Below are 115,343 nucleotides of genomic sequence, written 5' to 3'. Positions count from 1 at the left end.
AAAGATGCTTATGATTGGGCAATAAAATATCTAACAATTGCCATGGACAAAATCCCTGATCATATAGATAAAAAACATATTAAATCTTTCATTTTACCACTAATAAAACAATCAACCGCTTCCTGGCCAATCGATAAATTAAATGAACTTTTTATTGACTTTGATCCGGATCGAATAAAAGGAGAAATAAGTAAAATTGATTCCGAACTGGAAATATTATCTTTTACTCGTGCAAAAGAATGGTGGGAAAAAAGGGTTAAAAAAGAAAAAATAATTTTAGATAGCGTTGAAAGCCTTTACGATCATTACAGAAAAAACCATAACATGGCAAAGGGTTTTTCGCCTGAAAAGTACCAAAAGGCACTCAATGCAATACCAGTTTGGACTACAACGGCTCTTTCCCCACAGTCAATTCCAATGCAACCAGAAATATTTGATTTGCTTATAATTGATGAAGCATCTCAATGTACACTTACCAATATCCTCCCTCTAATTTATCGTGCTAAAAGAATAGCGATAATAGGAGATACAAATCAATTACCTGCAATATCCAATATAAGTGCCGGGAAAGAACTGACCCTTGCATCTAAGCATGGAATTTCAAAGTGGTTAGACTTACTTGGTCATAACAATAATAATGTGTTTAAAATAGGAATGCATTGTCTTCCACGTGGTAGAGCAGAAATAATTTCACTTATAGAACATTATCGAAGTCATCCTCTGATAATTGGTTTTTCAAATCACTATATTTATCAGAAACGTTTGAGACTTAAAAAAGAGCTGCTACAGGATAATGCGCAATCAGCTAAATCTGGAATTTTTGGGATAAATGTTTCAGGAGTATGCGATAGAGGTAGTGGTGGGAAAAGCTGGATAAATCCTAACGAAATTAAAGTCATCTGCGAATTGGTACAAGAGTTTCAAAATAAGGATCATTTCAGTCACCTAAATATTGGCATTGTATCTCCTTTTTCTGCACAGATTAAAGAAATACAAAAAAAGCTTAATGAATTGGATTTAACAAATAACATATCAGTTGGCACAGCACACGCATTTCAAGGTGACGAACGAGATATTATAATTTTCAGTCCAGTTATTGCTGGGGGAATGAGAAAAGGAGCCATAAAATTTGCAAATTCTCCAAATCTCATTAATGTAGCTATGACAAGGGCACGCGAAGCTCTTTTTGTTGTTGGAGATTTTAAGTATTGTAAAAATAGTGGTGGGATTGTAGGCAACCTCATTAACTATGTTGATACAGTCATGCTCTTGCGGGATACAAGCAGGGAAGAACTGGAGCTCTTTAGCTGGATGATAATAGAAGGTTTTACACCACAGGTACACGTAATAATTGGTGGAATTGAAGTTGATTTTATGCTTATCAACAAATCTCGAGGCGTAAAATTGGTAATTGAAGTTGATGGAAAGCAACACCACTTCGCGGAGATCAATGGAAAAAAATATCCTGTTAAATTTGAAGGAAGCCGCAGATATATCAAAGTTGATGACGAAATATTATACTTCCGAACTCTTGGAAATCAAGATTTCGTTGAGATCCAAGGAAGTTCATATCCAGTTACTCAAACAATGGTGTCTATAAAAGAAGATAATATTCGTGATGAATATCTAAAAGGTCAAGGATTTAGAGTTCTAAGAGTACCAGCAAAAGCAGTTAGAGAAACTCCAACTAACGTAATTGCAAAGATAAAACAAGAATTAAGTCTTAATTAAATGAATGTTTTTTAAGTCTCTGTATTGCCGGAGGTTCGATCGCTCAAATTCGGACAAGCGGATTCGGGAGATTAGATTGAAGTGACCACCGACAGAAAAAATATATTTAAATTGATTTGGGGTCGTAAAAGCCCTCGATAAGTAAGGAAAAACACCCCACGTCAAAAAAGATATTGATTTTCTAAAAGCAGCCCCGAAGGAGTCGGGCGAGGAGAGGGGGAATGAACGAGCTGGAAACTGCTGCTTCTTAGCTGTACGTTGCCGGGTTTTCGTTCGCTCAAATTCGAGCAAGCGGATTCGGGGGAGATTGAAGTGACCTCCGACAACAAAAATATATTTTAATTGATATGGGGTCGGAAAAGCCCTTCACTAATTCTAAAAAACACCCCACAGTGAAGATCATAATGATTATCTAAGAATACCGTTCGTTAACATGCTTATTTTAGATAACCGAGGTACTCACCGGTCGGCGAAGACGACCGGCTTTTTCTTAATGACTGCTTGAAAACAGAAAAATAAAAGATACACCCAACTTTGCACGCTAAAACCGGAGTTTATACTTTGTGACTAAAAACGATATCTTGCGGCTTCATTCCTGTAGGGTCTAACTATAATTAAATAATTGTTATCAGATCTGTAATATGAATTGATAAAAAAAACAATCAATATACATTATTTTTTCGAAATAGAAACTAATATTTTAGAAAAATTTATTAATAAGTAGGGTATAATACACATATGCACTTCAAGATTAAAACTATATCGGGCCACAAATACCTTTACGTCATAAAGAATGAACGAATTGATGGAAAAGTTGTCCAAACAATTCAAAAGTATGTTGGGACTGCTGACCAAGTTTATGACCTCATAATGGAAACAAAAGAAACAAGAATAGCATCCTACTCTTTTGGCAAACCAGCTGCCTTACTCAAGGCAGCTGAAGAAGTAGGCCTCATTGAAGCTATGAACAAACACATTGACAGAAAAAGCATAAAAGGCCTTACGCCTGCAGAATATCTCCTTTTAATCATCATCGGAAGATCCGAACATATCCTTAGCAGGAATGTTCTTGATGAATACTTCAAAGAAAGTTTACTCAAATTTTTCTGGAATCCCTCATATAAACTCTCAAGTCAGAACTTCCTTAACTACATGGAAAGATTGGATGAAGAAACAATCCGTAAAATCGAAATTGATGTCTCCAGAACACTAATCCAAAAAGGAATAAGGCCAACTAAACTAACATTTGACACGACTAACTTTTACACTCATATCGAGCATGGAGAGGAACTCCCAAAAAAGGGGTTCTCTAAGGATAAACGGTATGATAAGAACCTGATAGGTGTTGGCTTAACAACTTCAAACAAGAACATTCCTTTTCAGACAATTACCTACCCGGCAAACATACCTGATGTAACTTTGTTTTCAGGTTTAATTGACAACATTTGCAAACGTGTAGAAGAAATCGAGATTCCTCTTGATGAGATTACTATCGTTTTTGATAGGGGAATGAACTCAATAGATAACATAGAACATGTTCTGGATAAAATGCATGTTGTTGGGGCTCTACCTTCTTCGATGTGTAAAGATTTGTTTCAAATTCCTTTGTCCGACTTTGAAGAGGAATGGGAAAATGGAAAAAACAATATCATTAAAGCTCATCGTATTATGGGGAAATGGTATGAACAGAATTTCACCGGAGCAATAAAGTACAGTGAAATTACCAGGAGAAAACAGATGCATGAGTGGGAAACAAAAAGAGTCATGATTCTGGAGAAAATCGAAGAACTAAGATCAAGGCTTAACCACAAAGGAAGGGGAAGAAAAATGACATCAAAAGGCCTTATGAACCGGGTCGTTGATACGGTACCAAAGCAATATAGAGGACTCTTTGATTACAATGTCATTGAAAATGAAGGGAAGTTACAACTTAATTTCAGTTTAAATGAAAGTCGGGAGAAAGAGTTTCTTTCAGGGATGGGAAAGACTGTTGTATTTACTGATAAGGAAAACCTTGCAACAAAAGAAATTGTGGAAATGTATGATTCCCGAAATATGATTGAAGAGGACATAAAGTGGCTAAAGGACAGGTTACTGATACCGATAAAACCTGTATATGTAAGGAAGGATGTGAAGATAAGAGCACACGTGTTTCTTTGTGTAATGGGATTACTGCTCCACAATTATTTACTCCATTTGATTGATGATCCTGAACTGACAATTCAAAAATTGGCCACTAATCTCGAAAAGATAAGAATGAGTCTTGTCTATAGTGCAAAAGAAGAGAAAAATGCAGAGTTTGTTATAGAAGAAATGAACAAAGAAACTGCAAAAATATTTACAAAACTTCAACTTGGGAAGTATATCCCAAGTTGAAATCGTTAACTTAATTAATTTTTTATTAGACTTCAAATTATCGTAGCCAAGAGCCTTTATTTTTCAAGATCTTAGAAACTCCGGTAAAAGAAGGATTTATAATTTTTGTGGTGTTAGGATATAATGGTGTAGGGAATTGCTGGATCAGGAAGAGATTCACAGGAAATGCCGTAGCAAAAAGAAATCATGTAAAGATTTCAATATACTGTTGTCTTGCAAAACCTTAGATTTATCCCTCAAAGAAATCCAGGAGAGAGCAAAGACCGCGTGCCGGGAATCTCAAGGTACTGATACGGAAGAAATTGCATGTGCTGTCAGTCGAGAGGTTCAGAAATGGGAAATTGGGAGTCAGGAATATCTTGAAATCCAAGTTGAGAGCCTTGTTAATCTTCTCAAATCATACATTCCTAAAATTGAAGAAAACAGTTCAATCCTCAATCGAATTGATAGGATTCTAAGAGAACCTGACATAGTGAAACAGTATACTCTTCTCAATAACCTTATTCCACAAATTATAGACATACAGGTTTCTGAAAAAACAGCTCCAGTTTTGAATGAGATTAAAGAACTAAGGGTTTCAGTTGACAGATTAACAGAGTCTGTAGATGAACTGCAAAATCCGCAGGAATATCTCGATACGATCCAAAGGAACCTGGAAGAGATCAAAGACAACATACCTGAAATGAAAGAAAAGATCGATGAAGTGCTCTATGAATTGTATTCTCCTTTAAGTACAACTCAGAAACTGAAGGTTGCCATTCCACTAATTCCAATGCTTGCTACTTATGAGATGGAAACAAATGTTCCGAAGCTTGTAGCCGACAAGATTTCTGAGTTGAAGAATCTTGTTTTGAAATATAAGGAAAAGTGAACAAGATTTCGAGGGGTAGTCTAGACTAACGGTTGCTAGGGGTCAAATTGGAGCAGCCCGCCAACAGAAAAAATATATTATTACTGAAATGTGATCGAAAGGAAAAACTTTCATTTACTATCCAACTAACCATTTCCTGCCATTTCTCATCATTCCGATTCTATACAATAACCAATTTACCTGTTGAACTTAGAAGTAATCTTACCCCATAAAGATATTTTTTTGTCCTTAAAATCTGAATTTGAGTTATCCGGCACCAAATCAGTTTCCAGGTTTTCCCGGGTTACTTCTTGATCCAGTTCAAGAACATTTTCAGCAAGTACAACAGGTTCCGAGAATTCGTAATCATCTTCAAAACATTCGGATTCTGCAAAAACAGATTTAACCCTTTCTTTGAAGATACGATTCTGTTCATCTATAAATCTTCTATTTTTCTCTAACTTTTCGGCTTTTTCGCTTTCTGATAACTCCTGAGCTTCCTCCTCAAACTCTAAATCATCTTCGGAAATATAAGGTTTGTACAGGTCATAGGAAAAAGCAGGAATACCTTCATTTGAAGAGATCTCATCTTCCTCGAGCTGCTGTTTAAATATGGGACAGTCATGTTTTTCTGGAGCAACACAATCCTCACAAAAGTACATTCCGCACCAGACACACCGCATATGGAGTTTCCCGACCACCACTCCACAATTAGGACACTGTTGAACCATGTAAAGTAATTGTAGAAGAACAAAATAAATGTTTTCATTTTCGAGATGATTTTCTACCTCACTTGTACTCCAGAAACACAAGAACCTTACCAGTAGATCTCAAAGTCTTTCACGATACCTAACGGGTCAAAGTAAACCCCTGGCACTCCCTGAGACCTTTTTCTTTTGTGTATCTCATAGAATTCATAATCCGGGGAGTCTGTTTTATAAGCCGATACAATACCATACTCTTTTCCGATTTGTACATAAGCAATTTTATCTTTGCTGTCCAGAGCACCCAATTTTTCAGTATCGCCGGTACAGTCCACAAAGACAAGACCTTTATCCGTGGTGCTAAAAACATTGAGGGCGTGGGATTCCATATCCAGAAAATCTACACTGACATATCCTGCTTTAAGTCCTGCTTTTTCAGCGTTATTGTGAAGCATTTCGGCAAAGTCCGCACAAACAAAACTGCCATTATAGGTAGATCCATCCGTCGGATCATTCCTGAGAAAAGAAATTAACCCATCCCATGTGGGGTCGGTCGCATTTTTGTAATTAACCAGCTGGACAGACTCTCCAGAGGCTTTAACTATTGGAATTTCTTTTTTGCTAATCCCATCGTCCAGGAAATTACCCAGATTATCTTTCAGTGGACCTGTATCATCTGGTTCATAGCTATTCATAAAAAATAACGTGCCCAGAATTGCGATACACAGCAAACTTAAGTACAGGGTCGCGTTTTTTGGACTCTGTGCTTTAGAGTTTGGTCTTGAGCCAGTACCCTGCCCATTTGGTTTTCTGATGCTGCTTTTTGATTTATTAGATTTGTATTTTTCATGCTTACTTTTATTTTTGGGCGTAGAAGTTGGATTATTTGGCTTAGTATGCTTAGTCCTTGAACTTTTTAATTTGTTTTCCTTGTTCTCTGACTGATTTTTAAAACTAGCTGTAACAATGGGTTTCGTGGTTTTATCTGAAATAGCGAATCCTTTTTCATTGTTTGCCACTTTGTTGCCAGAAGTAGAATGTGGAGACGATATTTTCTTTTTGTGTCTTCCTGATTTAGTACTGGATACTTTCCTTTCAGGAATGGAAGTAGAAGAATTTATTTTGCCCCTATTGCTTTCTGGATCAGGTTTTTGCACTATAACGGTATAGCCTCTATCATCTGCTTTTGCGTAATTATTTACAACAAAAGAAGCTTGTTCCTGAAATTTTATTTCATGTTCAATATTATAGATATCTAATCCAACGCAGTTATGAAACTCCGGTAATCTACAATCCTCGCAGTAATAAAGTCCACAGAATTTACACTTAAATGGAAGAGATCCTATTTTTTTACCACAAAAACTACATTTAACCATCTAGCACCAATAAAAAGATAACTGTATTACATATTAATTTTTCTCATTTGAATTTTGAAAGTAGGATAATATAAAATATCGAAAGGAGAGCAAAAAAGAACGTTTATTTGAAGGTTCTTAAAGGATCACGGTTTTCGATCGATCAAATTCGGACAAGCGGATGCGGGGGATTAATTGAAGTGACCGCCAACCTGTAAAATATATTTTAACTTAATTGGGGTCGAGAGGACAAACGTACCACTACAATTCGAAAAACACCCCACACAAAAAGTCGTATTGCTAATTTAAAAGCAGCCCCGAAGGAAAACGATCGAGGATAGGAGGGAGAAAATGAGCGAGATAGAAACTTGCTGCTTTTAGATAAACATTACCGGGGGTTTCGATCGCTCGAATTCGGACAGGCGGAGGCGGGGGGAGGGGCAGATTGAAGCGTCCCGCCTACCGGAAAAATATATTTTAACTGCTATGGGATTGGAAAAACTCTATATAATCCAAAAATGGCCAAACCACAAACTTTACTTCAAAAGAGCTTCGAATTCTTCTACCGTAAGTCCTGAGGCTTTTATCAACTTTCTCAAAAGTCCAGGCTTCAGTTCCTTATGCTTCGGAACAGTCAACGTAACTCTTGAACTTTCTTTTCGAAGGACAACATGGCTGCCCACCTGCCGGTGCGGGAACCAGCCAGCTTTAGAAAAGGCTTTAATCGCCTGCATCCCGGAAATTACAGGAAGTCCGGACATTCAAGCAACCACATCAACCACTCTGCAGGAGGATTTCCCTATGCATTCCTGCAGTTCATCTTCTGCGAGGGATTCCAGACAGGCCTGAATCGCTTCTTTAATATTTCCGATAGCTTCTTCAGCCGTATCCCCCTGCGAAAAACAGCCTGGTAAGCCGGGGCAGCTGGCAACAAATCCTCCGGCTTCTTCGTCTTCCTCAAGGATAATTTTGAACCTCATAATATCGATTATAAGGCTTTTTGCTTAAATTCCTATGGGTGGGATCGGTCTACGGGATTGAAAGAACAGGAAAAATGAGCGAGATGGAAACTTGCTGCTTTTAAATGAAAATTGCCGGAGGGGTTTCGATCGCTCGAATTCGGACAGGCGGAGGCGGGGGGAGGGTCAGATTGAAGCGGCCCGCCTACAGAAAAAATATATTTTTACAGAATTGAAAAGAATCAAAGATCATTCAATATTTAGCGGTTTAGTTTCGGAAAGTCGTAATAATGTGAAGCCAGGAGAATAGTGAAAAAAATTTAAATAAATGCTCCCTAAAAAGAACATTCCCTCAATTTATAAATTATCATCTCATGTGATTATTTTTTACTGCAAGTCAGAGTGGTCGTCCTGAACTGACAGCTTTTTACTTATTTTTGTCCTTATTGCAAGAATTTATATTCACAATAACATCCACAGAAGTCTCTTTAGTATTTCCAGCAGTATCGATTGCTCTTACATAAATAGTATTTTTCCCCCTTTTTGAAAGTTCTACTAAAGCAGTCCATGGAGATGTTCCACTTACAAGTTGCCATTCACAGTCATTTACCTTGATTTCAACTCTGCCAAGCCCAATATTATCAGAGGCTATTCCACTTACGGGTACGGTACATGTATCAAGGTGTTGTTTAGGTGTTGGCGAGCAGATTGAGATACATGGCAAAGTTGCATCATCTGTATCTTTTGATAAGTTCAACGCATATAAATGTGCACCGCCCATCTCTTCACCCACGATGAAGAAGTTTTGCCCATTTCCTTTGATATCACCAACTGGCGACACTGACCATCCAAAATACCCTTCTTCAGTCAAATGTAAGGAAGGAGAATTTGTGATACCTGAAGGTGATCCACAATAAATGTAGGCGTCCCCATCATAACTATAGGGGCATCCGATCACTATATCATCAAACCCATCAAAATTGAAATCATTTATGCCGCAAAGTGCTGATCCAAACCTTACATTATACTCTGGATTGGGATTATCAATAACCACATCTGGAGAAGAAGAAAGGCTTGAACAGGAACCAAAGAATAAATAGACTTTTCCCTCCCTTTCAAAAGCGCCATCCGCATATTCATGACCGATTAAAAGGTCTTCAAAGCCGTCTCCATTTACATCACCAGCTGATGAAACTGTACCCCTATTAAAGACATTTATGACAGGAGTGGGTATACTAATTTTTTGAGGAGAGGCGAGGTTTTTATTAGATGAACCTCTGTAGACATAAACATCAAAATAACCTGCAGGAGGAACTTTAGCTACTGATACTGCTATGTCGTCAAAGCCATCAGCATTTAAATCTCCATCTGATGAAATACTAATCCCCCCAGTACCAGGATACGAGATAAATGAAGAAAACTGATTATCTATTCCTGATTCAGACCCATAATAAACGTATAGGTATGAAGAACTATCTGACAAATTTGATAACAACCTGTCATCATCGCGTGCGCCGATCAACAGGTCCGAAAATCCATCTCCGTTTATATCGCCTTCCAGAGAAGTTTCGTGACCAAATCCATATTCTGGATACCCGGCAGGCGGTGTGAGTATTTTATCAGGAGTGTCTTTTAATCCTGCTGCAGTTCCCTCGTAAACATAAACTTTGTTAACGCCCCAATCCATTGCGACGGCAAGATCATCAAATCCATCTTTGTTCGTATCACCCGAAGAAACATAAAATCCAAAGCCATCCTCGGCATTTGGAGAGCTTAATATCTTATTGGCTGTTGTTGGAAAACTGTTCTTTCCATAATAAACGTAAACTTCACCGTCACGAAATGGATTACCCACTACGACATCCGCCAATCCATCTCCGTTATAATCTCCGGAACTTACCGACCAGCCGAACCATCTATCAGATGGTGGCGTCAGGGATATTTTATCAATGGATTCAGCATCCACAATTACCCCGCATCCCAATGCTGATCCCGACAATAATACCAGAAATGTTATTCCGATAATTATTCCGAGAGCACAATTCTTACAAATACCAACATTTCTAATTTTCTTCCCCCCAGTGTTTCAATTTAAAGACTTATTTTTTTAAAGCAAATCTTCCCCATTATTATGGATATAACATAATATATAAATTAGATCATAAATAATATATAAAATAAATAATGCACAATATATTTGGAAGTTGACAAAAATTTATGATTGGGCTATCCGTTACTGAAGGGAACTGTATTCTTAGTAAAGAGTGAAGTGAGAAATAACAGATTATGAGATTACAACTCCTGAAAAAACATTATAGGCATAGAAAAATGAGCGAGATAGAAACTTGCTGCTTTTAAATAAACATTGCCGGTTTTTCAAGCGCTCGGATTCAGGCAGGCGGAGGCGGGGGAGGGGCAGATTGAAGCGGCCCGACGACTGAAAAAATATATTTTTACAGAATTTGGAAGTTTCACTCACAAAAAAATCCGAGGAGCCGGGAATTAATATCAACCTATTATGAATTGCCAAACATTTGATTTGCGTTATTTCAGCTCACAAACAGTTACTTTATTTTCAATCTCGTTTATGAATTTACTAACCGAATCTTTTCGGGTATAAATAATCAAGTCACTCATAGCCCTCGTCACACCAACGTAAAAAAGTCTTCTTTCCTCCTCGTATCTACCTTTTTTACTTGAAAGAGTTGCGGGTCCAAAAATGTCAGGGTTTTCTAATTCACAGGGGAAGCCGTACAGGTCTTCCACCACATTCAGCAGAAAAACAACCTTTGCTTGCAAACCTTTGCTTCTGTGAACCGTCATGAAGGGTACTTTATTCGGGTTTTTGCTTCCATCAAAAGAAATAGGAACATTCAACTTTTCGGCATGTTCCCTTAACTTATTCTGCATCATTATATTTTTTCCAATTCTGGATAGAAGTAAAATGTCTTTTGGCTCATAACCTTCATCAAGATAACACTTTATTAAATCGACACAATGCGTGGTAATTTGGGAATAGTACCTGTATGAGGACCTGCGACCATAACCTGAGGTGTAGACCCTGATGGGAGTTTCATCATTATTTTTAGCAAAGGTTTCTTTTTCGATCTGTGAACCCTTATTGTGTACTATAATTTCAGCCCCAGTGTTCACGATAGACTTACAGCTCCTATAATTTATAGAAAGGTCAGTCCTTGCAGGATGATCGAAGTATTCATGGAAGTTGACGAAAAAATCAAGGTTGGACCCTGAAAAACCCATTATGCTCTGCCAATCGTCTCCCACGCAAAATAGCTTACACCCTTCATTTTTATTCATAAGTTCACGTATAAGTTCATATCTTTGAGCACTTATGTCCTGATATTCATCAATTAAAATCTGGTCAAAAGAGTTTTTGTATAATTCCCTGTCTTCTTTTAGTTCTTTCACAGCAAGATTGATCATATCAGAAAAATCAATTTTGTTTTCATTTCTTAATTCATTATCATAAGTTTCATAAATATCTAAAGCGATGCTTGCAAACCTTTTTTGTTTTGCAGACCATCTCCCATTTAAGAGCCTTTGCTCAATCTTTTTCGGGGACACGTTATACGTTTTAGCAATTGTTATAAATCGACCAATATTGAAAGAAAGACCTTTGACAGATTCCCTGCATTCAGCACTCAATCTATTAACAATTTGCTCATACGGAGCAGGGGTGAACTCAAAATCTTTATCCGGGTACTTTGCCTTTAAAGCAATTGTCATCTTTTCGGTCAAAGATTTCTCAAAATCAGTTTCTTTGAATTCGTAATGCCTGGTTTCAACAAGAGAATACTTTTCCTGCTGTGAAAATTTCTCAATTTTTTTCGCCATGCCTTTTCTGTATTCTTCAGATGCATTTTCACCCTCAAACCAATCCGGCACATTGCCATCTCTGTCTATTGCCCAATGTTCAAGGTATATGTCATAATCCGGAAAGAAAAAATCAGGTCTTGGGACTTTTTTATCGCCGTTGGAATCGGTATAAGCCATCCATTCCGCAGGATTTTCGTAAAATACCCTTATCCTTTCTCCGTTTAAGTTGTGACTCAGGAAAAAGTTCAGTATAGCCCTTTCAGCCTCACTTTTGACCTTAGTGCCGTCAAGAGCCGTATACGTTAGACCCTTCATGTATTTGTAAAATTCTTCTTTTTCTTCGAAATCATCTTTACTCTTGACTATCTCATTATCATGGTAACGTTTCATGTAATTCATAATTTTCTTCTGGAAATTCCCGTCCGTTTTTTTAAGACTGAATAGGGAATTTACATGGCTGGAAAATTCTCTTTCAAAATTGTAGCCAGAAAATTTTAATTCGGGGGTCTCTTTACCTGAGTTTTTACAGGCGTCTTCAAGAATTTTCTTTCCCAATGAATGAAAAGTCCTGACTTCTATAGCATCAATCCCGAACCTTTCACCAAGTCTCTTTCTAACTTCTCCAGCCGCTTTATTCTGAAACGCAAGAATAAGTATTTTTTTAGAGTCAACCCCATCAGGGGCCCTTTCCGTGAGGTAAGCAGCTCTGGTAATCAGGACTTCGGTTTTTCCAGAACCAGCACCTGCTACAACTAAATTATGTGTATCGTCAATTACTATGGATCTTTTTTGTGAGTCGTCCAGAGGAAAAGGAGACTTCTGAAACAAAGTGTCGTATTTTTGGATTCTTTCCTGTATGAAATCCTCATTGTCATGTGCCTTAAGTTCATTCAATAAACAGGTTAGTTGCTCCACTGATCTACCGATAAAGTCTTTAGAAGGCTCATCTAAAAGTCTACTTTTATGCGTATAAATAGAACAGTTACCTAAACAACTCTTGCAGGCGTTGATTAATTTTTCCTTCTCATGATAAGTTAAGTAAGTCTCCTTTCTTATTTTGTATGATTCGTAACTTTTGCACAAGTCTAAAATAGTTTTTTCAATATTTTCTTTTGCTTCTTCACTTATGCTTTCCTTCTCGGATCTCAAAATTTTATATACATAGCTCGAATAATCTGCGAGATGATCTTTTTTAAGAAAAACCAGCGAAAGTAAAAATAAAATTAAGAGTGGAACGACAAACTCAGGAAAAAAGATTGCAGCTAGGAAAAATAAAAGCAACATATGCTTTAGTTTAAGCCTTGAATCACCATTATTCGCCTCATCTAAAGTTATCCCAACACCTTCTGAAAACTTCAAAGTAAGTATATTAAGAGCTTGATACAGTTACTATACAAACAATGTATAAAAAAGATAGGTGAACTGGAAAATATAATATTTCAATCGGTACTCAAATATGTAAGGCAGGGTATAAGGAAACAATGAATTATGCATTTAAACAAGGTTGAAAAAATTTTGAAAAGGCATTTTTTCAGGCCTTATGTATCGAATTGATCAAGATTTCTTTTTTTCGATCGCTCGAATTCGGACAGGCGGAGGCGGGGAGGGGCGGATTGAAGCAACCCGCCAACCGAAAAAATATATTAATACAGAATTGGGATTCACACAGCTTCTGAACTGGTGGAAGGTTTTTCAGCAACAGCCACATACTCAGCAAAGGATTCCGATTCCGGAATTGGCAAATTGTCTTCCAGCAGTCCCTGGACATGCATTTCAATAGCCTCATGGATATTTTGTTCTACCTCAGCCCGGGTGGAGCCGGTTGCTACACAGCCCGGAAGGTCAGGGGAATACGCTGAATAATTGTTGTTTGCTTTTTCGATCACAACAAGGAAACGGTACATTGTCAATCCTCCATTTTCAACTGAGCTTGCTTTAATATGCTGTTTAATGTGCCTGGTGCAAGATCTTCTCGGCTATGACCCGCGATTGTTACCCTTCCTGGTTTGGTCGGGTGCTTATATTGTCGGTGACTACCTCTCGTAGCGACCAGATACCAGCCGTCGGCTTCGAGGAGTTTTATAACCTCACGCACTTTTATTTTCCACCACTATGTTTCCCGGTTCTTTGATAATATGTTCTCCGATCCGGGGTAGAGGCAGTCCATTCCTCAACCTGAAAATAATCCATTCATCGATGACTTCTTCCAGGTTTCTGCGGCATTCTTCAAGGGTCTCGCCGGTAGCCCATACACCTTCAAGTTCGGGAACCTCCCCGTAATAGGGTTCCTCATCATCAATTATTTCGTATCCAGCTTTTTCAAGGGCTGCCTGGATATACTGGATAAGCATGATTACACCTGTCCGAAAATGGTATATCTAGTTTTATGCTGTTTAAATCTTATATAGATTCTGTGGAGAAGTGAAATAAAGTTTTTAGTTGTCGATTTTTCAGGTTTCTTAAAAAGGATTCAGGGATGATTGAAGCAGCCCTCCGACCGAAAAAATATATTTTAACTTAATAGGGGTCGAAAGGAAAAACTTAACACTGCAATCAAAAACCACCCCACATCAAAAAAGATATTGATTATCTAAAAGCAGCCTCGAGGGAGTCGAGAGAGAGTATCAGGTTACCAGGTTAAGAAAAAGTATCAGTCCGCTTGAGCGAAGCGAAACGGACCTCGTGCTGTTGCACTTGCAGTGCAACTCCCCGAAAATCTCTGATTTTCTGTGATCCCGAAGCGAAACTCGGGTGGAACTGCTGCTTTTAAATAAACATTGCCGGGGGTTTCGATCGCTCAAATTCGGACAGGTGGATTCGGGGAATCGGATTGAAGTGACCGCCGACAGCAAAAATATATTTTAATTGATTTGGGGTCGGGAAAACTCTCCAAAATTCAGGAAAACACCCCATGCCAAAAATCTGATTGATGCTCTAAAATAGCCAGGATGAAGATATCTCGACGCAGCTTAAATATGATCTGCCATGCAAAGTGCTACTTCCGAACGCTGCAAAAGCTCACGGGTTAAGAAAAAATTATGTTCCGGATCCGGGATTTATTTAAAAAAAGTGGAAAAGAAATAAGTATTGGTGTAAACTCAGTTACACAAATGATACTTAATACCTGTTTTCTCTGGGTGTCCTGTGGTTGGGAAGACACTCTCTGCAGTAAACCGGTCTTTCCGGGTCAGGCTTGAAAGGTACCTCTGTTTCAGCTTTGCAGTCTGAACAGGTTGCCTTGTGCATTTCTCTGGGAGCGCCGAAATTATTATTTCCTCTGGATCTGTCATTAAACATTTTTGTTTCACCTTGGTTTTAGTTGTTAGTAAATAGTTTAAAAATAAGATTGTATAGAACTCTTTGATTAAAAACAAAAATTGGTTTTTAACAACAGATTATTATACGTCTCTTGATTTTCAACACACATACATCGCACTTAAAATATATAAATATATCTATAATTGCATAAGTAAACTCTCTCAAATGAGAGAACTCTTTCCAGGCATGACTTGAATAAGAAATAACAACCCATTTTCTGACATGTCCTGAAACCAGAATTGCTTGAAAAACCTACCACTATAATTTGAAAGCAGCCACCCCTCGCCAAAAATATATTGCTTATCCAAAAACAGCCCACAGGGAGTCGGAAAAGGAGAGGGAGGATAAAAATGGGCGGGATGGCAACTGCTGCTCTTAGCTGTACGTTGCTGGAGGGTTCGATCGCTCGAATTCGGACAGGCGGATGCGGGGTATAAGATTGAAGTGACCGCCAACAGCAAAAATATATTTTAATTGATTTGGGGTCGGAAAAGCCCTCAATGATTGAGGAAAACCACCCCACGTCAAAAAAGATATTGATTATATAAAAGCAGCCTCGAGGGAGTCAGTATAAGAGATCAGGTTGTCAAGTTGAGATAAATTATCAGTCCGCTTGAGCGAAGCGAAACGGACCTCGTGCTGTTGCACTTGCAGTGTAACTCCCAGTAAATCTTCGATTTACTGTGATCCCGAAGCGAAACTTGGGTGGAACTGCTGCTGCTTAAATGTACGTTGCGGGGTTTTCGATCGCTCGAATTCAGACAGGTGGATATGCGGGGGAGGGGCAGATTGAAGCATCCCGCTGACAGAAAAAATATATTTCAATTTGCTTTAAAATTGCATAAGACTTTCTCACAAAGCGATGAAAAGAAGAATGTAAGCGGTAAGATCCTTTCTGGAAGCCGATCATTAGCGAGTACTATGAAAAATAATTGGTAGTCAGAGATTTGAACTCAGCAGTTTTTTCACTTCCCATAGAACGTCTTCTATAAAAACTTCGGGAGATTCTTTGGGTTCTGCTTCGTTTCCTAGATGGACATGGTATGGAAATGTTTTCAGATCATTCCAGTGAGGGGAATTGTCCCATCGTCTTACCATTTCATCCCCTTTTTGAAGGTGATAGGAATATCGTCTGAAGTCTGGGCTTATACTCTCATTAATCTGCAATACGTAACCACCTTTGAGAGTCGCTCTTGCTTTCAGGGCCTGGACCGGAGGTTCAACTATTGCTTTGATTACGTTTAATTCTAGTACAATCTCGCTGGAAGAAAGAGCAGAAAAAGCTTTGCTTATTGTCATAGGAACTGTTCCCAGTACCTTGCTGCTTTGACGTAGCTTTCCCAGATTATGAAATCATCCCATTCTTCAAAGTCTTCTTCACCTGTTCTCGAATGGATTCTTTTTTCAAAAGCAGAAAAGTCCATGCCGTATTTCTTTTCCATTTCTGCTATCATTTTGCCATAGTAATCCATCTTTTGTTCGGCCTGGTCATGCACAAGCCGTTTCAAAGCCTCCTGTTCATCTTTATACAGGCCTACTTTTACCATATCGCTAATGGGTTCAAAGATTTTTCTGGGGATTTTTACATATTCAATAGCATCGCCCAAAAGTACCACCTAATTACCAATTTGGTTTTCCAACCTTAAATGTATTTGTATACTCCCTGTGCCTCCCATTTCCACTCAATTCTATTGGAGAGGTATTTGTGAAGGAGATTAAGGACTAAATTTCCAGAGCCACCGGTAAGCAAAGAAATATATTTTAACTGAATTAGGATCGAGAGGAAAAACATACCACTGCTATTCGAAAAACATCCCACGTAAAAGGTCGTATTGATTTTCTAAAAGCAGCCCCGAAGGAAAACGATCGAGGACAGGAGGGAGAAAATAGGCGGGAGGGGAATTGCTGCTTCTTAACTGTACGTTGCCGGGGTTTCGTTCGCCCAAATTCGGACAAGCGGATGCGAGGGAGATTGAAGTGACCGCCAACAGAAAAAATATATTTTAATTGATTTGGGGTCGAAAAAGCCCTCAATGATTGAGAAAAACCACCCCACGCCAAAAAAGATATTGATTATCTAAAAGCAGCCCCGAAGGAGTCAGTATAAGAGATCAGGTTGCCAAGTTGAGATAAATAATCAGTCCGCTTGAGCAAAGCGAAACGGACCTCGTTCTCCCGAAGCGAAACTCGGGAAGCGAAACTCGGGTGAGAAAAATGTGCGGGGGGAGACTGCTGCTTCTTAAATGTACGTTGCCGGGGGACTTCGATCGCTCGAATTCGGACAGGCAGAGGGTGGGGAGGGGCAGATTGAAGCAGCCCGCCAACCGTAAAAATATATATTTAAAAAAATGGGATTTACACAACTTCTGAACTGGTGGAGGATTTCTCAGCAATAGCCACATACTCGGCAAAGGATTCCGATTCCGGAATTGGCAAATTGTCTTCCAGCAGGCCCTGGACATGCATTTCAATGGCCTTATGGATATTTCTCTACCTTGATCCGGGTGGAGCCAGTAGCTACACAGCCTGTTCAGTGATGGGGTAGTTGACCTCCGATCAGGAAGTCTTTTTTTCCTTCAGGATTCCGGTTGTAATCTGCCTATTCTTTTTTGCTTCTCGGAAATTGGGGTTTATTTCGAAAGCCCTGTTAAAGCATTCGAGAGCTTCCTCATACATTTCCAGATCATACAAAACCGTTCCCTTGTTGTTCAGGGCAGAAAAATCATCAGGACGTATGGCCAGAAGCTTATCAAAACATTCGAATGATTTTTCGTATTCCTTGAGATATGAGTAAACAACACCCTTTGAGTTCCAGATTTTCAGATTTTCAGGGTCCAAAGTAAGTGCCCGATCATAGTTCTCAATTGCTTCCCCATATTTTCTAAGTTCCTGAAAGGAATATCCACGCTGAGCCCGGGCACTGGAAGTTTCGGAACCAAGGGCAAAAGCCATGTCGAAGGATTCTATTGCCTCTTCAAAGCTTCCGGAATAATTGGCCGCACACCCTTTCGAAATCCAGATTTCCGGGTCTTTCGGGCTGATGGCCAGAATTTTGTTGAAGGCCTGAAGAGCTCGCCTGTGCCTGCCAAGGAAATAGTTGGCGTCTCCTTTTATCTTGAGAGCCTCAAGGGACTTCGGAGAGCACTTCAGGGCAGCGTCGGCATAGTTCAGTGCGTCCTGAAACTTTGAATATCTCATTAGTATTCGGGCGCTGGCTAGCAGGGAATAAAAATTATCAGGCTCTATTTCAAGGGCTTTGTAATAAGCTTTAAGGGATTCAGGATCTCTTTCAAGCATCTGCAGCATATCTGCTTTTGAAATCCAGAGATTTGCAAGTTTGGGATTCAATTTAAGGGCCTTTTCATAGGCTTCGAGGGCTTCCTCGTACCTTTTAAGTTTCTGTAAAGCTGCTCCTTTCCCATGCCAGGCCTCAAAGATTTTTTTGTTGAGGGCCAGGCCTCTATCATAGGCTTCTATGGCCTCCTCATTCCTGTCCAGAGTGTTCAATACTCCGGCTCTGGAAAACCAGGTTTCTGCAGCTTTAGGGTCAATTTCGAGAGCTCTGGTATAACATTCAAGAGCTTTTTCATAGTTTTCCAGCCTCGAAAAAGAATTTCCTCTATTAACCCACATCCAATCATTTTCCGGGTAAAGGATAACGGCCCGGGCGTAGAGTTCAAGAGCTTCTTCATCCCTTCCATCTTCGAATAGAAAGGCTCCTTTATTCAAAAAAGCATTCTCAGAGTCCGGGTTAATGGCAAAGATCATGTCAAATAATTCGAAAGCTTCATCTTTCTTCCCTGCCTGGAATAAAACTTCGGCCATTTGAAACAGGAGGTCTTCAAATTTTGGATTAAGTTTGTAGGCCCGTTTGAAACATGCAAGTTTTTTCTCCGGGTCGCTGACGTCCATACCCCTTTTGAACCAGACACTGGCGTCATTTTCATCGGATTTCTTATTTAATTTAAAGAATTTCTCTTTAGCCAGTTCTTCCCTGTTTACTTTCTTTTTTATTGATTTTCTTTTAGCCATTTTTGGCACACTCCAGAAGCCAGGTCAAATGTTTTAAAAATCCTGAAAATTCTAAAAATTGAATCCACTGTATGACGTACTTTGCCTTAGGGTATTTCGGCCGGATATCGAGAGCCTGGCCTATGTAATATTAGCACGGGTATATAAAAATAGCTGGTGCTTTTCCAGTAAAACGAGTTTTTTCAAATATCCAGGCCCTCGAGATCGGAACACCTCTCAATGCATTTCTCAGCCTCCTCGAACCTTCCAAGTTCACCCAGCACTTTTGCTTTCCGGCTCCAGGCCTCCCTGCACCTGCAGTTGAATTCAAGGACCGTATCGTAAGCCCCTATGGCCTCTTCATATTCCTTAAGGTCCTCAAATGAGTTTCCTTTTTCAGTCTAGGAGTTTTCATTTTCAAATCCCAGTTGCATTTCTTTATCAAAAGACTCCAGGGCTTCTCCAAAAAAACTCAGAGCTTGGAAAGATTGCGGAGGTGTTGAATATAAGTTTATTGTTCTGCGCGATAAAGATGGTGAAGACTGCATCAGTTTGAAAAATAACCTGGTACGAATTCTGGATCAGATTGAAGCAGCCCACCAACCGAAAAAATATATTTTTACAGGATTGGCCACGAGGGGGATTTTCGTTTCGAATAAGCAGTCCGCTTTTAAAGGCTCCACTGAAAAATATCCGGGTGACGCTCTCCAAAAGATTCAATTTCATGAGATGTGTAGCGATGTTTCTTATACAAGCAAGGAAAGTAAAAAGTATGGACTTCACGGGGACATGGCACATTTATGAGATGGAAATGTGGGATGAAGAGTATTTCAATATGGAAGTTCAGGCTTATATTATGATAGAGCCAGACAACCTGGGACATTTTCAATTTGGTCTGGTTTATGGTTATATCGACGGCAGGATTGTTGATTATGCTGAGGGCAAAAGGTTTGAATTCACCTGGGAAGGAAATGATGAGTGCGACCACGCTTTAGGTAGTGGTTGGGTCAGGATAAAAGAAAAAGATGTACTGGAAGGCGAATTTAGAATTCATCTCGGAGACAGTTCTACTTTTTTAGCAAGGAGAGCAAAGTAATAAAATCGAGTAATCTGAAAAAGGTCCTGCAAAGTGCTCCTTCTAAAGCTGCAAGAATCACGAGTTATATCGGATTACTCAATATTTAACCGATAACGATACTCATGCGATTCAGGTAAAACTTCCGTACCTTACAGTTAAATTTCATAATCACTGCCAGTGCCAATGCCAAAAAAGTATACTTTCATTAAATCGGGAAAAAACTTCAATATCGGATTGATTCAAAAAATGCCGATACCGATATATAGCGTGGGACCAATATCGGATATGACAAATTATGTCCGATACCGATATATCCCTGATTCGAGAAGAACTTCTTGCACGTATTGATGAAAAAATGAAGCGGCTCAACTCCATGCGCCCCCTTCCAGCGGATGCTCTGGGAAGGTTGCATGAAGAGATGAGGCTGGTGCATACATATCACTCCAATGCGATAGAAGGAAATACACTCACACTCTCGGAAACAAAACTCGTCCTGGAAGAGGGGCTGACAATTGGTGGGAAATCGGTGCTTGAGCACCTTGAAGCGGTCAATAACGCAAAAGCTTTCGACCGGATAGAAGAGCTTGCAAAGAATAAGAAAGCAATAAACAACGTTACAATTCAGGAAATCCATGAAATTGTGACCGGAGGCATACTCGATAATGCCGGCAGATACCGCACAACAAACGTAAGGATAAGTGGCGCGATAAAGAGCCCGCCTGATAGGTCGAAGATAGTAAAACTGATGGACGAGCTGACTGAGATCATAAAAAAAAGCAAAAGACATCCCATTGAAACAGCTTCCTTCCTGCACCACAGCTTTGTTGAAATCCATCCTTTTACCGACGGGAACGGCAGGGTTGCCCGGCTCCTTACAAACCTGTATTTGATAGCAAGGAACTATCCGCCCATAGTGCTCAAAAAGGAGGAAAGAGGAAAATACTACAAAGCCCTCAGAGCCGCAGATTCTGGAAACCTCAGTCCTTTTGCCAATTTCATTGCAAAAGCCGTTGATGAAAGCCTGACCCTCTACCTTTCCATCTCCGGCGGATCCGACGAACTGCTTCCCCTCAAAGAACTTGCCCCGGAAACTCCATATTCCCAGGAATATCTCAGCCTGCGTGCAAGGCAGGGGCTCCTGGACGCGGTGAAAATAGGAAAAACCTGGCATAGTTCAAAACGTGCTGTCGAAAAATATCAATCCGACCATGGAAAGAAGGGTGTTTGATTTAGGGCTTTTCCTTCCTGAGTAATTTGAAGCTAACTTCAACAGCTGAACAGCCTGAAGAGAAAAGAGCGGGATGGGAACTGCTAATCTCCCCTTGATTTTACAGTTCTTCATTTGAGAGTTGTGTTATGATTATCTATACTGACAGGATAAACAGCCACCTCAGACATTGCCCAATAAAATCACTGCAAAAAAAGTAATTATCAGACAGGCAAAAGTGAAGACAAGTGGAAGGATTTCTTTTCTCTCTTCTTCTTTCGATAGTTGTGCTGGCGTCCCATTTACATAGAGCAGATATAGCAAAGGCAGCAAGCCTGGCAATACCCAGAAGAAATATTTGATATTGGCATATGAAACCACTTCAATTGCTGTCATCGCAATTAATGCAATTGATAACCAGCCTATAGAAAGATAAATCCTGATTATTGTCTTCTTTTTTAAGGACGGAAATAATTGAAGAATATGAAATTTTTCACTCATAAATTTCACCCACTTTAACATCAATTAATACATTACAAAAAAACAAATCATGCAGCTTCCCCTGATTGAGAGCCTGCAGTAGCCGCAAACAAGAGCATTGAAACCGTCGTCAACATTAAGACTGCAATTCTTTCATTTATTGTACTTCTCAATATATTTCACATTCTACATATTATTTCTGACCGACCCTGAATGAAGTTAGATAAGGTTAATGTCTGAAAACCAAACTTCGATCGCCTAATCACCACCTAATCTGAACAAGCGGTCCCAGGTTGATCAGATTGAAGCAGCCCGCCGACCGAAAAAATATATTTTTACTGAATTGGGATCGAGAGGAAAACGTACCACTGCAATTCGAAAAACCCCACGCAAAAAGTCTTATCGATTATCCAAAAAACCTTCTGTTTACGTGCTAATTTTAGATAGCCCGGGAACTCACCGGTCGGCGAAGACGACCGGCCTTTTTTAATACTGCTTGGAAATATAGTCCGAACGTAAACATTTACACTTAAGTTATAAACCACGGAAGACACGGAAAGCACGGAAGGATTGTCCCCTATTTCCTCCATTCAGTGTTTTTGAAATAACAGCAACCAAACAACACAAAACGACTTTTTTTACCCGCCTAATGTAATATCCTGATCCTGATAAAATTCTATTGCATTATACAGGTGTTCCGGCTTAAAATCCGGCCACATTTCATCAACTACATATATGTCTGAGTATACCGTCTGGATTGGGAGCATTCCACTGAGCCTGCGTCTTCCTCCCCAGCGAATAAGTAAATCTATTCTTGGGATGTCTGCCGATGCAATGTTTTCTAGCAATTTTTTATTATCTGAAGAGTTATCAAATGCATACGCTAAATCCCATTGCCAACCATAATTTATCAAAAAATTTATCTTTATTTTACCTGTTCCAACTTTAGTTTTCTTTGTGTATGCAAGTAACTCTTTCGGAAATATATCAGAATTAGTATTCCCTACTACAAGCAGTTCGGCATCACGTATAGCAATCTCTTTAACTGATTTTATACAGGCATCTACAAACGCTTTTCTTTGAACCTGAGGTCTTTTTGTGTTATCCTGAGTAAATCCAAAAAAAGTAACTTCATCTATTCCAGCTTTCACGCATATGTCATATACTTCCAGGCCGGAAATTATTCCATATTTATATCCTTCATGTTTTTCCAGGCCTCTAGCCAGAGCCCATCTTCTATTACCATCCGGTATTATGGCAATATGTTTTGGCAATCTTTTAAATTTTGGTATTTCCAGAAAATTACCCCCCTATCTCTTTGCTTAAAAATGCTATAAATAACCTTCATCTGGATTCGGTTAACGAATTTTATGCACAACTTTGAATACCTTATATAGTGATTTATCCAGCATAATTCTTAGATATATAGCATAAAAAACACTTTTTGACGTTTTGTACCTTGACCGAATCCAAATGGAGCTGCTCTATCTGTAAGAAGAGATTTTTTGATCCTGAAAAGCTAAGCCCACAAAAATTTAAACTTCAAAAGGGTTTCTGCAACTCATCCTCTGCAAGAGATTCCAGGCAGGCCTGAATCCTTTCCTTAAGATTTTCAATTGCTTCTTCTGCCGTATCCCCTTGCGAAAAACATTCAGGAAAGCCAGGAAAGCCAGGAAAGCCAGGAAAGCTGGCAATAAATCCCCCCGTTTTTTCGTCTTCCTCAAGGATAATTTTGAGCCTCATAATACTGATAATAAGCCTTTTTACTTAAATTCCTGAGGGTAGAAGAGTTTCAAATTCTTCTTGCTTGCAGAGCAGCCTGCAGGTTTTTTCCAGTACACCTGGACTTAACTATTGCATTTTCATTCCATCTCTAATCCGGTTCCTCAAAAATCCACTTTCATCTAAGTAATCTTCATTACGATGACGATGTTTCAAGCAATAATCGTCATTATAATGATGATATTTGCAGTTAAAATCGTCATTATAATGATGATATTTGCAGTTAAAATCGTCATTATAATGATGATATTTGCAGTTAAAATCGTCATTATAATGAAAGATATAAATACTCACGACTTTCGCTTTTGATTATCCTAAAATGAATATATTCGAATGTCAGGACAGAAAACGCGAATGAGTCAATATCAAATTTGAACTTTTTTGTCTAAAATGCCTTTATCCATTAACTTTTTTGGAAAACCCGGTCTCGCAGGCTCGGCCGGTGAGAGCCAGGGGATTTGCAAGCAGATTGTTCAAATGTTACTTCGGAAAGTGAGGCAAAATGAACAAACTAAAGTGAAGCAAAATGACAAACCTTTCAGACCATAAAATATGTCAAATATATCGGATTACTCAAAATTTTGCCGATACCGACACTCATACTATCCAGGCAAAACTTCAGGACCGTACAGTTAAATGAATGATATGCTACTGGTTTTATATCTTAAAATGTATTATGTAGCGGGAATTTCATCCGGCTGGTTTTCTGGGTTTAGCCGTCTGAAGAGGGATTGAAATCCACAAGTAAGACTATGCCCGGGACATTTATAATTCGTGTACATTGCTAAACCAGATCGAGAATTTTGTTCCATGATCCCTTTTGAGTTCTATACAGCCATCTATCTGTTCAACAAGAATATTTACTAGCTGGAGTCCGAGGGAATCCGCATTCAGGAACTCTATATCCTCAGGGATGCCTTTTCCGTTATCCCCTACTGTGAGCAGGTAATGGAAGCCGTTTTTATCAGTGCAGGACGGATCCGGGCCAGGACTGGCATGGTTTGCGGCAAAACTTTCATTTTTGCAGAGGTTTACATATATTTCACCTCCGCTTCCGGAAGGGAAAGCATGCTTCAGAGCGTTTGAAATCAGTTCGTTTACAATAATGCCAAGAGGTATTGCAGTATCCATGCCAAGATAGACCTGCTCAAGGTCCAGGTTCAGTTTAATTTTGTCACTTCCCAATTTGTATGAACGGAAAAGGTCTGCGGTCAGCTTCCGAAGATAAGCTGCAAAATCAAGGGTATCCGTGGATTCTCCTTTGTAGAGCACCTCATGGATGAGAGCCATTGAAAATACCCGGTTCTGGCTCTCCTTGAAGGCTTCAAGCACGTCCCTTTCCCTGAAGGTTTCTGCCTGGAGGCTGAGCAGGGAAGAAATTACCTGCAGGTTATTCTTGATCCTGTGGTGGATTTCTTTTATCCGGAATTTCTCCATTTTTTCCATGGATTCTTCAGTCATTTTGCGCTCGGTAATGTCCTGAACTATTCCCTTTGCTTGAACAGGGACAGTTCCCTCATAAAAAATAATCTCTGCTTCTGTGTGGACTACACGCTCTTCTCCATCAGCCAGGATTATCCGGTAATTAACATCATAGGGTCTCCCGTTCAGGCCTTCATTAATAGAATTAAGCAGGCGTTCCAGATCTTCGGGGTGTACATAAGTTAAAAACAAATCATAAGTTACTTTGAATTCCTGCGGATTTAGTCCGAAGATACGATAAACTTCATCAGACCAGAACAATTCATCAGTTTTGATATTCCAGCTCCAGTTTCCGATATGAGCCATTCTTTGAGCTTCAGCCAGGCCTTTTTCACTTTCTTTCAGCGACTTATAAGCCTGTTCCAGCTGTCTGGTCCGCTCTTCAACCAGTTCCTCCAGATTATCGAGGGTTTCTTTCAACCTGGCTTCAGCTTCTTTTTTATCCGTAATATCCCGGGAAATAGCAAGAACGGAGGAAACTTCCCCCTCAACAAGCTCCGGCACTATTCGTGTATTAAAGTAGTATTCCTTCCCCTGAGGTGATATATACTGGAATTCTACTGTTTCCGGTTTCCCTGTGGCAAAAACATTCCGATGATGTTCTTCCCAGAACTTCGCCATCTCCGAGCCTGCTCCCAGTTCGCTATAGTTCTTCCCGATGATTTCTTCCTGAGGATAGCCAGAAATTTCCTCAGCGGCAGGATTGACATACATATGGCGGCTTTGTCTATCATATCGGGCAATTAAGTCAGGAGAATTTTCAGCCAGCGTCCGGAACCGCTCTTCACTCTTCCTGAGCGCGTCCACAAGCTCCTCGCGCTCCTCAAGCGACCGGGTCAACCTGATATTGCTGTAGCCCAGCTGTGAGAGCATGTTGGCAAGCTTCATGAAGAAAGACATGATTGTGTTAACAGTCTCCCTGCTGAACCGTGGAACTTTTTTAAGCGCGGCTATGTATTCCTCCTCATTGAAACCGTATTTCCTGGCCTGAGCCCGGAAAAGCTCATAGTCCGTAAGCTCACCCTCAAAAAAGAACTGCCCTAAAAAGATATTGCCGACGTGCCGCCCGCCCACAATGATTGGAGTCGCTATGTCCCACATGTTGTTCTTGCACCTGTACATCTTAAACTCTCCGGGGGGAACACCCGTGGATAGTTTTGTATCGCTTTCCACGCAGTACATGCAGGCCTCGGGGTGAACCCTGTGGAATCTGGTGCAAATATCCTGCCATCCAACGCCTACCAGAACATTACCATTGAAATCGATTATGCCTATGGGAACGTGGGCAAGCTTATAGAAATCATCCATGAGGGACTGGATCGCCCTGGAATCAACAATATCAGCAAGCTCAAAGTTTACCTTCTCTTGAGCAGAGGAGGGAATGCTTTCCAGCTTCAGCCCGGGACCCTTTCCACTCTGGTGAAACGCACTGTCCATGTCAAATTCGGGGTATTCCTTTTCATGCACCTGCTGGATATTATTGTGTTCCCAACTTTTTGTGGTTTGAGGAGCTATTTGAGTAACTGGTTGAGGAGTTATTTGAGGAACTGCCTCTTTCCCCATTTTGTGCCTGGAACTTTCCATCCGCTCCCAGGTTCCATCCCTGTTGACCAGAGCAAAACTATGGTTCCCAACTACATGGATTATCCCTGTTGCGTCAAGACTGTTGAGGGAATAGGTGCATAGGGATAGCATCCGGTAGTTTCCGGCTGCAAGGTCCAGTTCTCCCTCATTCGCTATAAAATCGTTCCAATCTTTTTTGTCCGGCCAAAAAGAGTCAAAACTTAACCGCAATCCTTCGTAGCCACCTTCCAGGGCTTCATTGAGTTTTCCAACCAATCTGCTTAAGTCTCCCTTCAAATCGAAAACATTCTCTTTTACATCACCCTCTTTTACACACCGGTGAGCGCAGGGAATAATTTCGACCTGTCCTTTATCCAGATAAGCATCAATATCAAGAACAGCCCTCTTCAGAGCTTCTTTTGCCTCTTCTACTTCAAGGACCGGGGGCGTAACCCACATGCAAAATTCATTATTTTCCAGCCCCGCTTTAAAATATGGAATAAGCACGTCCAGTAAATCTTTTTTTGTCCGGTAAAACTGGCAGAAGTGCGTTTCCCAGGGAATATCCCCAACAACATCAATACCGGATTTTGTAAGTTTTTTTCCCATCCCACACCCGACTCCAAAGCAGCAAGGGCAATGTTGTAAGTTCATGCTTAATCATCAGGTAGCACCACCAATTCCATGGCTCCTGAGACTCGAGAAATATTATAGATTCCTGGTTCATTAAGCATTGCATTTTACAGAATCTCTTTTTCGTGAAAGCAGAGAGTTTATCTTATCCCGGAACTTATAATGATTTATATTCATACTTTTATAAAATATAAGATATATATGATTTGTGCAGTTTCCTGCTTTCCAGGCAACTTTTTAACTTTCATCTTTTCAACCAGGCAAGTCCTATTCGAAAAAGCCGCCTCCAGCCAAAAATCGTATTTATTCTCCATATTAACCCTGGAAATATCTCTTGATTCAACTTAAAACTGATCTGCCATGCGAAGTGCTACTTCTCAAGGCTGCAAAAGATAAAGGGTAAAAAAAGTATATTCCGAGCTCAGGATGTATTTAAAAAAAGTAGAAAAGAAAAAGTGTTGATGTAAACTCAATTACACAAATAACACTTAGTATCTGCTGTTATCTCTGGGTGTCCTGTGGTTAGGAAGACAGTCCCTGCAGTAAACAGGTCTTTCGGGGTCAGGTTTGAAAGGTACTTCGGTTTCAACACCGCAATCTGAACAGGTTGCTTTGTGCATTTCTCTGGGTGCGCCGAAATTATTATTTCCTCTGAAGTTTCTGTCATTAAAAGCCATATTTGTTTCACCTTGGTTTTGATTTGTTAGTTAATGGTTTAAAAATAAGATTGTATAGAACTCTTTGATTAAAAACTAAAATTGGTTTTTAATAACAGATTATTATACGTCTCTTAATTTTCAACACGCATACATTGCAGTTAAAATATATAAATGTATCTATAATTAAAGAAGTACATTATTCAAATAGCCGCAAAAGATAACGGATTAAGAAAAAAGAATATTCAAGACTTACCATATTTAAAAAAAGATATGAGTCCGCTTGAATGAAGCGAAACTCTGTAAGTGAAAATAGAGCTTAATATCTGCGGTTTTCTCTGGGTGTCCTGTGGTTAGGAAGACACTCTCTGCAGTAAACCGGTCTTTCGGGGTCAGGTTTGAAAGGCACTTCGGTTTCAACACCGCAATCTGAACAGGTTGCTTTGTGCATTTCTTTGGGTGCGCCGAAATTATTATTTCCTCTGGAATTTCTGTCATTAAAAGCCATTTTTGTTTCACCTTGGTTTTGATTTGTTAGTTAATAGTTTAAAAATAAGATTGTATAGAATTCTGATTAAAAACAAAAAATGGTTTTTAACAACAGATTATTATACGTCTCATTATTTTCAATGGAACTACATCGGAATTATGATATATAAACGTATCCGCATAAATAAAAGAACACTTTATAGCCAGGGCTTGCGGAATAAATTAAAGTGCCTGAGATTTCTAATTCTTTAAGAAATTATTGCTTATATATTGCTTATAGAGGATATATCGGATTACTTAAAATTTTGCAGATACCGATAGATTAGAGAATAAAGACAGGTAAGAGAGTAAAGGTAGATGTGTCAAAATATGCCAAATGCCGATGCTTCCTTGATTCAAGAAAAGAAACCCAAACCGTAGAAAATGGACGACCGGCTCTTTCTGAGATAAAATAATATAGAACCACTCCTTTTTATGCTAAAAAAGCATCACTGGGTTTCAAAAACCTTATTTTTACCATAATCACCGCCATCTGCACGCATAAAAAAACCTTTTCTTAAGAAAACCCTGATTTAACATGTCCGAGAAAACATCCGCAAACCGCTGCCCCCCGGAAATCCTGGCCCCTGCCGGGGATTACGACGCTTTCCTTTCCGCCATTAAAGGCGGAGCCGATGCCGTTTACCTTGGGATAGGAGAATTCAACGCCCGGAGGGGTGCAAAGAACCTTAGTTCCAGGGAACTCGAAAAGGCTATCGACATGGCTCATTCCCATGGAGTCAAAGTCTATCTCGCTTTTAACATCCCGATCAAGGAACACGAGCTCCAGCCTGCCCTTGATTTAATAGACCAGGCCTATGCCGCCGGCGTGGACGCGATCATCCTCAGAGACCCTGGACTGTTCAGGCTCCTGAAAGCAACTTTCCCGGAACTGCCCCTGCACGCCAGCACCCAGATGACAATCCACAATAAGGCAGGGGTCCGTTTTGTGGAAGAGCTCGGGGCTTCAAGGGTAATTGTCTCAAGGGAACTCAGCACTGCCGAGGTCAGGGACATCGTGGACTCTTCGAAGATTGGGGTCGAGGTCTTCGTCCATGGAGCCCTTTGTTACTCCTATTCGGGCAGGTGCCTCTTCAGCAGTTTCGTAAGTGACAGGAGCGGAAACCTGGGAGCCTGTGCCCAGCCCTGCAGGTGGAAGTACGGGTTTCTCGTGGACGGAGAGCCGCAGAACGAACTGATCAGGGGAGATTATCCACTAAGCTGTGCCGAGCTTTGCACGCTTCCGGGCCTGGACAAAATCGTGGCAAGCGGAGTCGAAAGCCTGAAAATCGAGGGCAGGATGAAGAAGCCCGAATACGTGACCGGCAGTTCGGCAATTTACAAAGAGGCAGTCGAGAGGATCTACAAAAGCGGGGAAAACCTGGACCTGGAAGAACTCGAGCAGAAAGAAAAGGAACTTGCAAAACTTTTCAGCAGAGGGTTTACCAGGGGTTTCATCCTCGGGGACCGGACAGTCACCCATCTCGAATACGACTCGAACTATGGGGTTTATCTCGGCAAAGTCTCAAAAGTCGTCCGTTCCAAACCCTATGGCCTGATAACCCTCACCCTCCATGAAGAAATCGAGGTAAACGACGGGATCGGGATCCACACCCAGGTAAATACCAAAACCGGAATGCTCGGGTCCATAGTAAACGGCATCATCTCGAAAAACGGAAAGCACCTGGAAAGAGCCAGGAAAGGGGAAAAAGTAACCCTTGAGATCAGTTTCAAAACGGGAGAAGTCGTCAACCCCCAGGACGAGGTATTCCTCTCAACCGACAGGAGCTTCCTGGAAGGGCTGCAGGAGAGGAAGGTAAAACCCCTGCCAGTAAACATTAAGGTCAAAGCCAGGAAAGGCGAGCAGCTTAAGGTCACAGTCGAAAGCCCCTGCAAAAGCCCCGGTGAAAGCCTCGTGGAGTTTGAGGACGAATACGTTGTCCAGCCCTCCCGGAAGTCCCCTACCCCCGAAGAGGCGATCAGGAAAGCAATGGAACAGCTCGGAGAGACCCCTTACGATATAGGGTCCATCGAGATAGAAGCCGATGAAGAAATCTTCATCCCCGTCGGAGCCCTCAAAAGCGCAAGGCGGCAGGCTCTGGAACTGCTGCTGGAAAAGTCCACGGGTATACGAAAAAAAGAGCTAAAACACCCGCAGCTTTCGGGCCTTGCCTACCTGTGCAAAAACGAAGCCGAAGTTTCCGGAGCAGAAGATACCCAGGCAGAAGTTTCCGGGACCGTCTCCGCAAAGCCAACAGAGTCCGAAAGTTCCACTTCCGCAAAAAGCCCACAGAGCCTGCGCCTGAGTGTCGAGGTAAACAACCCGGAAGGCCTCTTCCAGGCAGTGAACGGGAAGGCGGATATCGTTTATATCCCAATCGAAAGCTTCCATGAGCTGAGGTCTCCTGAATACCGGAAGAGACTGAAGTTCCTGCTTAAGAAAGGGCTTGAAATCGTCTTTACCCTCCCGCTGATTGCCCATGAAAGGGAAATGGAAGCTCTCACCCCCCTCCTGAGAGCTGTGAAAGAAGCCGGCTTCACTGTAGCCTGTTCCGACTTTGGGACCATACAGCTCGCAAAGGAACTGGGAATCCCCTTTGTCGCCCGGAAAGACCTGACTCCTTTTAATTCATTTACGGTCGACACCCTCAAAAAAGCCGGAGCCTACAGGGTAGGCCTTTCAAGCGAACTGAACATGAAAGAAATCAGGGCCGTTTGCGAGGCCCTCGAAGCCTGCGGAAAAACCGAAGAAATCGAGCTTACGGTCCACGGCCGGGAACTCTTGCTCGTAACGGAAAACGACCTTCTCAAACCTCTCATTGACCGGAATGTCCTCAAACCCGAAAGCGAAGTGCAGCTCCTCGACCGGCAGGACAGGAGCTTCCCGGTTAAGCGCTGGGGTACCCGGACCCTTATCTACAACTCGGAAGTCCTTTCCATGCTAAAGTACATTAAGGGCCTGAAAGGGAGCGGCGCGGATGTTCTGAGGCTGGACCTCACCCTGAATGGCGAAAAGGAAATAAAGGATATCGTCAGGGCATACAGCCTGACCCTTGAAGGCAAGAAAGGGAAACTGAAATACGCGGATGTGGAGTACAGCACAGGTCATTATTTCCATGGAATTTAAGGGGTTTTCAGGGCGCAGGCCTTCGAATATTGATTTAACCCGGCATGGGGACCATTCAAACTATTCAGGCGAATCCCGGATTGTTTTGATAGTTTATGATTTCTGATTTATGATTTATGATTCCAGGGAAGCGGAGCAGTTGACCGCCTGGATCTGTTCCAAAATTACCGGAATAGCTGTCTCAAACCGTTCTTGTCACCGTGCGCAGCACGGGTTTTTTCAGGACTGAAAAGAAAAAGCAAATGTTTGCTATTAAGAATACATAGCTGAAGGAATGAAATAAGAATTGAGCATATTTGGGTGCCAGGATAGGAAGCGTGAAGTTGGCAATATAAAATTAAAACGGCTTTGTCTATGAACTTTTTTGAAAAGGCCGGTCGTGCAGGCACGACCGTTGAGAGCTCGGAGACCTGAAAGCCGATCGTTCCGAAGTTTCTCCGGGGGCTGGAGCAAAAAACTAGCCCTGCAGTAAATAAAATATATCGGATTACTCAGAATTTTGCCGATACCGATACACCCGGAAAAACGGATTTTATTCACTCACGATGAATCTATTCTTAACTCTTGAAACCAGAATAACCACTCATTTATAAATGAGTGGTTAGATGCTTAACCGGCAGTTTATAAATAGGTGGTTAGACACTTAACTACCTATTTATAAACAAGTGGTTAGACATTTAACCACTAGTTTATAAATAGGTGGTTAGATGCTTGACCAATCTATATAAACCACAAATTACATAGCTTATCTTACATGAATTTTATGAACCTCTCCGTTCAGAACCCCTGGTGGAAGAATCCTGCTGCGATCAGGGACGATGACAAACTGAAAAAATGGGAAGATTCTGTCCTTAAATGGAGCCCCTGGATTAAAGGAGAGTTGAAATTCGACAGGGACAGGATATACACTCTCAGAGGGCCGAGGCAGGTGGGGAAGACCACGCTTGTAAAGCTCATAATCCGGGACCTGCTAGATGAAATCGAGCATCCACAGAGTGTTTTTTATTTTACCTGTGACCTTGTGGCTGACGAGAAAGAGCTCTTCGAGGTCCTGAACCTCTACCTAAACTGGGCGGCAGCTTTCAGGCTTGAAAGAAAATACATCTTTCTGGACGAGATCTCCTCGGTAAGAGACTGGGAAAAGGGACTCAAATACCTTGTCGATACCGGAGCCCTTAAAAATACATCCGTGGTCCTGACAGGGTCACACTCAATCGACATAAAGAGCAGTATAGAGAGGCTTCCTGGAAGGAGAGGAGAAGGGGAAGGAACCCTGGACAAGATCTTCTTCCCTATGAAATTTTCAGAATATGTGGAAACCCTGAATCCCGACATAAAGCAGTTCATGGAGGTAAACGGTCTTATCGAGGGTTCAAAAAGGCAGGAAATCCTTTCAGATCTGTTTGAAGGCAAAGCCGACCTCCTCCAGAGCACTCTCCTCCTCTACCAACCCGAAATCGACCAGCTCTTTGACCAATATTTGATTACGGGAGGAATCCCAAGATCCATCAACGAATTTTTCACGAAGAACAAAATCGACAGCAGCATATATGAAATATATATCCAGTCCCTGATAGGGGATCTGGCCCGCTGGAACATCCCCGAAATGCCTGTAAAACAGGTTCTCAGAAGCATATCCGGCAAACTCACTACCCCGGTAAGCTGGCGGGGCATCACCGACGAAACAGATATCGGAGCCCACGTAACAGTACAGAAATATGTCACTGCCCTCGAAGACTCTTTTGTCCTGAATGTGCTCTATCCCCTTGACCTACCGAAAAAAACCGCCAGTTTCAAGAAAGACAAAAAAATCTACTTCCAGGACCCCTTTATTTTCCATGCCCTTCACAGTTGGGCCTCAGGCTTCACAGACTACTTCGAATCCGCGAATCTCTACCTCAGCAACCCTGAAACCAAAAGCAAACTCGTTGAATCCGTTTTCCATTCCCATCTAGTTCATTTTATGTACGAAAAACATCCAAGTGACGTATTCTCTCCTCATGAACGCGTCTTTTACCTGAAAACCAAGGGTGGCAAAAAAGAAGTTGATTTCGTACTGAAAACAAATGGAAATCAACTACTTGGAATCGAACTGAAATACCAGAGACAGATAAATAGCAGCGATTACCGAGGGCTGACTGCTTTTGAAAAAGGGATTCTTGTTTCAAAAGGAAAATATGAGATCAGTGGAAAATATGCTACAGTGCCTGTATCCCTATTTTTGCTGCTTCTGTAACTCTTCGCAAAGAGCCCCTGAATGTGGAAACAACCGGAAAAACGTAGTTATAAAAGTGCAGTTTTTTCCGCACCCTCCCCGAAAAGAGGTACTGCGTAAACTTTTTAACCAGAATGAATATTATATTTAGGGGGCCGGCTTCAGAACTTCTCATCGTATCCACAACAAGAATACTGGAGCTGGTTCCCAAAAAAAATTGAGTTAAATAGCGTTCAATATAACAATCGATTTTGCCCTGAAACCTTTCATTATATTGAAACGTATAAAATACAGAAGAAATGCCCCACTTTCAAAAATGCCTTTTCAAAGTGGGTTTTTGATCAACTACCTGAAAGAACGCACGTCTGCATGCAACAGGTTTAAATCATTTCTTTTGCTCTTTTCTTTTCCCTGTTTTCCTTTCTGTTCCCCCTCTCTTTTTATCAGTCTTTTTCCCCATATATTTCTTAGTTTCCTCTCCTTCTTGCGCCTTCCTTGTCCATGTATTCCTCTTTATTTCCGGACCCTGATCTTCTTTTTTGCCGAACTTATTATATTTTCCTTCCTTAGCGGCGTTCTTAATTTCCACCCCGATATCCGATTTCCGTGTCCATGTACTCCTCTTTATTTCCGGTTTTTCCTCTTTCCATTCCTCTTTCCATTCTTCTTCCATATCCTCTTCATCCATTTCAATTCCGAGTTTGGAGCTTACGGAAATTTTGGCTTTCCAGGCTTCAGCATAGTCCGGCTTGATCTTGAGAGCTCTTTCATAAGCCCTCAGAGCCTCTTCATCTTTATCTACCAGGGCCAGGGCCTCACCTTTATAGAGCCAGGCCTCTGCAAAATCAGGCTTTATTGAGATGGCTTTATTGAAGGTGTCCAGGGCCCTTTTTTGCCTGCTGAGCCTGAGATGGACAAGCCCTTTGCCGACCCAGGTCTTTGCATTGTTCGGGTTTAGTTTGAGAGCGGTATCGTATGCATTTAAGGCTTCCATAAACCGGTCCAGCTTGTAGAGGACAAAAGCCTTACCTTCCCAGGTTCTTGCAAGGTTCTGGTTGAGTTTGAGAGCTTCATCATAGGCTTTGAGGGCTTCTTCGTAGCTGTCAAGGTCAGAAAGCACAGTGCCTTTTGCGTGCCAGGCGCCCGCGATCTTGGGATTGGAAGCAAGAGCTTTTTCACAGGCTGCAAGAGCTTTTTCTTGCTGTCCGAGCCTGCAGAGGACCGAGGTCTTGAGGTTCCAGGTTTTGTCACTCTCCGGTTTTATTTCGAGCACCCAATCAAAAGCCTGCAAGGCCTCTTCCTCCCTTTCGAGCTTTAAGAGCACGAAACCTTTTTCAAAGAGGTATCCGGGGTTTAAAGGTTCGATTTCAAGGGCTTTATCAAAGGCCTTCAGGGAATCTTTGTACACGTGGAACCTGAGCAGCACCGCTGCCTTGCCTGCCCAGGCGGCTGCATCATCAGGGTTTTTTGTAAGGACTTTTTCATAAGGCGCAAGGGCTTTCTTCAGGCGGCCGGATGCAGTATTACCTGTCTGATCCGTCTTACCTGCCTTACCAGTCCTGCCTGCATTTCTTCCGGGGTCTGTATTTCCTGTCTTTCTTTTAGGGTCATTTGTCATAGTATCGGTCCGGCATTATTTTGTAAAAAGCAATCTACCTATATTCAGAAGCAAACCTTCTATATCAAGAAGAAAGTCTTGTATTTTAAGGGGTGGCGCTTCTTTTTTGTAAACGAGAGTTCGGCAAACCCCATCTCCCCTGATGAGCAGCAAATTCTCAGAGAAATCTTCTTTCAAACTCATTAATCGTATTTAAAATAATCCTGTAAACCTATTTGAAGTAGCGGCTTTGAGATTTAGATATACACCTGCTGGATATCAATATATGTATGGAAATTTCCATAAGAAGAACTTTGAGGCCAGATGGTAAAATACCGGACATTGAATCTGCCTGTACAAAAAAGCCATGCAAAAAAGCCATGCAAAAAAGCCATGTAAAAAAATAATTAAATGGCATGTTCTCGTGGTGAAGTCCGGGGAAACTCAGGAAAATAGCCCCCAGAAACTTTTGAAATACAAGCCAAATTCAGGTAGCCTGATCAAACTCCCCGTACTTCAATTGCCTGGCAAAACTTTCGGACTCAAAATCACGGGCATGGATATACAGTCTCTGGGATGCCCGGGTCATCCCTACGTAAAGGAGTTTCTTATCCTGAGCCTTATTAACATTTAATTTATTGACATTCAACAGGACACACACCTTACATTCCAGGCCCTTGGAAGAATGATATGTTGTTATGATTATTTTCCCGGGTACGATGTCTTTTGTTATTATGCTCTTTGACTTGAGGAAAGGATCAAGTTTAAAGTAAAGCCGCTCTGCGGCTGCATGGGTGGGAGCAAGGACAAGCACATCTTCCGGATCATATCTCATATCCAGCAAGACTTTATTCAGGATATCATTGATTACTTCAAAGCCACCTTCAAGAAAGTCGATAAAATTCTCACCGGTCTGCTCGTTTTCGATTCCTTCCCTACCTTCGTAAAATCTCTCGACTTCCTTTTTCATGCTGCCGTCAGACATCAGGAAATCAAGGGCAAGGTCAATGTGGGATTTTCCGGACCTATACGAATGTTTCAGGAGTTTGGACCTCCCTGTTACGTTTACCCCCAGACTTTTCCAGGTGTGTTCGTGAGGATTGTAAATGCTCTGTAAACGGTCCCCGGCCATGAAAAGGTTTTCACTCACCGTCCCGTTGTATTCCTGCTTTTTGCAAAGAACGAGGCAGAGCTTCAACCACTCGTCTCGAAAGTCCTGGTATTCGTCTATGAGAATGGCATCGTATTTCGGCCTGGCTTTTTCGAGGGCTTTTAGGGGGAGTTCCCGGTTCCAGAAATTCGAATTCGCACCCTGGGGAGGAACGATGCCTGCCGTATCCATCGCTAATTTATGGAAAGTGGAAATTGAAATGTTTTCATAATGGAGCCCATCAGGTGAAGGTCGTTATAAAGGGCCTTGAACCTGTTTTGCATCTTCTTTGCGAGGGAACGGTTGAAAGTTATGATTTTAATTTTCCAGTCCGGGTGCTCCTTGAGGAAAAAAATAGCCCTGGCCAGCAATATTACGGTCTTTCCACTCCCGGGGACCCCGCTTACCATATAATGGCCGTAAGGGATCTTCTTAGCAAACTTTTCCTGCTCGCAATCAAGCGCCTTAATAGTATTCTTTATCTCGTCCAGCTCATTATCAAATTCCAGCAACTCGTGTTGTTTGTGCTGAATTTTGATTTCAGGGAAAAGAAGAGCCCGGATAACCGAAATAATTACTTGACCCGGATAACTGGTTTCCGCGCTGAATAAATCATCTATGGTCACCTTTTTAAGCCGGTCGGAACCAAGGCACCTTGTAGGAGGCTGAAAAAGAACATCTTTAAGGCCGGAATCATCGATATCCTTTGAGTCCATCCCGGTAAAAACAACTTTAGAGTAAACCTTAAATCTTAATTTCCCCTCCTCATCAAGCAGAAATCTATCTTTTTCAAAAATATCTTTGGCACAATTAAAATACTCATTTGTCTTTGCGACGGGATTCTCCCCGCTTTTTCCATTCTTAAAAGTAACTTCGACCCGGTTCATTGACTCTATACGGCTCAAGACCCAGTCTTTCACCTCAATAATGCAGACGCCTTTATAACTGTCAATAAGGATAAAATCAGGATTATACTCCCTCAGCCTGGGCTGGACATATAAGAAACATTCCCTGTCATCCTTATGGTACAGAGCCCTGACCTTATTGACGACTTTTGTTTCCCCGTTTGTTAGCTTAAAATAATTGTTTGGAATGACATTCAGAACCATAAAACTTTACCTTTATTTTTCAATTAATATGACGGAACAGATTCGGATATGTATAAGAGTATGCACTAAATGTATAAAAGAAACCTGTTTTATATTTTATTACTTTTGTTTAAAAAAAGAAATGAATACAAAAAATATGTGAAATGGGTTAAAAAAATTTAATACTGAGATCAAATGAAACTCTCCCTCCTTACAGTAAACCCTTCCAACGTAGCGAATAAATATCCGGGCATCTTTGGGCTTATCAAATTTCGATGGTTGAAAACTCACAACCCATTAAACAGTAAAAAATATTCAGGGGCACTGCTCTTCCTTACGGGTGTGCTGGCCTTCCTGGGAATCATTACGGCTGAGACTCTGTATCCCGGGTACAGTACGGCGCAGAACATAAAAATAAACGCATATATTATAGTGGCACAATTATATTATGCGTATTGTACAGGTACTCATTCCGAAAGGGAAGCGAGAGCCGGTGCTGGCCGTGCTTGACGACGAAAAGATCGACTATGCGGTGTGGGATGAAACGGGGAGAGGGGACTTCGAGGCCCTGGTCCAGTTTCCAATACCCCCGATCGGCGTCGAACCGGTGATGGCCAGGCTGCGTGAAGCGGGAATCAGCGAGAATACATACACGATCGTCCTGTCACCCGAGACGGTTGTTTCCTCACGTTTAGAAGCATTGAAGAAACGTTATTCCGGACTTCGCATTTCCCGGGAAGAACTTATCGCACGTGCGGAGGATCTCGCACCCGCGACTTCTACTTTTGTTGCTTTTCTTGTTCTAAGCACTGTTATCGCTACGGCAGGGCTGCTGCTTGATTCTGCTGCAACAATCATAGGGGCGATGGTCGTTGCCCCGCTTATGGGCCCGGCAATCTCCACCAGCGTCGGGACTGTCGTCGATGAACGGGAACTCGCCTCCCGGGGGGTAAGACTGCAGGTGATCGGGCTCCTGCTGGCAATAGCGGTCGCTGCCGTGATAGGTTCAATCATGAAGGGGACGCTGCTTTTGCCTCCGGGACTCGATATCCGCGAAGTAGGCCAGATTGCCGAGCGTACCACCCCGAACTTCCTGTCCCTCTTCCTAGCGCTGGGTTCGGGACTTGCCGGCGGCATAAGCATTATGCGGGGCTCCGGGTCTACCCTTGTGGGCGTGGCAATCGCCGTAGCCCTCGTCCCCCCGGCTGCAACATCGGGGCTCGGGCTTGCCTGGGGACTCTACGAAGTGGCGGCAGAAGCGGCTGTGCTGGTGCTCGTAAACCTGCTTGCTATCAACGTATCGGCTCTCATCCTGTTCTGGCTTTCAGGTTTTCGCCCTGCTGAGAAAAAGGCTGTTAGTCGCGCCCGCGCTGCGGTGATCTCACGCGCAGCAGTCCTCGCCATTTCAATTGCCTTCCTCTCCATAGTTCTCGCTCTTGTCACTTACACCTCCTTCCAGGCAGCTCTGGTTGAACAGGAGGTTAACCAGGAACTGGAGGAAATGTTCAAGGAACCCGAGTATGCAGAAGCAGAGTTTATACTGGGGGAGAGCATAGAAGTCAATTATGGGCCCTCAGACTTCCTGTTAGGTGAACCTGTAGAGGTGACTTTTTTAGTGGGGTATCAAGCCGGGCAAGAAATTCCCCCGGATATTGGCAGGGTAGCTGACGACCGCCTGAAAGAGGCTACTGGCAAAGAAGTTAAGATCACTCTCGGCTTCATTGTGGCTCAGCAGATCACCGATTAAGCTACGGGAACAGCAGATCAGGAATAACCTGACTCCAGCCTGCCTTACGGCAGTTTCCCGCTTCGTAGAGCTATCCGGGCTGTAAAAGTGTACTGTGTAAAAGTGTACTGTGTAAAAGTGTACTGTGTAAAAGTGTACTGTGTAAAAGTGTACTGTGTAAAAGTGTACTGTGTAAAAGTGTACTGTGTAAAAGTGTACTGTGTAAAAGTGTACTGTGTAAAAAATAGTCCCTGAAACCTTTCCATAACCCTTTATTAATTTTTACGGGAAATTCCTATCCTTAGTGCTGAGCGCCGTATCCCAAAATGCTCCTCTTTTGCATTCTGATTCGGTTTTTTTTCCGTAGCTTTTGCCATATTTTGACATAGCTTTTGTAGCAGCAAAGGATTTCTTCTCCAATTTTTCATATATTTGGATAAGTTTGTCTTTATACATTATTTACTGTCTACTATATTTCAAACTAGACGATGAATAAAATAAATATATATATTATAGTAACGCAAATTATATTATGCGTATTGTACAGGTACTCATTCCGGTAGGGAAGCGAGAGCCAGTACTGGCCGTGCTTGACGACGAAAAGATCGACTATGCGGTATGGGATGAAACGGGGAGAGGGGACTTCGAAGCCCTGGTTCAGTTTCCCATACCCCCGATCGGTGTCGAGCCGGTTATGGTCAGGCTGCGTGAAGCGGGAATCGGCGAGAATACATACACGATCGTCCTGTCACCCGAGACTGTTGTTTCCCAACGTATCGGAGCATTGAAGGAACGTTATTCCGGACTTCGCATTTCCCGGGAAGAACTCATCGCACGTGCGGAGGATCTCGCACCCGCAACTTCCACTTTTACTGCTTTTCTTGTTCTAAGCACTATTATCGCTACGGGGGGGCTGCTGCTTGACTCTGCTGCAACAATCATAGGAGCAATGGTCGTAGCCCCGCTCATGGGCCCGGCAATCTCCGCAAGCGTAGGGACGGTCATCAATGATCGGGAACTTACCTCCCGTGGGGTAAAGCTACAGGTGGGAGGGCTGCTGCTTGCAATTGCGGTTGCTGCCTTTATAGGTGCAATCATGAAGGGAACGCTGCTTTTGCCGCCAGGACTCGATATCCGCGAAATAAGCCAGGTTGCCGAGCGTATAAGCCCTAACTTCCTGTCCCTTTTCCTGGCGCTGGGCTCAGGGCTCGCCGGCAGCATCAGCATTATGCGGGGTTCGGGGTCTACCCTTGTAGGGGTAGCAATTGCAGTGGCTCTTATCCCCCCGGCAGCAACATCGGGGCTCGGACTCGCCTGGGGACTCTACGGTATGGCGACGACAGCGGCTGTGTTGGTGCTCGTAAACCTGCTTGTCATCAACATATCTGCCCTCATTATGTTCTGGCTTTCAGGCTTTCGCCCTGCTGAGGAAGGGGACGTTGGTCGTGCCCGCGCCGCGGTGATCTCGCGTGCGGCACTGCTCGGCATTGCGATTGCCTTCCTCTCCATAGTTCTCGCTCTTGTCACTTATGCCACCTTCCAGACCGCTCTGGTTGAACAGCAGGTTGAACAGGAGCTAAATGATATGTTTGAGGAACCCGAATATGTAGAAGCGGGGATTATACGGGGTGAAAATATAGAGATCAACTATGAACCTGCAGACCTCCTGTTAGATAATCCGGTAAGTGTGGGTTTGTTCGTGGGGTATCAAGCCGGGCACGAAATTCCTCCGGATATTGCCAGAATAGCTGACGACCGATTGAAAAAGGCAACCGGCAAAGACGTTGAAGTCACTGTCGGTTTCGTCGTGGCTCAGCAGACCGCCAGATAAGCTTGTAGCTTTAGCTGTAGGGTCAGCCGGTTCCTGGAATACCCGGGATCCGGCTTGCCTTACGGCAGTTTCCCGCTTCGCAAAAGTATCCAAAGGGAAAAATTCCTTCGATGAATAGAGTTTTTCCCGGAAAGAGTAACGTAAACCCGGAAAAAAGTCGAAAACCATGAAATAGCATAGATATAACTAAAATTGAAATAAATGACACCAAGTAATACAAAAATAAACAAAAGTATTAAATACTAATTGGTCGTACAGATATATGCTCTACCTGGTACAGACACAAATCCCCCTATACGCCTCCTGGATTTGTCGAAAGCACCGGAGTTCTGTTTTTGCCCCTGCCTGTGGAAAAGAGCAGGCGGGGGCAGAAGGTGCAAAAAAGGAGCATATGCCTGTAACTGACCTGCCACTGCCTGTAACTGACTACCAGCGCCGGCAATTGACCTGTAACTGACATGCTACTGCCTGTAAACAGCTACCAGAACCATCTTTTTTTCCAGATTTTAATTTTCAGGCAACCTAAAGTAACCAATCATCGTCCCGATTGATCGCAGCACCCAGCCACAAAAAATCATAAAATAGAGTTTCCGAAAAACGAAAAATACGTGAAAAAATATATAATAGCCGCTCCTACACTATATAAATAGAGATAGTGTTATCCGTAAAAAGTAAGGTGATGTGATGAAAAAAATAGCACTGGGACTTTCTCTTGTCCTTATGATTCTCGTTAGCGGCTGCATTACCCTGTCAGTAGATTCGAAGGTAAATAAGGAAGGGGAAATCACTCAATATCACATGATAATAGACACGAACTCTTACGTATATTCGATACTGAACTCGGAGGCTTCCGAGGGAGGGGAAACCCTGAGAGAGAACGTAATTTCTGAGGGTGGAGAATATGAAGAAATATGGGACGGGGACGACGTCAAAATAATCATAAAAGGCCTGCCCCCTGAAAATGCATACACTGAAAAAAGCGGGGAATTCCTGATATACAGGGACCCTATAGGGAATTCTGCCTCAGATTATCAGAATGACGCCGAAGACCCCTTCGGGATGAGGGATGCCATGGATTCCGCTATAAAAATCCATTATTACCTGGAAATGCCGGGGGAAATCGTTGATTCAAATGCCGACTTCGTTGACGGGAACAAAGCCGAGTGGCACATGGTCACTTTAAGCTCGATAAGGGATGTCCATGCCAAATCCGAAATACCTTCCCTGCCGGGCATTGAACTTTTCGGCGCTGTTATCATGCTCCTGTTAACTACCTTATTTGTGAGAAGCGAATAACCTGAACAGCGAAAAAAGAATTTCAAATATTTTCCTGCGCCCACATTTCAGGGAGCAGGGGTCTCATTTTCCGAAATAAGGCGACCCGATTTGCCGGCATAAAAAAATAGCCAGGCAAGGTTTCTTTTGAATACGTAAAAAAATTCCGGCACCCTGGCAGTTACATATCGACCTTTATTTTGCAAAGGTATTGAAAAAAAAACCTGGGTCAGGTTATATAATATTCTAGATATATTAGTAAAGAGGACTCGACGAAGTCCAACAAAAATCATTGCACAACTTGAGGGTATAAAAAACATAAGTATGGAGGGGATAAAATGGGGCTTTCACTTACCAATCTGACTGTACTCTCCGAGACAAAGCGGAACCTGCTCTTATTATTGAGGGGCAAACCTGGAGACATTGAAGAAATCAAAGACCTGCTTTCCCTGAGCAAAGCCTCTGCCCTGGCCCATGTCAGAAAACTGGAGAAAGCCGGTCTCCTTATTGAGGAGGAGGGGATTTTCAGGCTTTCGGATATGGGAGAAATACTGGCCGAAAACCTGAAGGAGCTGTTTGATGTCCTGGATTTCTTCGAGCAAAACATGGACTACTGGAAAAACCATGACCTGAATCCCATACCCTCCTGCCTCCTAAATACAATCAATAAGCTGGGAAGCTGTGAGCTTATCGAACCCGATGCAGCATACATGTTTGATATTCCGCAGGCATTTCGGGAACATATCCGAAACTCTAAAGAAGTACTGGCATTTCTTTCCTATTTCCATCCGGATACGCCCTCTTTCTACGCTCGTCTTGCCGAAAAGGACGTTGACCTTTCCCTCTGTATGACCCGGGATATCTTTGAAAGGTACCTCAGTGACTTTCCCGGGGAGATAAAAAGAATACTTGCCGCCCAAAACTCAAGACTCCTAATCTGCCACGAAAATTCAGCCATGCCCGAAGTTGTGGCAACCGACTGTTTCATGGCAATCAGGCTCAATGAACACGACGGAAGGCTAAGAAACCGGCTCATGATTAGCCATGAAGCAGAAGCTTTGGAGTGGGGAAGAGAACTGTATGACCATTACGAAAATATGTCAGAGGAAGTAGCCCCGTTTCTCCTGAAAAAGTGAACGAACGCCCTTTCATCTATCCTCTCAACCAACTATCCTCTCAACCAACTATCCTCTCAACCAACTATCCTCTCAACCAACTATCCTCTCAACCAACTATCCTCTCAACCAACTATCCTCTCAACCAACTATCCTCTCAACCAACTATCCTCTCAACTGATTATTCATTCAGCCGCTTCACAATTCCTTTGCTACCCTGAAGCCGAGGCTGTTGAAGCGCCGGTCCTGTGCTGCGAAAAGCCTCTCAGCCGACCTGCAGCAGCCGGCGTTTCCGTTCCATCCCCCGCCCCGCCTGACCCTGACAGGCTTTGATACGGCTGCAGAAAGAGGAGTTTCCCAGGCCTTTCCGTCCTGGGGAGCGCCTTTGTAGCTGATGTGGTACTCGTCCCGCACCCATTCCCCGACATTTCCGTACATGTCGTAAAAACCCCAGGGGTTGGGCTTTTTCAGGCCTACGGGGTGAGTCCTGAGCCCGGAATTTTTAAGGAACCAGGCGTATTCATAAAGTTCCGGGGCCTCTTCCCCAAAGGAGTAGCCTGTCGTGGTTCCGGCCCTTGCTGCGCATTCCCATTCGGCTTCGGTAGGAAGGCGGTAGCTGCATGTGTTTTCCATTCCGTTCAGTTTCTTCAGAAATTCCTGCACCTCTTCCCAGGAGATACTTTCAACAGGGAGTCTCTCTCCCTTAAAAAATGAAGGGTTATTTCCCATGATTCTCTGCCACTGGGCCTGGGTGACCGGGTATTTGCCCAGGTAAAAGGGCCTTTCGAGCTTCACCCTGTGCACGGGGCTCTCCCAGAGCTTCCTGCGCTTTTCCCGGATTGGGGAACCCATGTCAAATTCTCCCGGAGGGACCAGGATGAATTCCATTTCGGAAGAGTTGATAATAGTTTCAGGCCAGTTTTTGTCCGTGTTCAGAGTACTCACCATAGCAGCTTTCAATGCAGCAATTTTCACCGCAGCATTTCCTGGTAGCGGCTGAAATATGGAAGAAGACAGAGGAAGATGAAGTAAACATGAAGTAAACGTGAAGTAAACGTGAAGTAAACGTGAAGTAAACGTGAAGTAAACGTGAAGTAAATGTAGGGGAACTATGTTAAAGTTCCTTATTTCGTTTACTTATTATAGTTTCTTGTCCCTTTTTTTGTATTATTGCAAATAGAACTTTGTTTCCTGCATCGCGAGTCTTGACGATTGTGTCTTTATTTTCCACACCCCCCTTAAACACCCAAACATATAAAAAATAATAAATATGAATAGACGGATAGTTAATGGGGGGAACGAGAAAGTTTTTTAAATAGAAACAAACAAGAAGGCAGGTGCCCGAAAAGTGAGAACAAATGACACAGCCTCTGATTGACCTTGCCCTCCTTTCCGAGAAGAGGAAAGACCTTCTCCTTCTCCTGAAAGAAGGCCCGAAAAATATCGATGAAATCAAGGAGTCACTTAGCGTCAACGCCGCTTCGATACAGCCCCATATTAAAAGAATGAAAAATGCCAATCTGATAATCGAAAAAAACAGGTCATACAGGTTATCGGAAATCGGGGAAATAATAGTTGAAAACATGCAGCATCTCCTGAGTACACTGGGAGTTCTGGAAGAGCATATTGATTACTGGGTAAGCCACGACCTGAGCCCGATCCCTGACTTCCTGCTGGACAGGATTGAAGAACTGGGCAGGTATGAGATCCTGGAACCCAATGCAGAGCACATGTTTGAGACCCCGGACCTGTTCCTGGAAAATATAAAGAGTTCAAAAAAAATCTGCACCTTCGTTTCTTACTTCCATCCCGAATCCCCCGAACTCTATGCAAGCCTTGTGGAGAAATATGCGGAACTGACCCTTTGCATGACGGAAATCGTTGCAGAACGCCTGTTTAAGGATTTTCCGCAAGAAGCCGGAAAGCTGGCAGGGATGGAAAATTCAAAGCTCCTTATCTGCCGCAAGCCGGTAAAATTGCCCTCCATAGTCGTGACAGACCGGTTCATGACCCTCAAGCTTATGGAAAATGACGGAAAATTAAGGGACCAGATACTCCTGTGCTTCGAGGAAGAGGCTTTAAGGTGGGGAAAGGAACTTTTCACCCACTACATGGAAATTTCGGAACCGCTGGACGAAAAAGAATTAATGTCAAAAACTTCGGGCTGAAGCAACCGAATTTCCTGCCAATCCTTTCTGAATTTTCAGCCTTCGGAGTCCGTATCCCTCTCAAAATGGCTGCAGTAAACCAGCTGGATCTTTAGCCCCTCAGCATCCGTGTCCGGTTCAGGAGGCACATACTCAAACCCATACCTGTGCCCTATTTTTGCCGTGAAGGCCGCTACAAGAGCATCCAGAATATCATCTTTTGCAAGGTCTTTTCGCCTGTACCTTGAAAGGGCAGTTTCGATAATCTCATCAACAGGTACCTCATAAAAAGGTACCTCACCCGAAAAAGTTTTATCAGCTAAAGGCCCGATATTTTTCAGGGTCTTCTCGATCTTTTTCAGGACCTCCTTTCTCTCAAGAAAACCCTCTTCTTTCTTCTTCGAATACTTCATAGGCCGGCCGGCAAAAGCCTGGAAACAGATTTCCGGCCCTGTCTCCCATATTAAGTCCCTGATGTCCACACCCTCACCCCCACTCTCATCCGCACCCGCACTCTTACCTCTACTTTCCAGGCTGCTGATAAGGAAACCGTCAACGTCCCGGATTCTGGGAAGAATGTTCCAGGCCTGTTTCGAGATGCGCTTGCCCGTAAGCTTCTCATTAATCTCACAGGCCTGCCCGTACGTTTCCGCATAAACCGCCTCCCGGCAGGGTACGGGGAAAATGCTGGACTTCCTGGCCTTCAGGATTTTCCGGGCTCCGAGGTCCGAGAGTCGCTCCCCGGTACCCCCGGCTTTCAGCCCGATGGGGATGTCGATCAGGATTAGGGGCTCATAAGCTTCATAATTGCTTTTCAGGAAGGCACAGAGAGCGGAAAACTCGGGGAAAACGCCCGGTTCCCAGCTCCATTTCTCCGAATTGCAGTTGTCCCGATCATATTCATCAGCATCCGGCTCTGCCAGAAATACGGCAAACCAGCCCGCACTGCAGCCGTCCACACCCACAAAGACCTTTTTGTTCATGCTTACAGGTTTCATAGGGGATTCCTGTTTAAAGATTTATTCAGGATTTGTGGGGCATTTTGTGGGAGACCTTGTGGGATGTGGGAGACCTTGTGGGATGTGGGAGACCTTGTGGGAGAGAAATAATTAATTACCAGTACAAACGTATTCGGGAATCATATCAGATCAGGAAAAAACCCGGAAAGGGGAGGTAAAATGTGAATCTCTGGTTACTCAAAGCCGCAGGCACGTTAGAAGACGAAGAAGCGATGTTGGAAAACAACGTGATAACCATAGGGTGGTCCGAATTTCCGGATTTATCACGTACCGAAAATAAAGCACAGGTAAAACAGGTAATGCTTGAAAAATACCCCGGAATGCAGGAAGAACGCTGCGAAACATGGGCAGGGGAAATAAACACCTTCATAAAAGAGCTCAGGCTGGGGGATTTTGTAGCCGTCCCGCTCAAGACCCGGAACGAAGTGATTGTCGGGAAGGTTAGCGGAGACTACGAGTACAGGGAAGTCAGCCCCTTTATGAGCCATGTCCGGAATGTAAGGTGGCTGAAAACGCTTCTGAAAGGGGACTTCGAAGAAGAATACGACGTTGACCTGAACTCCCCCGAAACCCTCCTCCGGGTCAGGGCCAGCAAGGAAAAGATTGCCGGCTTCATGGAAATAAAAAGCCTCGGGACCCTTCACTACGAACTCGCCCTTGTCCTCGAAGACCTTGAATTATTGAGGGAGCAGCTGCAGGAGCTTTTGGTCCGGCTGCTGGAAACGGATGACCTTTCCAAAGCAAAACTGATCGCGACAGAGATGGAAAAACTGCTGAGGGAGAAAACAATAGGTTGAAGTAAAAAAGAAAAAAGTTGAGTTGATTTCTCAATTTTTTAATCAAAAAATAAAGAAATCAAAAAAATTAAAAAATTTAAGAAATAAGGTCCTCAAGCTCGAGCTCGAAACCGACAACGGCATAACCGAGTTCGAAGTTGGTTATGACCTCGGGGTGGAATTCCCCGAAAACTCCTATCTTTTTGCCTTTGACATAGACATCAGCTCTTCTGCCTTCCAGGAAAGCCGGGTCTTCGGACTCTTTTACTTCGTACTCAAGCATCAGTTCCCGCATGAGGGCGTCCACGACCTCGTAGATTTCCGTGAAGTTCGCCTGTGGGTGGATAGAGACGGCTGCCACGTGCTGCCCGGTTTTTTCGTTGACCACGACTTCTCCGACCTCAAAGATCTTTTGAGGAAGTTCCCGGTGCTGGTTCAGAGAGAGGATTTCTATTAGGTTCGGGAGCAGGGTTGTCCTGACCAGGGTCTGATCTTCGCTGATGGGATGGAGGACATAGGTCACATCATCGGTCTTTGGCCTGCGCATGTTTTCGAAGTGGATTTTTTCACTGGTTAGGGTGAAAGGCATAACCTCGTAGTAACCAAGCCCCACAATGATCTCGTTCAATGCGGAACGCATGAGGGATATGGGATGGGATTTTCCAACGGTGTAAGTCTCAGGGACCTTGATCTCTATGTTGCCGTAGCCGAAACCAACTGCTATATCCTCGATAAGGTCGAAGTTGTGCAAGATATCAGCCCTGTAAGCGGGGACCTTTACCTCGATCGTTTCGTCGTCCAGGGCTTTTGCCCCGCAGCGCATCTTCTCAAGCTGCTTTACGATCTCTTCCACGGAAAAGTCCATGCCAATAAGGGAGTTTACCTCACTTCGGGTAAGGGTCCTGACTTCGGGGGAGAGGTCCGGGAGGACCATTTCTTCGCCATCAGGCCGGATGACCCTGACAAACTCGACCTGTCCGCCGCGCTCGGCAAGGGCTGTGACCACGATGTTAAGGGCCGTGTAGACGGCTTCCCCAAGCCCTGTTACGTCGATGAAAAGCTCGGTTGTGGCTTCGGTCACGCTGGTGAGGGTCCCATTAATGATGGGTGGGAAGGAAAGGACATTGTCCTCGGAGTCAAAGATGATGGGGTATTTTTCAAAGTCCCTTACGAGATGAGCAAAGCGCGTGCCTTTGGGGTGCTTTTCCAGAATCTCGGTCATGCTCATTTTTTCGGTGTAATCCAGGGGCACGAACTCGAAACCCGGCTCAACAGCGGTGTACCTGAATGGAGGGGTCACGTTCGAAAGGTCGTGCACCCCGATAGAAACCTTTTTCCGGTTCCTGCCAAGCCCCCAGTGCAGGTCTTCCTGCAGGTCCATCAGAGACTTTATGGATTCCGAATTGAACTTAACGCCCCGGACAATAGCACAGCCAAGGAAAGGCCTGATCTTTAAAATCTCCTCGCTGACGGTAATGGAGACCTCATAAGGCTTTGCCCCGTACTCGGGAAGCCCGGTCTCGAGGCCCAGGAAACCCCGCATGGCCCGGGCAACCCCTTCCACGCTGTAGAGGTCCGGCCTGTCCGGGAAGAACTCGATATCAATGGACTCGTCTTCGATCCTTTCAATATCGGCCCCAATCATGGGCACCCTTTCGATGATGGTTTCCTTATCGGTTCCTGTGAGTTTTTCAAGGTCTTCGTAATGCAAGGTTATTATCGGCATGTGGAATTCATCTCGTCTCTAGCTAACTTAACCCCAAAAATAATCAACTTCAGATTTAATGTTTTTGTTCCCCCAACCCCAATAAAGTACAAAACTGCTCATGAGAGATTTCATGAGAAATTTAGCGGAGCCTGTGAACCGGAAGCGTTCTGCGGAGAAACAACCCCGTCCACAGGCAATTCGAAGGTAAAAACAGAACCTTTTCCGGGTTCGCTCTCCACCCGGACTTTTCCCCCGTGCATTTCAACAAACCTTTTGACCAGGGCCAGGCCGAGTCCTGTCCCTTCATAGCGGCGGTTCAGGAAGTAGTCGAGCTGCTTGAAAGGCTGGAAAAGGTATTCCTGGTCTTCTTTAGAGATCCCTATCCCGGTATCCGCTACTGAGACCCGCAGCATATTGCCTGCCTTTTCCGCCGAGACGGTCACGTTCCCTCCCTCGGGCGTGAACTTGATGGCATTGCTCATGAGATTATAAAGGACCTGTTTGAACCTCATTTTGTCCGCGGTGATGGTTGTGAGCCTTTTGTCAACCCTGAACTTCAGGGTCAATTTCTTTGCGGATGCCCGCGATCCGGAAACTCTATTAATTTCGTCCAGTACATTTGCAACCCTGAAGGTCTCGGGTTCAAGTTCTGTTTTTCCGGCTTCAACCTTGGAGAGGTCAAGGATATCATTTATAACTTTCAGGAGCCTCTTTCCGCTGTTGTGTACGTTCTGAATATATTTGGTCTGGCGTTCATTTAGGGGCCCGAAAGAGCCTTCAAGTAGCAGATCCGAAAAACCTATGATGGAATTCAGGGGTGTCCTCAATTCATGGCTCATTGTGGAAAGGAACTCGTTCCTAGTCTTGCTGGAATCTTCGGCAAGCCTGGCTTTTAACACCGCCTCTTCTGCCAGTTTCTTACCGGTAATATCCCGGCTAACCCCCACAATCCCGATAAAGCTTCCCGCCTCATCATAAAGAGGGGCCCTGACAGTCTGCAGGAAGACGTGGCTGTTATCCGGGGAATCGACCCATTTTTCAACCGTGCTGACCTTCCCCTTTTCGAAGCATTCCTTATCCACGTCCCCGATAAAGTTCGCCATACTTTCAGGATAAAGGTCGCGGGCCTTCCTTCCCACAACCTCTTCTCCCTGCCTCCTCACAAGCTTTGAAAAAGCAGGGTTGCATCCCAGGTAAGTCCCCTCAGCGTCCTTAAAAAAAACAGCATCCGGAATTGATTTTAACAGCCCGGACAAAAGCGACCTTTCCCTGCCCAGCTTCTCCTGAGCGGTCTCCCTTTCCAAAACTTCGTTTTTCAACGTTTCAACACTTGAGAGCGTGGGCATCCATTTAAGCAGTCCGGCTCCGATCAACAGGTAGCTGACTATCCCCCCCAGGACATCTTCCAGAAAAGTTTCATAAACGGTGCCTTCCAGGTATTCTTCCAGAAGCCAGAAATCATCACCTGCGTCCACCAGGCGGCCGACGAAGATAAGGAAAAAACCTGTGATAATCAGGAGACACCCACTTCTGGAAATTTCCGCACTTTTCTTCCCAAAACTCCATAAATAAAATATGATGGATAAGAGAGTTAAAGCACTTATAAGTTCCAGAGCCATGTTGCCCATGAGCCATCACCTTGGGAATAAATTATTGATATTGCCGCCTCTTGGAATCAAAAGCAGAAGATGGAAAAAAATATAATCGATATCACCAAAGGTAAGATTATCGACAACCTTCTGAAAATTTGAATATTGTACTGCTGGAGACTCCGTATATATTTATATATAGAATATGGATACCCAGATATAAATTTTGTTGTAAAATATATTGTAGTTTTTCAGGAGACAGGGTGGAAGAGGAAGGAAGAAGGACAGATATATGACAGATATATAATACACGTTTCCGGAAGGGAAACATCTTTAATAAACAAAACCTTCTTTTCCCCCTATTCAGGAGGCAGCATACCTTTGATGATTGCAGGAATCGATGAAGCCGGAAAAGGCCCGGTAATCGGGCCCATGTGCATAGGGGGCGTCAAAATAGATGAATCCAGAGCTCACGCTTTGAAAGTGCTCGGGGTTGCGGATTCCAAGAAACTGACCCCGAAAAAAAGGGAGCAGCTAGCAACCCAGATCAGGAAGTATGCCGATGAATGCTTTGTCCTGGAAGTCAGCCCCTCCCAGATCGACGAACTCCGGAAGCTCTTTACCATGAACGAGATAATGGTCATCTGCTTTTCAAAGGTCCTTGAAAAACTCCAGCCTGATACCGTCTACGCCGATGCCGCTGACGTAAAAGCCGAACGTTTTGGCGAAAACCTGCGCAAACAGTACGCAAAAAGCTGCCCGGGAAAAGCGAAGGAAATCGAAATAATTTCCAGGCACCAGGCCGATGCCGTCTACCCCGTGGTCTCAGCAGCATCCATTATCGCAAAGGTCCGCCGGGATGAACTGATCGAAGAACTCAAAACAGAATGGGGAGCGGATTTCGGAAGTGGATACCCTTCTGACCCGAAAACAAAAGCTTTCCTGCTTAAATGGGGAAAAGAACATGGGGGCGAGTTCCCGGAAATTGTCAGGCAGTCCTGGAAGACGGTGGAGAATATAAGGGCTGAGCTGAAGAAGGGTTAAATTCTTATATTAAAAATAATCCCAAACTTTTTTACTTTGCAGGCGGGAAGTTCTCTTCCTTGACTCCGAAGGAGGCAAGGAGGGGTAGTTCATACTGCCCCGTCAAGTCCATTGTTCACTGAGGTATTGTTCGGGTAAGGGATGGATATGAAGCTCCAGTCAGGATAGAGCAGGATTCCGTCCTCTTCCGAAACAGGTTCTGGAACAGGCTCTGAAACAGGTTCTGGAACAGGCTCTGAAACAGGCTCTGAAACAGGTTCTGGAACAGGCTCTGAAACAGGTTCTGACACAGGCTCTGAAACAGGTTCTGGAACAGGTTCTGGAACAGGTTCTGGAACAGGTTCAGAAACAGGTTCTGACACGGGTTCCGGAACAGGTTCTGACACGGGTTCTGGAACAGGCTCTGAAACAGTTACCTCGCTGTCCCCCTGAATAGGAATCGGCTCCGCTTCGATAGCCGAGACATTCGCATTGATGGAGTATGTGTCCTCGCTCGGCTTCAGGGACAGTTCCACTTCATAGGCCACAGAACGGCTTTCTCCGGCTGCAAAGCTCCCTATCCAGACCCATTGCACTGTGAGAGGTTTGAAAATAGCTCCGCCACCCTCGACCTCAGTTATGCTCAAGCCTCCGGGAAGGTTTTCGTCCAGAGCCGGGGCAACCAGTTCAGCGCCTGCAGTCATGTTAACAGTAACCCTGAAAGTGTCCCCGGGGGCCAGGTAGTTTGCGGACATGCTCCTGTTAGCACTAATTTCTCCTGGAGCCAGTCCGGGAACGGCCAGAAGCAGAATTGAAAATACGAAAGTAAAGAGCAGGAAAAATCCCATTACAAACTTTGCCCTTCTTCTTCCTCTCCTTTTCCCCCCTGTCTGTCCTGCTTTTCTCCAATTTCCAGATTTATGCTCATCTTCGGCTTTTCTCCCATTTTCAACTTTATTCACGTTTCACCCCCCCTTTATCCACAGCTTTCTCTCCTTTATTCACGTATCACGTCCCTTTATTCACCATCACCCGCTGCCTAGCCAGAGATAGATCAGTTCAGTTCCTGCAGTATTTCCTGATTTAGTTCTGCTCCTGTCCCGGGCACGGGCGTACCGGCCATCCAGGCGTTCATCGCAACCTGGAGTTTAGGTAAGCGTAATGATGGCTCCCCCGGGAGAGGCAGGATCATTCCACGGGTTCCGGTATTCACAGGCCGGGGTTTCATGATATTGATTAAATCGGGTTTTGTCAGGGTATCCGAACCTGCACTGTTATTGGCGGTCAGGGTGACCGTGTACAGGCCGGGTTCAGTGTAGGTGTGCACCGGATTCGGGTCGGTATAATCGATAACGTTGTCTCCGTTGACGTCCCAGGAAAGAGAGCTTGCATTTTCCGAAAGGCTGGTGAACTGGACCTTAAGAGGCGCAGGTCCTCCCGTCCGATTTACAGTAAAGTTGGCGACCGGCGGCGGCACGGCAGGAAGCAAAAACTCGTACATGGCAAGAGCATCCGCCCGACCGTACCCGAAGCTTCCGTCCTTTCCGGGCTCCCCGAGATCCACCGAACTCTCAAGGAGGGCTGTCCGGATCTCACTTCCCGGCTTTTCCGGAAACCCACTCCAGACAAGCCCTGCAAGTCCTGCAATGTGAGGACCTGCTGCACTTGTCCCAAAAAAAACAGGAGGAAAACCGCCAGCTCCCGAGACCTGCACCCCGTCAATGCCTGCGATATCCGGCTTTTCCCGGAGTTCGAAAGAACTGTGATAGATCGAAACCGGGCCCCGGGAAGAGGATCTTTGTATGTTGTCATTTCCCGGGTCAGCAGCATTGATCGCCCCCACGCTTACAACCCCGGGCACTGCGGGGTGCCCGTAAACGGAGTCTTCCGCAACCAGGTTGTTGGCATACAGGAAAGCCCCGGAAAAAGGATAGACAAAGACTTCAAGCACCCCGGGGTCCCCGGTAACTTTCTGGACAAGCACTGCAACGTTTTTTCCTGTCTGCTCCGTGTTCAGGTAGGTCAATGCCTCTATCGGGAGGTCGTTTCCGTCCTGTATATCAGTGCTCCAGGAAATAATTCTCCCGCTAACCATGTCACCCAGATAGAGGTCGTAATCGTTTTCGGATTTTCCCCATTCATCGTTCCACTGAAAGACAATGATAATCGACCCACCAGGGGGGATAAAGCCGTACAGCCATTCCGTCTCCCCGGTCCCTCCGCTGAAATCATTGAAATTTGTCCCTACAGGAGCGAACTCTCCCTGGTAATGAGTAAGGGCATCGTTCCCCGCAGCACTCACATACAGGGTATCATTGCTTTCGACCACGCCCCGTACATGCGATGCAACAACCCCGTCCTCAAAAAAAGGTTCGAAAATCCAGCCGATATCGTCGCAGATGATATCACAGCCCGCCCCTGCAAGGGCATCGACCGCATTATTGAACGCTATGACATTATTTCCGGAATCATGGAAATACAGTTCTGCCCCGGGAGCTATGTCGTGCACGATCTCAAGCATGGCCGTGCCTTCGTCCCCTCCTTCGGAATTGCTTAAAACGGTTACATTGGCCGGCAGGTCCCCGGAAGCCACGGCATCCGCAAGGTTGTCAACCCCGTTAGAAATAATCCCGATCCTGACCCCCTCTCCTGTCAGGCCGTGGAGGACTCTTAACTCATCACAGTTGAGGATTGCATCCCCTTCCGTGGTGTACGTACCTGTCCTTATAACCGGAGGCATAACCGTCCTTACACACTGCACGGATTCCAGAGAAGCAAGTTGTTCAAAGGAATCAACCCTCACCCATGCCGCCATAAGGTGGTTTTCTTCGTCCCTGCCCGTGACCATCTCCACATAAGAGTCAGCGCTGTCAGTCCCGTTTCCCGGATAGAAGCGCACATAGACATGGACCAGGTCGTCTCCCTGAAGCCCCGGATCTGTTTCTCCTTCAACAGGTCCACCATCAACAGATTCGCCCTCAGCAGATTCGTTTTCGACATTTCCTTCAATGTGCATATCGTTAACACTGGCATTATAGTCATCAGAATAGACAAAATGGTCATTGGCATAGATGGGCTGCTCGTCAACACGGGTTATCTGGTTTAAGCTTTCCATCTGCTCTATCAGGGCTTCGCGGGTCATGCCGGGAGGCAGGAAACTATCATCAGTTAACTGGAGCAGGTCCGTTGACAATTTTTTCCTGGCTTCCGTAAGGGATGATAGGTTTGTTGTGCCAGGGTTAATTACACCCGGATCTAAAATCAGATCTGAAGAGCCCGTGTAATTCTCCATATCGGCTGCAGGGAATCCGCGGGGAACAGGTGATTCAATAGCTACAAATGGACCATCGGCTGCAGCCGATCCGGTAACATTTCTATTTTCCGTATTTAGATATACCCCTGCAGTGCAGGGAATGCTTGAAAGCAAAAAAACAAAAAGTATGACTGAAAAAGTACGGCGTTTTCCGGAAATCACCCCTCTAACCCTCCAAATGCGATTTTGTTTTCCAGATACCCGGTTAGCAGAAACTCCGGGTCCTGAATTCCCCCAAACCAGAAGCAGAGTTCCGGCTACAAATTTTTTAAATTATAAAAAAATTAATATAAATACTATAAATTCTTAGCTTAAAAGAGATAACGTTTTTGAAGTACATGTTCTGAAAACTGTTTCTGATCATTGAGACTTATTAAAGAGTTCAGCCATATTCCAGCTGCAGTCCCACCCCTACCTCTTTCAGGTTGACAACTTTTGCAAGTTCGATTTTCGAGGAAAGGTCCGTGCAGTGGCAGGCGTGAACGCATTCAGGTTTCAGGTTCTGCAGGTATTCGAGGGTCCCCTGTACCTGTATCTCAGGAGGTTCCAGCAGGTGAAAGCCTCCAATGACGTCAAGAACTCTTTCTTCCCTGCAAACTTCTTTTGCATATTCGATTATGTTGCAGATGCCGGAATGGGAACAGCCGGTGATGACCACCAGGCCTTTTCGGGTCTTGCAGGCCAAAGCAGTGTCGTCAAAAAGAAGGTCAGGTTCCTCGCACCCTTCGGCATTCAGCACATCCCCGAGGGCGTCCCTGCCCTCAAAAACGTATCTCCTGGGAATTTCTCCCAGAAACACGAGGTTTTCGTTCAGCCAGAGAGGTGGGGAAGAAAGCCGGAGTTCGAAATGCTCTTTAAGTTTTTCACGGGAAAGGAGGCTTCCGATTTCTCCTACCCCATCCATCCGTTTGCTCCTGAGAGCCAGGGGGTGTGCGACCAGGCCCGGGGACCCCTGGGGAAGGCCTTCTATACGGGCTTCCGTAAAATGCCTGACCAGCGGGTCAAGTCCCCAGGTATGGTCCAGGTGCCCGTGGGACAAAACAAGGTAATCTATGTCCAGCAGGTTGATGCCCATTTTCCGGGCGTTCGTAATAAAAATGTCTGAGTAGCCCACATCGAAAAGGACCTTCAAACCGGAATCCTCAATCAGGAAGGAGAGCCCGGGTTCAGCCAGGAAGTACCTGTCTATCAGGGTGTTATTGTCGACCAGGACTGTAAGCTTCATACCCGGATATTTGTTACTGAAGTATAAAACCTGATCCATAAAGCCGGATCTAAAGTAATAACAAACAAAAAATGTAAAAATGTAAAGAGCGGAAAAAATATTTGGCTAGTTGGGGTATTACCCGGTTACTTAGTTATTCACTTAGTTATTTTTCTCAATCTGCGGGCAGAAAAACTTTCCAGAGATGGAGCCGGGAAAGAGCTGACTAATTTCTCTAACCTGGCTCCATTTCCGCCGCTAAGTTGTCTGCTGCAAGTTACGTTAAATTGTTTCCAGGCAAAAGATCCGATACGGGCAGTCCCGTTATGGGCAGGTAATCAATACTTTCCGTGCTTTCGTTGATGACGTAAGGGGTATCTCCTATTCCATCCCCATCCGCGTCTTCACCTGCGTAATCACTCCATGAGTTGCCCACTGTAGTGTTCCAGGAATTTGTTCCGTAATCCACGGCGTTGACATCGTTTGCAAACTCGTTTCCGTAGAAAAGGTTTTCAGTAGAATTGCTCAGGAAGATTCCCTCATAATTCCATTCTACAGTGCTATTGCTCATTATGTTGCTATCAGAGCCCTCGAAATATATCCCCAGTTCACTCCCGGATATCATGTTGTTTTCAAGCGTACTGTTGCTGCATTCCAGTAAAGTGAGACCTTTATTGGTGCAGGCAGATATGATGTTATTCAGCAGAACGTTGTCAACCGAACCTTCGATATGGATTCCCCAGTCATTTCTTGCAACAACATTGCCTGACAGCACACAGTTGCTGGAGTCAATCAGGTCTATCCCGTCCCAATAGTTAAGGGTCAAAACATTGTTGTACAGGACAGTGTTGTCAGCTTCCTGAAGGAATATGCCCACATCATTTGATATGAAGGTACTGTTGGACACCCTGCAACCTTCAGCCCCGTCAATGAAAACTCCTGCCAAGACATCGGGCCAGTCCGCATCGGAGATGCTACCGGTATCGCTCAGTAAGCCAAGCACGGAAAAACCTTCAATGGTTACATTGTCAGCAACCACATAGAGTACATCAGCTTCAGGACTATTGGATATGATAAACGTATTTTCAGATTCCCCGGACTCGGAAACTATACTCAGCTCTTTGTAAACTTCCACATTCTCGGCATATATTCCGGGATAAACGAGAATTGTATCTCCATCTTCTGCGTTGTCAATAGCTTCCTGAATTGTTGTATAACTTGCATCGCCGCTGTCATCTACGGTAAGCGTTGCTCCAGCCCCCGGGGCTGCAGCACTTCCCAGGAAAAACAGGATCACAAAAAGGTTCAACAGCAATTTAGTGATTTTCATAATTAAATTCCCCCGACGAGTTCATGTAAAAAACTTTATGCTCCGCTAAAAATAATTATATATTTTATAATTATATTAGATCATAATATAGATTTTGAATCAAAATTTCGGATAAATGGATCTGAATTAAAGACCCTCTGAAAATAGGAAAGATCCTGAAAAATGAATTAAAGAAATCCGGAAAAATAGAGAAGATCCATAAAAGAAAAAAGGATCAAAGGAACTTGTTGTCTTTAAAGATAAAAAGCACATTATTTATCTTGAAATACTCGGCATCTTCTATAGGGGGTATACCCCCCTTATTCTCCTTATCTACCTTATCTTTTTTATTAACCTTATTCGCCAGAGAGACTTCCACTCCGGAAATGCTGCTCATGTTCTCCGAATCCCCGGAAGAAGGCTGGGGGACCAAAGGTTTGTAGTCTATGCTCCCCGTGCTTTCGTTGATGCTGTACGGGAGATCCCCTATACCATCTCCGTTGGTATCTTCTCCGGAATAGTCACTCCATAAGTTGCCCACGGAGTTGTTCCAGATGTTGAAGCCTTCATCCACGGCGTTACGGAAGTTGTAAAAACGGTTTGCGTAGATCATATTGTTTTCGGATTCGTTAAGGTAGAGTCCCACACGGTTGAGGTATATGATGTTATTAATAAGAGCATTGGATTCTGCCATCTGACCGTAGATCCCGCACTCATTCTTTGAAACCTGGTTGTTGGCTAATACGTTTCCCACGGAGCTAGAGAGAATGAAACCCATTCCGTTTGAACTTGCGGTGTTATTCTTAAGAGTATTGTTTACAGAACCCTGGAGGACGATGCCCTGTCCGTTTGTCAGAACCCGGTTATTTAAAATGGTGTTTTCCTCGGAGTTGAAAAGGGCGACTCCATAGTATCCAAGGGCTACGTTATTATTTTCAAGATAGTTTCCTTCGGAATCATTGAGAACAATTCCCATATCATTAAGCACAAGGGTGTTGTTTTTCAAGAAACAGTTCTCAGCCCCTTCGAGATATATTCCCACCTCGTACCATTCCATACCGGAAGGGCCTCCTGTGATGTAGAAGCCGTCTATTGTGACATTGCTGGCATTTACGTTAAAGACGTTATATTCCGGAACGTCCCCTATAACATAAGTACGGTTCCCGTCATCGCCTGAAAGCGAGGAATCGGCAACAATGGCCAGCTCCCTGTACACTTCCACATTTTCCCGGTATATTCCCGGATTCACAAGAATTGTGTCCCCTTCCTGCGCATTATCCACAGCTTCCTGAATCGAACTGAAGTCCCCGGCTCCGTCATCGTCAACGGCTATAAAGGCAGCTTCTACCTGAATTACAGCCGTTACGAACAAGCAAAGAAAAACTAAACAAATTTTTTGAACCCATTTTCTATTCATAAAACTCCCCTGAAATTACTTATTTAATACATACAATAAAATAGTATTCATGTGTAAAAATAAATTTAATATATATAATAACGTGAGATAATAATAATTTATGACAATAAAAAGACTTCGAATTTTAATTCCTGAAAAGTGTGCCTGAACATGATTCATTGTATCCCCCTTCACCTATTTCCTCTGTCAAAAGCTGGCTGAAAAGTGCCCGGTAGGACAAAATAAAATACTGAAAAAATATTAAAAAATAGTCTTGGAAAATTAAAATTCAAGATGAAAAAATGTTAAGAAAAATGAAAAAATGAATAAAGAAAAAAAATGTAAAAATAGAAATGAAGAAACGTGAAGAAATGTTAAGAAAAATGTAAAAATAAGAAAAATGAAAAAAATAAGAAAAGAAAAAAAGTTATTTCAGAATTTTTCGGTTATGTAGTCAGCCATGGACTCGAAGATCTTGCGTCCGTCATCGGAGCCGAGCACGGCTTCGGATGCCCTTTCGGGGTGGGGCATGAGTCCGAGGACATTTCTGCTCTCATTCACGATACCTGCGATGTTTTCAAGGGAGCCGTTGGGGTTGACCTCGTCCGTCACCTTTCCTGCTTCATCAGCATAGCGGAATACGACCCTTTCGTTGTCGTCAAGGTCTGCAAGGGTGGCTTCTTCGGCGTAGAACTGGCCTTCCATGTGGGCAATCGGCATCCTGACGACCTCGCCCTTCCTGAATTTCGAGGTAAAGGGAGTGTCCGCGGTCTCGACCCTGAGATAGGACCCGTGGCACCTGAACTTGGGATATTCGTTGGTGGTAAGGGCTCCTTTTAAAAGCCCGGCTTCGGTGAGTACCTGGAAGCCGTTGCAGATCCCGAGCACGGGTTTTCCTTCAGCTGCCAGTTTTTTTACGGAATCCATAATAGGGGTACGGCCGGCAATGGCTCCCGCCCTCAGGTAATCCCCGTAAGAAAAGCCGCCAGGGACCACAACCCCGTCAAAACCGCTCAGGTCTTCTTCCTTGTACCAGACAGTCTCGGCATCCACACCGATGACCTCTTTCAGGACGTGCAGGACGTCCAGGTCGCAGTTAGTGCCTCCGAACTGAACAATGGCAATCTTCATCTTTTTCCCTCAAATCTTACTTTCAGCCTTTTCAAAGCCTTCTCAGCATTTGGACCCTTTAAGCACTTCTTTTGTACTATCCGTGACCTGCTCAGTTCAGCTCTTCGAGCTCGATTCTGTAGTTCTGGACGATGGGGTTTGCGATGAGCTTCTGGCACATCTCATCGACCTTCTGCTCCGCAGCTTCGGCAGATTCGGCTTCGAGCACGATTGTGTACAGCTTTGCGGTCTTCACGCTCTCGGCTGCATAGCCAAGGTGGTCGAGTGCTCTTTTGATGGTTGTGCCTTCGGGGTCAAGCATGCCTGCCTTCTGTTCAATGGTCACTGTTGCCTGGTACTGCATTTTTGTAAGCCTCAATATTCTGAGTTATTTTATGATCTATGTGATTTTTTATTGATGATCTTTTACTGGATTATTAATTATTTGAAGATATTTATTTAAAGATCTTTATTTTGAGATATTTAATGATCCTTTATCTAATGATCATTATTTCGAGATCGTCATTTAAGGATCGTTATTGGATAATCTCTGTGATGCGAGGATCATTTGAAAGTGATGAGCTTCTGCAGGTAATTTATAGGTAAGCAATTACCGGTTGCACCATAATAAATATACGTTGCTTAAAAACGTTGCGTATATTGGAGGGCAGAGATAAAAAGCTTCCTTTACCCGAGGGTTCAGCTCCAAAGTTTTTAACCTGCTCCTCCTGCCCTGGGGGTTCAAGTCAGAGTTATTATAAAAGGGATGTACAGAAATAGAAAGTTTTAAGAGTATATAGCCCATATATATAAACGGGGTGATATACTGGACTCAGGTGAAAAGGAAAACTGGGAATAGGATTTGCATTTGACCAGGCAGCTCGTGCTCTGCAAACACGGCGTCCTGCGGGGCAGTAATTGCTGCCGGAAGTACAGGCCAGAAAACAACCTGTACACCACTCGCTGCTGCTGCCAGTACTGTGCAAATTCTATCTGGCTCGGGGACGAGAAAAGCGCGAGGAACCCCTTCGCAGCCCTGGCGAGCGACCCCACCTATGCTGTTGAGGTGGTTCGGGAAAAGTCCCCGGGTTAAAGAAGTTGAGGCAGGATTTGGTTTCACAGCCCGATAAAAGGAATCAAAAATATACCAAAATTAAAGCGAATAAAAACGGAATCTTTTTTTTATAGTTCATATGCCCTCCGGAAAGTTCCGAAAAGTAACCCGCATGCAATTCAAGTCCAAAATCCCTCTTTTCTGCTTATCATTCAAATTCAAATTCAAATTTCCTCTTTTCCACTGATCAAAAGATTTTCCTTCAGGTAAGGAAGTTTAGGGGAGAAAACCGAAACCTCCGTAAATTAATAGCTTCGCGAAACCCCGACCTCTCACCGCTCGTGCCTGCACGAGCGGCTTTTTCATAAAGTTCATGAGTAGAAAAGAGGAGATTTAATTCAAAATTATACTTTTCCGTGGTTGGAATTTAAATTCAAAATTGTACTGTGCCATGATTTCCATGATTGGTATTTTAATGCAAAATTGTACTGTGCCATGATTTCCATGATTGGTATTTTAATGCAAAATTGAACTGTGCTGTGATTTATCTTCAAATACAAAACGTTACTGCACTTAAACTCAATTTTCAATGTTGAAAAAGCCGGTCAGCAAGCTGACCGGTGAGAGTGTCGGTATCTAAAAAGCGGATCAAAAAAGGTTTATTGGATAAGTAAATGCCAGGAACACGGTTGCCCCTTAAAGATTATTCCTCTGACGAAAAATGTAAGTTATATATCATATTCCGTAAGCTCATTTGAAGCAAAGTAATAAATATGGAATTAGAGTTTATTGCACCCTCATAAGATCCTGTTCCTAAAAACAGATCCTCAAAAAAGGAACCTGAAAAAACTGATCCTCAAAAAAGGAACCTGAAAAAACTGATCCTCAAAAAACTGATCCTCAAAAAACTGATCCTCAAAAAACTGATCCCCATAAAGGTGCAAACAATGTGCGGAATTGCCGGCGCTACAGGAATCCCGGATAGCAGGTCCGGAGTAAAAAAGATGCTTGAAATCCTCGGCCACAGGGGACCTGATGCCTGCGGAATCCATACTGCAGGAAAGATCAGCATCGGGAACACCCTGCTAAAAATTACAGGGGATATGCCCCAGCCCCTGGTTGGAAGAGGAGCCTTTGTGCTTAACGGGGAGGCTTTTAATTTCCGGGAACTGGCATCCGAAGAAGGAGTCAGAACCGATTCTGATACCGAACTGCTTTTTTCAATGATAGAAGCCCGGGTAGGAGAGGGAAAGACTCACATTGAAGCCGTTTATTCCGTCCTTTCCCGTGTAAACGGGGACTTTGCCCTGGCATACGCCTGCGGAAACGAGCTGGTTCTTGCCCGTGACCCCGTTGGGGTAAAACCTCTTTTTTACTGCTTCAAGAACAATATTGAGTACAGCGAAAGCAGCGAGATCACTGGAAACACCGGGAACACGAGGATACCTGAAATTGTCTTTGCGTCCGAAAAAAAGGCACACCATGCCCTGGCTTCCGGGACAGAGGGGAAAGATTTCGGGTTCAAACCTTTTCCCCCGGGGCTTGTCCTGAGCACCAATACCGAAAGCGGGGTAACCGCTGAGAGATCCCTGAAAATCCGGCCCCCTGAAAGGCGGATTTCCAAAGAAAAGGAAGCTGTTACAAGCCTCAGAGAAGCCCTTGAAAAAGCGGTGGGACTCCGCCTCACCCCCCATTCGGGAATTGCGTTTTCCGGCGGCATTGACAGTGCCCTTTTGGCTGCCCTGGCAAGGAAAAGAAAGCCGGACCTTCCACTCTATGCGGTGGGGCTTCCGGGTTCCCATGATATAGAACAGGCAGAGTACGCGGCAGAAACCCTGGGACTGGAAGAGACCCTTATAACCCATCTCCTTTCGCCTGAGGAAATCGAAGCTGCCGTCCCGCAGGTAATTTACGCAACCGAATCCACAGACCCCATGAAAATTTCCATCGGGCTCCCGCTCTACATAGTCTCAAAAATTGCGCGGGAAAACGGGGTGAAGGTGCTCCTTACAGGACAGGGAGCCGACGAGCTTTTTGGCGGATACAGGCGGCATGAGGCTTTCCTTGAAAAGGGCGCGAATCTGCTTGACAGGGAGATCCGTTCTGACCTTGAAAACATTTCCACGATCAACCTCGAAAGGGACGACATGGTCACCATGGCAAACGCCGTGGAACTGCGGGTACCTTTTCTGGACAGGGAAGTGATAAAAGTGGGGCTTGCAATCCGCCCTGAACTGAAGGTCCTGAAAACGGACGAAGGATACAGCAGGAAACACGTCCTGAGAAAAGCGGCTGAAGGGCTCCTCTCTCCCGAACTTCTCCGGAAGGAAAAGAAAGCTATGCAATACGGGACCGGGGTCCAGAAAGTCCTGGATAAGCTTGCCCGGGATGCGGGATTTCCAAAAAAAGAAGGGAAGCACATAGAAAAATACCTGGTCACGGTCGCCAGGGAAAAGGGTTTCGAGCTTTAACCGATTTTCAAGCTTAACCAGAATTTAACCGGAGTTTAAACTGCAGAAAAAAACGGGAGTTGTAGTCCAGGGACCGGAATACCGAAACAATTTTAATTTTTCAAGGCATCAGTGAAAAAGCAGAAGCAAATCAATAACTATAAACAGTTTAATTGTTATATTCTGCATAGAAAATTATCACATTAGATTTATAATCAAGATATCAGGGGGAATTCCTTATAAAAATAGCAATTACTGGAAAAGGCGGCGTTGGAAAGACAACTTTTTCGGGTACCCTGGCAAGAATGCTTGCGAGGGACGGATACGAAGTGCTGGCAATAGACGCGGACCCGGACATGAACCTGGCGTCCTCACTTGGAGTCGAGACCCCTCCGAGACCCCTGGCAGAGTACAAGGACCTGATCCAGGAACGGGCCGGGGAGGAGGGAGGAGCTTTTATCTACAACCCAAAGGTCGACGACATTGCCAGCAAATACGGCGTCATCGGGCCTGACGGGGTCAGGATGCTCGTCATGGGCACGGTGGACCGTGGAGGCAGCGGGTGCATGTGCCCGGCTTCAGCTTTCCTGCGAGCCCTCCTGCGCCACCTGATGCTCAAGGATAAGAGCGCCGTGATCCTGGACATGGAAGCCGGAATCGAGCACCTGGGAAGAGGCACAACCCGGGGCATGGACCTTATGATCGTGGTTGTGGAACCCGGGGCCAGGTCCCTGGAAACCGCAGAGAGGATAAAGAAGCTCTCCTCTGAAATAGGGGTAACTAACCTCTTCGCCGTTATAAACAAAGGCGGGTCCGAAAAAGTTATTGAAATGCTCAATAAGCTCGGTATCCCGGTCCTCGGGGAAATCCCCTTTGACACCCAGCTCATGCATGCCGACCTGGAAAAGCAAGCCCCCATTGAAGTAGGCGGCGAAGCCGTGGAAGCCATCGGCAAGATCAAAGAAAAGCTGACGGTAATCGTTGAAGAAATCCGGGCCGAGAAAGCGAAAGAAAAGAAAGAGAAGGAAGAGGAAAAGAAGCGAAGTGAAGTGAAGTGAAAAGACTGGAAGATTCCGGTCCTTCTTTTTTAATCCTTCTTTTTTAATCCTTCTTTTTTAATCCTTCTTTTTTAACCTGTTTCAAGCCGAATTAGACCAAAGTCGAAACTGACCAAAGTCGAAACTGACCAAAGATAATTTGGGTGCGATTCAGTTGAGAGTTCGTCGAGATTCAATTAAAATACTTATCAGGAGAATCCCCTGTTCCACCTTCACTATAAAGGATGGACAGGAGTTTCAGCTTTTTCTCCCTTATAAGGGCATCAGTCGGATCGATTTCTAGAGCCTTGTCGTAACACTCAACCGCATCTTCTAACTTTCCCATAGCTTCGAAAGAAATGCCTTTCTGACACAAGGCAAAAACGTCCCTGGGGTTGATTTTAAGAACCTCATCATAGCATTCTACTGCTTTCTCGAAATTCTTTAAATTGTTGAAGGCGAACCCCTTAAGGCACCAGATACCCATATTATCAGGATCGATCTCAAGCGCCCTGTTGTAGCAGTCTAAGGCTTCTTCGGATTTCCCTATTCTGTCCAGAGAAAAACCTTTCTGGAGCAGGGCATCGGTACAGACAGGATCTAATTTCAGGGCTTCATCATAGAGCCTGAGCTTTTCATCGTAATCATCGGCTTCCCCTGCCTTTTTTAACAGCTGGGGGGGACTCATTACCCTGGACCCGACCTCGGATTCCCACTCTGAGGCAGTTTTCCCTGTCTCATTTGTCCGGCTTTGTTCAATCCGGTCCTGTTCATCCATTGAATTATCTTCTGTCATTGTGCAACCCTCATGTTTCCCGAATTGAGTTCTATCAGGACCCCCGTAAAATTCATTTTCCATTTTCCATTTTTCATACTGTTTTTGGAATATGAATAGAGGCTTTAACTCATGTTTCCTTAGGCTTATACATTCCCGATTCAGTTAATATTGAATTATATCGGTCATGTCTTATAATAGCATAGTTTGAAAACCGGAATATTGAGGCAGATTCCCGGTACAGCGTAAATGAAGACCAACCTGCAGGTGCAGCGACCTCGGGGTTAACGACCTGAAGCAGAGCAATCCGTGTGTTTAACGACCTGTGGTGCACAGGCCGCAGGTCCAAGATTCCCGTGGGGGCAGGGAAACTTCGAGCACAAAACCCTGGTCTCGAAACGCTGCCTGGAAATGCTTACAAAAATTCATTCCTGAGCTTTTCTTTTTTCCCGGCTGATTTCTGAAAGGGCCTTGAGTTTGGCTTCCTGGGCAGGAAGAAAACCCGGTTTGATTTCCAGGGCCTTATTGTAACTTTGAAGAGCTTCCCCATACCTGTACATTTCGGAAAGGACAAGCCCCCTGTTGTACCAGAGCCCGGGCTCGGCAGGCACGGACTCGAGAGCAAGGTCGTATACATCCAGAGCTTCCTCGAAACGCCCGAGCCCGGAGAGAAGAGTACCTTTGCACGCAAGGGCTTCCAGGTAGTCCTGCCTGATTTCAAGAGCCGAGGTATAGGCTTCCAGGGCTTCTTCTTTCCGGCCGAGGGTTAAAAGAACCGAGCCTTTCCCTGCCCAGGCTTCGGCATAGTCCGGGTTCCTCCCGAGGATCCGGCTATAGGTTTCCAGGGCTTCCTCATACCTGCCAAGTCTCGTCAGGATAACTCCTTTGTTGTCCCAGGCTATCTCAAAAGCCGGTTCGAGTTTGATTGCCAGGTCATAAGCCTCAAGCGCTTCTTCCAGCCTGCCCAGCTTCCCGAGGATTACTCCCCTGTTGTACCAGACCTTGTAGTCGTCAGGAACGATTTCCAGCACTTCCCCTGTTAGCTGCAGGGCAGCTTCAAACCTTCCGGCCCTGTCGAGCAACACGGCTTTCTGGAAAAGGGCGGTGGCGTTTTCCGGGTCTTCTTGAAGGATTTCAGAGCAGGTTTTCAGCTCCCCGTAAAGCGGGAGGGAAGCGTAGAGGTCCCTGACAGCCCGGAAAAGGGGCGCAAGCCCGTATTCTTTGCCGTTAAACGTAAAAATGCCAGTGGAAGCCTCATAGGTGCAGGTATCCGGCACAGGTTCTCCGGAAGCCTCGTCGACAGATTTATTTTTCCTGTCCAGAAACTCCTGAAAAAAAGAATCAAGCCAGGGAAGCGCTTTCAGGTTGAAAGGGGATTCTTCCGCGATCGAAAGTACATACCTAATTTCTTTCCGCTGCTTTTTATTATTCCTAACCCAGAATACCCCTGAGATTTGCCTGAATTCGGTACAGAATTTGCGGACTGCTTCACAGGTATTCCGGGAACCTGCAGGAATGTTCAGCTCCCTGAAGGCTCCAAGTGCAGCTGCACAGTGTTCCCTGAGGTCTTCCAGATACCTTTCTGATTTTGGACCGGCTTTACCTGCTGCTGCCCCCGTTCCTGTCCCCTTTCCATCGTTCATGGTTCACTTCCTCTCTTTCCGGATTATTCGGAAATAATTTCCCTTATTCCGGATAAAACGTATTTGAAAACAACAAATTAAGTTCAGGTAAAAAAGGCAATTGAAAGATATTTTAAGAGCTGCACAGTTCTGTTCAGATCTATTCTGTCAGGTTTAATTCTGTTTAGTCCTGTTCAGTACGATCCAATTAGGTTGAGTTCGGCCCAGTTCTGTTCAGTCTCATTCAGTCCCTTTCAGTGCCTTTCAACATCATTCAGTACATTTTAGTGATTTTCAGTGCTTGCTAAAAGGACATAGTGTGGAATCCGCACTTAAATCGGGTTTGAATTTTCCCTTTGCCGCTATAACAAGATTCACGGTTGAACCGGGTTTCACTTTCGTTTCCCTTTTAGGTTCCTGCTGAACCACGTCCCCGAAATGAATCCCGGCTACAAAAATGCTCTTTTCGGTAACTTCCCCAACGGTCAACCCGGCATCTTCCAATATTTTCCGGGCATGGTCAAGAGGTTTCCTTATAACACTGGGAACTTCAACGCTGTTTTCCGACTCGGTTTCCCCGGTTCCTGAGGTTTCCGGAGCGCTGACTTCACTTTCCACTCCCAGCACCTCTTCCAGCACCTCGATCGCGCCACTGATCCGGAGAAGAGTTTCATTCAGTTTCTCTTTCCGGGCTTCGAGCTCAGCAAGAGCTGTTTCAATGTTGCCCAGGGTTTTTTGCCCGGACCCGTATTCGTTCTTGAGTTCCTTTAAACGCTGTTCCAGCTGCGCCTTCATATTCTTACGAACCCCTCTATTTTAGGTAAATTCAGATTTTGATAAGTTCGAATTTTGTACATTCGAATCTTGATAATTTCAAATTTTGGTAAATTCAAATTTTGATACATTCCGGTTGAGCCTCTTATCAAACTATTAGTTTTATTCAATAATTCGGCTTTTTATTCAACCCTTTTGATTCTATCCGCTATACTTCCTTATCATCCAACCCATTTTAAGTTTTATATTTTTATGCACCAGTCAGAACACCCCCTGAAGCCCAACTATCCCAACGAATCCAACGAATCCAACGAATCCAACGAATCCAACGAATCCAACTAATAGTCCAGGTAAAGGAGGAAATAAAAAAGAACCTTTGCTTCTGATTTCTTTTTATTTGATCAGGACAGAGCGCTATAGGAGAAGGCAGCATACGTCGCTCAAATTCCACCATGTCGCCACTCAAAATTCCACATTCCAGTCATTTTCATAAGGGGGTTACAATACGGAAGCTGCAAGTCCTGAGCAAATCGAGGAAATAAACGGATACGGAAAAGAGATAATAAAGCTGCTGAAACTTGAGACCTCTCCTGTTGCGGTGGGGCTCGTCCCGAAAGACGGGAAAATCCCCGAGGGGATCAAAAGGACCGAAGGGGGAATGAAGCACTGCCAGATGGTCGACCGGGTACGAAGTTCCGGAGAAGAGTTCTATGCCCTGCTGGACGACCAGACCTGCAAAGGAGGCGCTGCTGCCCTGGGCCTCGGGCACATGCCCCCCAAACTTGCCAGCGGGGATTTTTACTACGAAAAATTGAAACATTTCAGGACCCTGGAAGCCGCCCAAAAGACAATTGAGGGAATTCCGATGCTCGAAGCAGAGTCCATGGTAGGGACAATTTACGCACCCCTGGAAAGCGCAAGTTTCGTGCCGGACGTGGTGGTGATAATCTGCTCTCCGAAACAGATGATGCTCCTGACCCAGGCAATCCTCTACAACGAAGGAGGCAGGGTGGAAGCTGAGTTTGCGGGCAAACAGAGCATCTGCTCCGATGCCGTTGCCGAACCTTACCTTACCGGCAAGATGGGAATAACCGTGGGCTGCAGCGGGAGTCGGAGGTACACGAATATAGAGGACTCCGAACTGACCGTGGGTCTCCCTGCCAAACTTCTCAAAGACCTGGTTGAGGGGTTGAGAGCGGTTGTCGGGGAAGGCCCGGGGCCGAAATAATCAGCCCCGTATAATTCTTTCTCACACAATGCCGTAAAACAGTCCATGGTTTAAAAAATCTCATAGGCCGGCAGCAAAATCCTGGAACACAAATTCTGGACTTTAGCACCCCGGAAGCTTTAGTACCCCGGAAACTTTAGCACTCCGGAAGTCTTAGTACCCCAGGAAATACAGGATCACAGGCAGCAAAATAACGCCCATGGCATGGGATTTTCGGACTTTCATGAAAGAGGGGAGCATCCCGATCGGGGTCGCGATCAGGAAGAGGAAAAACCCGAAGGGGCCTGTAAAGAGCAAGACCATAACGGCAAGCCCGAAGAGGACGCCTGCACAGAGTTTCGAATAATCGAGTTTCCGGAGCACCCGGTGGGCGTTGTTTCCTATGTAAACCGTGGAAAAGTAGGAAAAGAGGGAAGCCAGGAGAACTGCAAAAAAACAGAGGAGTACGGTCGGAAGGTCGAAAGCTCCTACACCCAGGATTTCACTTACTGCTGCCATTGCCCCGCTCCGGGTCTTTCCTATGACCAGGAAGGCGACCAGTCCGAAAATCGCATTCGAAGTGTTTACCCCGGAGACCGAGACGATAAATTCCTTTGAGCTGTCAAGGAGCTCAGGATCGGCTTCGGGGTCCCAGAAGAGAGATGTCCCGCTTTTTCCGGTTTCTGCAGCTTTTTTAACGCCTTTCGGACCCAAACCTTCCAGGCCAAGATCTTTCCGGTCGAAATCCTCTTTTACGAAAAGCCGTGCCAGAAGAGCAGCAATGGAGGAAGAGACCCCTGGAAGCCAGGCGACCAGGGAACCTGCGGCGCTGCCCGTAAAAATTCCCCTCATGATTCTCTTTCGGGAAAGCTTCAACCCTGAAGTGGACTCCTCGGGGATTTCCGAACCCGTAAACAGGCTTATGACCAGCTGGGAAGATCCGAAAAGCCCGCTGAGGAGGGGCAGGAGTACGGTTGCTGTCCCGAAATTGATGACCGGGGAAAGGAGACCCTCCCGGGCAAAGGCAAAGAGTCCCAGGAAACCTGTGATCAAAAACAGAAAGAGAGCGGAGATTTTGTACCTGTATTTTGCAAAGAGGCCCTGCCCTGGCACCTGCTCCCCTTTTTCCCCGGCGAGCATTATGAACACAACCGAGAGCAGGACCCAGGCCATGTATTCTTCCAGGAAAGGGTATGCAGCTTTGAAAAATAAGGAGAGGGGCAGTACGAAGAGGAGGGAAGCGGCTACAGAACCCGCACTTCCCAGGGCTGAGAGCCGGACCGCTTCCGCCCCTGCGCCCTCGAGGAGCAGCCTGTGTCCCGGGAGGACAGCAAGGGCTGTGTCCCCGTCGGGAGCTCCCAGGAAGACGGAGGGGATGATATCGTGGAAAGTATGGGAGATGGCATTCGAAAGGACAATGACTACGATGTAAAAGGGAAGAATGCCCTGGTCTGCCAGGAAGGGGGCAAAGGCTACAAGAGCAAGGGCGAAGTTATTCGTGTGAACCCCCGGGAGAAGTCCCGAAAAGATCCCGAGCAGGTAGCCCCCGAAAACAGCGATAAAAAGCAAAGCAAAAGAAATTTCCGGCATTTAGTTTATACCCCCGATCAAGCATGTACCTCCTTGAGGTCCTGCCTGCAAAGCTATGTCCCTTAAGGCTTGCCTGCAAAGCTGTACCCCCTTAAGGCCTGCCTGCTGGTCCCCCATGTAAATGTTAGATCGTTGCGTCAATCATTCGCGCGGCACCCCGTTGCTGCGGTATCAGTTCAACCTTAGCCCTGCGGCCCTGGAATTAAGTCCCCGGCTGCCGCAACTCCGCCTTATAGGGAGGAGCAGGACCCGGCTGAAAAGCAATTTGCCTGAATATGCGCCAAACATATTCAAGTTTTTTTCTATATATAGTTATTTATGACATTGTGAAGTGATACTTGAATAAATTATACTTGGTCCCGTGACAAAAAAATGCATATCGGGTGACAGAAAAAGACAGGCGCTGGAATGATTCTGGCAAGTAAAGTAAATTTGAATAAAACCGGAAATCCGGAGGATTTAGGGAATTTTTTGTGTATAAAAAGTTTTCGATTTGTTCAGGAAGGTTTTCCAAACCCGATGCCTTTCTGCCCCACATATATAAATAATAATATTTGTAACAGCAAACAATTTAAGTTTCCGGATCAGATCAGTGACTTGAAAATTTTGAATGCGATTTATCACATCAAGGAAAAAGAAAAATTAATTCCATTTATGTTTTATATCTTATAGATAAAGTATTAAATACAGTTTTAAATGCTATTATTGAAGGGGTTCATGAGAGCATTTTAGCTGAAAAACAGCAGAATAAGGGAATATGAGGTTCGCCATTCCTCAACCCCTTACCTCCATAGGCGATTAAGTCCCTGATGAGGGGCTGGCTAGGTGTGCCATTCCTTGCCCCCCAAAGTCAGATGGACTCAAGGCGGAAACCGGGAAGATGAGGTTTGCCATATCCTTACTCTCCGATCCGAAAATCGTCAAAACCCGTAGTAGAAGTGAGACAACCCTCTCTCAAACTTTTTTCCCTCTCACTTCTACTCCATTTTACTCTTCTACAATCTTCAATCCAGTCTACAACTCTGCATTACTCTTCTACAATCTTCAATCCAGTCTACAACTCTGCATTAACTCTTCTACAATCCTCAATCCAGTCTAAACTCACACTCGGCCTTTCTCCGAAGGTGGGAAGACCCCTTTCTCAAAAACTTGAGCCGTCAGACGAAGGTTTTAGGGAGGGGGAGCTCATTTTATTACGCTGTATCTCCCACCCATAAGCGTTTTTTCGTCAAGTCCCCAGCCTTTGCAGGACGGGACATCAATCAAAATAAAATCCGCAGGCTCTTCTCCGGAACTTACTGCTTCAATGTGGAGGGTCTTTACAAGGTCTGCGCGGGCCTGGTCCCCCTGCCTGAGCCTCTGCCCGTTGATGAGGAGTTCTCCCGAACCAGGGTAGATGAAAATACGGCGGCACTCGCTGGTCTCATAATGAAGGGTTTTTTTCGGTTCGAGCCCTGCCCTGTAAACTGTCGCATCGGCGTTCATCGGCATGACGTCCGGAAGTCCCTGTCCCGAAACCAGGGGCAAAAACCGGTTTTTCCATTCCGAAGCCTCGAACTTTTTCTGGGAGTATGCCGGCTCCGGGAGGCTCCGGACAGGGCAGATCCAGATCTGGTAGAAGCGCAGAGGCTTGCTGCCCAGGTTGAACTCCGAGTGTTCGATCCCGGGACCTGCGGAGATGCACTGCACCTCTCCCTCCTGGAGGACCGTTGAATTGCCCCTGCTGTCCTCATGGGTAATCTCCCCTTCGAGCACTACCGTTACGATTTCCATCTCTGAATGCCTATGGGGTGGAAAACCCCTGCCCGGTTTCACCGTATCGTCATTGAACACCCGGAGATCTCCGAACCTGGTATTGTCCGGGTCATAATAGTTTGAAAAAGAAAAGAGCCAGTAACTTTTCAGCCAGCCGAAATCCGAAAAATGCCTCATCTCTGCCGGAATTATTCTGAGCATAAAATGACCCCTGTTAATTGCTTACAAAATTGACGTTACTCCTTCAATACTATAAGATTGCCCCAATACTTGAAGAACATTTGCAGGATGAAGAGAATAAGGATGAAGTGAAGAGAACATAATAAGCCATAGGATGAAGTAAAGAGAATAAGGATGAGGAATAGAAAGATGAGGAATAGAACATAATAAGCCATATATAGAATCGGTCCTTTTCCTAGTAAAATATCGATCATAAAGAAAAATCTCAGTACCGGAAAACCCATCAAAACGGATTATTCAATACGGACTTCTTAACACGTTTTCCCGTTTTTCACATCCATACCGGGGACCCGGAAGAAAAAAGGATTTCGCATGACTATCAAATGCAAGAAATGCAACAGTGAAGCAATCATTTTTCAAAAATATTCAGGGATGCACCTCTGCAAGAAGCATTTTGTGGAGGACGTTGAGCGGAAGATAAAGCTTACCATCCGGAAAAGCTACAGCATCCGGAAAAATGACGTGATCGCCGTGGCCCTGAGCGGCGGAAAGGACAGTTCGGCGGCCCTCTATATAATGCACAAGATCCTCGGGGAAAGGCCCGACATCGAGCTTGTGGCAATCTCCGTGGACGAGGGAATCCACGGCTACCGCCCGCAGTCCCTTGAGGCCGCAAAGAAACTGACCGAACAGCTAGGGGTGCGCCATATCATCAAGTCCTTCAAAGAAGAGCACGGGACCACCATGGACGAGATCGCCCTGCAGGAAAGGGAAAAAGGAGCCTGTTCCTACTGCGGGGTGCTCCGGAAAAACATCCTGAACAGGGTAGCCCTGGATATCGGGGCAACAAAGCTTGTCACCGGGCACAACCTGGACGACGAAGCCCAGACCATCCTCCTGAACCACTTCAGGGGAGATATGGAGCGCATGGTAAGGCTTGCCCCCCCGGCTGCCGTGGAAGGGCTGGTGCTCCGGGCAAAACCCCTCAGGAACATCCCTGAAAAGGAAGTAGCCCTCTACGCCCTGGTAAACGACCTGCCCGTGGACTTCAGCGAATGCCCCTACGTGGGAGAAGCCATGAGAAAAGAAATCCGGGAAATGCTAAACGATTTTGAGGCAAAGCACCCAGGAACCAGGCACTCCCTGCTCCGCGGCTTTGACAAGCTGGTCGGAGCCCTTGCAAAAGAACTTCCCCCCGCAAAAATCGAAAAATGCCGGATCTGCGGAGAAACCTGCACCGAAGACGTCTGCCAGGCCTGCAAACTGCTTGGCAGAGCCTGAAAGGGTTTGAACAGCATTTGAAAGAGGAAGTGGAAATAACTATAGTCAATGCCCCAAACTCTGTTCTCAATCTCAAGTGAAAGTTTAACCACAGAAAGCACGGAAAACACGGAATAAAGGAAATAAGGCACAATCCTTCCGTGCTTTCTGTGTCTTCCGTGGTTATAAAGTAAGTGTAAATATTTACGTTCAGGACTACAAGAACAAATGAAAATAAATAAAAATTAGGATGAAATTTAGGGGATTCGGTCCTGAAGCCTTCTCCCTGAATTTCTTTTCTTCGGATTTGCTGATTTTTTTGATTCTCTAATTTTCCAATTCTCTGATTTTACATCCGAAGCTGTTCGGAATCCCTCTCAAATGCGGTTCAGAAACCCCTGTTGTTGTTCATGAACTCATTTGGGTCACAGAGCAGTTCGGTGTGGTCGTAAAGGTTCCTGCAGGTTTTGGTGAGGTAGAGGCGCGTCCACCAGACAGCCGTAAGCGGGGCGATGACTATGAGCGAAAAGAGGGTTGTCAGGATTAAAACGAAACCGCTGTCAGAACCTATGAACTCCTGAGCATAACTGGCCACGAAAGAGAGGGAAAGGGAAAGCACCCAGAGGATGATGACGTCAAGCTTGTTGCCCATGAAGACCCGAAGCCCCATACTGATAGCCTCAATAGGATCGAGCTCGTCCACTACCAGCGCATACCCAACCAGGGAGAGGCTGAGATTGAGGATGAGGAGATAGAGCACCCAGACCAGAATGCCAAGGGAAAACATCCCTGCCCCCCTGAGCGAAGCCTCCGGGTTGTCCAGGAAAAGGCTCAGGTCTCCCACAGCCAGGGCTCCGGGAACAACAAATACGATTCCCACAAGGGCCAGGAGGGCCATCAGCACCGAGACCAGGAAGAGCCTGAAAGCGTTTATCTTCCCCGCATTGACCATGTCCGAAAGGCCAGTATCCCCGGTCTCGGCAGCCTTCTTTGCCATCCCGATCGCCCCTGCCGTAAAGAAAGCCTGCACGAAAGTGACCAGCAGGTAAAAGATGAGCCCCAGCAGCAGCACCGTGCTTATATTTTCAAGAACCGCAGCCCCCATAATACTGAAAAGCTGTTCTGGCGGAAGAAGGGTAGGGTCAACCCCACTTTCAAATTCGGGACCCAGGAGCAGGAGACCTATCAGGGCAAAGAAAAAGAAAGAAATTATTCCTCCCACGATCGAATTAAGTACAAATGGGGTACTTATTTTAAGATTTCGAACCCACGTTTTGAATCCTTTATTGATTATTGTTCCTATATCTTCAGGCATGTGACAGGACCTTCTGATTAAAAGCTGACTTTGAATAGTAAATTGCAAGATACTTGAAACTGCAAGATGACTTGAAACTGCAAGATGACTTGAAAATCCCGACGCCTCAGCAAAATCCGTAAAGAGGAACTGACAGAGACAACTGTCGGACGAAAGCAGCATCCTGCAACAGAGAATACTGCACCTGACCGGATGCAGAATTTGAGATAGACTGCAGAACCACTTGCATTATTTTCTGATAATATGCAGAGGGTAAATATATATTCTCTTGTTCTGATCCGATTAAACCTGAAATAGTGGCGCAGGTTAGGGATTAAAACAAAACCGATCAATTGATGCTATAAAGCTGCCGGTTTTCAAATCTGAATTTTTATTTTTAGCCAGTCTCGGGTCACCTGCGTGAACTCCCCAAACAACCGCGAGCCGAATCCAACCACATAAACCCCCAAAAAACAAAAACCCATAAACACCCGAAAAATAACTTCAGCACAAATCAGGTAAATTATTTCAAGCTGACAAACCTTTCAACAAAGAGATTGACATCCCGGAATATCCAGAAATATCCCGAAAAACCCCGAAATATCCAGAAATGCCCCTAAAAAACCACCGAGCGTGAAAACATGAAAAACCTGGAAACCTATAACGAAACTCCAACCCCAAAAACCCCCACCACCCCCGAAGAAATCCTCGTCCTCGGCCACTGCCTCCTGAACCCCCCCGCAAGGATCAAAGGAGTAAAGCCCGTACAGCCCCTTGACGTCACAGGAATGAACGTAATCCAGCTCCCCTGCCCCGAAGCCATGTTCTTCGGCATGAGGCGAAGGGAAATCACTAAAGACCAGCTCGACCACCCCGCCTACAGGCGCTTTTGCCGGGAAATCTTCAGGCACTACGCCGACCTCCTCGAAGACTTCGCAGCAAACGGCGCAAAAATCAAAATCCTCGGCGTCCCGAAAAGCCCCTCCTGCGGAGTGGAAGTAACCAGTGTCGGCGGCGAACCCGGAAGGGTTGAGGATTTTCATCACACGCATGTGGAAGGGTCGGGCGTTTTTATCGAGGAGATAAAGAAGGAGCTGAAAAGAAGGAAAGTGATTTTTGAAATAGAAGACGCCCGCAGGGGAAGAAAGTGAGGAGAAATTAAGAAGAAAGCCCGGTGTGGAAAAGAATGATCGGTTTTTTACTCGATCCGGAATAGCCGGGTTTCGAATGGATTTCAGAACCCCGGGCTCTCACCGGTCAGCTTGCTGACCGGCTTTTCCATGAAAATTTGTAGAAAGAAACGTGAAAAATGAACATTGCAACCTTGCAGTTGATCGGACTTATTTTCCACGCAAAAAACTTCAAATAGACGTCTAGTTAAGACCGCCTCTTCTTTTTCTCCAAATATAAATTGATCATTTCAGTAAAGTTCGGCCCTACACCACAAATGTTAGGGTTCATTGTAAAACTTCGATTAATTTTTTCCAATAAAGAATCGCTAATATCAGATCCAGATTCAATTTTTTGCAGATTTGGAAGGATCTTCAGGATCTCCTTTTCATTCATTTCTGTTTTTTGCAGTAGCTCCTTCAAAATTTCCATCAAACCATTTCCACCGATGACCGTTCCAAGTAACTCACTTACTTTGTATTCATTATCAGAACCGTCGGGCATGTAAGTTTCAATTCCCCTTAACTCCAGTTTAATAAGATGTTCATAACCAACAGTTATTTCAGGTTCATCAGGCAACGGAATTTTTTCGATGGCTTTCAACTTCTCAAAACTGCCGTTTATTTCCCGGAACCTTTGGAGGATAACGGAGAAATAATCCCTTCTTTGATCTCCATTTACATAAATGCTTATTCGTTTTGCTTCAATGTCTGCTATGGTTACAGCAGTAGAATTGAAACCTCTGTCCTCCAGAACCACCCCGGTACGCCAGCGCAGATCATCTTTTATGTCCCTGTTCATCTTCACGATAAAACGGGGCATTACGGAAGGTGGAAGGAAATCATAGTCAATTACAAATCTCAAAGCCCCTTCATAATCAAACTCGAAATCTGGTTCCTGAATTTCCAGTAAACCTGGGAGGAGCACAGTGCTTTCATCAAGGTCATAGGAAAGTTCGAATTTCTTCATCAAACTGATAAAAAAACCATACTGATGAGGAGGATAATGGAAATCCTTTTCAGTACTTTTCTTTAAAATCTCAGCGAACATATCAAGTTTCAGAATTCCTCTGGACTCGGCAAGCTCCTTTGAGTTAACCAGCTTATACACCGCATTAGTAACCCATTCGGGTTCAAGAACATGCGTATTCAGGAGAGGGATATCTTTGAAATGCAATATTACTCCCAGATCATGAAGAAAGTCAACAAGAGTATTCTGTTCTGATTCGCTGCTTATCCCTTCTTCATCGCACATCATTTTATAATCATCATACTGGATGAAATTGCAGTGTGCACACTCCTCCTCATCTGCAACATAAGAAGTGCAACTCGGGCACATTTTTTCAAGTTTTCTTTTTACATTGAACCAGCTTTTTGGCCATTTGATTTCAAGATGCTTAACTGCCTTCAATTCCTCATCCAGAGTTTTCGAAAAATCCTCAATTCCCTCGTCCGATTTGCAGGAAAGCCGGTAAAATCCCCTGATTGAAGGATACTTATCCAGCAGAAACTTCCGGTTCAGGTCAAAAGCAGGGTTTTCATCGATCTTATTAATCACAACCAGAACCGGAGAATCACCACCAAAATTTTCTATGAGTTTGAGCCAGTACTCAGGTTTTTCATCCTTCCTCCCGTCGAGCACCAGGATATAAAGACTTCTTTTGGACAAAAAGAACTGATGAGTGGCGTGCATGATCTCCTGCCCGCCAAAATCCCAGAAATTAGCTTTGATTTCCCGCCCCCCGTTTTTCACTGCCCATTTACTGATATTGATGCCCTGTGTCTGTGGTTCATTTCCATCAACGTCTTCCCTAAAAATCCGCTTTACAAGTGAAGTTTTGCCTGCACCTCCTTCACCAACCAGCAAAACTTTAACTTCATTTAACGGTTCTTTTTCACCTTCTAGCGACTTGAAATAATTAATAACTGCCTCTCTACCCTGTTTTATAATCTCCACTGGAGGGATTTCAAAAGGATTATTTTCTAAAAGTACTGTTTTGGATTTCAACCCAAATTCTCCCTCCAAATCCAGACCTAACATCCACTCTATATCCAAACCTAATAACAAGAGTTCAGGAGGTAAAGAAGTTAATTGATTTCCAGAGATGTTAAGTATAGTAAGATATTTCAATTTGGAAATTTCAGAAGGTAAAGACGTCAATTGATTTCCAGAGATGTCAAGTCCAGCAAGGTTTTTCAACTTGGAGATTTCAGAAGGTAGAGAACTTAATTTATTGCCAAACAAATCAAGTTTCTCAATATTTTTCAGTCCCAAGATTTCAGAAGGGAAAGACGTCAATTGATTTCCTGATATGTAAAGTTCAGCAAGGTATTTTAACTTAGATATTTCAGAAGGTAGCGAAGTAAGTTGATTGAAAGAGATGTCGAGCATAGTAAGATGTTTCAACTTGCTGATTTCAGGTGGTATGGAGGTTAATTGGTTGTTACGTATGGAGAGTTGAGTAAGATTTTTCAACTCTGCGATTTCAGGAGGCAGCCAAGTCAATTGATTATTATATATGGAGAGTTGAGTAAGATTTTTCAACTCTGCGATTTCAGGAGGCAGCGAAGTCAATTGATTACCAGATATGTTAAGTGTAGTAAGATTTTTCAACTTTGAGATTTCAGGTGGCAATGAAGTTAACTGATTTCCAGATATATCGAGTTGAGTAAGATTTTTCAACTTTGAGATTTCGGGAGGTAACGAAGTCAATTGGTTATTATATATGTTAAGTTTGATAAGATTTTTCAACTCAAAGATTTCAGGCAGAAGGAAAGTAAGTTGATTATTATATATTGACAATTCAGTAAGGTTTTTCAATTCTGAAATTTCAGGTGGCAGAAAAGTCAAATGATTAAAAGAAATGGATAATTCAGTAAGATTTTTCAACTCAAAGATTTCAAGTGGTAGCGAAGCAAATCGATTTCCTGAGAGATCAAGTTTAATAAGATTTATTAACTCTGAAAATTCTGGTGGCAGGGAAGTAAGTTGAGTTCCACAGATGGAAAGTTTAATAAGATTTTTCAACTCCGAAATCTCAGATGGAAGGACAGCAAGTTGATTATTGTATATTGAAAGTTCAGTGAGGTGCTTCAATTCTGAAATTTCAGGCGGCAGAGAGGTTAGTTCTTTAATTGAGATAATTAATACAGTTTTTTTGCTTCTTTTAGCCTCTCTAATAAGATCTTTAACTTCATTTGTATCCATTTTTGTTCTACCCTTTCCTTAAATATCAACTATAATAGTGACCAGAAAAATTCAATACAGTATTACAACCACTATCCTGAAACAATCTCTACATAGAAAAATAATTAAAACTAAAAAATAGAGAGTGTTGTTAACTAAATAACTTTCGATTTTAAGAAATTACACTGGAAAAGCCGCGCAGAGGCGCGGAACAAAAACGACAGAATACACCATTCAGGTCTTTCCGGCACTTAAAAAAAGAATCAACAACGGTTAACCGGAATCTTTCACAAACCCACTTTCTTCCTTACCGCTGACCCCATTATCCTCTCAATATCCTCAACCGTATTGATATTCTCAAAAGTCACCAGCTCAGGATCAATTCCTCTGATCTCCGAAACCTCAACCTGCACCACATCCCCCATCGCATAAATCGGCGCAAGCACAAACCGTTCCCCCTTCTCGAAAGCCTTCTCGATCTCAGGCACCATCTTTCTGGAATAAACCGCGTGAAGGGTCTCGAACCTGCCGTTTTCCTGCTTCGGGAGAGCAGCGTCAGGAGGGTTGAGGAGTTGCATTATACGCACGTAGAAGGGTAGAGGGTCTTTATCGAGGAATTGGAAGTTTTTACATCTTTTTATTCTTCCAATCGTAATATCGATCCAATGCTTCGTCAATAGCTGCATTAAAATCGAATCCAAATCCCATCACGTTAGGTTGAAGTGTGATAGTTTTATTTAATTTCCTTGATAAAGTTGCCCTGTCGTCAGATTCTCTTGCTTGAGTCTTTGTTAGATTACTCAAAATTAGGACAATCTCTTCCATTTTATCTTCTTCATTTCTCTTCTTAAGAATGTGCAGGATTTCTTCCAACAATTCTTCTTGTTTACTCCCATTGTTAACCGTTCCAAGCAAGTCCCTAACGGTATATGCTTTTCTTGATCCTTCAGGCCTATACTTCTCTTCACCAACCTCTTCCAAGTAAACCAGATGGTCGTAACTGACAGCTACATCGGGTTCATCAGGAACAGGAATTTTTTCGACAGCTTTTAACTTCTCAAAACTCCGGTTAATTTCCCGTAAATTGAACAATATACTTGAAAAATAATCGCGTTTCTGGCCGCCATTCACACTAATGTAGATTCTCTTTGCCTCATTATCAGATTTAACCACCGCACAGGAATTAAAGTCCTTATTTTCCAGAACCACACCTGTTCTCCACTGCAAATTATCTTTTATGTCCCTGTTCATCTTCACTATAAAGCGGGGCATAACTGAACGTGGTAGAAAATCGTATTCGATGAAAAACTTCAGGGCTCCGTTAGAGTCAAAAGCAAAATTGGGCTCAGGAACCGCCAGCAGGTCAGGAAGGAGCACGGTTTGTTCATCAATTGTATAACATAACTCAAATTTTTTCATTAAATTGATAATGTAATTATAGCGAGTTGGGGGATAGTAATAGTCATTTTCATTTTTCTGCTTTAGAATTTCATCCAGCAGACCGAACTGAAGAACTCCTTTTCTATTCACCAGAGTCTCCGAATTTATGATCTTGTATACGCCGTCAGTAATCCATCTAGGCTCAAGCACATGCGTATCAAGCAATGATATATCCTTAAAGTGTAAAATTACTCCCAGATCATTAAGAAAATCAACAAGGGTATTTTGGGATGATTTATCACCCACGTTTTCTTCCATACACATATCTCTATATTTTTCATAAGTAATGAAATCACAATTCATATTCTCTAATCTGGTCTTCACGTTGAACCAGCTTTTAGCCCATTCTATTTGCAGATGTTCAACTTTTGAAACTTCTTTTTTTATTTTTCTGGAAAAGACCTCAATTCCCTTGTTATCCTTACATGAAATTCGGAAGAAACCTTTTATTGAGGGATACTTCTCCTGTAAAAACTTCCTGTTCAACTCAAAAGAAGGATTTTCATCAATCTTGTTCAAAACAACCAGTACCGGTGAATCTCCTCCAAAACTCCGTATATGCTTGAGCCAGTACTCGGCTTTTTCATCCCTCCTTGAATTCAAAACAAGAATGTAAAGACTCCTCTTGGAAAGAAAAAACTGGTGGGTGGCATGCATTATTTCCTGGCCACCAAAGTCCCAGAAATTAACTTTTATTTTCTTATCTTTATTTTTGAATTCCCATCCCTTGATATTAATCCCCTGGGTTTGATGCTCATTTCCATCAAAACCTTCACCAAGGATCCTTTTTACCAGTGAAGTTTTGCCTGCACCGCCGTCTCCTACCAGCAAAACTTTAACTTCGTTTAATGGCTTCTTTTCACCTTTTAGCGACTTGAAATAATTGAAAACTGCCTCCCTGCCCTGTTTCACAATCTCCACAGGAGGATTTTCAAGAGGATTCTCTCCTAAAGTTATTCCTTCTTTTCCGAATTGATGTTCCCACATTATAGCCAGATCTAATTTTATGATTTCAGGCGGCAGAGAAGTCAATTCATTATCATATATGTTAAATGTTGTAAGATTTTTCAACTTGAAGATTTCAGGCGGCAGAGAAGTCAATTCATTACCAGATATGTCAAGTTTAGTAAGATTTTTCAACTCGGAGATTTCAGGCGGTATCGAAGTCAATAGATTATAAAATATGACAAGTGTCGTAAGATTTTTCAACTTTGAGATTTCAGGCGGCAGAGAAGTCAATTGATTATCATATATGTCAAATGTTGTAAGATTTTTCAACTCAGAGATTTCAGACGGCAGCGAACTCAATATGTTGGAAGATACGTTAAGTTCAGTAAGATTTTTCAACTCAGAGATTTCAGACGGCAGCGAACTCAATTGATTTTCACGCATGTCAAGTTGAGTAAGATTTTTCAACTTTAATATTTCAGGCGGAAGCGAACTCAACTGATTACTAAGTATGTAAAGTTGAGTAAGATTTTTCAACTCTGAGATTTCAGACGGCAGCGAACTCAATTGATTACCAGATATGTCAAGTTGAGTTAGATTTTTCAACTCTGAGATTTCCGGCGGAAGCGAAGTCAATTGATTATGTTGTATGTCAAGTTTAGTAAGATTTTTCAACTCTGAGATTTCCGGCGGCAGCGAACTCAATTGATTATCAGATATGTCAAGTTCAGTAAGATTTTTCAACTCTGCGATTTCCGGCGGCAGCGAAGTAAGATTTTTGTATGACAGGTCTAATGTGGTTACTTTATTTCTTTGAGCTTCTCTAATCAGATCCTTAATCTCGTTCGATTCCATCTATATATCCCTGCCTCACTGTCTTCACGAGTTTGCCATTATATCCAATGAAAAATTCAATACAATATTGCAGCCGCTATCCGGAGATAGTCCCTACATAAAAAAATAATTAAATCTGAAAAATAGAGGGTGTTGCTGACTAAATAACTTTCGATTTTAAGAAATTACACTGGAAAAGCCGCGCCGAGGCGCGGAACAATAACGACAGAATACACCATTCCGGTTACTCTGACCACTAAAAAAACAGAAAAACTACGGTTAACCGGAATCTCTCACAACCCCACTTTCTCCCCCGCTGCTGACCCCATTATCCTCTCAATATCCTCAACCGTATTAATATTCTCAAAAGTCACCAGCTCAGGATCAATTCCTCTGATCTCCGAAACCTCGACCTGCACCACATCCCCCATCGCATAAATCGGTGCAAGCACAAACCTTTCCCCTTTCTCGAAAGCCTTCTCGATCTCAGGAACCATCTTTCTGGAATAAACCGCATGGAGGGTCTCGAACCTGCCGTTTTCCTGCTTCGGGAGGGCAGCATCATGTCCTTCGGCTTTTTCGAAAAGGAAATTCACAGCCTTGCTGTTTACGAAAGGCATGTCACAGGCGCAGACGAAGGCATATTCGGAGCTTGCTTCGAGCAGGCCAGCGCGGATGCCTTCAAGGGGGCCGAAGTCTTCCCTGGTGTCGAAGCAGAAGCGGATCTCGCGGTCCGGGAATTTTTCGATTACGGGCTTCAGGCGGGCTTCCTGGGTTCGGTCCCTGACCGAGATTATGACCTCGTCCACAGCCTGGAAAAGGGAATCGAGCAGGCGTTCGAGGATTGTTTTTCCTTCAAATTCCAGGAGGGCTTTTTCGACCATGCCCATCCGGCGGCCCCTGCCTCCTGCAAGGACGATTGCGCTTCTAGATGCTTTTTTTTCTGTTTTTTCACTCATTTAATACCCAGCCCGGTTTTTTCTGCTTTTTGTTTCCGCTTTTTGTTTCTGATCTTAATTTCTGATCCTAATTTCTAATTATTATTTCTGCTCTACTTCTACCCTACTTCTGCCCTTTATATCCACTCTCATTTACAGCCTTCAGTGCTCCCGGTTTCAGTGTTCCCGGTCGTGGACCCAGAACTCTTCTTTTTCCGTGAATTCTTTTTTCCAGATCGGGGCGTCGGCTTTTACCCGTTCTATGGCTTCGCTGAGGGCGGGGAAGAGTTCGGTCCTGTGGGCGGATGCGATCACGATGTAGACGATGTCTTCTCCGGCTTCGAGGACGCCGGTCTTGTGGTGGATGAGGACTTCAAGGATGCCTTCTTTTTGCTTGAGGTCTTCCCGGATCTTTTCCAGGACTTTTGAGGCTTCGGGTTCGTATTTCTCGAATTCGAGCCTGTCGGTTTTCGTGTCCCCTTCAAGTTCGCGGACGATGCCGGTGAAGGTGCCAATTGCGCCTGCGTTTCTTATTTGCGGTTCCTGGCGGATCCGTTTTATGAGGTCGTCAAGGGTGTAGCGGTCGGGCTGGGCCAGGATCAGGCCGAAAATGGAAGCTGAAAGGGTCTCGTGCAGGTCCGGGTTTTCCGGAAGCCTTATCAGGACATTGGAGAGGTCTTCAAGGTCTCCGAGAACTATTTTCGGAAGCTTGCTCTCCTTAAAGCCTTCGACTACCGCAAAATCAAGGCCCCGGTCGCAGAGGGCGTCAAGAGCCCGCTCAAGGTCGGGGTCTCCTGAGAAGCTGACCATCTCGGTTTCAGTAAGCCCGATTACCGTGTCCGCACCCGCATCAAAGTGCCTGCCAGTGTCCGTGTCCTCGGGGTTGTAGCGAAATTCCCCCATGTGCTTTACCGTGCCCACCGAGCCAAAGCCGGAAAGTTTTTGGACCAGGGCGGAGACGAGAGCTGTCTTGCCTGATTTCTTGTAGCCTACTACGGAAATGACCTTCATCAGGGAGCGTTATGAATTTCCCGGTATAAGAAAGGGCCGGAAGGTCAGGTCGTAAACCGGGCCGAAAAGCCAGACAAGGGCTCCGGGGAAGAGTAGAAGTGGAAAAAGAGGCAAATCCTCAGACGAACTTCTTTCTAAAAATAAACAAGTTTCACCATTGTTAGAAATTTTCAAATATCAAAAAGTCGATATTACATATTCACATTAAAACAAATTTTGATAATATAAATTTTGATAATAATATTGATACTAATATTGATTATCCATCCGGAATTGATTATCCATCCAGAAAGCTGGACCAGGGGGAATACCAGATGGGAAACAAGGGGGAAAATAAGATGGGAGTGCCATTATGGAGGTAGCTAAGGTCAGGATTCATGACCTTCCCGAGGAAGAAAGACCGAGGGAGAGGCTGGTCCAGAACGGGCCGGAGTCTCTTTCCAACGCCGAACTGCTGGCGATCATCCTCAGGACGGGGTCGCGGGCAGAGAATGTTGTTAGCATGTCCAGCCGGATTTTATCGGAGTATAGCATCAAGCAGCTCAGCCTTGCAAACATAAAGAGGCTCATGCAGATCCATGGCATAGGGGAGGCAAAGGCCTCACAGATCTCCGCAGTCTTTGAACTGGCAAGGAGGCTTGAGACTTTTGTGGAGGAACCTAAGAGAAAAGTCCGTTCCCCGAAAGACGTCTATACCCTCATGTACCCTAAAATGCGTGAGCAGAAGAAAGAGAGATTCATAACCCTGTACCTGGACACGAAAAACCAGATCTTGAAAGAAGAGACCGTATCCATAGGCAGCCTGAACGCAAGCATCGTGCACCCGCGGGAAGTTTTCAAATCAGCCCTGATGGAGTCCTCGGCATCCGTCATCATGATCCACAACCACCCCTCCGGGGACCCAAGCCCCAGCAGGGAAGACATCATGGTCACGGAAAAGCTGGTTGAGGGGGGAAAGCTCCTGGGAATCGACGTCCTCGACCACATCATCATAGGGGACGGCAGGTACGTGAGCCTGAAAGACGAAGGGTTCGTCAGGTAAGGGACGGGGTTGAACTGCGGATTCATAGTCAATAACCCAAATTCTTTCATAAATCTCAGGTGAGAATTCAACCACAGAAAGCACGGAAAACACGGAATAAAGAAAAAGGAGGTACAATCTTTCCGTGCTTTCCGTGTCTTCCGTGGTTTAAACTAAGTGTAAATATTTACGTTCAGGACTATAAATTGAAGATTTACACGAAGGATTAAAATTGAAAATTTAAACAAAGAATTTAAGCGGAGGATTTTCCAGAAAGGATTCCATTCTTCCAGGATCCTGTTTTTGAGCTTTCTGTTTTTGAGCGTTCTATTTTTTGGTGTTTTATTTTTGAGTGTTCTATTCTTGCCCTTTCTGTTTCTGGGCGTTATTTTTGAGCTTTCTGTCTTCAGACGTTATTTTTCCGACCATTCTGTTTTTAGGCGTCCATTTGACAGGTTAAGACAGGTTAATAAAGATAAGTTAAAAACAGATGAGCGGATTAAAGGAAAAAGACAAATATTTAATAACAGTGTGAACTTTGATATTTGTTTATCCTGCATTTAGCTTAAAAACAGGCATGGATGTACAGGAAACGCTGTTCTTCAGAGCCCATGTCCCTGAAGGGGGGAATCATATATATTTAAATACTTATGGGTAATTGCTCTCTGTCAACTTGCTAAATCCACGATAACTATATATATCTACAAGAAATGGGCATTTCGGATTAAATCAAGATTTCACTTCATGACTTCACTTTTCACCATTTCATCCCTGCGGAAAAAAGGAGGTATTCGGCATTACAAAACACATAAACGCTTGTGCACTTGATAACATGCAGACTGGAGATATTACTCTGAACGATCCATATACCGTACCTTACAGGGGCATATACGCAGTCTGCGACGCGAAGAACGAATATGCGGAGATCATTGAGCACTCCAACTGCTACAGCGGGGCTTCCTGGTCCCTTTACCACTATGCAAAAGCTCCTCTTATCCTTAAAGCCCGTTCGAACGGGAACATGATCCGTTACTTCGTGAAAACCGGAACCTCGAATCTCGAACTCAAGGCCTCAGTTGCCGCCGCAGGCATCGAATCCGTAATCGTGGAAGGGGATGAGGTTCAGGTCACATACGCCGGACTCGGAGGCGGAGGAGTCGGTGCGACCCGCTGCCGGGCTTTTGCAGACGGGGTTTTACGCTATAATCTGACCGAATCCGGAGGGGAACGCTGCGCAAAAGGCACTATCATTATCCCGAGGCGGAACCGAGTGCTGATCGGCATTGATGACACGGATTCCAAGGAAACGGGAGCCACCTGGACCCTGACCCACAACATCGCAAGCGAACTCGACTGCCCGGACGCCGTATACCTCTCCCACGCCCTTGTACAGCTCTTCCCGGTCCCTGAAAAGACCCAGAACTGCATGTCAACGGTCCTGGAGTTTGGCTGCAAGGACGAAAAAGCAAAAGAACAGCTTGTCGAAGCCCTCAAAAAAGCCCTCGAAAAATACAGCGCTTCCAGCGAAACCGGGATGGTTGTCCTCACTGACTTTTATGCTAAAGGCCTCTACGAATACAGCAACCGCTGCCGGACAGAACGGGTCTCGAAAGAATATGCCCTTAGCTGTGCCAAAGAAAACGGCGTGGAAGTCGTCCTGGACGGGAACGGCGTAATCGGAGCCCTGGGTGCTCTGCCCTGGTTTGCCAGGCCACAGGAATCAATCGTTCCGGGTACCGAAATCAAACCGCTTATCGATTAAAATTTAAAAAGTACCGGAAATATTCGGATACCTTCGGATACCTTCGGAAACATCCTTAAATATCCTTAACATTCGGAAACATCCTGAACAGAGATGGGAGACGTGAGCAAAGAAACAGGAAGACCCGAATGCACCGGGTTCGAAGCCCTTTACCTTTCAGCCCTTGACAGCGACGTGGAACTCATAACAGCCGTCCCCGGCTACCCTATCACCTCCCTAATGGAACTTTTTTTGGAAAATGCACATTTTGATGCCAGATGGCTTACGAACGAGAAGGTTGCCCTGGAAATAGCCCTCGGAGCCTCTTCTTCGGGCCGAAGGTCCCTTGTGATTGTTAAACATGTGGGCATGAACCTCCTTTCGGACCCCCTTATCACTTCGGTCACGCACACTATCGGGGCTGGCCTTGTGATTATTGCAGGGGACGACCCCGGCGTGAAAGGTTCCCAGAACGAACAGGACTCCCGTTGGTACGGCAAAATTGCCGAGGTCGCAGTGTTTGACCCGCATGACCCGACGACCGCTTACCGGGTTCTCAGGGAGGCATACGAGCTATCGGAAAAAACAAAGACTCCGGTCATCGTCCGGGTCACCGCAGGGCTCGATAAAATTACAGGAGGGGTTACCCGCCTCCCACCTTCTGGAAAAACCCACCCCGAATTCGACCGCTCGGCCTGGAACATACGGATGCGGGAAAAGCACCAGCGCTTCCATAAAGAAGTGTACCCCCTGCTGGAAGAAGAAGCCGAAACTACGGAACTGAATATCCTCAAAAAAGGAAAAAGAAAAGAAAAAGAAGCAGGGAAGCTTTCGGAAAAGACAAGTATGGGTATCATTTCCTCGGGTTTTGCTTCAACCGTGGTGGAAGAAGTCCTGGGAAAATCAAACAAAGGCAACACGGTTTCGCACTTATCTCTGAACCTCGTAAACCCGCTTCCACTCCGGAAAATCGGAGCCTTTCTGGAAGAAAACGACAGAGTACTCGTGGTCGAGGAGTCAGAGCCCGTTATTGAAGACCAGCTCCGTATCGCAGGAAAAGTATACGGGAAAAACACCGGGCACGTCCCTTACGGGCAGGTCCTTGCGGAAGATATCGAATTTGCCCTTGAGCATATCGGGGAGGAAAAACCTTCAAAACCCGGGGAGAGCGGAATTTCAGAAACCCGGAAACAGAGCAGGACTTCCATCTGCGAAGACTGCCCCTACCTCCCCCTCTACCGCTTCCTCCGTTCCCTCGATGTAAGGGTTGCGGGAGACATGGGCTGTTCCATCCGGAGCGCCCCCGAACCCCTTGCGGCAGTGGACGTGAGTTTTGCCCTGGGTTCCGCAATCTCGGTTGCCTGCGGTTTCGAGAAAAAAGGAATAGCCGTGATCGGGGACTTTGCCCTGGCGCATTCCGGCATCCTGGGGCTGCTCACTGCCGTGAACTCCGGATATGACGTGCTCGCGCTCGTACTCCTGAACGAGGTCGCAGCCATGACCGGAGGACAGGAAGTCCCGGACCTCACTAAAGCCGTTGAAGCTATAGTGCCGGATGTTTCGCTTATCGACCTTGACGGGAAAAACGGGGAAAATGAAAGAGGTGACGAAAGCGAAAACAAAAATGGACATGAAAGAGAAAATGAAAACAAAAGTCCTAATTCGGAACTTTCGAATTTGATCTCCGAAAAACTTGCCCTTCCCGGAGTTTCAGTTATTTTTGTCAAAGGAAAATGCACAAAGTATTGATTTCAGGGATCTTTCCCTGATCCGGCATTTTCCAGGCTTTTCTAACCTAATCTATCCTTTTTTAGCCTTTTTTCCTCGACTGGATTATCCATTTTAACTTTGGGCCATTTCTTTCAAATTTATTCATTCCCAAAACGTCCCCTTTTCCCAAATTTTGTTTCTTCCACAGTTTTCACGCAGAAAAAAGGAAGCATTCCCTTTATTCCCAAAGTTAGAGAAAAACAGCTCCCTAAAAAATAACTTCGAACCATTTTGAAGCTTAATAAAAATATAAATCCCTTGCAAAAACTAGTATAAATGGAACCCTTCTGAAAAATAATGGAACCGGGATATTCTATCAAACGGACTAAGAAACAGACTAAGAATGTTTAGACGAAGAATGTTTATATTTGTACCGGGAAACAATACTATGGGACATCTGAACTCAAATATGGGACAGAAAAGGGGGAGAAAATATATTGGATAAGAAATTTCAGATTTTACTGGCAGTTGTAGCTCTGTTGCTATTTGTCGGAGCATTCACGTATTTCACCCAGAACCCTCTGCTGTGGGGAACGGGAGCCGTCGCTGTGCTTTTTATGGTCTTACTTTTCAGGATAGACCCTCTCAGCCCTGAAGAAAAATGAGAGAAAGAACGGGGAAGAAAAGAGAGGAAGAGAAAGAAAGAGAAAGAGACGGGACTTTTACCCCTGAAAATTTAATGTAAATACCCCCGTTTAACCTTTAGTAGTAGTTTTCAGGATTATTCTTCAGAGTTATTCAGAGTTATTCCAGATTATTTCGTAGTTGTTACAGAATAATTAAAGAGTTGTTTTCCAGGAGTTGTTTGCTACAGTCGTTTCCCGGAGTTATTTTCAAGTTATTTTCAAGTTATTTTTCAGATTCAAGACAGGATTCCGGACGAAAGTTAAGATTTGATTCGGGATGAAACTTATGAAACGGAAGATCAGGATTACTGCAGTATGTTTGATGCTCCTCATCTCTACTCTTTTTGCCGGCTGTGTTGACCAGGAGCCGGCTGAGGATGAAGATGAAACAGGGGAAGGAGGAGCAGGGGAAGAGGTTGATGAGGTAGACGGGGAAGGTTCCGGGGAAGAAAAGCCCTCCGGGGAAGAGGGACCCACATTGCCTGAACTTGAGGATAAAAGTGCGGGGTTTTTAAAATATTATAGTCCCGAAAAAGCTGAATTCGAAGCGAAGGTCCCTGCCTACTCCCTGCCTCTCAGCGAGTCGGGAATTGCGAATTACGGGGATTTTTCGGGAAAGATAAACCTGGAGGCTTCGGACCTTGAGAAACTGAAGGAAAACGGCTTTGTTATGATCGAAAACCCCTACAACCCCGGGGAAGAGGACATAACAAGGATGTACTCAATCCTGGAAGAAGAGGAAGTCCCAATCTTTATTACCACCGATTCCCTGCTGCACCTCTACCACATCCAGTTTGACGAGACTCTGCGCCAGATCGAGGAACAGGAATTTTATGCTGCGATCTGGGAAACCGATAAAGCCCTGCTGGATGCCTCAGTCGAGGAGTATAATGGCAACTCAGGGGAAGTGAAGGAAGCCGCAAGGAGAAACGCAGCCTATTTTGCCGTTGCTTTGAGCCTGCTCCAGCCTAAACCCGACCAGGTACAGGATGCGGAAGACCCCTACGGCATGGAGGACGAGTCCCTTTTCCCTGCCGGGGCAGAAGAAAGCTACCGGTTTGAAGTCCCCTCTTTCGTAAAAGAGGAGGTCGAAGCCGAACTTGCCCTGATCGAAGCCCATGCCGGTTTTTCACCTTCCCCGATTTTCATGTACACGGAAGACTACTCCCAGTACGTGCCCCGCGGCCATTATACCCGCTCTGCGATGCTGGAAAACTACTTCAAAGCCTTCATGTGGCACGGCAGGATGACCATGCTCCTGAAAGGAAAGCTTATCCAGGCCGATGACCCCGAAAAGGAAGCCAGGATCCAGACCATGCAGGCGGGCCTGATCGCCTCGGAGCTTGAATCGGACCCGGAACTCTTTGGAAACTGGGAAAGGATCTACCTGGTTACGGCGTTCTATGTAGGCTTTTCCGATGACCTCGGGCCCTATGAGTACATCGAAGCCCTTGATACCGTGTTTGCCGGGGACTTCGAGCCCGAAAAGCTAGACGAAGCCAGTGTTGGGGAAATGAAAGCAAAGCTTGCCGAATTCCAGGGCCCTGAAATCTACGGCGGAACCGGAGCCTGCGTGCTTGAACCACCCTTTACCCCGGAACAGGCTGACGAGTGCCTGAACGATACCAGGGGCTTTCGCTTCATGGGGCAGCGCTTTATCCCGGACTCCTACATGTTCTCGAACCTTGTGGGAGCCTATACCGGGGAATACCGGGGAGATGCGGGGAATCAGGGAGATGTAGAGCCGCCTTTCACCCTGGTAATCTCGGGAGCAGGCAGGCCTATCCGGGGTTTTCCCCGCGGAATTGATGTCATGGCCCTGCTCGGCTCGGAAAGGGCAGGCTACTGGCTGGACGAACTGGACGATTCGAACTACGAAAACTACAGCGCCCGTTATGATGAGCTGGACGCCGAATTTTCCGCTTTCAATGAAAGCGACTGGAACAGGAACCTCTACTGGGCCTGGCTCTACTCTCTCCAGCCCCTGCTCGAAGACCACGGGGAAGGCTACCCCACTTTCATGCAGACCGAAAGCTGGCAGGACAAAGAACTGAACACAGCCCTTGCTTCCTGGACCGAGCTCAGGCACGATACCATCCTCTACGCCAAACAGAGCTATACCATGGTAGAATCCGCAGCCCCGATGCCTCCTGAAGAAAAACCGGTTGTGGGCTATGTGGAACCTGTGCCCGAGTTCTATGCCCGCCTCCTCACCCTTACCCGGATGACGAACCAGGGCCTGGACGAAATGGAAGTGCTCGACCACGCCTCAAAACGCAGGCTCGATAACTTAGAAGGCGTCCTGGAAAGGCTGCTGGAAATCTCGGAAAAGGAACTTGAAAACGAAGAGCTCAGCGAAGCCGACTACGAGTTCATAAAGACCTTCGGGGACCAGCTGGAAGGCGTCATCTCGGACGTCGACGAAAAAGCCCGGAAAACCACCATCGTGGCTGACGTCCACACTGAAGGGAACAGCGGCATGGTGCTCGAGGAAGGCGTAGGTTACGTGGACATGATAGTGGTCGCATACAAACTCCCCGACGGCCGCATCCTTGTGGGCGCAGGGCCCGTAATGAGCCACTACGAGTTCAAACAGCCCATGGACGACCGCCTGACCGATGAAAAATGGAGAGAAATGCTGGAGGAAAACCCGCCGGAAAGGCCGGAGTGGACCTCCACATACATTTCTTAACTTTTTTTCTTTTAGTTTTTATTTCCATTTTTAATTTCCATCTTTAGTTAGAGACTGTTATAGGGTTCCTGACAGATAGATTCCTGGCAGGAGAAATTTATAGGAAACAGGTTTTGTTGGCGAACAGGTGGAAAAATTTTAATACATTATGGATTATTGGAGAAATATGTATAAAAAATTTGATATTTTGAAGAAATATAAAAAAATCCCACTCATAAAAACTTATCACTCTATAAATCCCCCATACCCGCACTTTCGGTCGCAAATCCGGAATTACACTGGCCCAATAAGGCTGAGAAGGTAAGAACCACCTATTCAGGAGAAACATAACTCCGGTCAAGAAAGAATTGCAAAGCGGCTGAGATGAAACTAATGAATCGCAGAATTAAAACAATCGTTATTTGCATAATATTTTCAGTCTCCATTTTTGTAGGTGGCTGCCTGGAAGAGAATGGAGATAGGAATGGAAATACCACCACAGGGCACCTGAAGACCGAAGCAGTAAGCTTTTCCGGCTCAGGGGCAGGGGATTTTCCACTCACAAAAAACTACCACCTGGAAGCCCTTGATATAGAATTAAAAGTGCCTCCCTATGAACTGCCCCTGGAAAAAGCTGAGATCTCCAACTATGAAAACTTTTCAGGTAAAATCCAGCTGGACGCACAGGCACTTGAAAAGCTGAAAACTAACGGTTTTGTGGTAATCGAAAACCCCTACAACTCCGGGGGAGAGGATATAACAGGGATGTATTCCAGCCTTGAGAAAGAGGGAGTCCCGATCTTTATCACCACCGACTCCCTGCTACACCTCTACCACATCCAGTTTGACGAGGCCCTGCGCAGGATCGAGGAACAGGAATTTTACGGTCTGCTCTGGGAAATCGACAGGGATCTCCTGAATGCTTCCGTGGCAGAGTACAATAACGCAAGCTCATCGAAAGAGGTAAAGGAAGCCGCGAGAAGAAATGCGGCCTATTTTTCCGTGGCTTTGAGCCTTCTCCAGCCGAAGCCTGAACAGGTCCGACAGGCCGATGAACTCTTTTCTTTCGAGTACGATGAGTCCCTTTTCCCTGCCGGGGCAGAAGAACGGTATCAGTTTGAGGTCCCCGGGTTTGTAAAAGAAGAAGTTGCTTCCGAACTGGCCCTTATCGAAGGGCACGCTGGCTTTGCAGCCTCCCCGATTTTCCTGTACCAGGAGGACTATTCCCAGTACGTGCCCAGAGGCCATTATACCCGTTCGGAGATGCTGAGAAATTATTTCAGGACCTTCATGTGGCACGGTCGGATGAGCATGCTGCTTAAGGGCGAGCTTATCCGGGCCGAAGACCCCGAAAAGGAAGCCAGGATCCAGACCATGCAGGCAAGCCTGATAGCCTCGGAGTTTGAATCAGACCCGGAACTCTTTGGAAAATGGGACCGCATCTACACGGTTACGGCGTTCTATGTGGGCTTTTCCGATGACCTCGGGCCCTATGAGTACGTTGAAGCCCTTGATACCGTATTTGCCGGGGACTTCGAGCCCGGAAAGCTAAATGAAGTTAGTGTTGCGGAAATGAAAGCAAAGCTTGCCGAATTCCAGGGCCCTGAAATCTACGGAGGCACAGGAAACTGCACCATACCTCCCCCTTATTCCCCGGAACAGGCCAACGAGTGCCTGAACGATACCCGGGGTTTCCGCTTCATGGGCCAGCGCCTTATCCCGGACTCCTACATGTTCTCAAGCCTTGTTGGGGCATATACCGGAGAATACCGGAAAGATACAGGACAGCCGCCTTTCACCCTTGTAATCTCGGAAGCAGGCCGGCCTATCAGGGGTTTTCCCCGCGGGCTTGATGTCATGGCCCTGCTCGGCTCGGAGAGAGCTATTTACTGGCTGGACGAACTGGACGATTCGGACTACGAAGACTACAGCGCCAGGTATGCTGAGCTAAATGCCGAATTTTCCTCCTTCAACGAAAGCGACTGGAACCGAAACCTTTACTGGGCCTGGCTCTACTCCCTCCGGCCCCTCCTGAAAAACCACGGGGAGGGCTACCCGACCTTCATGCAGACCGAAGGCTGGCAGGATAAGGAGCTTGCAACCTCTCTTGCCTCCTGGACCGAACTCCGCCACGACACAATCCTCTATGCCAAACAGAGCTACATAATGCGCTCTACAGCAGCACCCCCGCGCCCCGAAGAAAAAAAACCTGTCGTGGGCTACGTAGAACCCGTGCCTGAGTTTTACGCCCGGTTGCTGGCTTTGACGAGGATGACGAACCAGGGACTGGACGAAATGGGTGTCCTCGATTCCGCCTCAAGACACAGGCTCACAAACCTTGAATCCGTCCTGGAAAGGCTGCTAAAAATCTCGGAAAAGGAACTTGAAAACGAAGAGCTCACCGAGAGCGACTACGAGTTCATAAAGACCTTCGGAGACCAGCTCGAAGGCGTCATAGCAGAAGTAGATGAAAAAGCCCGGAAAACCACCATAGTGGCTGACGTCCACACCGAAGGGAACAGCGGCATGGTGCTCGAAGAAGGCGTAGGCTACGTGGACATGACGGTGGTCGCATACAAACTCCCCGACGGCCGCATCCTTGTTGGCGCGGGCCCCGTAATGAGCCACTACGAGTTCAAGCAGCCCATGGACGACCGCCTGACCGATGAAAAATGGAGAGAAATGCTGGAGGAAAACCCGCCTGAGAGGCCGGAGTGGACCTCCACATACATTTCTTAACTTTTTTTATTAAAATGAAAAAACGGTGCTCCCTCATTATCGGTTGATGTTGTTCCATCGGTTGATGTTGTTCCCAAAATTCCCAAAAATTGCATCTTCCTTGCCCTTATAAGCTCGAGGAATGCTCGCCTGGTCAGAGAAATATTTCACTGTCCCAGAAAACCGTTTTTCAATTATGGTCCCGGACGTAAATATTTACACTTACTAACCACGGAAGACACGGAAAGCACGGAAGGATTGTACCCCTATTTCCTTTATTCAGTGTTTTCAGTGCTTTCTGTGGTTAAACTTTCATTTGAGATCGGGGAAGGAATTTGGGTCTTTGACTATAGATTGTAAAAATGCCTCCGCCAGCTTGCCTGGCGGCCCTCACACAAAAAAATAATAAAGAGATATGAAAAAGCAGTATTTGCAGATTGCATTTATTTCTTTTTTGCACTTACAGGTTTTTAGGCTACTTTTATTTTTTTGATTTATCTCCTCTTCCAACCGCTCTTTTTTGCCTTTTTTCTCATCATTTTATCTGTCTACTCTTTATTCTGCAAAAGCCGGTCGCCTTCGGCGCCCGGGGACAATAACGAAAAAAAAGATGAGGGGTGGCCAGTTCCGGTTGTATGGGACATGACTAAGGATTCAGAGCAAGCCATTACTTTTTTAATAAAAAATATCAACCGAATAATACCGGAGACCATTTCTTTTAAGTACATCTATTTTTGAATTTAGGGTTCTTTTTTGTTAATTAAATCATATACTATTACTAATAAACATAATAAATTAATACTTAATTACAGAAAAGTATTAATATTTAACATATATTGATAAAATCATGTTAAGATTTAAATAGTAAATCGTCATTTATATTCATACTGACAAAAAAGTTTGGCTTTCTTCAGAAAGCTCCAAAAAGTATCGATTTTCCTGCAAAGAAGGAAGATGTTGTTAAGCGCTAAGAATAATAACGCTAGAGACGGCATTCTGCGGAAATAAATAATCTCCGGAAAAGGAGTATACAAACGCTGCAGATGTTGCCAGGGAATTGAAAGGAGACTAAACAAAAGTAAAGGGGAAATATCATGGAAACTGAGGGTAAAGGCGGATTTATTACAGAACTTCCTATGGAAGCTCAGAAGATATTAAAAAATACAGATTTTCCTGTAAAAAGAAACGGCATTATTGAGCAGGCAAGGAAGAGTGGAGCAATCCCGGACATACTAAGGGGACTTGGCATGCTTCCGGACAAGGAATACAATAACTCTGAGGATGTCGCCGAGGAACTTCATAAAATTTACATCGGGGTTCCCTCCTAAAAAACGTAACTTATTTTTGTTTATAGGACTTACGCAGTTGAAGCAAAAACCAGTGGCATGAGACACCAAACTATCTAACCAATAATGTTCATGGGAAGGTATCAAGTGCTTGTTTTTCTTCTCAAGTGCGTAACTTCTATTTAATTTATATTAGGAAAGCTTAAAAATAATTATAGAAATAACACTTCTAAAAATAACACTTCTAAAAATAACACTTCTAAAAATAACACTTCTAAAAATAACACTTCTAAAAATAACAATGAAAAGGGATTGTTCAGCACATCCAAAATCAGTCTAAAGATTCTGTTTTACCTATGCTGAATGTTAGAAATAAGTAATGAAGAAGAGTTAGAGAAATTCTCATTTCTTATGCATTTCAGATCGAAACCTTCCCTTCTTCCTTAATCGTGTGGACTTTTTCCTGCTTTACTTCATTTATCATCTTTTCAAGGTAATCTCTCGGGATACTCTTGTGCTTTTCTTCGGTACAGATCTTGACCTTATCGATCAGGGCACAGAGTTCATCCCGCTCAAGGCAGAAACCGATGCTGTTAATTATGCCTTTGAGGGCTTTTGTGCCGGTGTGCTTGCCGACGATCAGGTTGCGCTTTCCGCCCACCATTTCGGGGAGGAAGAGTTCGTAGGTCCTGGGCTCTTCCAGGATTGCAGCAACGTGGATCCCGGACTCGTGGGTAAAGGCGTTTTCCCCGACCACAGACTTGTTTATGGCGGGAGCGATGCCGGAGTATTCCGCGACCAGTTTGGAAAGTTTAGTCAGTTTGGTAGTGTCATAGCGGTCGATGCCGTACTGCACCCTGAGGGCTACCATCACTTCTTCAAGAGAGGCATTGCCCGCCCGTTCCCCGATTCCGTTAACGGTTGTGTGGAGCTGTTTTGCCCCGGCTTCGGCGGCGGCAAGGGTGTTTGCGGTGGCCATGCCCAGGTCGTCATGACAGTGGATGCAGATTGGGGTTTTGACCGTCTTGAAAATCTCACTTACCAGGTAGCTGGTACTGGAAGGGTTCAGGATGCCTATGGTATCGGCAAGGCTTACGTAAGCCACCTTGTAGTCCCTCTCAACTTCCAGGAAAGCCTGTTTGAGCCGGTCCACGGGGGTCCGAGTAGCATCTTCGGCTGCAAAACGCACTTTCAGCCCATGATCGGTTGCATATTCGATAGTTTCTTTAGCACAGCCCAGCATCTCCTCAAGACTCCGGTGGTACTTGTGCTGGAGATGCATATCGGACATGGCGATAAAAATGCTAACAATGTCAACGTCACATTCCAGAGCAGCGTCAACATCCCCTTTTACGGACCTGGAGAGGCAGCAGATTCTTGAATCGTACCCCTGGTTTGCAATTTCCCTGACAATCTCCTTTTCGTTGGCTGAAACTACGGGAAAACCTGCTTCAATAACCTCGATTCCCATCGAATCCAGCTCACTGGCCATCGCCAGCTTCTGCTCCCGGTCAAATACGACTCCCGGGGTCTGCTCTCCATCGCGGAGGGTAACATCACAGATTTCTATATCAAGGGGGCGGTGATCGATGAAGTCCATCAGCGTGTTTCTGGAGTACTGCTCGCTCTCTGACATGGTACTGATTCCTGTGCTTGTTTTTGCTGCTTGTGAGGACATATTTAATTAATTTTAATGATAGATCGCAATTTGCCCCTGCTATCGCCCTAATGCTTGAGTGGAAACCTTTCAGGGCTGGAAAATTCTTTTAAAGGCAAAAAATGTACTATTTTAGTAAGATTAAGGATAGCTTAACCTGCATGTATATAAACGTTATCCCGAGGGGAAAGTAATTTCCGGCAACAGCATAAACGTACATTACGAAGTGAAAAGGAAGTGAAAAGGAAGTAAAAAAGGACCCTTTTACAGCCAGTTAACAGCATAAACGTACATTATGAAATCAAAATGAAATAAAAGGGAAGAAAAAAGGCCTTTTATCAGGACAGTTTCCGCTGTACCCGCTCATAAAAGCAGGTATCTGAGACCTTCACAAAACGTGCCGGAAACTTCGACTTTTTCAGTTTCACCACATCCTCCGGCCGGATCCTGTAGGACTTCTGCCCGTCGATAGCGACGACAGCTTCCTTTGAGGCTATAAGGCGCACGGTGAACTCACTGTCCGAAGGGATGACCCAGGGCCTTGAGGAAAGTTTAAAAGGAGCCACAGGTACGACAACGATGGCATTTACCCTGGGGTTTACGATCGGGCCGCCGGCGCTCATGGCATAGGCGGTGGAACCGGTGGGGGTTGCAAAAACCACGCCGTCCGCACGCATTTCTCCCAGGGGGCATTCATCCACGTTTACTTCGAACTGGATGATCTTTGCGGGCTTTGCGGACATGATTGCGACTTCGTTGGTGGCGGTATCGAGAATTTCTCCGTTCAGGTAGACGTCAACCCGCATTCTTTCGATATAGGAAAAACCGTAAAGTACTTCTTCTATAGCTTCAATCGCGTCCTCGGGTTCCACATCCACCAGAAAGCCGAGAGTGCCCATATTGATACCAAGGACGGGCAAAGGGTCTTTCATTTTGGCAATGTTCCGGAGAACGGTCCCGTCTCCCCCTACGCTTATGAGCAGTTCCACTCCCTCGGCCCTCATATCTTCAACCGAGACCCCTGGGATGCCCAGGACGTCCGCAGTGGCAGTGGAGACGAGTATTTCCACTTTCTGGCTGAAACCGTCCAGGATTTTCCTGACCATCCCCAGCACTTCAGGCCTGTCACAGCGGGATGCGACCCCTATTTTTTTGATAGACAAATTATCCCCTTGAAATCAGTTTTAAAAGTTTCCCATGCACATGTCCGTTGGAAGCGACCATATCCACCCTGTTCATAACATTGTCCGGAAGATTTAAATCCTCTCCGTATCCGTCCGTAACAAGCCCCCCGGCTTCCGTCAAAATGAGCTGCCCTGCAGCCACATCAGTCAGGCGAAGGGCCTGCCGGACGTCTACAAAGGCATCCAGCTTTCCGGACGCCACATAACAGAGTTCAAGCGCCACACTGCCCAGAAGCCTAACCCTCCGGACGTTTCTGTAGAGGTTAAACGTCTTTTCCGAGTTCTGCCGGTAGCCGTAAACACTGATGCAGGATTTTTTCAGGTCGGAGTTCCCGGAAGCCCGGATAGGTTTTCCGTTCAGGTATGCCCCTTTCCCGGCCTGGGCATAGTATTCCTCATCAATTGCCAGGTTCTTTACATAGCCGAAGTTTAGATCCGAAAGGTCCGGGGTAGCCACGGCTATCGAAACGTTGTAGAAGGGAATCCCGGTCGAGGCGTTGTAGGTCCCGTCCAGGGGGTCCAGGACAAGGGCAAATTCCGGGGACTTCCCTATTACCAGCTCACCCAGTTCCTCGCTGAGTATTCTCATGGACCTGCCGTCGGCTTTAAGAACCTCCACGATAGCGTCCTCGGCCGCAATGTCGATCTTCGTTGTGGGGGTCCCGTCGGCTCCCATGCAGACATACTTGCCTGCAGCCTCGGTCCCGGCAAGGTCGCAGGTGGCGTCCGAGGCGGCTTTAAAAGATTCTCTGCAAAGTTTTAAAAAATGGAAATCAGGATTCATATCTGTCAGGGCTTATATCCGTCAGGATTCATATCTCAGGATTCATATCTCAGGATTCATATCCCAGGACTCATATCCCAGGACTCATATCCCAGGATTCATTTCTGTCAGAGTTTATATCTGTCAGGACCGGGTCAGACCTTTCGTTTTCGGAGTTTCGGGTTCCGAAAAAAGGAGCCCCGGAAGGGGGCTCAGAGTCCGATTGCCTTATTCGTTTTCGCAATGGACTTTGCACCTTCACTTTCCAGTTCCATCATGGCCCGGATTGCGTCCACGTTTTCGGGGACAACATCGGATTCCTGGTGGATTGCCTGGAAGAAGTAGAGTTCCCCATCGTCGATGGTTATGGACTCGTCCCAGACACAGTTTTCCCACATATCGTTCCTGGGGCGTTTCAGGTCCCTTGCAACTTCAATGATCTCGGCAGTGGAAGTAATGCCCTGCCCGACAAAGCGGACCCTGGACTGGGCTCCCAGCACTTCTTTGACGTCCTCAGCCGTGCAGTCCTTTTCAAGTTCCATATTTATGGTGTGCAGGTGCATGAGAGTTGTCGGGATCTTCATGGCCATCGTGCTGATGTTGATATTCGGAAGCACGCTCTTTACGTCAGGCCCGTGGTGGGAAGGCAGCTTGATGGGGTTCGGGACAATTGCGTTGATCGGCCCCTTCTTTGCATCATTGGGGTCAGCGGCTCTGCGCACCAGAGTGATCCTCGCCTTCTTTACCCCGAATTCCCGGTCTATCGGGTATATGACCCTGCAAAGCCCGGTTGTGTTACAGGAAACAACCCTCACAAAGTCAAGCCCGAAAGCCCCTTCATAGTTGGAGACCGCATTAAAAGAAAAACCGGTAAGTTCATGGTCTTCCCCACCCTGCCAGATAGCTTTGACGCCTGCCTTTTCGTACACCGCCTTGTTACTTTCCCCCACCCCTCCGGGGGTGCAGTCCACGACCAGGTCGACTTTCCCGATCATGTCCTCAAGAGTCCCTGCTGCCGGGATCCCGGCCTTTTCAAAAGACTCCACCCTGTCGGCAAGGGTGTAAATATCATAGCCGAGCTGGGCAGCCACCGCAGCCTCATAGTTAGGCCTGGTCTTGGCAACCCCGATGATCTCCATATCGTCCTGTGCCTGGACAGCATCAGTTACTCTCTTACCGATGGTCCCGTATCCGTTTACTGCAATTTTAGCTTTTGACATTTATCATCCTTTCCTGTATAATCCTATCCTACCCCATTCAGGATATTTATGAAGAGTCAATTTTTTAACTGGTATAAGATTCCGGGCAGCTTCGGGAAAAACTTTAGTGTTATTTAGGGTGAACTGTCCGGTCCCTGACCTCAGGTTAATGATTAAACGCTTTTAAAGTGTTTGATTTAATCCCCTTTTTTGATTTTCAGATCAGGTAGTGGAAAATAGATTTGATTGGTTATATATGCTTTTCTTGAGGTGTTCGGTACTGAAGGGATTTGTGGGATTGGATCTCGTTCTTTGTAGAACTTTTTGGGGATATAGGTAAGGCGAATTTTTTGAACGCTTTTGCGCTTCCCACGCACACCCGTTTTCATCATTGGCAACATATAGAAATGAGCGAGTGTTTTTTGATTCTCACTTTTGAAATGCACGTCAAAAACGGAGTTCTTGTTTCCCCTGGGCCCGATATGGCACTTGCTTTTTGAACTGATCCTGCCTGTTATCTGTCTGTTATGACCTGCAAGAATTATAAATTTTTTATTATACTTATCCTGTATGCAACTCCCTAACTTCCCCAAGTACCGTTCACTTAAAACTCGAACTCTATCCCCTGGTTCTTCAGACTGTCTGAAATTTTCGCAGGCAATTCCGTAATTTGGCAAATTTCTGATTTATGATTTTTTCCTGCTGTTTTTCCCATCCCTTGAACTTCGGACAGTCAAACCGCTTCGGATACCCGCAGTTTTCCGCCTCTTCGCAGTCCGGGCAACACTCCGACTCAAACGTCTCGATCTTTAGAGAAGAGTGCTTCCCTCCTTCGATTCTGACCCATTTGATCTGTTCGTTGTCTCCCCCGCACACAGGGCAGGGACCGTAGAGTACGATTTTCCGGGGTCTGCGGGTTTTCTGCTCCCGCTTTGCATGGACTGTTCCGCAGTTTTCACAGGTCAGTTCCCAATCCTGCGGAATGATGAAAGGCTCTCCGTCCTTATCTATGTCCCAGAGCCTGCCCCTTGTATGGCATCCGAGCCCTGTCCACCGCCCAAAACACCAAGACTTGTCATATCTCGGGTTATCACATGTACACACCGTTGATCTATCTGTCATTTCACTTCCTCCTCACTGCTTTTCTTCCTCTACATACACCTTTATCCTTTTTCTCAGTTCTTCATCCCTGATGAAATCGAGCACGTCCTCAATGGGGACCCGCCACGCTTCCCTACAGAACCTACATGCCACGATTGAATTCAAACATAATACGAGAGCGTCGGAAAAGTCTGAAATCTATAACTTATTGCACACAGTCATTGAAATTTAAAGTAGTAAACCGACATCATGCGGAATTATTAAATATATGTACAATGATCAAATTGGGCAAATTTTAGGAAATTATGGACTTTTCCGACGCTATCTAGTACAGTTATGATTAACTTTGTATAAAAATTATATCACTTGGGGATTTGGGTGTTAATCTGGAGATCTGCCTTAAATTTAGTACCTAAAATTTTGACCATTGTTATTTACACCTGTGGAGGGACGATCTGATGGAGAAGTAGAGGGGGTGAAGGGGAGGTAGAATGGAGATGTGAGGGGGTTGAGATATGCCTGAATTATTGTAACCCGCAAGAATCATAACTTTATTATTATATTTCGCCGGCGGACTACTCTCCCACTTCCCCGAGTACCGTCCTCCAAAACCCGAACCCTATCCCCTGGCTCTCCGGACTGCCTGGAGTAGAAACCGATTGAAAGGCAGCTCGGAGTGGGACCGGGCAGTTTTAAGTTGTGCCTGATTTTGTGTATGGGGAAGTTTCGTTCGTGGAAGGGGTCGTGGGTGGAGAGTTCTTTGAGGAATTCGAGGGTAGAGGAAAAGAGGGAGGAGAATCACGCCTGATGCATAACTGTATTATTATATTTAGCCGGCGGACTGCTCCCTTACTTCCCCACCTACCGTCCTCTCCAACAACCGGAACCTCGAAAAACCCGGAACCCTGAGCCTCACTCCCGCACCTCAATAGCTATCCCGAACCTGTTTTCATCAAAAATAGGGAAATTGCCCTTTCCGGTCCTGATCACATAGCAATTCCTATCCCCGGGCTCTCCGAACTGCCTGGAGTAGAACCGATTGAAAGGCAGCTCGGAATTGAACCGGGAAATTTTAAGTTGTGCCTGGTTTTGTGTTTGGGGAAGTTTCGTTCGCAGGAGGGGCTGTTGTAGGTTGCGAAACCTTTGAAAATTCGGGGGAGGGGAAAAGAGAGGGGAAAAGAGAGGGGAAAAGAGAGGGGAAAAGAGAGGGGAAAAGAGAGGGGAAAAGAGAGGGGAAAAGAGAGGGGAAAACCGACTAATGCATAACTGTTTTATTATATTTCTCCGGCGGACTGCTCTCCAACTTCCCCGCTTACCGTCCCCAAAAACCCTATAATCCAAACCTCTAACATCTTTTCTGCATTTCAATAGGTTTCCCAAACATGTTTTCATCAAAAATGACGAAATTGAACTATAATTAATTCTACAGTTCTTAATTTTGATAGTCAACTAGCACATTTTTTTAAAAAACTTTCTTTTCGATACAATTTGCGGTAAAGATCCACAAAAGAACTTCTCAAAAAATAGCGAAACAAATTTAATGGAAAATTTGTATAGTGTTGCAGAGGAAAGCCGAGAAAATGGAGTCTGTCACAAGCATAGATATTATATGGTGAAGGAAAGGTGTTGCAAAGATGATGGACTTGCACCATGTATCAAAGCGATTACAATTTAGATAATGGAAGTTGTTAAAAATGACCAATATTGAAAAGGATTTTTTAAATGATCTCGACAAACAGCTCTGGAAGGCCGCCGACAAATTGCGATCTAACCTGGATGCCGCCAACTACAAACACATAGTGCTTGGGCTAATTTTCCTTAAATACGTGTCCGATGCCTTCGAAGAGCGCCAGCAAGAACTTATCGAGCTGTTTAAAAAAGACGATGAAGACAACATCTATTATCTGCCCCGCGAAGATTACGACAGCGACGAAGAATACAAGGAAGCCATAGAAGCCGAGCTGGAAATTGTCGACTACTACACCGAAAAAAACGTTTTTTGGGTACCCAAAACCGCCCGCTGGAACATCCTTAAAGAAAAAGCCACCCTTCCCACCAGCAGTGTGCTCTGGCAAGACGAAAATGGTGAAGATGTCAAACTGCGCTCCGTGGCATGGTTGATTGATAACGCCTTCGACGACATAGAAAAAGCCAACCCAAAGCTCAAAGGTATTCTCAACCGCATCAGCCAATACCAGTTGAATGACGACAAACTTATTGGCCTGATCAATGGATTTAGCCTTACCAGTTTTCATAACCCGGAGTACAAAGGCAAAAAACTTAGCCTGAAGTCCAAAGACATACTCGGCCACGTTTACGAATACTTTCTGGGTCAATTTGCCCTTGCCGAAGGCAAGCAGGGTGGTCAATATTACACACCCAAAGCCATTGTTACCTTGATCGTGGAAATGCTGGAACCTTACGAAGGCCGTGTATTCGACCCAGCCATGGGCAGCGGCGGTTTTTTTGTTTCCAGTGACAGATTCATTGAAGAACACGCCGGAGTAAAACACTACAAAGCTGCCGAACAGAGAAAACAAATTTCCATATACGGCCAGGAATCCAATCCCACCACCTGGAAACTCGCTGCCATGAACCTGGCCATTCGTGGTATTGACTTTAACTTTGGCAAAAAGAACGCCGACTCCTTTTTAGACGACCAGCACCCCGACCTGCGCGCGGACTTCGTGATGGCAAACCCACCCTTTAATATGAAGGAATGGTGGCACGAAAAGCTGGCTGACGACGTGCGCTGGACCGTTAATCACAACGGCGAAAAACGCATTCTCACCCCACCGGCGAGTAACGCTAACTTCGCATGGATGTTACACATGCTGTACCACCTGAGACCCACCGGCAGCATGGGGCTGTTATTGGCCAACGGTTCTATGAGCAGTAACGCCAATAATGAAGGTGAAATCCGTAAATCTCTGGTCGAGCTAGACCTGGTAGAATGTATGGTAGCACTACCGGGACAACTCTTTACCAACACCCAAATACCTGCATGTATCTGGTTTTTAACCAAAGATAAGAGTGCAAAGGACGGTAAAAGAGACAGAAGCGGTGAAATACTGTTTATTGATGCCCGTAACCTGGGTTACATGAAAGACCGTGTACTGCGGGATTTTAAGGCTGAAGATATCCAGCAAATCGCAAGTACCTTCCATAATTGGCAAAGAGAATGGTCAGAGGAAGATAACCAGGCTGGCTTTAGTTTTTCGGCAGATTTAGCGACGATTCAAAAGAACGACTTTGTACTCACCCCCGGCCGTTATGTGGGCGTAGAAGCGGAGGAAGATGACGGCATTCCCTTTGCCGATAAAATGAACTCACTCACCAGCCAGTTGAAAACTCAGTTTGAAGATAATGACAAACTGGAGGACCAGATTAAAAAGAATTTGGCGGGGTTGGGTTATGGATTCTAATTGGCCAGAGGTTTCGATTGACGAGCTAAAAGCTTCTTCAAAGAATGCTATTGCAATGGGACCATTTGGTTCTCGTATTAAAGTGGAAAATTTCGTTGAAGATGGGGTTCCCGTAATTAAAGGGGGAAATTTAACAGGAGATTTTATCGTAGAAGATAAATTCGATTTTTTAACTGAAGAAAAGGCCGATGAATTAAAAGCATCAAATGCATTTCGTAGAGATATCGTAATAACACACCGTGGCACAATAGGTCAGGTAGGGATTATTCCTGATGATTCTAAGTTTGAGCGTTACGTTGTTTCTCAAAGCCAATTAAAAGTCACTTTGGATCAAGAAAAAGTTAACCCTTATTTTATCTATTATTTTTTACGCTCTCCGGTGGGTCAGCATCGTTTACTAATGAATGCTTCTCAAGTTGGGGTGCCTGCCATAGCACAAGCATCGACGTCAGTGAAAAGTATTATGGTTCCTTATCCTGAAAAGGAAATTCAAAATAAAGTCGTAGAAATTATCCTCGGTCTGGATACTAAAATTCACAAAAATCGCCAAATCAACCAAACCCTCGAAACCATGGCGCAAGCTATGTTCAAAAGCTGGTTTGTGGATTTTGAGCCGGTCAAAGCCAAAATCGCCGCCATTGAAGCAGGTGAAGATGCAGAGGGTGTAATCCGCGCCGCCATGAGTGCCATCTCCGGCAAGACCGATGAAGAGTTAGACCAACTGCAAGCCGAACAGCCAGAACACTACACCCAACTCAAAACCACCGCCGAACTCTTTCCCTCCGCCATGCAGGATTCGGAATTAGGAAAAGTTCCTGATGGATGGGAAATTTCAAATTTTGGAAAAGTGTCTACATGCTTTGACAAAAATCGGATACCACTTTCGAAAAGGCAGAGAGAGCAAAAAAAAGGCTTAATTCCATATTACGGTGCTACATCCGTAATGGATTATGTCGATGAATCTATATTTGATGATATTTACCTTTTACTTGGTGAAGACGGTTCAGTTCTAAAAGATGATGGTTCGCCATTTATTCAATATATTTGGGGGAAATCTTGGGTAAATAATCATGCGCATGTGTTGCAAGGGGCTAATGGTGTATCTACTGAACATCTGATGCTGTTTATGCAAAGCCAGAATATAACTGCTTATGTAACAGGCGCAGTTCAGTTGAAGTTAAACCAAAAGAACATGAACAGCATTCCGTTTATTAATGCTGGTAAACCTATTAATGATGCCTTTTACTTCTCGATAGCTCCATTCTATGCATTTAAGAGAAATGATGAGGAAGAGATTAAAGGTTTAAGAAATCTCAGTGACATCCTTCTCCCAAAACTTCTCTCCGGTGAGCTTGAAGTAAATGCTATTAATGAAGCGGAGGGTTAAAAATGGATTTTCTAAAACCAAAATTTAATGAAGAGCTCGCCGCTGAGATTAATCCCAAAAACGGTAAGGTGAAAGTGGCAGGTTATTCGTGTACCCCTGACGTATTTTTAAAGGAAATGGACCCTACAAGTTACGATGCGGCATTTTCTGACTGGCTTGAGCAAAGAAAAGAAATGTGTTTAGCAAAAGCTGACGAGATTCTTGAATTACATGACAACCGGCCACGTTTTAATCGACTGAGAGAATCCTATCGGCGGGGGGCTGTCATTCCTTTTATTGGTGCTGGAATGTCGGTACCATGTGGTTATTCGGGGTGGACGAAATTTCTAAATAACCTTCGTAATGAAACGCGAGTTTCTGAAGAGTGTTTAAGCACTTTACTATCTGAGGGGAAATACGAGGAAGCTGCACAAACCCTGGCTGACGACATGCCCGCAGGAAGTTTCGATGAAGCCATAGAGAACGCTTTTGGTGATGATAAAGATTTAGAAGGTCCGATACAACTATTGCCTTATATTTTTGATACCAGTGTTATTACCACTAATTTTGATGATGTTATAAAACGTTGCTATGAAGCCACAGATTCATATTTTTTAGAAATTTTGTTGGGAACAGATGCTTGTGAGCTACCAAGATACCTTGGGAAAGGAAATAAAGTGCTGGTTAAATTACATGGTAAAGCCAATTCTGGCCGTCATCGGGTACTAACCTATTTAGAGTATGAGAAACACTATGGAACTCCACCGCGTATTCAAAATGTAATCGAGGCAATTAGCACTAAAACAACACTTCTTTTTTTAGGATGCAGTTTGGGCGTTGACCGTACAATTCAGACTTTAACCCAACTGGTAGAGGATAGAGGACATGATATCATACCTCGACATTATGCTTTTCTCAGCATTAGCGAAGAAGAAGATCGACTAAGACGGCGGGATGAGTTAGTAAAAGCCAATATTTTCCCGATTTGGTATCATGCTGATGAGGGTCATGACGAATGCATCGAAGCCCTGTTATATAAATTGGGAGAGGGGAGAATATAAAATGAACGAAGACCAACTAGAACAACTCTGCCTCGACTGGTTCCACGAGAACAGCTGGGATGTTTTATATGGCCCTGACATTGCTCCCGATTCAGACAAACCCGAACGCAGTGATTACCACAAGGTGGTGCTAAATCGTTATCTGCAAGAAGCCCTTGAGCGCATTAACCCACACCTGCCCAAAAGTTCCATTGAGCAGGCCGTAGCTCTTGTTTTAAAGTCCGATAGCCTGGATTTAAAAACCAATAACCACGCATTTCACCGCCTGTTATTGGAAGGTGTACCTATCGAACATCGCAAAGATGAAAAGACAATTTATGACCGTGCTTTTTTAATTGACTTTGAAAATCTGACCAATAATAGGTTTTTGGCGGTCAACCAGTTCACCATTCAAGGAACAAAACAGCCACGTCGCCCTGATATAGTCTGTTTTATAAATGGATTGCCTATTGCGGTATTGGAACTTAAAAGTCCCAAAGATGAAAACGTCGATATCTGGGATGCGTTTAATCAGTTACAAACTTATAAAGATGAAATCAGCGACCTTTTTGTGTTTAATGAAGCACTGGTTATAAGTGATGGCTATAACGCCCGTGTTGGCGCGTTGACGGCAAACCAGGAACGCTTTTCACCCTGGCGTGCTGTTAAGAACGAAGACGATAAGCCACTGTTAGAATGGCAGCTGGAAACCCTGGTGCGGGGTTTTTTCGACCGTGAGATGTTGCTTGACTACATCCGCTTTTTTGTGCTTTTTGAAAATGATGGTGGAGCAATCATCAAAAAAATTGCCGGTTACCACCAGTTCCATGCGGTTCGAGAAGCTGTAAGAGTCACGATAATTGCTGCACAGGAGTCGCTGGGGGTGGCAGAAAAGCGGGCAAGCTTTGGCGATGAGGTGGTGCCTGGCAGCAAAAAGGCCGGGGTGGTCTGGCATACCCAGGGCTCGGGTAAGAGCATTTCCATGTGTTGTTATGTCGGTAAGTTGTTGCAGCAACCGGAGATGAATAACCCTACCATAGTAGTGGTAACAGATCGCAATGACCTGGATGGTCAGCTGTTCCAAACATTCTCGAACGCCCAGGAACTATTTAAGCAAACGCCGGTGCAAGTCAACGACCGGGAGGAGTTGCGTCAGCTGCTTTCTGTGCGGGAATCTGGCGGCATTATTTTTACCACGGTACAAAAGTTTTCACCTTTGGAGGGCGAAGATGGCCATCCCATCTTAAACGACCGCCACAATATTGTGGTTATCTCCGATGAGGCACACCGCAGCCAGTATGGTCATAAAGGCCGCTATATAAATGTGAAAGATAAAGACAAAAATGTTATAGGTAAAAAGCTGGTATTCGGTTTTTCCCAGTACATGCGTGATTCCTTGCCCAATGCCTCGTTTATTGGTTTTACGGGTACGCCAATTGCCCTTGAAGACAAAGACACTCAATCAGTATTTGGGGGTTATGTTTCAATTTACGACATTCAAGACTCTGTAGATGATGGCGCAACAGTACCTATTTATTACGAGTCACGTTTGGCAAAGCTCGATTTAAACCATGCCGAAATTGAAAAGTTGTCTGATCAAGTTGAAGAAGTGGTGGAAGACGAAGAAGATGTGTCTAACCGCGAGAAAACAAAAGGTGAATGGAGCCGCTTAGAAAAACTGGTGGGGTCTGAGCCGCGCATTCAGCAAGTAGCTGCTGATCTGGTGGAACACTTTGAAGCACGCACGGACTCGATGGATGGCAAAGCCATGATTGTAGCCATGAGCCGCGATATTTGCGTGCATTTATACGATGCCATAGTGGAATTGCGCCCGGATTGGCATGATCCCGACCCCGACAAAGGTACGATTAAAATCGTGATGACCGGCTCGGCGTCTGACCGAAAATTGTTACAGCCGCACATCTACAATAAGAAAACTAAGAAAAAATTGGAAAAACGTTTTAAAGATATTAATGATCCTCTCAAGCTAGTGATTGTGCGGGATATGTGGCTCACCGGTTTTGATGTGCCCTGTTGTCATACTATGTATATCGACAAACCGATGAAAGGTCACAACCTGATGCAGGCAATTGCGCGGGTAAATCGGGTATTTAAGAATAAACCCGGTGGTCTGGTGGTGGATTACATTGGCATTGCCAATGATTTAAAGCAAGCATTGAAATCCTATACAGACGCCAAGGGGAGAGGCGCGCCCACGCTATACGCCGAAGAGGCTTTTTCGGTTTTGCTGGAAAAAATGGATGTGGTACGTGGGCTCTTCCATGGTTTTGATTACAGCGGCTTTGAATCCCAGGCCTACCAACTACTGGTACCAGCAGCAAACCATATTTTAGAGCTTAAAGATGGTAAAAAACGCTTTTTAGATGCGGTACTGGCGATTAACAAAGCCTATTCATTGTGTGGCACTCTGGATGAAGCCAAAGAATTACGTGCTGAGATAGCCTTTTTTTCAGCCATTAAAGCCGCTATTAGTAAATTCACCTCTGTCGATAAAAAGCTCACTCAGGAAGAGAAAAATTCGGTTCTCAAGCAGATTCTGGATAATGCCGTGGTTGCCGAAGGTGTAGCGGACGTGTTCGATCTGGCGGGGTTAGAGAAACCTAATATTGGTCTGCTGTCGGATGAGTTTTTGGAAGATGTTCGGCAGATGAAGTATCACAACCTGGCAGTAGAGCTACTGGAAAAACTGTTGAAAGACGAAATATATTCAAAAACCCGCAATAACGTGGTGCAGGAAAAGAAATACAGTGACCGTTTAAAAGAAACCTTACGGAAGTACAACAACCGTTCTATTGAAACTGCCCAGGTGATTGAAGAACTTATTCAGATGGCCAAGGAGTTTCAAGAGGTATTGAAGCGCGATGCTGAGCTTGGTCTGAACCCGGACGAGGTGGCATTTTATGACGCTCTGGCGAATAATGAAAGTGCAGTGCGTGAGTTGGGTGATGCAACTCTCAAAAAGATTGCCATAGAAATTACCGAAAAACTGCGCAAATCCACAACCGTGGATTGGCAGGTGCGCGATAGTGTAAGGGCTAAATTACGCATTCTTGTCCGCCGTACATTACAACGCTACAAGTACCCGCCGGATAAGGCACAGGAAGCCATTGAATTAGTACTGAAACAAGCTGAAGCCCTTTCAAACTCATGGACAAATTGAGGAGTATTGAGGTTGTAACAACGGTTAATCACTCAAAATTCCCAAAAGTAGTCTGAACCTTCCCCTTCATCGGGTTTTTCCCCTGCTTGAATTCTTCGATCTTGTCCGGGTTGTTAGCCAGGTATGCCAGGATGTCCCCATGGCATGGATCAGGCCAGCACCAGCAGACGAGAACCTTGCCTGACAATTCCCCGGGGATTGCTCTCAGGAGGTCCGGCTTTTTTCTCAGGTAGGCCTGGTGCTTTTGCAGCACTTCTTCCCTGGTCCCGTCCTTGCCGATTGCAAAAGGGCTGCCCCATTTCGTTGTACGGTCGATTGTGACGGCGTTTTCTTCCCCATAGATCGACTTGCAGCGCTCAAGTTCCTTTGTCTGGTTTTTCCTTTTGCTTCGGACGAGGGTTTCTTTGACTTCAGCCATGTTATCTACGGGTAAAGATTACGGTTTCTATAAAATATAAACTGTAGTTTTGATACTCACATTTATTCAGTTGTCTCAAAAATAACTTTATTTTGAAAGCGGGGTCGAAAGCTGAGTCAAGACTGATTGTTGTGAAAAATAAGGCAGGGAAGGGCGGCGGAACTAGTACATCGATTACATAATTTGAGAATAAACCACGGAAAAGTACGGAAGGACACGGAAACCGGCCCGTCGGACAGTGGATTACCGGGTAACTGAAATGACTATTTCAAAACCCGAATTCTGCTACACTCAAACAGATTGAAAAATGCCATAGAAACCTTAATTGCCGTCTTCAGGCCGTTCTTTTTTCCGTGTGTTTCCGTGTCTTCCGTGGTTTTAATCTTAATTTGAGATTATTTAGAGAATTTTTTGCTACCTCGTTATTTATGAATATAATTTGGAATCGCAGTACTAGAAAGTGATCAGCGGAAAATGAAGAGCCGGGAGGGAGGGTAGGAGGAGCCGCCCGAGAAATATATAAAAAAAGTTATAGTAATCCTCTTGAGGGAGCGAAGCGAGCGGGGAAAAGAAAAAGCGATCGGCTAAAAAGGAATGACGATTGGGTATAAAAATTATGCAACAATCTCGTCAAAGCTCAGTTCTCCGGCGGCTACGGGATGCAAGAGTAGTTTGGACTCGTGGAACTTTTTCATGACCACGTCTATTTTTCTTGAAACTTCCGGAGTATAGTAGGCTTCTCCGCAGTTTTCACAGACATAGGCGGAAACATCTTTAATGGCAATGAACTGCTCTCCAACTTTTGCCACAAACTCGGTTTTACCTTCGACGAGTTTACCTTTACAAAAACTGCACCTGTCAGGTTTCATTTTTGATCTCTCCTTAATACGTGGTCTATCCGTTTATTGTTTTCCGGGATGTACACCGTGATTATTCTTATATGGCCTTCACATTCTGCTACCACAACATGGCAGGGTCTACCTTCAGAATACGCAAAAAAAAGCTGATGGACATGGCTCGTCTTCAGGGTATTCCTCAATAATCTGCCCCTGAAGTATAACCTCTTTTATGCTTTAAGTGGAGATGTTCCTTTGAAACATGCGGCTTCGAGCATGGTTTGAAACAATGAAAGCGTCTTCTTTAAGAAAATACTTTAATTTACCATGGCTGACACTCATTTCTACCCCATCATGAACCCAATAATAAACTTATAACCCTGGTTTTAAAATTTTAAGTGGATAAATTTGCAGGTGGGGGATTTTTTATGAGCTCTGGACCTCCCATCCCCTGGCAGTTAAGTTATTTGCATGGGCTATTCCTGTAGTTGATGGGGCGGCATTTCCGCTTAGATCCAGATACCCATGATGAGTATTATAAGAATCCAGTGTTTGGAGTACCCCGTCTACTGCTGTTTGGTCCAGTGAATTACGGCTGGCATTTAAATGAATTAAACCGGGGTCATCGGAAATATCCAGACTTGTGAGTTCATTATTATAAATTTGCACAACAGCTCTTCTACCAGCAGGGAAACACCCGGATAAATCAGCGGCACTATAATGGTTATCGTATGCCCGAACTTTGTATAAATATTTGGAATCCAGGCATAGAGTCCCGCTTTGATTCCCGTTCCAAACAAAATAATCTTCCAGGACCGGGAACTGGCCGGATGGTAATGCGCCGGTCATACGTGGGTTAGCCCCAATACATACATGCCACATATTAGCCCCTGTAGTGCCCCAATTTATTGTATATGTTGAACTTCTCTGGGATGCTCCGCGAAGGTCAGCCAGGGCAGGAGCCTCTGATAGGTCAAGATAAGAAATCTTGCATCTTTCGAGGCAAAGCCTGGTCAGGGATGGAACGTTACTGAGCCTGATGCTGGTCAATGATATACAATAAAAACACTCAATCGTATGCAGTTCCGTGAAGTTACTGAAATCCAGCTCAGCTATCGGATTATAACTCGAAGCCCATACCTGGAGGTACGGTGCAACATTTTCCAAACCGGTAACAGCTATTACATTCTGTTGTTCCAGATTTTCGATTGTACCGGGACCTGGAGTTACTCCCCCATCCGAACCATCATAACCTATATTGATCTTAGTTACTGCACTCCATGGTGTTACTACCAGAGTGTTTGATCTTGTCCCCTTTGAAGCAAAATTTACAGTAGGAGCCGGAGAATCGGATGTTGAACCGTCCCCAAATACCCATTTAATTTCAGGATTACCCGTAACTGTGATAATTGGTGAAAATGATGAACCGGTAGTAACAAACGTAATACTTGCTTCGGGTGCTGGAGCTATCACCTCTGCATCCGGACTGGAGCTTGAATTGCTCTTATCCGATTCAGGTGCTGGAGGTATCACCTCTACATTTGGACTGGAGCTTGAATTGTTCTTATCCGAACCTGAACTCATACACCCCGGAGTCGAAACAACTAAAATAATAATGGCTAATAATCCTGCAAATTTAATCCCGGAAACTCTATTGGGAAATCGCATAACAGATCTCCTGATATTATTTACTTTGAGATTGTTTTTTCTGAAAAGTTACATTATTTTCGAATAAAGTGAGCTTAGAAAATACTTTACATTTAAGGCATTTGCAAATGAGCTGCCAATTATAGTCAATGACCCAAATTCCCCCCCAATCTCAAGTGATAGTTTAGCCACAGAAAGCACAAAAAGCACGGAAAACACAGAAATAAGGAAATAGGTGCACAGTCCTTCCATGCTTTCTGTATCTTTCGTGGTTATAAAGTAATTGTAAATATTTACGTTCGGAACTATAAATATGTTTCAATGAACAATTGATTCTGAAAACCTTTGATAACGTTTACATATACTCGAATCTTCCCCGGTCCCGTCCTTGCCTATTGCAAAGGGCTGCCCCATTTCGTGGTACGGTCGATTGTTACGGCGTTCTCTTCCCCATAGATCGGCCTGCATCGCTCAAATTCCTTTGTCTGTTTTTTCCTTTTGCTTCTGACGATACTTTCTTTTAAGCCCGTAAAAAACAGGAAATGAGAATTCCGGGGCTCTGGAATTCAGCTCAAAAACTTCGTTTCATTTAAGCCCGTTAAAAAAACAGGAAATGAGAATTCCGGGACTCTGGAATTCAGCTCAAAAACTTCGTTTTCCTTCAGGGAATACGGTTTCACTTTGCCAGAAGCAGGGCTTCTCCGCTTGAAAAGTTAATTTCTTTGATTGAACCCGTAACCGTCATCCTCTCCCCGAGAATCCCGGTAAGCTCAATCGAGTCGCCTTCAACCACTATTTTTGCTACGGATTCCATAACCTGTTCGCGTTCTTCTCCACGAAGCATAATGACGTTCAGCTCACACATTTTACAGTTCTCCCTTTACTTCATTTATTTACGTT

87 protein-coding genes and 2 pseudogenes (1 of these 89 running past the window's edge) are annotated in these 115,343 nt (G+C 44.7%); 33 read left to right on the top strand and 56 right to left on the bottom strand.

Annotation, left to right across the window (positions count from 1 at the left end; all coding sequences use genetic code 11):
• The 3 genes from MSMTP_RS07835 to MSMTP_RS07825 form a co-directional block, all read left to right on the top strand.
• Positions 1 to 1,731 carry the 3' portion of an AAA domain-containing protein gene (locus tag MSMTP_RS07835; RefSeq protein ID WP_048178537.1) on the top strand. It extends 2,724 nt beyond the left edge of the window, so only the last 1,731 of its 4,455 coding nucleotides appear in the window; its start codon lies beyond the left edge, outside the window; the stop codon is at positions 1,729 to 1,731.
• Positions 1,732 to 2,469: 738 nt separating this feature from the next.
• Positions 2,470 to 4,107, top strand: a complete 1,638-nt coding sequence (locus MSMTP_RS07830; protein WP_048177107.1) for an IS1634 family transposase — start codon at positions 2,470 to 2,472, stop codon at positions 4,105 to 4,107.
• A gap of 136 nt (positions 4,108 to 4,243) precedes the next feature.
• Entirely contained in the window at positions 4,244 to 4,978 is a 735-nt protein-coding gene (locus MSMTP_RS07825; protein ID WP_048178536.1) for a hypothetical protein, read from the top strand.
• Between the two features lie 176 nt (positions 4,979 to 5,154).
• Here MSMTP_RS07825 and MSMTP_RS07820 read toward each other — a convergent pair whose 3' ends face one another.
• The 14 genes from MSMTP_RS07820 to MSMTP_RS20360 all read right to left on the bottom strand — a co-directional run bounded on the left by MSMTP_RS07820 (position 5,155) and on the right by MSMTP_RS20360 (position 19,494).
• Positions 5,155 to 5,619: a hypothetical protein gene (locus tag MSMTP_RS07820; protein ID WP_048178535.1), complete on the bottom strand. Its 465-nt coding sequence runs from the start codon at positions 5,617 to 5,619 to the stop codon at positions 5,155 to 5,157.
• Positions 5,620 to 5,774: 155 nt separating this feature from the next.
• The gene (locus tag MSMTP_RS19695; RefSeq protein WP_048178534.1) at positions 5,775 to 7,037 is read right to left on the bottom strand and encodes an AN1-type zinc finger domain-containing protein; all 1,263 of its coding nucleotides are present in this window, start codon (positions 7,035 to 7,037) and stop codon (positions 5,775 to 5,777) included.
• Positions 7,038 to 7,552: 515 nt separating this feature from the next.
• On the bottom strand, positions 7,553 to 7,777 hold the full coding sequence (locus tag MSMTP_RS07810) for a type II toxin-antitoxin system HicA family toxin (RefSeq protein ID WP_048178533.1): 225 nt from the start codon (positions 7,775 to 7,777) through the stop codon (positions 7,553 to 7,555).
• A complete protein-coding gene (locus tag MSMTP_RS07805; RefSeq protein ID WP_048178532.1) occupies positions 7,778 to 7,996 on the bottom strand; it encodes a type II toxin-antitoxin system HicB family antitoxin in 219 nt (72 codons plus the stop codon).
• Positions 7,997 to 8,402: 406 nt separating this feature from the next.
• Complete coding sequence (locus MSMTP_RS07800) at positions 8,403 to 9,941, bottom strand: FG-GAP-like repeat-containing protein (RefSeq protein WP_048178531.1); 1,539 nt, start codon at positions 9,939 to 9,941, stop codon at positions 8,403 to 8,405.
• 578 nt (positions 9,942 to 10,519) lie between these two features.
• Positions 10,520 to 13,171, bottom strand: coding sequence for a UvrD-helicase domain-containing protein (locus MSMTP_RS07795; RefSeq protein WP_156153737.1), 2,652 nt, complete (start codon positions 13,169 to 13,171; stop codon positions 10,520 to 10,522).
• 302 nt (positions 13,172 to 13,473) lie between these two features.
• Positions 13,474 to 13,716, bottom strand: a complete 243-nt coding sequence (locus MSMTP_RS07790) for a type II toxin-antitoxin system HicB family antitoxin (protein WP_048178529.1) — start codon at positions 13,714 to 13,716, stop codon at positions 13,474 to 13,476.
• Between the two features lie 2 nt (positions 13,717 to 13,718).
• Positions 13,719 to 13,907, bottom strand: coding sequence for a type II toxin-antitoxin system HicA family toxin (locus tag MSMTP_RS07785; RefSeq protein WP_231582963.1), 189 nt, complete (start codon positions 13,905 to 13,907; stop codon positions 13,719 to 13,721).
• On the bottom strand, positions 13,900 to 14,163 hold the full coding sequence (locus MSMTP_RS07780; RefSeq protein ID WP_048178527.1) for a type II toxin-antitoxin system HicB family antitoxin: 264 nt from the start codon (positions 14,161 to 14,163) through the stop codon (positions 13,900 to 13,902). The genes MSMTP_RS07785 and MSMTP_RS07780 overlap by 8 nt, the downstream gene beginning before the upstream one ends.
• Positions 14,164 to 14,929: 766 nt before the next feature.
• Positions 14,930 to 15,109 (bottom strand): CxxC-x17-CxxC domain-containing protein, encoded by a 180-nt coding sequence (locus tag MSMTP_RS07775; RefSeq protein ID WP_048178526.1) that lies wholly within the window; start codon positions 15,107 to 15,109, stop codon positions 14,930 to 14,932.
• Positions 15,110 to 16,069: 960 nt separating this feature from the next.
• Positions 16,070 to 16,429, bottom strand: a complete 360-nt coding sequence (locus tag MSMTP_RS07765; RefSeq protein ID WP_048178524.1) for a DUF6516 family protein — start codon at positions 16,427 to 16,429, stop codon at positions 16,070 to 16,072.
• The gene (locus tag MSMTP_RS07760; RefSeq protein WP_231582962.1) at positions 16,426 to 16,746 is read right to left on the bottom strand and encodes a hypothetical protein; all 321 of its coding nucleotides are present in this window, start codon (positions 16,744 to 16,746) and stop codon (positions 16,426 to 16,428) included. Before MSMTP_RS07760 ends, MSMTP_RS07765 begins: the two co-directional genes overlap by 4 nt.
• Before the next feature lie 940 nt (positions 16,747 to 17,686).
• Positions 17,687 to 19,162: a tetratricopeptide repeat protein gene (locus tag MSMTP_RS07755; protein ID WP_048178522.1), complete on the bottom strand. Its 1,476-nt coding sequence runs from the start codon at positions 19,160 to 19,162 to the stop codon at positions 17,687 to 17,689.
• Between the two features lie 182 nt (positions 19,163 to 19,344).
• On the bottom strand, positions 19,345 to 19,494 hold the full coding sequence (locus MSMTP_RS20360) for a tetratricopeptide repeat protein (protein ID WP_082090546.1): 150 nt from the start codon (positions 19,492 to 19,494) through the stop codon (positions 19,345 to 19,347).
• Positions 19,495 to 19,880: 386 nt separating this feature from the next.
• On the opposite strand from MSMTP_RS20360, the gene MSMTP_RS07745 reads away from it, so the two are divergent.
• Together MSMTP_RS07745 and MSMTP_RS07740 are read left to right on the top strand one after the other, a co-directional pair.
• Entirely contained in the window at positions 19,881 to 20,237 is a 357-nt protein-coding gene (locus MSMTP_RS07745) for a hypothetical protein (RefSeq protein ID WP_231582961.1), read from the top strand.
• Between the two features lie 277 nt (positions 20,238 to 20,514).
• The gene (locus tag MSMTP_RS07740; RefSeq protein ID WP_052718318.1) at positions 20,515 to 21,447 is read left to right on the top strand and encodes a Fic family protein; all 933 of its coding nucleotides are present in this window, start codon (positions 20,515 to 20,517) and stop codon (positions 21,445 to 21,447) included.
• Between the two features lie 162 nt (positions 21,448 to 21,609).
• Here the strand turns inward: MSMTP_RS07740 and MSMTP_RS07735 are convergent, their stop codons facing one another.
• The 6 genes from MSMTP_RS07735 to MSMTP_RS07710 form a co-directional block, all read right to left on the bottom strand.
• Positions 21,610 to 21,927: a hypothetical protein gene (locus MSMTP_RS07735; protein WP_156153736.1), complete on the bottom strand. Its 318-nt coding sequence runs from the start codon at positions 21,925 to 21,927 to the stop codon at positions 21,610 to 21,612.
• A gap of 617 nt (positions 21,928 to 22,544) precedes the next feature.
• On the bottom strand, positions 22,545 to 23,180 hold the full coding sequence (locus MSMTP_RS07730; RefSeq protein ID WP_231582960.1) for an undecaprenyl diphosphate synthase family protein: 636 nt from the start codon (positions 23,178 to 23,180) through the stop codon (positions 22,545 to 22,547).
• 268 nt (positions 23,181 to 23,448) lie between these two features.
• Positions 23,449 to 23,649, bottom strand: a complete 201-nt coding sequence (locus tag MSMTP_RS07725; protein WP_048178518.1) for a type II toxin-antitoxin system HicB family antitoxin — start codon at positions 23,647 to 23,649, stop codon at positions 23,449 to 23,451.
• Between the two features lie 804 nt (positions 23,650 to 24,453).
• Entirely contained in the window at positions 24,454 to 27,342 is a 2,889-nt protein-coding gene (locus MSMTP_RS07720; protein WP_082090545.1) for a PocR ligand-binding domain-containing protein, read from the bottom strand.
• A gap of 512 nt (positions 27,343 to 27,854) precedes the next feature.
• On the bottom strand, positions 27,855 to 28,043 hold the full coding sequence (locus MSMTP_RS07715; protein WP_048178517.1) for a CxxC-x17-CxxC domain-containing protein: 189 nt from the start codon (positions 28,041 to 28,043) through the stop codon (positions 27,855 to 27,857).
• A gap of 298 nt (positions 28,044 to 28,341) precedes the next feature.
• On the bottom strand, positions 28,342 to 28,530 hold the full coding sequence (locus tag MSMTP_RS07710) for a CxxC-x17-CxxC domain-containing protein (protein WP_048178516.1): 189 nt from the start codon (positions 28,528 to 28,530) through the stop codon (positions 28,342 to 28,344).
• Between the two features lie 558 nt (positions 28,531 to 29,088).
• Between MSMTP_RS07710 and MSMTP_RS07705 the strand changes: the two genes are divergently transcribed.
• Together MSMTP_RS07705 and MSMTP_RS07700 are read left to right on the top strand one after the other, a co-directional pair.
• The gene (locus MSMTP_RS07705) at positions 29,089 to 31,677 is read left to right on the top strand and encodes a DUF3656 domain-containing protein (protein ID WP_048178515.1); all 2,589 of its coding nucleotides are present in this window, start codon (positions 29,089 to 29,091) and stop codon (positions 31,675 to 31,677) included.
• Positions 31,678 to 32,431: 754 nt separating this feature from the next.
• A complete protein-coding gene (locus MSMTP_RS07700) occupies positions 32,432 to 33,913 on the top strand; it encodes an ATP-binding protein (RefSeq protein ID WP_048178514.1) in 1,482 nt (493 codons plus the stop codon).
• Positions 33,914 to 34,277: 364 nt separating this feature from the next.
• On the opposite strand, the gene MSMTP_RS07695 is transcribed toward MSMTP_RS07700, so the two are convergent.
• The 3 genes from MSMTP_RS07695 to MSMTP_RS17915 form a co-directional block, all read right to left on the bottom strand.
• On the bottom strand, positions 34,278 to 35,510 hold the full coding sequence (locus MSMTP_RS07695; RefSeq protein ID WP_048178513.1) for a tetratricopeptide repeat protein: 1,233 nt from the start codon (positions 35,508 to 35,510) through the stop codon (positions 34,278 to 34,280).
• Positions 35,511 to 35,976: 466 nt separating this feature from the next.
• Positions 35,977 to 36,831 (bottom strand): UvrD-helicase domain-containing protein, encoded by an 855-nt coding sequence (locus MSMTP_RS20185; protein WP_052718317.1) that lies wholly within the window; start codon positions 36,829 to 36,831, stop codon positions 35,977 to 35,979.
• Between the two features lie 2 nt (positions 36,832 to 36,833).
• Complete coding sequence (locus MSMTP_RS17915) at positions 36,834 to 37,748, bottom strand: nuclease-related domain-containing DEAD/DEAH box helicase (protein WP_052718316.1); 915 nt, start codon at positions 37,746 to 37,748, stop codon at positions 36,834 to 36,836.
• 427 nt (positions 37,749 to 38,175) lie between these two features.
• Here MSMTP_RS17915 and MSMTP_RS07685 point away from each other — a divergent pair, with 427 nt between their 5' ends.
• A complete protein-coding gene (locus tag MSMTP_RS07685) occupies positions 38,176 to 39,474 on the top strand; it encodes a TIGR00341 family protein (RefSeq protein WP_048178512.1) in 1,299 nt (432 codons plus the stop codon).
• 511 nt (positions 39,475 to 39,985) lie between these two features.
• The gene (locus MSMTP_RS07680; RefSeq protein ID WP_048178511.1) at positions 39,986 to 41,284 is read left to right on the top strand and encodes a TIGR00341 family protein; all 1,299 of its coding nucleotides are present in this window, start codon (positions 39,986 to 39,988) and stop codon (positions 41,282 to 41,284) included.
• Between the two features lie 292 nt (positions 41,285 to 41,576).
• On the opposite strand, the gene MSMTP_RS19105 is transcribed toward MSMTP_RS07680, so the two are convergent.
• On the bottom strand, positions 41,577 to 41,744 hold the full coding sequence (locus MSMTP_RS19105; RefSeq protein ID WP_156153734.1) for a hypothetical protein: 168 nt from the start codon (positions 41,742 to 41,744) through the stop codon (positions 41,577 to 41,579).
• A 224-nt stretch (positions 41,745 to 41,968) separates the two neighbouring features.
• Between MSMTP_RS19105 and MSMTP_RS07675 the strand changes: the two genes are divergently transcribed.
• Both MSMTP_RS07675 and MSMTP_RS07670 read left to right on the top strand, forming a co-directional pair.
• Entirely contained in the window at positions 41,969 to 42,580 is a 612-nt protein-coding gene (locus tag MSMTP_RS07675; protein ID WP_048178510.1) for a hypothetical protein, read from the top strand.
• Between the two features lie 317 nt (positions 42,581 to 42,897).
• On the top strand, positions 42,898 to 43,695 hold the full coding sequence (locus MSMTP_RS07670) for a winged helix-turn-helix domain-containing protein (RefSeq protein WP_048178509.1): 798 nt from the start codon (positions 42,898 to 42,900) through the stop codon (positions 43,693 to 43,695).
• A gap of 177 nt (positions 43,696 to 43,872) precedes the next feature.
• Here MSMTP_RS07670 and MSMTP_RS07665 read toward each other — a convergent pair whose 3' ends face one another.
• Positions 43,873 to 44,649: a formylglycine-generating enzyme family protein gene (locus tag MSMTP_RS07665; RefSeq protein WP_048178508.1), complete on the bottom strand. Its 777-nt coding sequence runs from the start codon at positions 44,647 to 44,649 to the stop codon at positions 43,873 to 43,875.
• Between the two features lie 383 nt (positions 44,650 to 45,032).
• Between MSMTP_RS07665 and MSMTP_RS07660 the strand changes: the two genes are divergently transcribed.
• Entirely contained in the window at positions 45,033 to 45,842 is an 810-nt protein-coding gene (locus MSMTP_RS07660) for a winged helix-turn-helix domain-containing protein (protein WP_048178507.1), read from the top strand.
• 35 nt (positions 45,843 to 45,877) lie between these two features.
• Here MSMTP_RS07660 and MSMTP_RS07655 read toward each other — a convergent pair whose 3' ends face one another.
• On the bottom strand, positions 45,878 to 46,819 hold the full coding sequence (locus tag MSMTP_RS07655; RefSeq protein WP_231582959.1) for a DUF429 domain-containing protein: 942 nt from the start codon (positions 46,817 to 46,819) through the stop codon (positions 45,878 to 45,880).
• 182 nt (positions 46,820 to 47,001) lie between these two features.
• On the opposite strand from MSMTP_RS07655, the gene MSMTP_RS07650 reads away from it, so the two are divergent.
• Positions 47,002 to 47,637: a restriction endonuclease gene (locus tag MSMTP_RS07650; protein WP_156153733.1), complete on the top strand. Its 636-nt coding sequence runs from the start codon at positions 47,002 to 47,004 to the stop codon at positions 47,635 to 47,637.
• 76 nt (positions 47,638 to 47,713) lie between these two features.
• Here the strand turns inward: MSMTP_RS07650 and pheT are convergent, their stop codons facing one another.
• Both pheT and MSMTP_RS07640 read right to left on the bottom strand, forming a co-directional pair.
• Complete coding sequence (pheT, locus tag MSMTP_RS07645; RefSeq protein WP_048178506.1) at positions 47,714 to 49,342, bottom strand: phenylalanine--tRNA ligase subunit beta; 1,629 nt, start codon at positions 49,340 to 49,342, stop codon at positions 47,714 to 47,716.
• A 110-nt stretch (positions 49,343 to 49,452) separates the two neighbouring features.
• On the bottom strand, positions 49,453 to 50,952 hold the full coding sequence (locus MSMTP_RS07640) for an ATP-binding protein (RefSeq protein WP_052718314.1): 1,500 nt from the start codon (positions 50,950 to 50,952) through the stop codon (positions 49,453 to 49,455).
• A 342-nt stretch (positions 50,953 to 51,294) separates the two neighbouring features.
• On the opposite strand from MSMTP_RS07640, the gene rnhB reads away from it, so the two are divergent.
• Entirely contained in the window at positions 51,295 to 51,957 is a 663-nt protein-coding gene (rnhB, locus tag MSMTP_RS07635; RefSeq protein ID WP_048183010.1) for a ribonuclease HII, read from the top strand.
• Positions 51,958 to 52,046: 89 nt separating this feature from the next.
• On the opposite strand, the gene MSMTP_RS19935 is transcribed toward rnhB, so the two are convergent.
• The 7 genes from MSMTP_RS19935 to purS all read right to left on the bottom strand — a co-directional run bounded on the left by MSMTP_RS19935 (position 52,047) and on the right by purS (position 60,632).
• A complete protein-coding gene (locus tag MSMTP_RS19935; protein ID WP_156153732.1) occupies positions 52,047 to 52,898 on the bottom strand; it encodes a hypothetical protein in 852 nt (283 codons plus the stop codon).
• Between the two features lie 92 nt (positions 52,899 to 52,990).
• Positions 52,991 to 55,228 carry a S8 family serine peptidase gene (locus MSMTP_RS07625; RefSeq protein WP_156153731.1) on the bottom strand — a complete coding sequence of 746 codons (2,238 nt, stop codon included), beginning with the start codon at positions 55,226 to 55,228 and terminating at the stop codon, positions 52,991 to 52,993.
• A gap of 403 nt (positions 55,229 to 55,631) precedes the next feature.
• A complete protein-coding gene (locus tag MSMTP_RS07620; RefSeq protein WP_048178505.1) occupies positions 55,632 to 56,474 on the bottom strand; it encodes an MBL fold metallo-hydrolase in 843 nt (280 codons plus the stop codon).
• A gap of 256 nt (positions 56,475 to 56,730) precedes the next feature.
• Positions 56,731 to 57,783: a nitrous oxide reductase family maturation protein NosD gene (locus MSMTP_RS07615; RefSeq protein ID WP_048178504.1), complete on the bottom strand. Its 1,053-nt coding sequence runs from the start codon at positions 57,781 to 57,783 to the stop codon at positions 56,731 to 56,733.
• Between the two features lie 214 nt (positions 57,784 to 57,997).
• Positions 57,998 to 59,134 (bottom strand): nitrous oxide reductase family maturation protein NosD, encoded by a 1,137-nt coding sequence (locus MSMTP_RS07610; protein ID WP_231582958.1) that lies wholly within the window; start codon positions 59,132 to 59,134, stop codon positions 57,998 to 58,000.
• A gap of 456 nt (positions 59,135 to 59,590) precedes the next feature.
• Entirely contained in the window at positions 59,591 to 60,289 is a 699-nt protein-coding gene (gene purQ / locus MSMTP_RS07605) for a phosphoribosylformylglycinamidine synthase I (RefSeq protein WP_048178503.1), read from the bottom strand.
• A 91-nt stretch (positions 60,290 to 60,380) separates the two neighbouring features.
• Positions 60,381 to 60,632, bottom strand: a complete 252-nt coding sequence (gene purS, locus MSMTP_RS07600; RefSeq protein ID WP_048178502.1) for a phosphoribosylformylglycinamidine synthase subunit PurS — start codon at positions 60,630 to 60,632, stop codon at positions 60,381 to 60,383.
• Between the two features lie 498 nt (positions 60,633 to 61,130).
• Between purS and MSMTP_RS07595 the strand changes: the two genes are divergently transcribed.
• The 3 genes from MSMTP_RS07595 (at position 61,131) to MSMTP_RS07585 (ending at position 64,830) form a co-directional block, all read left to right on the top strand.
• A complete protein-coding gene (locus MSMTP_RS07595) occupies positions 61,131 to 61,361 on the top strand; it encodes a hypothetical protein (protein ID WP_197076167.1) in 231 nt (76 codons plus the stop codon).
• Between the two features lie 908 nt (positions 61,362 to 62,269).
• Entirely contained in the window at positions 62,270 to 63,793 is a 1,524-nt protein-coding gene (locus MSMTP_RS07590; protein WP_048178500.1) for an asparagine synthetase B, read from the top strand.
• 218 nt (positions 63,794 to 64,011) lie between these two features.
• The gene (locus tag MSMTP_RS07585) at positions 64,012 to 64,830 is read left to right on the top strand and encodes an AAA family ATPase (protein WP_082090542.1); all 819 of its coding nucleotides are present in this window, start codon (positions 64,012 to 64,014) and stop codon (positions 64,828 to 64,830) included.
• 172 nt (positions 64,831 to 65,002) lie between these two features.
• Here the strand turns inward: MSMTP_RS07585 and MSMTP_RS07580 are convergent, their stop codons facing one another.
• From MSMTP_RS07580 to MSMTP_RS07570, 3 genes are all read right to left on the bottom strand, one after another.
• Positions 65,003 to 65,605, bottom strand: coding sequence for a tetratricopeptide repeat protein (locus MSMTP_RS07580; RefSeq protein WP_048178499.1), 603 nt, complete (start codon positions 65,603 to 65,605; stop codon positions 65,003 to 65,005).
• Between the two features lie 404 nt (positions 65,606 to 66,009).
• Positions 66,010 to 67,227: a tetratricopeptide repeat protein gene (locus MSMTP_RS07575; protein WP_048178498.1), complete on the bottom strand. Its 1,218-nt coding sequence runs from the start codon at positions 67,225 to 67,227 to the stop codon at positions 66,010 to 66,012.
• A gap of 273 nt (positions 67,228 to 67,500) precedes the next feature.
• Complete coding sequence (locus MSMTP_RS07570) at positions 67,501 to 68,001, bottom strand: PASTA domain-containing protein (RefSeq protein ID WP_048178497.1); 501 nt, start codon at positions 67,999 to 68,001, stop codon at positions 67,501 to 67,503.
• A 508-nt stretch (positions 68,002 to 68,509) separates the two neighbouring features.
• Here MSMTP_RS07570 and MSMTP_RS07565 point away from each other — a divergent pair.
• A complete protein-coding gene (locus MSMTP_RS07565) occupies positions 68,510 to 69,208 on the top strand; it encodes a DUF169 domain-containing protein (protein WP_048178496.1) in 699 nt (232 codons plus the stop codon).
• A 153-nt stretch (positions 69,209 to 69,361) separates the two neighbouring features.
• Here the strand turns inward: MSMTP_RS07565 and MSMTP_RS07560 are convergent, their stop codons facing one another.
• Both MSMTP_RS07560 and MSMTP_RS07550 read right to left on the bottom strand, forming a co-directional pair.
• On the bottom strand, positions 69,362 to 70,777 hold the full coding sequence (locus tag MSMTP_RS07560; RefSeq protein WP_048178495.1) for a tripartite tricarboxylate transporter permease: 1,416 nt from the start codon (positions 70,775 to 70,777) through the stop codon (positions 69,362 to 69,364).
• A 1,185-nt stretch (positions 70,778 to 71,962) separates the two neighbouring features.
• The gene (locus MSMTP_RS07550; RefSeq protein ID WP_048178493.1) at positions 71,963 to 72,733 is read right to left on the bottom strand and encodes a pirin family protein; all 771 of its coding nucleotides are present in this window, start codon (positions 72,731 to 72,733) and stop codon (positions 71,963 to 71,965) included.
• Positions 72,734 to 73,084: 351 nt separating this feature from the next.
• On the opposite strand from MSMTP_RS07550, the gene MSMTP_RS07540 reads away from it, so the two are divergent.
• Entirely contained in the window at positions 73,085 to 73,993 is a 909-nt protein-coding gene (locus MSMTP_RS07540) for a TIGR00269 family protein (protein ID WP_048178491.1), read from the top strand.
• Positions 73,994 to 74,360: 367 nt separating this feature from the next.
• On the opposite strand, the gene MSMTP_RS07535 is transcribed toward MSMTP_RS07540, so the two are convergent.
• Positions 74,361 to 75,287, bottom strand: a complete 927-nt coding sequence (locus MSMTP_RS07535; RefSeq protein ID WP_048178490.1) for a hypothetical protein — start codon at positions 75,285 to 75,287, stop codon at positions 74,361 to 74,363.
• Between the two features lie 620 nt (positions 75,288 to 75,907).
• On the opposite strand from MSMTP_RS07535, the gene MSMTP_RS07530 reads away from it, so the two are divergent.
• Positions 75,908 to 76,417, top strand: a complete 510-nt coding sequence (locus MSMTP_RS07530) for a DUF523 domain-containing protein (protein ID WP_048178489.1) — start codon at positions 75,908 to 75,910, stop codon at positions 76,415 to 76,417.
• Between the two features lie 226 nt (positions 76,418 to 76,643).
• Here MSMTP_RS07530 and MSMTP_RS07525 read toward each other — a convergent pair whose 3' ends face one another.
• The 5 genes and pseudogenes from MSMTP_RS07525 to MSMTP_RS07505 form a co-directional block, all read right to left on the bottom strand.
• A complete protein-coding gene (locus tag MSMTP_RS07525) occupies positions 76,644 to 79,643 on the bottom strand; it encodes a COR domain-containing protein (RefSeq protein WP_052718311.1) in 3,000 nt (999 codons plus the stop codon).
• A gap of 266 nt (positions 79,644 to 79,909) precedes the next feature.
• Positions 79,910 to 80,179, bottom strand: a pseudogene (locus tag MSMTP_RS07520) (molybdenum cofactor guanylyltransferase); the annotation flags it as partial.
• Positions 80,180 to 80,249: 70 nt separating this feature from the next.
• Positions 80,250 to 82,865 (bottom strand): COR domain-containing protein, encoded by a 2,616-nt coding sequence (locus MSMTP_RS07515; protein ID WP_052718309.1) that lies wholly within the window; start codon positions 82,863 to 82,865, stop codon positions 80,250 to 80,252.
• Between the two features lie 272 nt (positions 82,866 to 83,137).
• A complete protein-coding gene (locus MSMTP_RS07510; protein WP_048178488.1) occupies positions 83,138 to 83,803 on the bottom strand; it encodes a molybdenum cofactor guanylyltransferase in 666 nt (221 codons plus the stop codon).
• 156 nt (positions 83,804 to 83,959) lie between these two features.
• Positions 83,960 to 84,793 carry a molybdopterin synthase gene (locus tag MSMTP_RS07505; protein WP_048178487.1) on the bottom strand — a complete coding sequence of 278 codons (834 nt, stop codon included), beginning with the start codon at positions 84,791 to 84,793 and terminating at the stop codon, positions 83,960 to 83,962.
• A 352-nt stretch (positions 84,794 to 85,145) separates the two neighbouring features.
• Between MSMTP_RS07505 and radC the strand changes: the two genes are divergently transcribed.
• The 7 genes from radC to MSMTP_RS07470 all read left to right on the top strand — a co-directional run bounded on the left by radC (position 85,146) and on the right by MSMTP_RS07470 (position 96,668).
• Complete coding sequence (radC, locus tag MSMTP_RS07500) at positions 85,146 to 85,835, top strand: DNA repair protein RadC (protein ID WP_048178486.1); 690 nt, start codon at positions 85,146 to 85,148, stop codon at positions 85,833 to 85,835.
• 811 nt (positions 85,836 to 86,646) lie between these two features.
• Entirely contained in the window at positions 86,647 to 87,576 is a 930-nt protein-coding gene (gene mmp11, locus MSMTP_RS07495; protein WP_048178485.1) for a methanogenesis marker protein 11, read from the top strand.
• Positions 87,577 to 87,669: 93 nt separating this feature from the next.
• Positions 87,670 to 89,304 (top strand): indolepyruvate ferredoxin oxidoreductase subunit alpha, encoded by a 1,635-nt coding sequence (locus MSMTP_RS07490; protein ID WP_048178484.1) that lies wholly within the window; start codon positions 87,670 to 87,672, stop codon positions 89,302 to 89,304.
• Between the two features lie 458 nt (positions 89,305 to 89,762).
• Positions 89,763 to 89,930: a hypothetical protein gene (locus tag MSMTP_RS19100; RefSeq protein ID WP_156153729.1), complete on the top strand. Its 168-nt coding sequence runs from the start codon at positions 89,763 to 89,765 to the stop codon at positions 89,928 to 89,930.
• A gap of 298 nt (positions 89,931 to 90,228) precedes the next feature.
• Entirely contained in the window at positions 90,229 to 92,643 is a 2,415-nt protein-coding gene (locus MSMTP_RS07485) for a DUF3160 domain-containing protein (protein WP_048178483.1), read from the top strand.
• A 372-nt stretch (positions 92,644 to 93,015) separates the two neighbouring features.
• The gene (locus MSMTP_RS07480; RefSeq protein WP_082090541.1) at positions 93,016 to 95,361 is read left to right on the top strand and encodes a DUF3160 domain-containing protein; all 2,346 of its coding nucleotides are present in this window, start codon (positions 93,016 to 93,018) and stop codon (positions 95,359 to 95,361) included.
• A 1,073-nt stretch (positions 95,362 to 96,434) separates the two neighbouring features.
• Positions 96,435 to 96,668 (top strand): DUF2795 domain-containing protein, encoded by a 234-nt coding sequence (locus MSMTP_RS07470; protein WP_048178480.1) that lies wholly within the window; start codon positions 96,435 to 96,437, stop codon positions 96,666 to 96,668.
• A 376-nt stretch (positions 96,669 to 97,044) separates the two neighbouring features.
• Here the strand turns inward: MSMTP_RS07470 and MSMTP_RS07465 are convergent, their stop codons facing one another.
• The 5 genes from MSMTP_RS07465 to MSMTP_RS07440 form a co-directional block, all read right to left on the bottom strand.
• The gene (locus MSMTP_RS07465) at positions 97,045 to 98,262 is read right to left on the bottom strand and encodes a homocitrate synthase family protein (RefSeq protein WP_048178479.1); all 1,218 of its coding nucleotides are present in this window, start codon (positions 98,260 to 98,262) and stop codon (positions 97,045 to 97,047) included.
• Positions 98,263 to 98,621: 359 nt separating this feature from the next.
• Entirely contained in the window at positions 98,622 to 99,446 is an 825-nt protein-coding gene (locus MSMTP_RS07460) for an NAD(+)/NADH kinase (protein WP_048178478.1), read from the bottom strand.
• A 1-nt stretch (position 99,447) separates the two neighbouring features.
• On the bottom strand, positions 99,448 to 100,251 hold the full coding sequence (locus tag MSMTP_RS07455) for a bifunctional fructose-bisphosphatase/inositol-phosphate phosphatase (protein ID WP_048178477.1): 804 nt from the start codon (positions 100,249 to 100,251) through the stop codon (positions 99,448 to 99,450).
• Between the two features lie 191 nt (positions 100,252 to 100,442).
• Positions 100,443 to 101,450 (bottom strand): type II glyceraldehyde-3-phosphate dehydrogenase, encoded by a 1,008-nt coding sequence (locus tag MSMTP_RS07450; protein WP_048178476.1) that lies wholly within the window; start codon positions 101,448 to 101,450, stop codon positions 100,443 to 100,445.
• Positions 101,451 to 102,062: 612 nt separating this feature from the next.
• Positions 102,063 to 102,551 carry a hypothetical protein gene (locus tag MSMTP_RS07440; RefSeq protein WP_156153728.1) on the bottom strand — a complete coding sequence of 163 codons (489 nt, stop codon included), beginning with the start codon at positions 102,549 to 102,551 and terminating at the stop codon, positions 102,063 to 102,065.
• A 678-nt stretch (positions 102,552 to 103,229) separates the two neighbouring features.
• Between MSMTP_RS07440 and MSMTP_RS19095 the strand changes: the two genes are divergently transcribed.
• The 6 genes from MSMTP_RS19095 (at position 103,230) to MSMTP_RS07415 (ending at position 111,542) form a co-directional block, all read left to right on the top strand.
• Positions 103,230 to 103,439: a hypothetical protein gene (locus MSMTP_RS19095; protein WP_156153727.1), complete on the top strand. Its 210-nt coding sequence runs from the start codon at positions 103,230 to 103,232 to the stop codon at positions 103,437 to 103,439.
• 234 nt (positions 103,440 to 103,673) lie between these two features.
• Positions 103,674 to 103,796, top strand: a complete 123-nt coding sequence (locus MSMTP_RS20180) for a hypothetical protein (RefSeq protein WP_255351024.1) — start codon at positions 103,674 to 103,676, stop codon at positions 103,794 to 103,796.
• Between the two features lie 428 nt (positions 103,797 to 104,224).
• Complete coding sequence (locus tag MSMTP_RS07430) at positions 104,225 to 105,955, top strand: class I SAM-dependent DNA methyltransferase (protein ID WP_048178472.1); 1,731 nt, start codon at positions 104,225 to 104,227, stop codon at positions 105,953 to 105,955.
• Entirely contained in the window at positions 105,945 to 107,342 is a 1,398-nt protein-coding gene (locus MSMTP_RS07425; RefSeq protein WP_052718308.1) for a restriction endonuclease subunit S, read from the top strand. The genes MSMTP_RS07430 and MSMTP_RS07425 overlap by 11 nt, the downstream gene beginning before the upstream one ends.
• Positions 107,343 to 107,344: 2 nt before the next feature.
• Positions 107,345 to 108,382 carry an SIR2 family protein gene (locus tag MSMTP_RS07420; protein WP_048178471.1) on the top strand — a complete coding sequence of 346 codons (1,038 nt, stop codon included), beginning with the start codon at positions 107,345 to 107,347 and terminating at the stop codon, positions 108,380 to 108,382.
• Position 108,383: 1 nt separating this feature from the next.
• The gene (locus tag MSMTP_RS07415) at positions 108,384 to 111,542 is read left to right on the top strand and encodes a type I restriction endonuclease subunit R (protein WP_048178470.1); all 3,159 of its coding nucleotides are present in this window, start codon (positions 108,384 to 108,386) and stop codon (positions 111,540 to 111,542) included.
• Between the two features lie 28 nt (positions 111,543 to 111,570).
• Here the strand turns inward: MSMTP_RS07415 and MSMTP_RS18460 are convergent, their stop codons facing one another.
• The 5 genes and pseudogenes from MSMTP_RS18460 to MSMTP_RS07395 all read right to left on the bottom strand — a co-directional run bounded on the left by MSMTP_RS18460 (position 111,571) and on the right by MSMTP_RS07395 (position 115,308).
• Positions 111,571 to 111,960 carry a DUF4326 domain-containing protein gene (locus MSMTP_RS18460; RefSeq protein WP_082090539.1) on the bottom strand — a complete coding sequence of 130 codons (390 nt, stop codon included), beginning with the start codon at positions 111,958 to 111,960 and terminating at the stop codon, positions 111,571 to 111,573.
• Positions 111,961 to 112,574: 614 nt separating this feature from the next.
• Positions 112,575 to 112,829 (bottom strand): type II toxin-antitoxin system MqsA family antitoxin, encoded by a 255-nt coding sequence (locus tag MSMTP_RS07405; protein ID WP_048178469.1) that lies wholly within the window; start codon positions 112,827 to 112,829, stop codon positions 112,575 to 112,577.
• A pseudogene (locus tag MSMTP_RS20355) lies at positions 112,826 to 113,018 on the bottom strand (DUF4258 domain-containing protein). The gene MSMTP_RS07405 and the pseudogene MSMTP_RS20355 overlap by 4 nt, the downstream one beginning before the upstream one ends.
• Positions 113,019 to 113,222: 204 nt before the next feature.
• Positions 113,223 to 114,464, bottom strand: a complete 1,242-nt coding sequence (locus MSMTP_RS07400) for a hypothetical protein (protein ID WP_048178468.1) — start codon at positions 114,462 to 114,464, stop codon at positions 113,223 to 113,225.
• A gap of 655 nt (positions 114,465 to 115,119) precedes the next feature.
• Positions 115,120 to 115,308: a CooT family nickel-binding protein gene (locus MSMTP_RS07395; protein WP_048178467.1), complete on the bottom strand. Its 189-nt coding sequence runs from the start codon at positions 115,306 to 115,308 to the stop codon at positions 115,120 to 115,122.
• Positions 115,309 to 115,343 lie beyond the last annotated feature (35 nt).

The organism is Methanosarcina sp. MTP4, from assembly GCF_000970045.1.
Classification (GTDB): Archaea; Halobacteriota; Methanosarcinia; order Methanosarcinales; family Methanosarcinaceae; genus MTP4.
Note: the sequence above shows the minus strand (reverse complement) of the source record. Positions and strands in the feature narration are given on the sequence as shown.

What these genes read in the sequence shown, in the direction of transcription:
- MSMTP_RS07830 (WP_048177107.1), top strand. Translation starts at nt 2,470, where the DNA reads ATGCACTTCAAGATTAAAACTATATCGGGCCACAAATACCTTTACGTC.
- MSMTP_RS07820 (WP_048178535.1), bottom strand. Translation starts at nt 5,619, where the DNA reads ATGTACTTTTGTGAGGATTGTGTTGCTCCAGAAAAACATGACTGTCCC.
- MSMTP_RS19695 (WP_048178534.1), bottom strand. Translation starts at nt 7,037, where the DNA reads ATGGTTAAATGTAGTTTTTGTGGTAAAAAAATAGGATCTCTTCCATTT.
- MSMTP_RS07810 (WP_048178533.1), bottom strand. Translation starts at nt 7,777, where the DNA reads ATGTCCGGACTTCCTGTAATTTCCGGGATGCAGGCGATTAAAGCCTTT.
- MSMTP_RS07805 (WP_048178532.1), bottom strand. Translation starts at nt 7,996, where the DNA reads ATGAGGTTCAAAATTATCCTTGAGGAAGACGAAGAAGCCGGAGGATTT.
- MSMTP_RS07790 (WP_048178529.1), bottom strand. Translation starts at nt 13,716, where the DNA reads ATGTACCGTTTCCTTGTTGTGATCGAAAAAGCAAACAACAATTATTCA.
- MSMTP_RS07780 (WP_048178527.1), bottom strand. Translation starts at nt 14,163, where the DNA reads ATGCTTATCCAGTATATCCAGGCAGCCCTTGAAAAAGCTGGATACGAA.
- MSMTP_RS07775 (WP_048178526.1), bottom strand. Translation starts at nt 15,109, where the DNA reads ATGTTTAATGACAGATCCAGAGGAAATAATAATTTCGGCGCTCCCAGA.
- MSMTP_RS07765 (WP_048178524.1), bottom strand. Translation starts at nt 16,429, where the DNA reads ATGACAATAAGCAAAGCTTTTTCTGCTCTTTCTTCCAGCGAGATTGTA.
- MSMTP_RS07755 (WP_048178522.1), bottom strand. Translation starts at nt 19,162, where the DNA reads ATGGCTAAAAGAAAATCAATAAAAAAGAAAGTAAACAGGGAAGAACTG.
- MSMTP_RS07745 (WP_231582961.1), top strand. Translation starts at nt 19,881, where the DNA reads ATGTTTCTTATACAAGCAAGGAAAGTAAAAAGTATGGACTTCACGGGG.
- MSMTP_RS07740 (WP_052718318.1), top strand. Translation starts at nt 20,515, where the DNA reads ATGTCCGATACCGATATATCCCTGATTCGAGAAGAACTTCTTGCACGT.
- MSMTP_RS07735 (WP_156153736.1), bottom strand. Translation starts at nt 21,927, where the DNA reads ATGAGTGAAAAATTTCATATTCTTCAATTATTTCCGTCCTTAAAAAAG.
- MSMTP_RS07725 (WP_048178518.1), bottom strand. Translation starts at nt 23,649, where the DNA reads ATGAGGCTCAAAATTATCCTTGAGGAAGACGAAAAAACGGGGGGATTT.
- MSMTP_RS07720 (WP_082090545.1), bottom strand. Translation starts at nt 27,342, where the DNA reads ATGGGAAAAAAACTTACAAAATCCGGTATTGATGTTGTTGGGGATATT.
- MSMTP_RS07715 (WP_048178517.1), bottom strand. Translation starts at nt 28,043, where the DNA reads ATGGCTTTTAATGACAGAAACTTCAGAGGAAATAATAATTTCGGCGCA.
- MSMTP_RS07710 (WP_048178516.1), bottom strand. Translation starts at nt 28,530, where the DNA reads ATGGCTTTTAATGACAGAAATTCCAGAGGAAATAATAATTTCGGCGCA.
- MSMTP_RS07705 (WP_048178515.1), top strand. Translation starts at nt 29,089, where the DNA reads ATGTCCGAGAAAACATCCGCAAACCGCTGCCCCCCGGAAATCCTGGCC.
- MSMTP_RS07700 (WP_048178514.1), top strand. Translation starts at nt 32,432, where the DNA reads ATGAATTTTATGAACCTCTCCGTTCAGAACCCCTGGTGGAAGAATCCT.
- MSMTP_RS07695 (WP_048178513.1), bottom strand. Translation starts at nt 35,510, where the DNA reads ATGACAAATGACCCTAAAAGAAAGACAGGAAATACAGACCCCGGAAGA.
- MSMTP_RS20185 (WP_052718317.1), bottom strand. Translation starts at nt 36,831, where the DNA reads ATGGATACGGCAGGCATCGTTCCTCCCCAGGGTGCGAATTCGAATTTC.
- MSMTP_RS17915 (WP_052718316.1), bottom strand. Translation starts at nt 37,748, where the DNA reads ATGGTTCTGAATGTCATTCCAAACAATTATTTTAAGCTAACAAACGGG.
- MSMTP_RS07685 (WP_048178512.1), top strand. Translation starts at nt 38,176, where the DNA reads ATGCGTATTGTACAGGTACTCATTCCGAAAGGGAAGCGAGAGCCGGTG.
- MSMTP_RS07680 (WP_048178511.1), top strand. Translation starts at nt 39,986, where the DNA reads ATGCGTATTGTACAGGTACTCATTCCGGTAGGGAAGCGAGAGCCAGTA.
- MSMTP_RS19105 (WP_156153734.1), bottom strand. Translation starts at nt 41,744, where the DNA reads ATGTCAGTTACAGGTCAATTGCCGGCGCTGGTAGTCAGTTACAGGCAG.
- MSMTP_RS07675 (WP_048178510.1), top strand. Translation starts at nt 41,969, where the DNA reads ATGAAAAAAATAGCACTGGGACTTTCTCTTGTCCTTATGATTCTCGTT.
- MSMTP_RS07670 (WP_048178509.1), top strand. Translation starts at nt 42,898, where the DNA reads ATGGGGCTTTCACTTACCAATCTGACTGTACTCTCCGAGACAAAGCGG.
- MSMTP_RS07660 (WP_048178507.1), top strand. Translation starts at nt 45,033, where the DNA reads ATGACACAGCCTCTGATTGACCTTGCCCTCCTTTCCGAGAAGAGGAAA.
- MSMTP_RS07655 (WP_231582959.1), bottom strand. Translation starts at nt 46,819, where the DNA reads ATGAAACCTGTAAGCATGAACAAAAAGGTCTTTGTGGGTGTGGACGGC.
- pheT (WP_048178506.1), bottom strand. Translation starts at nt 49,342, where the DNA reads ATGCCGATAATAACCTTGCATTACGAAGACCTTGAAAAACTCACAGGA.
- MSMTP_RS07640 (WP_052718314.1), bottom strand. Translation starts at nt 50,952, where the DNA reads ATGGGCAACATGGCTCTGGAACTTATAAGTGCTTTAACTCTCTTATCC.
- MSMTP_RS07625 (WP_156153731.1), bottom strand. Translation starts at nt 55,228, where the DNA reads ATGGAGAATTACACGGGCTCTTCAGATCTGATTTTAGATCCGGGTGTA.
- MSMTP_RS07620 (WP_048178505.1), bottom strand. Translation starts at nt 56,474, where the DNA reads ATGAAGCTTACAGTCCTGGTCGACAATAACACCCTGATAGACAGGTAC.
- MSMTP_RS07615 (WP_048178504.1), bottom strand. Translation starts at nt 57,783, where the DNA reads ATGAAAATCACTAAATTGCTGTTGAACCTTTTTGTGATCCTGTTTTTC.
- purQ (WP_048178503.1), bottom strand. Translation starts at nt 60,289, where the DNA reads ATGAAGATTGCCATTGTTCAGTTCGGAGGCACTAACTGCGACCTGGAC.
- purS (WP_048178502.1), bottom strand. Translation starts at nt 60,632, where the DNA reads ATGCAGTACCAGGCAACAGTGACCATTGAACAGAAGGCAGGCATGCTT.
- MSMTP_RS07590 (WP_048178500.1), top strand. Translation starts at nt 62,270, where the DNA reads ATGTGCGGAATTGCCGGCGCTACAGGAATCCCGGATAGCAGGTCCGGA.
- MSMTP_RS07580 (WP_048178499.1), bottom strand. Translation starts at nt 65,605, where the DNA reads ATGACAGAAGATAATTCAATGGATGAACAGGACCGGATTGAACAAAGC.
- MSMTP_RS07575 (WP_048178498.1), bottom strand. Translation starts at nt 67,227, where the DNA reads ATGAACGATGGAAAGGGGACAGGAACGGGGGCAGCAGCAGGTAAAGCC.
- MSMTP_RS07570 (WP_048178497.1), bottom strand. Translation starts at nt 68,001, where the DNA reads ATGAAGGCGCAGCTGGAACAGCGTTTAAAGGAACTCAAGAACGAATAC.
- MSMTP_RS07560 (WP_048178495.1), bottom strand. Translation starts at nt 70,777, where the DNA reads ATGCCGGAAATTTCTTTTGCTTTGCTTTTTATCGCTGTTTTCGGGGGC.
- MSMTP_RS07550 (WP_048178493.1), bottom strand. Translation starts at nt 72,733, where the DNA reads ATGCTCAGAATAATTCCGGCAGAGATGAGGCATTTTTCGGATTTCGGC.
- MSMTP_RS07540 (WP_048178491.1), top strand. Translation starts at nt 73,085, where the DNA reads ATGACTATCAAATGCAAGAAATGCAACAGTGAAGCAATCATTTTTCAA.
- MSMTP_RS07535 (WP_048178490.1), bottom strand. Translation starts at nt 75,287, where the DNA reads ATGCCTGAAGATATAGGAACAATAATCAATAAAGGATTCAAAACGTGG.
- MSMTP_RS07530 (WP_048178489.1), top strand. Translation starts at nt 75,908, where the DNA reads ATGAAAAACCTGGAAACCTATAACGAAACTCCAACCCCAAAAACCCCC.
- MSMTP_RS07525 (WP_052718311.1), bottom strand. Translation starts at nt 79,643, where the DNA reads ATGGATACAAATGAAGTTAAAGATCTTATTAGAGAGGCTAAAAGAAGC.
- MSMTP_RS07515 (WP_052718309.1), bottom strand. Translation starts at nt 82,865, where the DNA reads ATGGAATCGAACGAGATTAAGGATCTGATTAGAGAAGCTCAAAGAAAT.
- MSMTP_RS07510 (WP_048178488.1), bottom strand. Translation starts at nt 83,803, where the DNA reads ATGAGTGAAAAAACAGAAAAAAAAGCATCTAGAAGCGCAATCGTCCTT.
- MSMTP_RS07505 (WP_048178487.1), bottom strand. Translation starts at nt 84,793, where the DNA reads ATGAAGGTCATTTCCGTAGTAGGCTACAAGAAATCAGGCAAGACAGCT.
- radC (WP_048178486.1), top strand. Translation starts at nt 85,146, where the DNA reads ATGGAGGTAGCTAAGGTCAGGATTCATGACCTTCCCGAGGAAGAAAGA.
- mmp11 (WP_048178485.1), top strand. Translation starts at nt 86,647, where the DNA reads ATGCAGACTGGAGATATTACTCTGAACGATCCATATACCGTACCTTAC.
- MSMTP_RS07490 (WP_048178484.1), top strand. Translation starts at nt 87,670, where the DNA reads ATGGGAGACGTGAGCAAAGAAACAGGAAGACCCGAATGCACCGGGTTC.
- MSMTP_RS07485 (WP_048178483.1), top strand. Translation starts at nt 90,229, where the DNA reads ATGAAACTTATGAAACGGAAGATCAGGATTACTGCAGTATGTTTGATG.
- MSMTP_RS07480 (WP_082090541.1), top strand. Translation starts at nt 93,016, where the DNA reads ATGAATCGCAGAATTAAAACAATCGTTATTTGCATAATATTTTCAGTC.
- MSMTP_RS07470 (WP_048178480.1), top strand. Translation starts at nt 96,435, where the DNA reads ATGGAAACTGAGGGTAAAGGCGGATTTATTACAGAACTTCCTATGGAA.
- MSMTP_RS07465 (WP_048178479.1), bottom strand. Translation starts at nt 98,262, where the DNA reads ATGTCAGAGAGCGAGCAGTACTCCAGAAACACGCTGATGGACTTCATC.
- MSMTP_RS07455 (WP_048178477.1), bottom strand. Translation starts at nt 100,251, where the DNA reads ATGAATCCTGATTTCCATTTTTTAAAACTTTGCAGAGAATCTTTTAAA.
- MSMTP_RS07450 (WP_048178476.1), bottom strand. Translation starts at nt 101,450, where the DNA reads ATGTCAAAAGCTAAAATTGCAGTAAACGGATACGGGACCATCGGTAAG.
- MSMTP_RS07440 (WP_156153728.1), bottom strand. Translation starts at nt 102,551, where the DNA reads ATGACAGATAGATCAACGGTGTGTACATGTGATAACCCGAGATATGAC.
- MSMTP_RS07430 (WP_048178472.1), top strand. Translation starts at nt 104,225, where the DNA reads ATGACCAATATTGAAAAGGATTTTTTAAATGATCTCGACAAACAGCTC.
- MSMTP_RS07425 (WP_052718308.1), top strand. Translation starts at nt 105,945, where the DNA reads ATGGATTCTAATTGGCCAGAGGTTTCGATTGACGAGCTAAAAGCTTCT.
- MSMTP_RS07420 (WP_048178471.1), top strand. Translation starts at nt 107,345, where the DNA reads ATGGATTTTCTAAAACCAAAATTTAATGAAGAGCTCGCCGCTGAGATT.
- MSMTP_RS07415 (WP_048178470.1), top strand. Translation starts at nt 108,384, where the DNA reads ATGAACGAAGACCAACTAGAACAACTCTGCCTCGACTGGTTCCACGAG.
- MSMTP_RS18460 (WP_082090539.1), bottom strand. Translation starts at nt 111,960, where the DNA reads ATGGCTGAAGTCAAAGAAACCCTCGTCCGAAGCAAAAGGAAAAACCAG.
- MSMTP_RS07405 (WP_048178469.1), bottom strand. Translation starts at nt 112,829, where the DNA reads ATGAAACCTGACAGGTGCAGTTTTTGTAAAGGTAAACTCGTCGAAGGT.
- MSMTP_RS07400 (WP_048178468.1), bottom strand. Translation starts at nt 114,464, where the DNA reads ATGCGATTTCCCAATAGAGTTTCCGGGATTAAATTTGCAGGATTATTA.
- MSMTP_RS07395 (WP_048178467.1), bottom strand. Translation starts at nt 115,308, where the DNA reads ATGTGTGAGCTGAACGTCATTATGCTTCGTGGAGAAGAACGCGAACAG.